We start from the raw sequence: 113,681 nt of genomic DNA on the forward strand, positions 1-113,681 counted from the left end.
CCGGATGTGCGGTTGTCAGTGTCGTTTGACAGGCTGGCCCCTGACAGCCGTGCCACACCGGGCCGGGGGGAGGGGCCGGGCAGGAGGCGGACGACGGACGACGGACGACGAGCGGGACGACGAGGAGGCCGACGCCATGACCACCGGGGAACCGGCCGGACCGCCGGTGCTGCGCCACCTCCGTGACAGCCTGCTGCCCGCCGTCGCCGCCGCGCTCTCGCTGAAGGGCGGCGACGTGCACACCCTGGCCGGCGACAAGGCGGACCGCCGGCCCGTGCTGCACCCGCTGGTCGGCGACTTCCTCGACGCGCTGCCGCCGGAGCACCGCGAGCGCTTCACCGGCCGCTGCCCGGAGGCGGTCCTGCTCTCCCGGTACCTGACCACCGTCGACGGCCGCCGCTCCAAGCGCGCCGCCCGCAAGCCGATGAGCCTGCACGAGGCGCGCAAGGCGCTCAAGGGCGCCCGGCTGACCACCGTGCGGATCCGCGAGGAGCACGATCCCGCACACGGCACCCACGCACCGCCGTGCCGCTCCTGCGCGCCGCTGCTGGAGCACTTCACCGTCCAGAGCGTCGCGGTCGGCCCGGCCGCCCCCGCGCCGGCCGCGCCGCGCACCGCCCGTCCCCCGTCCCCGAGCCTCCGGAGCCCGTCCTGAATCCGCCCGCCCCCTCCCCGCCCCCGGCCCCGCCCGGCGGTCCCGCGCTGCGGACCCGCCCGCGCTTCCCGGCCGACGTCGCCGCCGAGCTCAAGGCGGCCGGCTGGCACCCCGGACGCTGGCAGATCCGGCAGGCCGAGGAGTGGGCCGACGCCCTGGTCGGGCACGGCAGCCCGGCCGGCGTCCAGCACGCGGTGTTCCCGGCGGCGGTGGAGGCCTGGGCCGAGTTCGGCGGCCTCGCCTTCGACCTGGCCGGGCCCGGCCGGCAGCTGGCCCGCACACCGTTCCTGATCGACCCGCTGTGCGGCCTGCACCAGCCGCGCACCCTGGCCGACCTGGGCCGCGCCCTGGACGTCCGGATCGCCCCGCTGGGCGAGGAGGCGTACGGGCAGGCGCTGCTGGCGATCGACGAGGAGGGCCGGGTCCACAGCCTGGACCACACCGGCGAGTGGTTCCTCGGCCAGGACGTCGACCAGGCGATCAGCGCCCTGGTCCTGGGCACCGCCCCGGAACGGCTGCGCACCGCGGACGACGCCTGACGGCCGCGCTACACCAGTCGGTCCTGGCGGACCGCCAACCGGGACGGCAGCACCGCCTCCACCCGGAACCCGCCGTCCCGCTCCGGCCCCGCCGAGAAGGTGCCGCCGAGCGCGACCACCCGCTCGCGCATCCCGACCAGCCCGTTGCCGCCGCTGGGCAGCGCGGCGGCGGCCCGTTCGCCGCCGGGGCAGGCGTTCACCACGCTCACCCGCACGCCGTTCGGCGCGTAGGCGAGCAGCACCGACACCTGCGCGCCGCCGGCGTGCTTGTGCGCGTTGGTCAGCCCCTCCTGCACCACCCGGTACGCGGTCTGCTCGGCCTCGCCGGTGAACTCCTGCCGGCTGCCGCTGACGGTCAGGGTGACGGCCATCCCGGCCGCCCGGGACTGGTCGACCAGCCGCGGCAGCGCGGTCAGCGAGTCCGGCTCCGCGGCGCTCTCCTCGGACATCCGCAGCACGCCGAGGATCTCCCGCAGCTCGTTGAGCGCCTGCCGGCCGACCTCGCCCATCAGCTTGGCGCTCTGCGTCGCCTTCTCCGGGTCCTTGGCGACGATCCGCTCCAGCGCCCCGGCGTGCACCACCATCAGCGAGACCCGGTGCGCCACCACGTCGTGCATCTCCCGGGCGATCCGGGTGCGCTCCTCCAGCCGGGCCCGGCGGGCGCGCTCCCGGGCCTGCTCGGCCAGCAGGTCCAGCTCGGCCTCCAGGCCGTGCGCGCGGTCCTTGAGCGAGTCGATCAGCCGCCGCCGGGCGCCGACGTACAGGCCGGTCACCACCGGCACCGCGGTCGCGCCGGCCGCCATCAGCAGCGACAGCACCACCTGGCCCCAGTACGGCGGCTGGTCGACCACCGGCTCGCCGGGGTTGAGCATCGACATCAGGATCACCCCGGCCGTCTCGGCGTAGGCGAGCGCGGAGAGCGCCACCACCCGCCGGCGGCGCGAGGGCCACTCCCAGGTCTCGGCCAGCGTGTACAGCGCCACCAGCAGCAGCACCATGCTGGGCACGGCCGGCATGGCGAGCAGGGCGACCACCACCGGGACGACCGGCCAGCGCCGCCGCACCACCAGGGTGGCACCGGCCAGCGCGGCGAACGTCCCGACCACGATCTGGCCCGTCGCGCTCAGGTGGACCCGGCCGCCGATGTAGGCGATCGAGCTGCCGGCACACTCCAGCGCCGCCAGCGCGGCGAGCCCGGCGTCCAGGAGGGCGCTGCGCCGCCGCGGCCACCACAAGAACGACGTCCGGTCCCGCGCGCGCTCCCCAGGCGACTTGCTCATGCCCCACAGACTACGGCGCGCCCCCGGCCGTCCCCCACCGGGTTGCGCCGGGAATTCGCGCGGGCGGCCGCCGGCACCCCGAAGTGGTCCAGACCACATACGGTACCGGGGCATCCCTGTCCGCCATCCGGCCACTTCGCGGACAGCGCCCCGGCCGACACCTATGCTGGTCGCGTCGGACAGCGCGGTCCGCACGCGTCACACCCGCCACACGCGGGGCAGCCCTGTGACGATGAGCCGTTGCCGAACACCCCACCACCCCGAGGGAGCCAGCCGTGACCGCTCCGGTCCCCAGCCAGGCGGACAACCCGACCCCCGTGGTCGCCGACAACGCCGCGTTGCGCGCGGACATCCGTCGCCTCGGCGACCTGCTCGGCGAGACGCTGGTCCGCCAGGAAGGTCCCCAGCTGCTCGGCCTGGTCGAACAGGTCCGGCTGCTCAGCCGCACCGACGGCGAGGCCACCGCCGAACTGCTCTCCGACATCGACCTGGAGACCGCCGCCAAGCTGGTGCGCGCCTTCTCCACCTACTTCCACCTCGCCAACGTCACCGAGCAGGTGCACCGCGGCCGCGAGTTCGCCACCCGCCGCGCCCGCGAGGGCTCGCTGCTGGCGCAGACCGCCGACCAGCTGGCCGACGCCGACCCCAAGCACCTCGGGACCACCCTGGCCCACCTCGCCGTCCGCCCGGTCTTCACCGCGCACCCGACCGAGGCCGCCCGCCGCAGCGTCCTCAACAAGCTGCGCCGGATCGGCGAGCTGCTGGACCGCATCCACCGCGAGGAGATCGCCGCCGGCCTCTCCCAGGCCACCCCCGCGCGGACCTCCTCCGCCCGCCGCCAGGCCGACCGCCGCCTCGCCGAGGTCATCGACCTGCTCTGGCAGACCGACGAGCTGCGCATCGCCCGCCCGGAGCCCACCGACGAGGCCCGCAACGCCGTCTACTACCTCGACGAGCTCTACCGCGACGCCGTCCCGCAGGTCCTGGAGGAACTGCACGAGGAACTCGCCCGGGTCGGCCTGGAGCTGCCCGACGGCGTGCGCCCGCTCACCTTCGGCACCTGGATCGGCGGTGACCGCGACGGCAACCCCAACGTCACCCCGCAGGTCACCTGGGACGTCCTCAACCTCCAGCACGAGTACGGCATCAAGGACGCCCTCGCCGCCATCGACGACCTGCGCAGCACCCTCTCCACCTCGGAGCGGCTGGCCGGCGCCTCCGTCGAGCTGCTCGCCTCGCTCAACACCGACCTCCACCTCCTCCCCGAGCTGAGCCCGCGCTACAAGCGGATGAACGCCGAGGAGCCCTACCGCCTCAAGGCCACCTGCATCCGGCTCAAGCTGGAGAACACCCGCGAGCGGCTGGCCGGCGGCACCCCGCACGTCGAGGGCCGCGACTACCTCGGCACCCGCGAGCTGGTCGCCGACCTGCGGATGATCCAGGACTCGCTGCGCGCCCACCGCGGCGAGCTGATCGCCGACGGCCGGCTCGCCCGCGCCATCCGCACCATCGAGGCGTTCGGCCTGCAGCTCGCCACCATGGACGTGCGCGAGCACGCCGAGGCCCACCACCACGCGCTCGGCCAGCTCTTCGACCGGCTCGGCGAGGAGGCCTGGCGCTACGCCGACATGCCCCGCGAGTACCGCCAGCGGCTGCTCGCCAAGGAGCTGCGCTCGCGCCGCCCGCTCGCCCCCACCCCGGCCCCGCTGGACGCCGCCGGCGCCAAGACCCTCGGCGTCTTCACCACCATCCGCGAGGGCTTCGAGCGGTTCGGCGACGAGATCGTCGAGTCGTACATCATCTCGATGTGCCAGGGCGCCGACGACGTCTTCGCCGCCACCGTGCTGGCCCGCGAGGCCGGCCTGATCGACCTGCACGCCGGGATCGCCAAGATCGGCATCGTGCCGCTGCTGGAGACCACCGACGAGCTGCAGCAGGCCGACCGGATCCTCGACGAGATGCTCTCCGACCCCTCCTACCGGCTGCTCGTCTCGCTGCGCGGCGACGTCCAGGAGGTCATGCTCGGCTACTCCGACTCCTCCAAGTTCGGCGGCATCACCACCTCCCAGTGGGAGATCCACCGCGCCCAGCGCCGGCTGCGCGACGTCGCCCACCGCTACGGCATCCGGCTGCGGCTCTTCCACGGCCGCGGCGGCACCGTCGGCCGCGGCGGCGGCCCCTCGCACGAGGCCATCCTGGCCCAGCCGTGGGGCACCCTGGAGGGCGAGATCAAGGTCACCGAGCAGGGCGAGGTCATCTCCGACAAGTACCTGCTGCCCTCGCTGGCCCGGGAGAACCTCGAACTGACCCTCTCCGCCACGCTGGCCGCCTCCGCGCTGCACACCGCCCCGCGCCAGGCCCCCGAGGAGCTGGCCCGCTGGGACGCCGCCATGGACCGGGTCTCCGAGGCCGCGCACACCTCCTACCGGGCCCTGGTCGAGCAGGACGACCTGCCGAAGTACTTCTTCGCCGCCACCCCGGTCGACCAGCTCGCCTCGCTGCACCTGGGCTCCCGCCCGTCCCGCCGCCCCGACTCCGGCGCCGGCCTGGACGGCCTGCGGGCCATCCCGTGGGTGTTCGGCTGGACCCAGTCCCGCCAGATCGTCCCCGGCTGGTACGGCGTCGGCGCCGGCCTGGCCGCCGCCCGCGAGGCGGGCCTGGGCGACGTGCTCGACGAGATGTACGGCCAGTGGCACTTCTTCCGCAACTTCCTGTCCAACGTCGCCATGACGCTGGCCAAGACCGACCTGCGGATCGCCCGCCACTACGTCGAGCAGCTGGTCCCCGCCGGACTGCACCACGTCTTCGAGCAGATCCAGGCCGAGCACGACCTCACCCTGCGCGAGGTGCTCCGCCTCACCGGGGAGAACGAGCTGCTGGAGCACAACCCGGTGCTCAAGCAGACCTTCGCGGTCCGCGACGCCTACCTCGACCCGATCTCCTACCTCCAGGTCGCGCTGCTGCGCCGGCAGCGCGAGGAGGTCGCCACCGGCCGCCCCGAGGACCCGCTGCGGGCCCGGGCGCTGCTGCTGACCGTCAACGGCATCGCCGCCGGCCTGCGCAACACCGGCTGACCGGCGCTCCCCGGACACCACGGGGCCCCGCTGCGCGTGCACGCGCAGCGGGGCCCTCCCCGTTCCGGACCGCCCCACCCCCGTCGGGTCAGTTCGGACGCACCTCGACGACCTCGGCGCCGTAGCGGGCCAGGATGTCGGCCCGCGCGGCGTCCGCCTGGTCGGTGACCACGGACACCCCGGCCCCGTCCTCGGACAGCCGGACCCGCCGGACGGTCACCCCCTTCGCGGCCCAGTAGTCCCGGTCGGTCTCCTCGATCCGGGTCATCAGCTCCACGAAGTGCTTGCGCGAGGACGCCACGTCCGTGAAGCGGATCGTCACCCCGAAGTGCGGGACGGTGTCCAGCACCTTCCGGTCGATGTCGCCCCCCGGCACCCGCAGCACCCACAGCTCGGCGGTCAGCAGGTCGACGCAGGTCCCGAGGTACTGGTCCGGATACCCCGTCGCGACGAGCTGCCTGACCTCGACCTGCACCTCGCCCACATGGCGGTTGACCTGCCCCCCGCTGGTGCTCGACGAGGGCTCCGGCGACCCGGTGGGCGAGCGCGGCGGTGGCGGCGACCAGTCCGACGGCGTCGGACTGGTCATCTCCGCCCAGCGCGGCAACCGCAGCGAGGCCGGGCCCTGCGGACAGCTCGACAGCGGCCCCAGGTAGTCCGGCCCCGAGGACGAGGGCGAGGCCGCCGGCGCCCCGGAGAACGGCCGCCCGCCACCCGACGACGGCACCGGCACCCCGCCCAGGTCCGACGAACGCAGCCCGGTCGGGCTCAGCCCCGCCGGGCCCACCGCCCCGGCCCCGCCGCCCCCGCCGAGCTGCGTCACCACCCCGAGGCCCAGCGCCAGCACGGCGACCACCGCGGCCGACTGCGCCGCGAACCGCTGCCTGGCCCGGCGCCGTCCGGCCTCCCGCAGCACCGCCAGCGGCGGGTGGCCGCTCACCGCGCCGGCCCGGGTGCCGAGCCGGACGACCAGCTCCCGCTCGAACGCGTCCGCGCCGGCTTCCCCCGGCTTCGCGCCCTTCTCCTCAGCCGTCATGACCCACCATCTCCTTCACGGGTGCCAGCTCCTGCCGAAGCGTCCTCATCGCACGGGCCAGATGGGTCTTGGCCGTCGCCGGGGAGCAGCCGAGCTCCTCGGCCACCTGGGCCACCGACAGGTCGGCGTAGTACCGGAGCACCACCGCCGTCCGCTGACGGGGCGGCAGCGACCGCAGCGCCGTCTCCAGTTCCTCGTCCCGGGGATCCACCGCGGCCGCCGGGGAGTCCGGCAGCAGCGGCGTCAGCACCTCCCGCCGGGTCCGCCGCCACCGCGACACATGGGTGCGGACCATCGTCCGGCGGACGTAGGCCTCGACCGCGCCCGGATCGCGGATCGCCCCGCGTCGCACGTACACCCGGGACAGGGCGTCGTGCAGCAGGTCCCGGGCGTCGTGCACGTCCCCGGTGATCAGGAACGCGCCGCGGAGCAGGGCCTGGTACCGCGCCGAGACGAACTCGTCGAACAGGTCGTCCTGCCGGGTGCCCTCGGCAGGGTCCCCCGACCGCATCGATTCGCGCTTCATGCCCACCAGACGCACGGGAGCACGGAAACGGGTGACACGCCCGGCGGGAAAAGCCGCAGGGGCCGGGATCCGATCAGCTCGGTCCCCGGCCCCTGCGCCACACCTCCGGTGTCACTCCCCGGCGTCGCCCGTGCGGTGGCGCTTGACCCAAAGGGCCGCGCCGCCGGCCGCCACGACCAGCCCGCCGCCGACGGCCAGCAGGCCCGCGTCACCGCCGACCGAGCCGCCGAGCACCGGGCCGAGCTGCGCCGAGACGGGCTCCGGGGACACCACACCCGGATCGGGCTCCGCGACCGAGTCCGCGTGCGCCGCGCCGGCCGCGCCCAGCAGCATCCCGGCGGCGCCGAGCGCGCCCGCGGCCCCCAGCGCACCCGCGGTGCCCGCCCGCCGTCCGAGCTTCCTCAGCCGCACCACCCGGATCCGCCGAAGGCGCCGGACCGGCCGCAGACTCCGCATCGAGAACTCCCCAACTCGTTCGCGTACTGCCCCGACGCTATCCGATCCGCACAGATTTCTCACAGGTATTCAGGTTTGCCGCCCAAGAGTTGTACGACCGTTGCGCGTTCGGACCACCACCCCTCCCGGCGGCGGAGGCATGACCGCGGGTCAGGAGTTGTACGTCGACTGGGCCCGTTCCAGGCCCTCGGAGAGCAGTGCCTCCACCGCGTCCGCCGAGCGGTCCACGAACCACTCCAGGTCCTTGCGCTCGGTGGCGGAGAAGTCCTTCAGCACGAAGTCCGCGACCTCCATCCGGCCGGGCGGACGGCCGATCCCGCACCGCACCCGGTGGTAGTCCGGGCCGAGCGACTTGGTGACGGACTTCAGCCCGTTGTGCCCGTTGTCGCCGCCGCCCAGCTTCAGCCGCAGGGCCGCGTAGTCGATGTCCAGCTCGTCGTGGACGGCCACCAGCGCGGAGAGCGGCGCCTTGTAGAAGTCGCGCAGCGCGGTGACCGGTCCGCCGGAGAGGTTCATGAACGACTGCGGCTTGGCCAGCACCACGCGCCGGCCCGCCAGCCGCCCCTCGGCGACCTGGGCCCGGCTCTTGTGGGCCTTGAACTTCGCGCCCATCCGCCGGGCCAGCAGGTCCACCACCATGAACCCGATGTTGTGCCGGTTCCGGGCGTACTGCTCCCCGGGGTTGCCCAGCCCCACCACCAGCCAGGGGCCTTCGTACGATTCGTCGTTCATCCCACCGCTCCTCGTGGTCATGTTCACCGCCATCATCCCGGACACGCCGCTGCCCCGGCCGCTCCAGCGGGAGCGACCGGGGCAGCGGTCTCGGACTGCGTGCGAGGCTCAGGCCTCGGCGCCGGCCTCGGCCTCCTCGGCCTCCTCCTCGGCGGGAGCGGCCTGGGCGGCGATGACCTGCAGCACGACGGCGTCGGCCTCGACGGCCAGCGAGACACCGTTCGGCAGGACGATGTCCTTGGCGTGGATCGAGGCGCCGGCCTCCAGGCCCTCGACCGAGACGGTGACGGCCTCGGGCAGGTGGGTGGCCTCGGCCTCGATCGGCAGGGCCTGCAGGACGTGCTCCAGCAGGTTGCCGCCCGGGGCCAGCTCGCCCTCGGTGTGGACCGGGATCTCGACGGTGACCTTCTCGCCGCGCTTGACCAGCAGCAGGTCGACGTGCTCGATGGTGCGCTTGATGGCCTCGCGCTGGACGGCCTTCGGCAGGACGTACTCGTCCTGGCCCTCGATCGGCACGACCAGCAGGGCGTTCGGGGTCTTCAGGGCCATCATCAGGTCGTGGCTCGGCAGGTTCAGGTGAACCGGCGCGTGGCCGTGGCCGTAGACGACACCGGGGACGAAGCCGGCGCGGCGGGCGCGACGGGCGGCACCCTTGCCGAACTCGGTGCGGGTCTCGGCGGCAAGGCGGATCTCGGACACGACTGCACTCCTCGTGAAAGCTGGCGCGGGGGTGCAGGCAACGCGAAAAACCGCCGGGACCACACCCTCATAACTTCGGGGGTCACTCGGCGGCGCAACGACCTCTGCCGGAAGCCGGGGATTCCGGAGCCGGCAGCGCGTCGATCACGGAGCGGGCACCCGCGGAGCGGGCACACGGCATCCCTCGCCGAGCAGTTTCACGAGTCTAACCGCAGTGGCGCCCTCTCGCGAAATCGGCGGCGGCCCCGGTCCCTACGGGACCGGGGCCGCGCACACCGGGCTTGGTCAGTGCACGCCCTCGAAGAGGCTGGTGACCGAGCCCTCCTCGAACACCTCGCGGATCGCGGCGGCGATGGACGGGGCGATCGACAGCGTGGTGATCTTGTCCAACTGCAGCGAGGCCGGGGTCGGCAGGGTGTTGGTGAACACGAACTCGCTGACCCGGGAGTTCTTCAGGCGGTCCGCGGCCGGGCCGGAGAGCACACCGTGGGTGGCGGCCACCAGGACGTCCGCGGCGCCGTTGTCGAACAGCGCGTCGGCGGCCGCGCAGATCGTGCCGGCGGTGTCGATCATGTCGTCGACCAGGACGCAGACCCGGTCCTTGACGTCACCGACGACGTCGGCCGACAGGATGGTGTTGGCCTGGGTGATGTCGCGGCGCTTGTGGATGATCGCCAGCGGCGCGTCCAGCCGGTCGCACCACTGGTCGGCCACCTTGACCCGGCCGGCGTCCGGGGAGACGACGGTGAGCTTGTCGCGGTCGACCCGCTCGCCCACGTAGTCGGCCAGCAGCGGCAGCGCGAACAGGTGGTCCACCGGGCCGTCGAAGAAGCCCTGGATCTGCGCGGTGTGCAGGTCCACGGCCATCAGCCGGTCGGCGCCCGCCTGGCGCAGCAGGTCGGCGACCAGCCGGGCGGAGATGGGCTCGCGGCCCAGGTGCTTCTTGTCCTGACGGGCGTACCCGTAGAACGGCAGGATCGCGGTGATGCTCCGGGCGGAGGCCCGCTTCAGAGCATCGATCATGATCAACTGCTCCATGATCCACTGGTTGATGGGAGCCGTGTGGCTCTGCATCACGAAGCAGTCGGCACCGCGCGCCGACTCCAGGAAGCGGACGTAGATCTCACCGTTGGCGAAGTCCAGGGCCTTGGTCGGAACCAGTTCGGTTCCCAGTGACGCGGCCACCTCATCCGCCAGCTCCGGGTGGGCACGGCCGGAGAAGAGCTTCAGTTTCTTCTCGCCCGACGTCGTGATCCCGCTCACTGCCACCGTCTCCTCGCGTTGCTGACGCCGATCCCGTCCGCACCGCGGGCAGGCGTCCGCCAGCCGGCGAGAGGGGTCGGGGAATTGTCGGTACGCCTGGACACGGGCGGTAGGCCCCATGGCGCACGTATGACCCCAAGGTTACGCGCCCGCGCGCGAACCGTCCGCCCCGGGACCGTCCACCGGGCTTCCGCCCGCCCGCTCAGGCCTCGGTCGCGGCCTGCTCGTCGCGCTCCGTCGCGGCCGCCGCGGCCTGCGCCGACGTGGTTTCCGGGCGCTTGCGCCCGACCCAGCCGGCGATGTTCCGCTGCTGGGCCCGGCCGACTCCGAGGGCGCCGGCCGGCACGTCGCTGGTGATCACCGAACCGGCCGCGGTGTAGGCGCCGTCGCCCACCGTGACCGGCGCGATGAACATGTTGTCGGATCCGGTACGGCAGTGCGCACCGATCACCGTGCGGTGCTTGTTGACACCGTCGTAGTTCACGGTCACCGAGGCGGCACCGATGTTGCTGCCCTCGCCGATCGTGGCGTCGCCGATGTAGGAGAGGTGCGGCACCTTGGCGCCCTCGCCCAGCTCCGAGTTCTTCACCTCGACGTAGGTGCCGACCTTGGCCTTGCGGGCCAGCCTGGCGCCCGGCCGCAGGTACGCGTACGGGCCGGCGGTGGCGAGCTCGCCGACCTCGGCGCGGTCCGCCGTGGTGTTGCTCACACATGCCCCGGCGCCGATCCGGGTGTCCTTGATCGTCGAGTTCGGGCCGACCTCGCAGCCCTCGCCGAGATGGGTGGCGCCCTGCAGCTGGGTGTTCGGCAGCACCACCGCGTCCGGCTCGTAGGAGACCTGGACGTCGAACCAGGTGGTCGCCGGGTCCACCACGGTCACGCCGGCCCGCATCGCCCGCTCCAGCAGCCGGTCGTTCAGCAGCCGGCGGGCGTGCGCGAGCTGCACCCGGTCGTTGATGCCGAGGATGTCCCGGTAGTCGGCCGCGACCACGGCGCCCACCCGGTGCCCGGCCCGGCGCAGGATCTCCAGGGTGTCGGTCAGGTACTCCTCGCCCTGCGCGTTGTCCGTGGTGACCTCGGCGAGCGCGTCCACCAGCAGCTTGGCGTCGAAGGCGAAGACGCCGGAGTTGATCTCGCCGATCGCCCGCTGGGCGTCCGAGGCGTCCTTCTCCTCGACGATCGCCGCGACCGCGCCGTCCGCCTCGTCGCGCAGGATCCGGCCGTAGCCGAACGGGTCCGGCACCACCGCGGTCAGCACGGTCACGCCGTTGCCCTGCTCGGCGTGCGCCCCGGCCAGCGCGCTCAGCGTCCCGCCGGTCAGCAGCGGCGCGTCGCCGGTGGTGACGATCACGGTGCCGTCCAGCTCGATCCCGTCGGCCGCCAGCGCCTCCAGCGCGGTGCGCACCGCGTGCCCGGTGCCGTTCTGCTCCTCCTGGACCACGGCGCGGGCGCCCGGGTGATGCGCCGCCAGGTGCTCGGCCACCTTCTCCCGCATGTGCCCGATCACCACGACCAGCTGGCTCGGCGTCAACTCCTCGGCCGCCGCCACCGCGTGGCCGACCAGCGACCGCCCGCACACCTCGTGCAGCACCTTGGGGAGGCTGTTCGACTTCATCCTGGTCCCGCCACCGGCGGCGAGGACGACAACGGCGGCAGGCGAATTGGCACTCACGGGGGGAGGCTCCTCATTCGGTTACACGGGGAGGGCAGAGCGGCCGGTGGCGGGACCCGCACGTCGGCGCCCTGGCCGCTTCGAGGATAGTGCGCGGAGCAATTGCGCTCCTCCGGCCCCGGGAACCGTCGCGCAGCCGTCGCGGACCGACCCGGGCCGACCGGCCCGAAGAATGGCTCCCGGAGGAGGATTCGAACCCCCATAAGCTGGACCAAAACCAGCTGTCCTGCCCTTAGACGATCCGGGACCGGCGCATCCGCTCCCGTTCCCGGGGACGCGCTCCGCCAAGACTACGGGGTATGGGCCGTCACATCTACCTCCTCGGCCCGGCCCACCGGGGCCCCCGCCGGGATCCGGACGTCATCCATCCAGTCGGGTGAATTCACTCAAGCGCCGCCCGGTCGCGTATTCCCTCGGTGGCGGAGCGCAACCTACGATTCCGTAGGTTACGCGAACGTAGCCTCCGTCCTCTCCCCCTCAAGGGACGCCCCATGACCATCCAGGCCGGCGAGGCGCACGCCGATTCCGCGCGCCCCTTCGACTCCTCCGCCCCCGGATCCGATCCCTCCGACCCGACCTCCCCCACCGCCACCGCCGCCGTCGCTGTCGCCGTCGCCCCGGACACCGGGGAGGAGCCGAGGCTGCTCTCCGCCACCCGCGGCGGGGAGCGGCAGGGCGCCGCCGAGCGGACCGCGCTCGCGCTGTTCATCGCCGCGCCCTTCGCCGCCCTGGTCGCCGCCGTCCCGGTGGCCTGGGGGTGGGGGCTCGGCTGGACCGACCTCGCGATCGCCACCGTCATGTACTTCCTCACCTGCCACGGCATCACCGTCGGCTACCACCGCTACTTCACCCACGGCGCCTTCAAGGCCAACCGCCCGCTGCGGCTCGCCCTCGCGGTGGCCGGCTCGCTGGCGATCGAGGGGCCGCTGGTGCGCTGGGTGGCCGACCACCGCAAGCACCACCGGTTCAGCGACAAGGACGGCGACCCGCACTCGCCCTGGCGCTACGGCGAGACCGTCCCCGCACTCCTCAAGGGCCTGTGGTGGGCCCACATGGGCTGGCTCTTCGACGAGGAGCAGACCCCGCAGCTCAAGTACGCGCCGGACCTCGTCCGCGACCCGGCCATGCGGCGGATCTCCCGGCTGTTCTGGCTCTGGACCGCCCTGTCGATGCTGCTGCCGCCGCTGGTCGGCGGGCTGGTCACGCTCTCCTGGCAGGGCGCGCTGTCCGCCTTCTTCTGGGGCTCGCTGGTCCGGGTGGCGCTGCTGCACCACGTCACCTGGTCGATCAACTCGATCTGCCACGCGGTCGGCCGCCGGCCGTTCCGCTCCCGGGACCGCTCGGGCAACGTCTGGTGGCTGGCCCTGCTCTCCTGTGGCGAGTCCTGGCACAACCTGCACCACGCCGACCCCACCTCGGCCCGGCACGGCGTCCTGCGCGGCCAGATCGACTCCTCGGCCCGGCTGATCCGCTGGTTCGAGCTGGCGGGCTGGGTCCGGGACGTCCGCTGGCCGGACGCGCAACGGATCGCTGCCCGCCGCGCCGCATGAGGGCGCACCTGCAGCATGATGTAGGGGTGAACGGGAGCAGCGCAGACAGCACAGGCGGCCGCCAGAGCACGCGGACGGACCCGGCGCAGGCCCGTCCGCGTGCCGCCGCCGGGCCGGACGACGCTGCGCCGGCGCCGCGCCGGCGGGGTGGCCGGGTGCGGATGACCGGCAAGCAGCGCCGGGAGCAGCTGCTGGAGATCGGCCGCACGGTGTTCGCCGAGCGCGGCTACGACGGCACCTCGGTGGAGGAGATCGCCGAGCGGGCCGGGGTGTCCAAGCCGGTGGTGTACGAGCACTTCGGCGGCAAGGAGGGGCTGTACGCGGTGGTCGTCGACCGCGAGATGCAGCTGCTGCTCGACATGGTCACGGGGGCGCTGACCGGAGGGCACTCGCGCGAGCTGCTGGAGCAGGCGGCGTTCGCGCTGATGGACTACATCGACACCTCGACGGACGGCTTCCGGATCCTGGTCCGGGACTCCCCGGTGGCCCAGTCGACCGGCACCTTCGCCTCGCTGATCAGCGACATCGCGACCCAGGTGGAGGACATCCTGGGCCTGGAGTTCAAGGCGCGCGGCTTCGACGCGCGCCTCGCCCCGATGTACTCGCAGATGCTGGTGGGGATGGTCGCGCTGACCGGCCAGTGGTGGCTGGAGGTGCGCAAGCCGGAGAAGGCCGACGTGGCCGCCCACCTGGTGAACCTGGCCTGGCACGGCCTGGAGGGCATGGAGCGGCACCCCAAGCTGGTCGGCGAGCGCAAGGCCTGAGGGCGAGCGGGTCGCGCAGCCGACGGGTCCGCTCGTCGGCGAAGCGCAGGTACTGCGCGGGGTCCCGGACGGGGGCGGTCGTGATCGGCCTCGCAGGTATCTCGACATCAAGATGTCCATGTCGGCTTCGGGGCTGGATTTCTCGATGTCAAGAGACTTCACATCGACAGAACCCCCGATACACTGATCGTCATGGAGGACGAGGTCGATCGGCTGGTCGCAGCATGGCGCAGAGAGCGCCCCGACCTCGACGTGGAACCGCTCGAAGTGCTCAGCCGGGTCAGCCGGCTCGCCCGACACCTCGACCGCGCCCGCCGGACCGCCTTCGCCGAGCACGGTCTTGAGCCCTGGGAGTTCGACGTGCTGACCGCGCTGCGGCGGGCCGGCTCCCCGTACCAGCTCTCCCCCGGCCAGCTGCTCACCCAGACCCTGGTCACCTCCGGCACCATGACCAACCGGATCGACCGCCTCACCGGCAAGGGCCTGGTCAAGCGGCTGCCCGACCCGGACGACCGGCGCGGTGTCCTCGTCCGGCTCACCGACGACGGGCGCGACCGCGCCGACCAGGCGCTCGCCGGGCTGCTCGCGCACGAGCGCGAGCTGCTCGCCCAGCTGACCTCCGCCCAGCAGGGCGAGCTCGCCGGGCTGCTGCGGCAGCTGGTCGCGCCCTTCGACAACATCCCGTAGCCGGCGCCCCGCGGCCGGCAGGCCGCGCCGGGCATCCCGCGGCCGCGGCCTCAGAACCCGTCCGGGTACGGCGTGCTCAGCGCGGGCACCGGGGCGGGCACGGGCTCCGGCGTCCGGTAGCCCGGCAGCAGCTCGGCCAGCCGGCGGCGCACCTCGTCGTCGCTGTTCACCGCCGCCGCCCCGTACAGTCCGGTCAGCCCGCCGGCCAGGTCCTCCGGCCCGGCCGCGGCGTCCGCCACGGTGGCGTAGATCCGCGCGTGCGCGGTCGACAGCCGCTCCTCGCCCTCCGAGAACAGCGCCTCGTTGAGCTTCTCCCCGGCCCGCAGCCCGGTGTAGCGGATCTCCACCTCGTCCCTGGCCAGCTGCACCTGCTCGGCGAAGTTGTGCACCAGGTCGACGATCCGCACCGGGTCGCCCATGTCCAGCACGAACACCTCGCCGCCGCGCGCCATCCGGCCCGACTCCAGCACCAGGCCGACGGCCTCCTCGATGGTCATGAAGAACCGGGTGACATCGGGGTGGGTGATCGTCACCGGGCCGCCGCTGCGCAGTTGCTCGGCCAGCACCGAGAGCAGCGAGCCGCGCGAGCCCAGCACATTGCCGAACCGCACCGCGGAGAACACCCCGGTGCCCAGGTTGCGGGCGTCCCGGGCGTTCGCCTGGACGATCAGCTCGGCCAGCCGCTTGCTCGCGCCGAGCACCGAGGTCGGGTCGGCCGCCTTGTCGGTGGAGATCAGCACGAACCGCTCGACGCCGGTGGCCAGCGCCGCCTCCACCAGGTGGTCGGTGCCCAGCACATTGGACTTCACGGCCTCGCTGGGGTGGCGCTCCAGCAGCGGCAGGTGCTTGTGGGCGGCGGCGTGGAAGACCACCTCGGGCTCGAGGTCGCGGAAGATCTGCTGGATCCGCGGCCGGTCCCGGATGTCGGCGATCACCAGCGACTCGTCGGTGAGCAGCGCCTCGCCCCAGATCTCCAGCTGCAGCCGGTGCAGATTGGACTCGTCGTGGTCGAGCATGTAGAGCGCGCTGGGGTTGAACGCGTTCACCTGGCGGCAGAGTTCGCTGCCGATCGAGCCGCCGGCGCCGGTCACCAGCACCCGCCGGCCCTCGATCACGTCCCGGACGTCGGCGGAGACCACGTGCACCTCGTGCCGGCCGATCAGCCGGTTGACGTCCAGGCTGCGCATGTCGGAGCCGACCACCTCGCGGCGCAGCGCGGCGAGGAAGGACGGCAGGTAGCGAACGGCGGCGCCGGCCGCGGCGGCGGCGGTGGCCAGCGCGCGGACCCGCTGCGGGGCGAGCCCGGGGATGGCCAGCGCGACGACCTGGGCACGGTGCTCGACCGCCAGCGCGGTCAGCTCGGCCAGGGTGCCGAGCACGGGGACGGCGTCCACCGCCTGGCCGGCCTTGGCCGGGTCGTCGTCGAGCAGGCCGATCGGGGCGAGCCCGAACTCCGGGGCCCGGCCGAGGTCGCGCACCAGCGCGGTGCCGGCCGCCCCGGCGCCGACCACCAGGGTGCGCAGCCCCGTCGGCGGCGCGGCGGGGCTGCCGGAGGCCGGATCGGACGGGCCGGACGGTGCGTCCGGCCGCGCGCCCGGGGCGCTCGCGGCGTCGTTAGCGCCCTCGTTCGCGCCTTGCGGGGCCGTGTGCGGGCGTGCGGAAGTGCTGTGCGGCGACATCTGTCCTCCGAAGTTCCCTGACCTGACGGACCTGAGCCGGCCGGGGACGGCCCCGGGCCGGTACCTGGGTGTGACGGACGGGCGGATCAGCCGGCGCCGGGCGAGGTGGACGTGGCGACGGACGGCGGGCCGGTGGGAGCCGCGAGTTCGGACGGGCTGACGCCCGCCCGGCGGGCCACCGCGACGGCGGCCAGGGTGGAGTGCACCCCGAGCTTGCCGAGGACGTTCTGCATGTGGGTACGGACGGTGTGCGGGGAGAGGTAGAGCCGCTCGGCGACGGCCTGCCGGCCGAGGCCCGCGACCATGCAGCGCAGGATCTGCTTCTCCCGCGGGGTGAGCGTGTCGACCAGGCGCTCGCTCTCGGTGCGGTCCCGGCGGGCCGTGGTGAGCTCGCGGATCACACCGGTGAGCAGTGCGGGCGGCAGATGGGTCTCGTCCCGCAGCACGCCCCGGATCACCGCCAGCAGGCGGGCCAGCGAACTCTCCTTGGCCACCCAGCCGGTGGCGCCGGCGTGCAGGGCGCGGGCGGCCCGCTGCGGGTCGTCGACGGTGGCCAGGACGATCGCCCGCAGGCCGGGGTGGTGGCGGCGGATCCGGGCCAGCAGGGTGATCCCGTCGGGGACCGGGGCGGTGGACGGCACGGCCGCCGGGGGCGCCTGGGCGGCGGACGGGGTCGCCGTCGCCGGGTGCGGCTCCGCCGGGTACGGGCCGGCCGGGCGCGGGGCTACCGGATTGCGGGCCGCCCCGCCGGGGGAGCTCACGGTGCCGGCGGTCGCGGGCGGACCGGCGGCCGGGACCGGCGGCGGACGGCGGGGCGAGGGCACGGTCGTCGCCGGGCGGCGGCGCAGCGCGTCGGGCGGGTCGGCGCCCGGCTGGCGGGGCTTGCGCGCGGCCCCGCCCTCGGCCACCCCGAGATCGGCGTCCACCAGGACGACGTCGAACGCCCGCCCCTCGGTGGCGGCCCGCTCCAGCGCGCGGTCCGCGGCCGCCGCGCTGCCCGCCGCGCCGACCTCGACATCGGGCTCGGCGGCGAGCGCCGCGGCCAGTGCCTCGGCGAAGATCCGGTGGTCGTCGACCACCAGGACGCGGATCCGCCCCATCGTCACTTCCCCCCTGCTCAGCTCCGGACCGCGTCCGGGACGGCGCCCCACGTCCCGCCGTCGCCGTCCGGGCGCTCCTGCGCCGACCGCCTCCCGGAGACCCGGAAAGCGCGAGGTGCCGGCCCCCACCGGTACCGGAATCAGCGTACGGGGTGGGGGCTGGCTCGGTGGGGGTTTGGTGAAGTTTCGTCAGGAGGTGCGAAATTGGCGTGACTTGGTGCCTCGTGGCGACTCCCCGGCGGCCGCGGAAACGCCGGAGCGCCGCCCCGTCCGGACGGGGCGGCGCTCGGCGGGTGCCGGAACGGGCGGGCCTACCGGCCGTTCTTCTCCAGGGTGAACTTCCAGGCGTCGGCGACGATGTCGTCCAGGTTCGGACGGCGCGGGACCCAGCCCAGCTCCCGGTGGGCGCGCTCGGCGGAGGCCACCAGCACGGCCGGGTCGCCGGCGCGGCGGCCGGAGACCACCACCGGGATCTCCCGGCCGGTCACGCGCTTGACCGACTCGATCACCTCGTGGACCGAGAAGCCGCTGCCGTTGCCCAGGTTGCAGATCAGGTGCTCGCCGGGCTTGGCGGCGTCCAGCGCCAGCAGGTGCGCGTCGGCCAGGTCCGCGACGTGGATGTAGTCGCGGATGCAGGTGCCGTCCGGGGTCGGGTAGTCGTCGCCGTACACCGCGATGTGCTCGCGCCGGCCGAGGGCGGCCTGGAACACCAGCGGGATCAGGTGCGACTCGGGGTCGTGCCGCTCGCCGTACGCGCCGTACGCGCCGGCCACGTTGAAGTAGCGCAGCGAGACGGCGGCCAGGCCGTGGGCGACGGCCTCGCTGGTGATCAGGTGGTCCACGGCCAGCTTGGTGGCGCCGTAGGTGTTGGTCGGCGCGGTGCGGGCCGTCTCGGCGATCGGCACGGACTCCGGCTCGCCGTAGGTGGCGGCGGTCGACGAGAACACCAGCGTGCGCACGCCCGCCGCGCGCATCGCGCTGATCAGCTCCAGCGAGCCGGCCACGTTGTTGCGCCAGTACTTCTCCGGGTCCGCGACGGACTCGCCGACCTGCGAGGAGGCGGCGAAGTGCAGCACGCCGTCGAAGGACCCGTCCAGGACCTTGCCGGCCTCCTGGATCCGGCCCTCGACGAACTCGGCACCGGCCGGCACGCCCTCGCGGAAGCCGGTCGAGAGGTCGTCCAGGACGGTCACCTGGTGTCCCGCCTCCAGCAGGTGGGCGGCGACCACACTGCCGACATAGCCGGCGCCACCCGTGACCAGGTACTTACTCATGATGCGACCTCCAGCGGGCGATGGTCCGCCGTCGGCGGACCATCGGGGACGTACGTACGACTGCGGCCTATTCTCCCTGGCCTCCGAGGGTGCTCCGAACCATCCGGGAGACCGCTCCCGGCCCGCCCGCCCGCCGGCCGCGCCCGGCGGCGTCCATCTGCCCGCCGCCCGCCTGCCGCCCACCTGCCGCCCGCCCGTCAGCCGCGCGCCATCCGCTCCAGCAGACCGGTGCGCGCCGCCACCGCCGCCGCCTCCAGCCGGGTCCGCGCGCCGAGCTTCATCAGCACCCGCTGGACGTGCGTGCGGGCCGTGCTCGCCGCGATCCGCATCCCCGCCGCGATCGCCGCGGTGTCCTCGCCGTCCGCGATCCGCGCCAGCACCTGGACCTCCCGCCGGGTCAGCAGCCGCAGCAGTCGCAGCGCCTCGTCGTCCGGCTCGACCTCCGGCCTCAGCAGCTGGTCGAACGCGCCCCGCAGCACCTCCACCGCGACCGCCGCCTCACCCGCCCGGGCCCGCGCGATCGCCCGCTCGACCACCTCGATCCGCTCGTCGCTCGGCACGTACCCGGCCGCGCCCGAGGCGAACGCCCCTGCCACGCCCCGTAGTTCACCGACCGGACCGAGCACGATCACGGCCACCTCGGGCCGCTCCCGGCGGATCCGCCGCAACCCGTCGAACGCCCCCGGATCACCCGGCGCGGCCACCCCCAGCAGACACACCTCCGGCCGCCGGCCGACCACCAGCTCGGCCGCCGACGAGGCCGGCGAACCCACCGCGAGCACCCGGTGACCGCGCAGTTGGAGCGCCGTGGCCAGCGCCTCGGCCAACAGCCGGTGGTCGTCCACCACGACGAGGCGAACACCCATGAGACCCCTCCAGGTCGGCGTCCCGCCCGCAGCCCCGCCCGGCTGAGGAAGGCGGCCGATGACGCACCATCACAGCGCATTCCGTACCCGACCTGCCAGACCGTCTCACCGGACCGTCTCACCACGCGACCACCCGGCCGCGCGGGTGCGCGCGCACGCGGGCACAACAAAAAGGACCCCCGCCCGAAGGCGGAGGTCCTGACCGAGCCCCCATGCGGAATCGAACCGCAGACCTTCTCCTTACCATGGAGACGCTCTACCGACTGAGCTATAGGGGCCTGTTCCCTGTTCTCGCTCCCCGGCTCCGCTTTCGCTCAGCCTGACCGCTCGAACAAGGAAGACATTACACGGCCGGGGGACCGATTGGGAAATCGGTCCCGGCGGCCCGGCCGCGCAGCGCGCCCGCCGCCGCGAGGTCCGTTCCGCTGGTCTCCGGCAGCAGTCGCAGGCAGAACAGCGCCACCACTCCCCACACCGCCAGGTACCAGCCGACCGGCTCCGCCGTCCCGTACGCCTCGGTCAGCCTGGTCGCGATCAGCGGGGTCGTCGCCCCGCCCACCACCCCGCCCAGGTTGTACGTCAGCGCCGCCCCCGTGTACCGCACCCGGGTCGGGAACAGCTCCGGCAGGAAGGCCGCCAGCGGTCCCAGCAGACACCCCAGCACCACCATCGCACCCGCCAGCGCCACGAACATCAGCCCCCGCCGCTCCGTCTCCAGCAGCGGGAACAGCACCAGCCCCCACGCCACCGCCAGCCCCGTCGCCCCCTGCAGCGTCCGCCGCCGCCCCCACCCGTCACTGCGCCGCGCGCTCAGCCACACCGTCACCGCCTTCCCCGCCGCACCGGCCAGCAGCATCGACAGCACGACGGTGCTCGGCACCCCGAGCCCCGTCGTCGCGTACGCCAGCGCGTACGTGGTGGTCAGGTAGAACAGCGCGTACCCCACCGTGATCGCCCCGCAGCCCGCCAGCACCGTCCGCCAGTGCCCGCGCAGCACCTCCACCACCGGCGCCCGCTCGGCCCCGGTCCGCGCCTCGCCCCGGAACAGCGGCGTCTCCTCCAGCCGCAGCCGCACGAACAGCCCCACCACCACCAGCGCCAACGACGCCAGGAACGGCACCCGCCAGCCCCAGGACCGGAACGCCCCATCGTCCAGGGTGAGTTGCAGCGCCAGGAACACCCCGTTGGCCAGCATGAACCCGGTCGTCGGCCCCAGTTGCAGATACGCCCCGTACCGCCCCCGCTGCCCCGCCGGCGCGTTCTCCGCCACCAGCAGCGCCGCGCCGCCCCACTCCCCGCCCAGCCCCACCCCCTGGCACACCCGCAGCACCACCAGCGCCACCGGCGCCCACCACCCCCACGCCTCGAACCCCGGCAGCACCCCCACCGCCGCCGTCGACAACCCCATCAGCAGCAGCGACACCACCAGCGTCGCCTTGCGCCCCAGCCGGTCCCCGAAGTGCCCGAACAGCACCGCCCCCAACGGCCGCGCCAGGAACGCCACCGCGTACACCGAGAACGCCGCCAACAGCGCCCCCACCGTACCCAGTTCGGGAAAGAACACCTCACCGAAGACGAGCGCAGCCGCCGTCCCGTAGATGAAGAAGTCGTAGAACTCGATCGCCGTACCGATCAACGCCGCCGCAGCGGCCCGCCGCATCTGCCCCGTCGCACCCATACCCCCAACCCTGACGACCCCGCCACACCCCCGACAGCGCCCACCCGAGTGACACCCGCGCCCCACCCCACCCCCCACGCCCCCCAGCGCCGCCCACCCCCCCGGGGGCGCCTCCACACCACCGCCTCGGCCACCCCGGCCACCGGGAGGGCTACTTGGCGTACGGGTTGTCGCTCGGCGGAGTCGGCGGCCCGTACGCCGGCGGAGGCGGCACCGCACCCGCCACCCCCTGCTGCGGCCTCGCGGCCCGCCGCCGCGCGACCACGACGACCACCGCAACGACCAGAGCCAGCACCGCGACCACCGCCACCACAACGGGCACGACGCTCCCCGACCCGGAAGCCTTCTCGCCGACCGGCTCTTGCTGCGGCACCGGCGTACCCACCTCACCAGGTACCGGCGCGGCGGACGCGGAGGCCGAAGCCGGCGAGGAGGCAGTCGCCGAGGGTACGGCCGAGGCCGTCGGCGCGGGCTGCCCGACCGGCTGCTCCTGGATCGGATACACATCCGCCGGCCCCGGATCCCCCGGCTCCGTCAGCGCCACCCTCGGCCGGACGATGCCGTACCCGATGGCATCGTTCCGCTGGGCCCCGTCATCCGCCTTGCCCGCGGTGTTCAGCAGAACCCGTGCCACCTGATTGGCGGTCCAATCGGGGTGCACCGCCCAGACCAAAGCCGCCGAGGCCGAGACCAGCGCGGTCGCATCCGACGTACCGTGCCCCTTGCAGTAGCCGGACGCCCCCGTGCAGGCGTTGTAGATCTCGATTCCCGGAGCGGCTAGATCGACCTGTGGACCCTGCTCCGACTCCGCCGTGACCGTACCGTTCCGGTCCACGGCCCCGACTCCGATGACACCGGGCGACGCCGCCGGATACTCGACCGGGTTGCCGCTCTGTGCCGAGTTCCCGACACCTGCCACGACCAGCGCACCCTTGGCGGCCGCATGATCGACAGCCGCCTTCAGTTCGGCCACGTCCTCCGCCGTCACCGAAGCGGCCGACCTCGCCTGGGAGATGCTGATGACCTTCGCCCCCTGGTCGGCGGCGTAGACGATGCCCTGGCCGATCTGCTTCAGGAACTCCGAGCCGGTGACGCCCGTGGCATTGTCGTTGTTCCGGATCTTGATCGGCAGCACCTTGGCCCCGGGGGCCAGCCCGTAGGCGCCTCCTCCCCCCATCCCCTTACCGGAACCGACGATCAGCGCCGCCATCTCGGTCCCATGGCTCTCGGTGAACGACCCGACGCCACCGGGGAGCCCGCTGAAGTCCTTTCCCGGCAGCAACTGCCCTGCGAGATCGGCGTGATCGAACTTGAAGCCGCTGTCGATCACCGCAACCGTGACGCCCTGCCCCTTGCTGATCTTCCAGACCTCCGATGCCTTCATCGCATCGAGGTGCCACTGGTTCTCGCGGATCGACTCCGCTGCGGCCGGTGTCGCCGCGAGTCCGGCGACCACCCCCGCCGCCAGCAACATCGCGGCGAACTCCCGCCCGCGCACACGTACGTTCGTCCGCCGCATCACTGCTCCCTCGTCACTTTCCCCGTCGGGCACGGGCAGCGCCCGGCGCAGGACTGCCCGGCCACCGGGTGTGGGCCCAGTGGCCGGGCAGTCGTTCCGCACTACTCAATCACGCCCGGATTGCTCCTCGGAGTACCGCTGGTCCAGGTCTCCTCGTCCTCGTGCAGGTAGTCGGCCCGCCGGCGGCGCTCACGCTCGCGCCGCTCCCCCGCGCCGCCCGTCATGCCCGGGCCCATCATGCCGTTCTGGCCCGGCCGGGCCGCGCCCTCCGCTGCCGCCGCCCCGGACGCGGCCGCCCGGTTGCGCAGGCCGCTGCCGCCCGGGGTGAACTCCCCGCCGGCCATCGGACCCTGCGCCCCGCCGACCACACCGCCGACGGTCGAGCTGTAGCCCCGACCGCGCGAGCCACCGACCGCGCCACCACCGTGGCCGCCGCTACCGCCCGGGTGCATGCCGCCGCCCGGGCCGCCGAAGCCGCCACCGCCACCGGGCCCGCCGGCCCGGCCCTGGGCGGCCTCGCGCGCACCGAAGACGTTCCCGCCGTTGGTCGGGCTCGCACCGCCGCTCTTCGCCGACGGGTTCCCGCCCCCGAAGGGATTGCTGCGGGCCAGGGGAACGGGCCCCCCGCCACCGCCCTTCAGCGGCACGGTCCCACCGGTGAACGGCCCGGTGCCGCCCAACGGGATCGGCCCGCCACCGGGGAACGGGCCGGGCCCCCCACCCGGAGCGCCCGGGTGCCCGGGGCCACCACCCTGGGGGTACGGCGACACGGGCCCACCGCCGTTCGGCGCCACCGGCCCGGTCTGCCCGGGCAGCGTCGGCACCGACGGCAGGCTGTCCAGCCCGGTGCTGGGACGGTCCCCGGGGAACGTGACCGGCGGAGTCACCGATGAAGGCGTGTTCGGATCACCCGGCAGCGGCACCGAACCACCGTGCGGCGGGAACGGCGTGCCGTGGCCCGGAGCCTGCGGCCCGTCCGGCACCGGCACCGACACCGGCGGACGCGGCGTCACGGAACCCCCACCGCCGCCGTAACCGCCACCGACACTCGGGCTGTAACCCCCGCCGCTGCGTCCGGTACCCACGCTCGGGGTCCGTCCCGAGCCGCCGGATCCGGTCTGGCCGCCACCGCCACCGCCAACCCAGACGTCCTCGCTGCTGCCGACGCCGTCCTTGCCCCCGCCCGCCCCGGGCAGCTCGGGCAGCTTGAGCCCGTTCAGCTTGGCGGTCGCCGCCTCGTACGCCTGCCCCAGCTTCTCCATCTGGTGGATGGCTTCCTGGTGCGCGGTGTCCACCCGCTTCTGCGCCGCCGCGGCCTCCGCGTAGGAGACCCAGGTCGGGTCCTCCTTCTTCATGATCGCGTCGGTCGTCGCAGTCGGGTTGCCGAAACCGGCGATGCTCAGCGGCGACGGCTTCAGGCACGGCTGCGCGGCATGCCGCTTCACCATGTCGACGTCCTTGGCCGGCACCTCCGGCACACCGGTCTTGGCGCCGCCCAGGGCCTCGCCGGCCTGGACCATCGCGTCGCCGGCCCCCTTGGAGTACTCGCTGATCATGGCCGCCGACTTGTTCAGATTGCCGGCCCACGTCTTGAAGTTCTCGGCGGCCGGCCCCTCCCACTGGATCTGCCCGACGTGGGCGGCCAGTGCCCGGCTGAGGTCGTCCAGTACCCGCCCGGCGTCCTTGAGCTGGTTGCCTCGGCCGGTCACCTTGGCCGGATCGCTACCGGCGACCATCACCTTGAGCTGAGGGTGGGCGATCCCCTCGAAGTTCGTTCCACCTGCCATCAGTTGCTCCCCGTTCCAACGAAGCGAACACGCACGACGATCATCAGAATTTGCCCGTCACCGCCGACGACCCACCGGGTCCGCCGTCCGCGTTCTTCGCGACCGCGTTGACCGCCGCCGTCTGGTGCTCCTCGTTGTTGCCGTAGCTGCCCGCCGTCTGCGCGACCGCCTGGCTCATCTTGTCGATCTGCTCCGCGAAGGCCTTCGAGAGCTGCGAGATCGCCGCGTGGGTCCGGTCGTACGCGGCCATCAGCTCGGTCGACTCATGGAAGCCGGTGCCGAGGTTGCCCGCGGTCAGCTTCTGCTCCTTGATCTTGTGCTGCGCCGCCTCCGAGCCCTCCAGCGAGGCCAGGAGCGCGTCGACCTTCTTCTTGAACGTGGTCAGCGTGTCGAGCTCGATCTTGACGTCCTTGGAGCCGAACGCCGCCACCAGTGCGGTGGCGCTGACGTCGACCTGGACCTGGCCGACCGCACGACCGAACCAACTGTTGTCGAGCGACCAGGGCTTCACCTCGCCGTTGGGACCCTCGGCCCAGCCCGCTCCGCCCGGTCCAGCCTCGCCTGGCACAGCAATCCACCTCTCCCCCGTACGCGGCGCGCCCCCGCAGGTCGCCGCACCGCGACACACCGTCAACTACTCGGTCCTACCGCATGGTCGAACCGGCCGGACGGATACGGGGTGTGGGCCCCGTCCCGTCCTGCCCGGCGAAACCGTCCACCCCTCGGGACGGACGGCGCCTCGTTCATCGTAGCCACCACCTCCGACGGACCGGCAGGGCCCATGGCCCGCTTGTACGCGATCGGTACGAACTTGACACGTGCGGGCCGGTGGCGGCCGTTAGACTGGCCGGGTCCGGTCGTCCCGGACACGACCTCATCTGCCGCGCAACGTCGCACAGCAGCGACCCTGGCCGCCCCTGCCCCGCCCGGTCCAGCACCGCCCCGGAGCCCGACGGCCCGCCGCGGATCGGACGCCCACGTGAGCCGCAAGCCCGCCACGGACACTCCCGCCGCAGACGCCCCCTGGTGGGCCCGCGCCGCACGCCCGACCCGGCCGGCGCCGCCGGTCGCGCCGATGGCGCGGGCCGCGCTCGGCATGGCGGTGGCGCTGGCCTCCGGAGTGCTGGCGCACCGGGTGGACCTGGGGGTGTTCGCCGGGCTCGGCGCGATGCACGCCACCATGAACGACCGGGTCGAACCGGTGCGGCTGCGGGCCCGGCGGATCGCCACCGCGGTGTCCGCCTCGGCGCTGGGGATGCTGGTGGGTACCGCCCTCCAGCACGTCCGGGCCGACGCGCTCGCCCTGGGTGCGGCGCTCACCGTGACGGCCTTCGTCTCCGGGGCGTTGAGCGCGACGGGGCCGCGCGGCTCGGCGGCGGGCCTGCTGCTGCTCGTCTCGGCCGCGCTCGGCAGCGGCATGCCGCTGCCGCACCCGTGGTGGGCGGCGGCGCCGATGATGCCGGCGGGCGCCGCGCTGGTACTGCTCCTCGGCCTTCCGTTCCACCGCCTTCCGTTCCACCGCCTTCCGTTCCACCGCCTTCCGTTCCACCGCCTTCCGTTCCTCCGTCTGCCGTTCCTCCGCCCACCCCGCCGCGGCCCGTCCCGCCCCCTGCCGCTGCGCGGCCGCCGGGCGCCCGCGGCCGACCCCGTCACCCGGGCGCTCGCCGCCGCGTACGACGCGCTCGGCCGGATGCTCGCCGATCTGGGGACGCCGCGGGGCGCGGCCTCCCGCCAGGTGCTGACCGCCCGTCTGAACCAGCTCCAGGACGTGCTCCCGCCGCCCCGTCACCCCCACCGCGGTCATGCGATGTACCGGGCCGCGCTGGCCGCGACCGAGGCCGCCACCGGCCTGCTCTGGGCCTGGCGGCCGGTGCCGCCCGAGGTCGCCGCCGTCCCCGGCCGGCTGGCCCGGGCGGTGGAGCGCGGCGGCGGCGAGGTCGCGGTGCCCGACTGGACGCCGGACACGCCGTCCCGGCGGGCCCTGGACGCGGCGCTGCGCGCGGCCGCCGGGACGGTGGCGGGCCGGGAGGCGGCGCTCGGCACCGCGCCGGTCCCGCCGCCGGACCCGTGGCGGCTACGGGTGCGGCTGGTGTCGCCCGGCGCGGCCCGGTACGGCGCACGGCTCGCGCTCTGCATCGCGGTCGGCGCGGCGGTGACGGCCGCGCTGCCGCTGAGCAAGAGCTACTGGGTGCCGATGACGATCGCCTTCGTGCTGAAGCCGGACCTCGGTTCGGTGTTCCTGCGCGCGGTGAGCCGGTCGGTGGGGACGGTGCTGGGGGTGGCGGTGACGGCGGCGGTGCTGGCCCCGGCGGCCGGGCCGTGGGCGCTGGTGGCGATCGCCGCGCTCTGCGTGGCGCTGCTGCCGTACGCGACGGCGGCGCACTACGGGCTGAACACCGTGGTCATGACGCCGATGGCACTGGTCCTGCTGCAACTCGGCGGGCAGGACGGGGTGGCCGAGTTCTGGCCGCGGGTGCTGGACACCGCGCTGGCCAGCGCGATCGTGCTGCTGTTCGGCTACCTGCTCTGGCCCGAGCGGCCGCGGCACCGGATCGAGCCGCGCCTGGTGACCGCGACGACGGCGCTCAAGGCCTACCTGGGCTCGGTCGCACGGCAGGACGCCCCGCCCCCGGGCACCCCGTCCCGGGACGCCGCATCCTCTGCCGCTCCATCCGGCGGCCCCCGCCCCGGACCGGAGCCGCACGCCGAGGTGTGGCTGCGCCGCACCGCCTACCGCGCGCTGGCCGACGCCCGCGCGGAGGTGGAGCGGGGGCTGGCCGAGCCGCCCCCGGCGGGCCGGGCGGCCGCCGAGTGGCTGCCGGCGACCGCCGCCCTGGAACGGCTGAGCGGTGCGGTGGCGGCGTTCGCGGCGCAGCGCCGCTACGGCGGGCGGGTGCCGGATCCGCTGGAGGTGGAGCGGGTCGGCCGGGCCCTGGACGAGCTGACGGCCGCGGCCCGCGCGCACCGTCCGCCGACCCGGGCGGCGGCGCGGCCGACCCGCCCGCACGACCCGACGCGCAGCGCGCTGGGCCGTGCGGCGGACGAGCTGGACACGCTCCTCGCCGGCACCCGGGGCGGGAGCCGCTGAGCGCGGACCTGAGAAGCCCCGGCCCCGCTCCGGCTCAGACCTGCTCGGCGAGCTCCAGCCAGCTCATCTCCAGCTCCTCCTTCTCCTCCCGCACCGCCCGCAGCCGGCCGTCCAGCTCGGCGACCTTGGAGAAGTCGGCGGCGTGCTCGGCGAGCTGGCCGTGCAGCTTGGACTCCTTCTCGTCCAGCTTGGCGATCTGCCGCTCCAGCTTCTGCATCTCCTTCTTGGCCGCCCGCAGGTCCCCGCCCGAGAGCGCGGCCTCCCCGCCGGCCGCCGGCGCCGCACCGGAGACGGCGGCGGCGGCCGAAGCCGCGGCGGCCGCGGCGGCGGCCATCGCGGTCCGCCGCTCCAGGTACTCGTCGACACCGTTCGGCAGCATCCGCATCCGCCGGTCGCCGAGCAGCGCGTACGTCACGTCGGTGGTCCGCTCGATGAAGAAGCGGTCGTGGCTGATGACGACCATCGAGCCCGGCCAGCCGTCGAGCACGTCCTCCAGCTGGTTGAGCGTCTCGATGTCGAGGTCGTTGGTGGGCTCGTCGAGGAACAGCACATTGGGCTCGTCCATCAGCAGCCGGAGCAGCTGGAGCCGGCGCCGCTCGCCGCCGGACAGGTCGCCGACCGGCGTCCACTGCTTGTCCTTGCCGAAGCCGAACTGCTCGCAGAGCTGGCCGGCACTCATCTCCCGGCCCTTGCCGAGGTCGACCCGGGAGCGGACCTGCTCGACGGCCTGGAGCACCCGGGTGGCCGGGTCCAGCTCGGCGACCTCCTGGGAGAGGTACGCCAGCCGCACCGTCTTGCCGACCTTGATGACCCCGGACGTGGGCTGGACGTCGCCCTCCGAGGCGTACGCGTCGCGCAGCGCGCGCAGCAGCGAGGTCTTGCCCGCGCCGTTGACGCCGAGCAGGCCGATCCGGTCGCCGGGGCCGAGCTGCCAGGTGACGTTCTCCAGCAGGAGCTTCGGGCCGGCCTTCACCGTGACGCCTTCGAGCTCGAAGACGGTCCGGCCCAGGCGCGCGTTGGCGAACTTCATCAGCTCGCTCTTGTCGCGCGGCTCGGGGACGTCGGCGATGAGCGCGTTGGCGGCCTCGATCCGGTAGCGCGGCTTGGAGGTGCGGGCCGGGGCGCCGCGGCGCAGCCAGGCGAGCTCCTTGCGGGCGAGGTTCTGGCGCTTCTGCTCCTCGGTGGCCTCGATCCGGGAGCGCTCGGCACGCGCGAAGACGTAGTCGGAGTAGCCGCCCTCGTACTCGTGCACCGAGCCGTGCTGGACGTCCCACATCCGGGTGCAGACCTGGTCGAGGAACCAGCGGTCGTGGGTGACGCAGACGAGCGCGGAGCGGCGGTTCTGGAGGTGCCGGGCGAGCCAGGCGATGCCCTCGACGTCGAGGTGGTTGGTGGGCTCGTCGAGGACGATGAGGTCCGGCGAGCCGAGCAGCAGCTTGGCGAGCGCGATCCGGCGGCGCTCGCCGCCGGAGAGCGGGCCGATCACGGTGTCCAGGCCGTCGGGGAAGCCGGGCAGGTCGAGGCCGCCGAAGAGGCCCTCGATGATGTCGCGGATACGGGCGTCGCCGAGCCACTCGTGGTCGGCCCGGTCGGCGATGACCTCGTGCCGGATGGTGGCGGCCGGGTCCAGCGAGTCGTGCTGGGTGAGGACGGCCATCTCCACCCCGCCGGCGTGGGTGATCCGCCCGCCGTCCGGCTCCTCCAGCTTGGCGAGCATCCGGATCAGGGTGGTCTTGCCGTCGCCGTTGCGTCCGACGACACCGATCCGGTCGCCCTCGCTGACGCCGAGGCTGACCCCGTCCAGAAGGGCCCGGGTGCCGTAGACCTTCGTGACGGACTCGATGGTGGCGAGGTTGACGGCCACGTGTGCTGCGCTCCAGGGTTCGACGGTCCGGGCTCGGGCGGAGCCCGGAGCCTCCCAGCCTAGTGGGCCCGCCCCGGGTACCCGCGCGCTCGGCCGTTCGCCCTCCCGGCCGCTACGGCCCGGCCGCCACGCCCCGGTCGCTCTACGCCCCGGTCACCACGGCAGCCCCGGGCACCACGGCCGCCCCGGGCACCGGCCCGTGGGTGGCGTGCGCGGCCCGGCAGCTGCCGGAGGCGCGCAGCGCGGCGGCGACGGCCTCGGCGGCGTCGGCGTCCTTGGCCAGGAAGGCGCAGGTCGGGCCGGAGCCGGAGACCAGCGCCCCGAGCGCGCCGGCCGCGGTGCCGGCCCGGAGGGTGTCGGCGAGCGCGGGGCGCAGCGACAGGGCGGCCGGCTGGAGGTCGTTGCTCAGCGCCGCGGCCAGCAGGGCGGCGTCGCCGTCGGCGAGGGCGGCCAGCAGGGCGGGGTCGGCGTCGGGGGTGGGCACCTCGGTGTCGCCGGAGCCGGTGCCGGCCTCCTCGCGCAGGCGGTCGCACTCGCGGAAGACGGCGGGGGTGGACAGGCCGCCGTCGGCGACCGCGAAGACCCAGTGGTAGCTGCCGGTGACGGGCAGCGGTGTCAGGATCTCGCCCCGGCCGCGGCCCAGCGCGACACCGCCGACCAGGGCGAACGGCACGTCCGAGCCGAGTTCGGCGGCCAGCTCCAGCAGCACCCCGGCCGGCGTGCCGAGCCCCCACAGGGCGTCGCAGGCGACCAGCGCCGCCGCACCGTCGGCGCTGCCGCCGGCCATGCCGCCGGCCACCGGGATCGCCTTGGCGATGTGCAGGTGGACGTCGGGCTCGGCGAGGCCGTGGCGGGCGGCGAGCAGCCGGGCGGCGCGGGCGGCGAGGTTGCTGTCGTCCAGCGGGACGGCATCCGCGTCCGGTCCGGTGCAGCCGAGGGTGACGCCCGTACCGGGCTCGCCCGCCGTCGCGGTCACCTCGTCGCCGAGGGCGACCGCGAAGAAGACGTTGGCCAGGTCGTGGAAGCCGTCGGCACGCAGTCCGCCGACCCCGAGCTGGACGTTGACCTTGGCGGGCACGCGTACCGTGACGCTCACTGGAAGACCCTTACTCCGGCTTGTTCTCGGCGATGGCGGCGAACTGCTCGACGGTGAGCATCTCACCGCGCAGCTTGTGGTCGATCCCGGCGGCGGCGAGTGCCTGCTCGGCCCCGGCGGCGGAGCCGGCCCAGCCGGCCAGCGCGGCCCGCAGGGTCTTGCGGCGCTGGGCGAACGCGGCGTCGACGACCGCGAACACCTCCCGGCGGCTCGCGGTGGTCCTCGGCGGCTCGCGGCGGACCAGCGAGACCAGCCCGGAGTCGACGTTGGGGGCGGGCCAGAAGACGTTGCGGCCGATGGCCCCGGCCCGCTTCACCTCGGCGTACCAGTTGGCCTTCACCGACGGGACGCCGTACACCTTGTTGCCGGGCTTGGCGGCGAGCCGGTCGGCGACCTCGCTCTGCACCATGACCAGGGTGCGCTCGATGCTGGGGAAGGTGGCGAGCATGTGCAGCAGCACCGGCACGGCCACGTTGTACGGCAGGTTGGCGACCAGCGCGGTCGGCGCCGGCCCGGGCAGCTCGGTGACCAGCATGGCGTCGCTGAACACCAGGTCGAACGCCTCGGCCTTCCCGGGCATCCGGGCGGCGACGGTGTCCGGCAGGTGCCGCGCCAGCACCGGGTCGATCTCCACGGCGGTGACGTGCCGGGCGGCCTCCAGCAGCGCGAGCGTCAGCGACCCGAGCCCGGGCCCGACCTCGACCACCGCGTCCTCGCCGGTCACCTCCGCGGCCCGGACGATCCGCCGCACGGTGTTGCCGTCGATGACGAAGTTCTGCCCGCGCTGCTTGGTCGGCTTCACGCCGAACGCTTCCGCCAGCGCCCGGATGTCCGCGGCGCCCAGCAGATGACTGTCAGAGGTGGGATCGGTGGTGCTCACCCGCCAAGGATACGGGCGCGCCGCCCCCTCACAGCTCGACGACCGCCGCGAGGTCGATCTCCACGGGGTACGGAACCGAGGTCCGCAGCACGCCCTCGTGCTGGGCGACGGGGAGGTAGACGCCCTTCTCCTCGTCCCGGTGGAACTCGTGGACGATCGGCAGGTCGTCGATGCCGCGCTCGACCCGCCAGTAGTAGGGGATCTACATGCACCGCTCCGGCAGAACCGCGCAGTGCTCGACACGCGCGGCGAACAGCCCTCGCTCCAGCCCTGAACGCACCTGTCGTGCCAGAGGTTCGTCTGTCCCCGGACCACGATGACTCCGTCCACCAGATCCCATTCGAACGGCAGGTCGAAATCCCGAGCCTGCTCGTACGTCCAGCCCTGGGACGGCGGATGGAACCAGTCGATGTGATCGTCAACGGGTTCGTCGATCGGCATGGCGGTCATGGCCACCTCCCTCACTGCACTCATGCTAGCCAGCCCAGGAAGCCGCCAGGAGTGCCGAGCCGTTTCTCCTGAACGAGACATTCGTTCGAACGGATCAGTACCCGAACGCCCGCGCCGTGTTGTCCGCGATCGCCGTGGCCAGCTCCTCCTCGGACAGGCCCAGGGTGTCGGCCATCGAGCGGACCGTGACCGGGATCAGGTACGGGGCGTTGGGGCGGCCGCGGTAGGGGTGCGGGGTGAGGAAGGGGGCGTCGGTCTCGACCAGGATCCGGTCGAGCGGGGTGGCGGTGAGGGCGTCGCGCAGCGGCTGGTTGGCCTTGAAGGTGACCGGGCCCGCGAAGGAGAGGTACCAGCCGTGCTCGGCGCAGACCTTGGCCATCTCGGCGTCGCCGGAGTAGCAGTGGAAGACGGTCCGCTCGGGGGCGCCCTCCTCCAGCAGGACGGCGATGACGTCCTCGTGGGCGTCCCGGTCGTGGATCACCAGGGCCTTGCCGTGCCGCTTGGCCATCGCGATGTGGCGGCGGAACGACTCCTTCTGGATCTCCACGCCCTCCGGCCCGGTGCGGAAGTAGTCGAGGCCGGTCTCGCCGACCGCGCGGACCTGCGGCAGCGCCGCGAGCGCGTCGATCTCGGCCAGCGCCGCGTCGAGCGCGGCCCGCCCGCCCGGCTCCCGGCGCTGTCCGGACCAGCCGTCCGGGTCGCCCAGGAAGATCCGCGGCGCCTCGTTGGGGTGCAGGGCGACGGCGGCGTGCACCTGCTCGAACCGGGCCGCCAGTTCGGCGGCCCAGCGCGAGCCCGGCACGTCGCAGCCGACCTGGACGACGGTGGTCACCCCGACCGAGGCAGCCTTGGCCAGGCCCTCCTCGGGGGTGCCGGACTGCATGTCCAGATGGGTGTGCGAGTCGGCGACCGCCACCGCCAGCGGGGCGGGCAGCGGCGGCGGGGTGGACCGTTCGTCGTCCTTCTTCGGCATCAGTCGTTCCTCTCCGGTCTGAGTCGTTTTCGCTCGGGCCTCAGGAGGCCGGCTTCTCCTCGAGACGGGGGAACAGGATGTCGCCCTTGGTGACGGTGGCACCGGCGGGCAGCCGGCCCCACTGCGCGGCCTCGGCGACGGTCTGCGCGGCGAGCGGGCCCAGGCCCTCGGCGGCGCCGAGCGAGGCCCAGAGCTTCTCGGCGGTCGTCGGCATCACCGGGTTGAGCAGCACGGCGGTGGCCCGCAGCGACTCGGCGGCGGTGTAGAGGATGGTGGCCAGCCGGGCCCGGCCCTCGGCCGAGTCGTCCTTGGCGACCTTCCACGGCTCCTGCTCGCTGAGGTAGCCGTTGACCTGCTTGACGAAGTCGAAGACCGCCGCGAGCCCGCCCGCGAAGTCCAGCTCCTCGCCGATCTTCCGGTCGGCGGCCGCGACCGCCGCCACGAGGCCCTCCGCGACGGCCCGCTCGGCCTCGCCCGGCGCCGCCTCGGCCGGCAGCGCGCCGTCGAAGTACTTGCCGACCATGGCCGCCACCCGGGAGGCGAGGTTGCCGAAGTCGTTGGCCAGCTCGGAGGTGTACCGGGCGGTGAAGTCCTCCCAGGAGAACGAGCCGTCGGTACCGAACGGGATCGCCCGCAGGAAGTAGTAGCGGTAGGCGTCCACGCCGAAGTGCGAGGTCAGGTCGGTGGGGGCGATGCCGGTCAGGTTGGACTTGGACATCTTCTCGCCGCCGACCATCAGCCAGCCGTTGGCGACGACCCGCTTCGGCAGCGGCAGGCCGGCCGCCATCAGCATCGCGGGCCAGATCACCGCGTGGAAGCGCAGGATGTCCTTGCCGACGAGGTGCACCGACGCCGGCCACAGCTCGGCGAACCGCTCCGGGTCGGCGCCGTAGCCGGCCGCGGTGATGTAGTTCTGCAGCGCGTCGACCCACACGTACAGGACGTGCTTCTCGTCCCAGGGCAGCGGGACGCCCCAGTTGAAGGTGGATCGGGAGATGGAGAGGTCCTGCAGGCCCTGCTCGACGAAGCGCAGCACCTCGTTGCGGGCCGACTCGGGGGCGATGAAGCCGGGGTTCTCGGCGTAGAACTCCAGCAGCTTCGGGCCGTACGCGGAGAGGCGGAAGAAGTAGTTCTCCTCCTCCAGCCACTCGACCGGCTTCTTGTGGATCGGGCAGAGCTTCTCGCCCTCGGTGGCGCCGTCGAGCAGTTCGGCGGGGAGCTTGTACTCCTCGCAGCCGACGCAGTACGGGCCGGAGTAGCCGCCCTTGTAGATCTCGCCCTTGTCGTACAGGTCCTGGACGAACTCCTGCACCCGGGCGGTGTGCCGCTCCTGGGTGGTGCGGACGAAGTCGTCGTTGGCGATCTCCAGGTGCTGCCAGAGCGGCTTCCAGGCCTCCTCGACCAGCTTGTCGCACCACTCCTGCGGGGTGACGCCGTTGGCCTCGGCGGTGCGCAGGATCTTCTGACCGTGCTCGTCCGTGCCGGTCAGGTACCACACCTTCTCGCCGCGCTGGCGGTGCCAGCGGGTCAGCACGTCGCCCGCCACGGTGGTGTACGCGTGGCCGAGGTGGGGACGATCGTTGACGTAGTAGATCGGGGTGGTGACGTAGTACGCGGGGGTGGTGACCCCGGTGGTGCTGTGCTCTGCAGTGGCCGCCATGGTCCGCAAGCTTAGTCGGGCCCGCGCGCGCCCTCCGACGGCGAGGGCCGGCGGCCCGGGGGTCACCCGGAGCGCCGGCCCGCTGTCGCCCCGGGGCCCTCAGCCCCGCAGCCGCGCCCAGAACCGCGCCCAGCGCCCGCCCGCCGGGGCGGTCCCGACCGGCCGGGCCACCGCCGGCGCCCCGGCCGGTTCGGCGTGCGCCGCGAACCCGGGGGCGTGCTGCCGCGACTGGTCGGCGGTGCCCACCCGGCCCTCGCGCATGATCCGCACGGTGTGGCCGCCGCAGCCCGGGCAGGTCGGCTTGAGCAGCGGCGACGGCACCCGGACTCCGTTGGCGTGGTACTCGAAGACGACGTGCCCGTCCCGGGCGACGTGGTGCTCGATGTCGTACGCCTGCTCCCAGCCGTACCCGCAGCTCAGGCACGCGAAGGAGTAGGCCTCCCGGACGGTCTCGACGGGAGTGTGCGTCCGGCCGCTCGGGCCGGTGCCGCTCGGGCCGGGGTCGCTCAGGGCGTTGCCACTGCGGGGGCTACCGATCGTCTCGCTCATAGCCGTCTCCCAGCGCCCGCCGGGCGCTCGCCCGGCTGGGTCTTTCCATCCCAGGAAATGCCCGGAAAGCCCCTGGGGATGCCCGTCTTGTGAAGACTTGGAGGCAGGTTGGGAATCCCTATACGAAAGGGTGGGTCCTGTCCGGGAACCTCGACCGAAGCTTCAGCTCGACGGGCGTTTACCCGGGGGCCTTCCCTCCACGGTACGCGCCCGTGCGCCGTGCGGCACATCGCCGACGAACAGTGCGTACCCGCAGCTCAGCGGCTTGTCACGACCACTTCAGGAGGCTTCCCCGGCCGCGCCGCCGAGGGTGCGCGCGGCCGCGTTCTTGGCCGCCACGACCGCGTCGAACACCTCCCTCTTGGGCATCGACAGTTCGGACGCGACCGCCGCGATCGCCTCCTTGCGGCGCTCGCCGGCCTCCTCCCGGACGGCCACCAGCCGGGCCAGCTCGGCCGGGGTCAGCTCCTGCGGCGCGGCCGGCGGGGCGCCCGCCACGACCACGGTGATCTCGCCCTTGACGCCCTCCGCCGCCCAGGCCGCCAGTTCGCCGATCGGCCCGCGCCGGACCTCCTCGTAGGTCTTGGTCAGCTCGCGGCAGACCGCGGCCGGCCGCTCGGCGCCGAACGCCTCCGCCATCGCGGCGAGCGCCTCGGCGATCCGGTGCGGGGCCTCGAAGAAGACCATGGTGCGCGGCTCGGCCGCGATCGAGGCCAGCTGCCGGGCCCGGTCGCCGCTCTTGCGCGGCAGGAAGCCCTCGAAGGTGAACCGGTCGACCGGCAGCCCGGACAGCGCCAGCGCGGTGAGCACCGCGGACGGCCCGGGCACCGCGGTCACCTTGACGTCGGCGGCGACCGCGGCGGCCACCAGCCGGTAGCCGGGGTCGGAGACGGACGGCATCCCGGCGTCGGTCACCAGCAGCACCCGGGCGCCGCCGAGCAGCGCCTCGACGAGTTCGGGGGTGCGCCCGACCTCGTTGCCCTCGAAGTAGGAGACCACCCGCCCGGCCGGGGTCACCCCGAGCGCCTGGGTGAGCCGGCGCAGCCGGCGGGTGTCCTCGGCCGCGATGACGTCCGCCGAGGCCAGCTCGGTGAGCAGCCGGGGCGGGGCGTCCGCGACGTCGCCGATGGGGGTTCCTGCCAGTACGAGTACTCCTGTCACGGACCCCATCCTTCCAGCAACCGGCGGCCGGGCGCTTTTGGTGACGATTCGGGCAGCTTCGGAGGGAGCCTCCGCAGGCTCACGATGCGCCCCTACGATGTGGCGGATGAACGGCGACACGGCGGCGCAAACGCCCACTGGTACAGACCACACCGCGCGGGGTGACGTCGGCGTGCCGGTCCTGACGGACCAGTCGTCACCCACCCTGCCCGGGCCCCGCGACCCGGACGGCGGCGCCGAGCCCGTCGACCCCGACGGCGACGGCGACGACGGCGGCTCGATACCCCCGCCGCCGCGCCCCGCCTGGCTGCGCGGCCTGGCCCGCTTCGGCTACGCGCCGCCGCCGGCCGCCCCCCTGGCCGAGCGCCTGGTCCCGCCGATGCCGGACGGCCCGGGCGTCACCCCGAAGCGGGTGCCGCCCTCGCCGCTGCTGCTCCGGCTGGGCCTGTCCCTTCCGGCGCCGCTGTGGTCCTGGCTCATCCGCTGGTCCGGCTGGCTCGGCCCGCTCGCGGTGGCGCTGTTCGCCGGCGCGCTGCGGTTCAGCGACCTCGGCTCGCCGAACGCGATCATCTTCGACGAGACGTACTACGCCAAGGACGCCTACGCGCTCTGGCACGGCGGCTACGAGATCAGCTGGCCGGAGGGCGCCAACGACCGGATCATGGCGGGCGACCCGGTCCCGTACCAGTCGAACCCCTCCTACGTGGTGCACCCGCCGGTCGGCAAGTGGATCATCGGCGCCGGCATCCAGCTGTTCGGGATGAACCCCTTCGGCTGGCGGTTCGCGGTGGCGCTGCTCGGCACCCTCTCGGTGCTGATGGTGGCCCGGATCGCCCGCCGGCTGTTCCGCTCGACCCTGCTGGGCTGCGTGGCGGGCCTGCTGCTCTCGGTGGACGGCCTGCACTTCGTGATGAGCCGGTCCGCGCTGCTGGACCTGGTGGTGATGTTCTGGATCCTCGCCGCCTTCGGCTGCCTGCTGCTGGACCGCGACCACACCCGGGCCCGGATCGCCGCCCGCCTCGCGGCGCACGGCGGCGGGCCGGACCCGGCGCTCGCCCACCGGATGAACCTGGGCTGGCGCCCGTACCGGATCGCCGCCGGCGTCTGCGTCGGCCTGACCTGCGCCACCAAGTGGAGCGGGCTGTACGTGGCGGCCGCCTTCGGCCTGCTGACGGTGCTGTGGGACGCCGGCTCGCGCCGGCTGGCCGGCGCCGACCGCCCCTACCTGTGGACGCTGGTCCGCGACGCGGTGCCCGCCTTCGTCTCGCTCGTGGTGGTCTCGGCGGTCGTCTACCTCACCTCCTGGTGGGGCTGGTTCGCCAGCAGCACCACGCCGAACCAGGGCGGCTACGGCCGCGACTGGGCGGTCGGCCGCTCCACCGACTACCCGTGGATCCCGGAGGGCCTGCGCGCGCTCTGGCACTACCACTCGACGGTCTACGACTTCCACACCCACCTGAGCGACCCGCACACCTACCAGTCGAACCCGTGGAGCTGGCTGGTGCTCGGCCGGCCCGTCTCCTTCTTCTACGAGTCCCCGAAGCAGGGGACGGCCGGCTGCACGGTGAACGAGTGCGCCCGCGAGGTGCTGGGCATCGGCACCCCGCTGCTCTGGTGGACCGGCGTGATCGCCCTGGTCTACTGCCTGTGGCGGTGGGCGGCCCGGCGCGACTGGCGGGCCGGCGCGGTGCTCTGCGGCCTGGCCGCCGGCTACCTGCCCTGGTTCGCCTACCAGCAGCGGACGATCTTCCTCTTCTACGCGGTCTGCTTCGTGCCGTTCCTGGTGCTCGCCGTGACGATGCTGGTGGGCGCGCTGATCGGGCCGGCCGGGGCCTCCCGGGACCGGCGGATCATCGGCGCCGCGGCGGCCGGCCTGGTGGTCCTGCTGATCATGTGGAACTTCCTCTTCTTCCACCCCCTGTACACCGGCGAGACGATCCCGATGGAGGACTGGCGCCGGCGGATGTGGTTCAACACCTGGATCTGACGGCGAACGGGGGGCGGCGGAGCGTACCGAAGTGGTGCGCAGCACGTACCAGAACCGTCACAAGACGGGCTCCCTTCGTCGGTGCACGGAGCCCGGCTGCCTAGGCTGGGCTCCGAACGCGCATCCGGCCACCTCCGGCTGCGGCCGACCGCCTGACCCTTGGGGGAACATCACCATGCGCAATGGCGCGAAGACCGGCCTGATCACCGGCGTGGCCGTCGCCATGCTCGCCGCCGGCGGCTACGGGGCGTACAGCCTCGTCGGAGGCTCGGACGACAAGGGCGAGCCGTCCGCCAAGAAGCAGCGCACGGTGGTCGCCGAGCCCCCGACCGCCGAGCAGGCCACCGCCGGGGCCAAGGACTTCCTGGACGCCTGGGCGGCCGGCGACCTCGCCAAGGCGGCCTCGCTGACCGACGACCCGGCGACCGCGACCACCGCGCTGAGCGCGTTCCGCGACCAGGTGAAGCCGAGCGGGCTCACCCTGGCGCCGTCCGGCCCGGCCACCCCGGCGGCCTTCGCCTCGGCGACCGGCACCCCCTCCCCCGCCAAGAGCACGACCCCCGCCGCCGCGGCCACCCCGGGCGCCACCGACTCCGCCTCCGCCGCGCCGTCCGCCGCGCCGTCCGCTGGCCCGGCCGGGGTGCTGATGGGCTTCAAGGCCCGCGCCGAGTTCGAGGGCACCAACCGGGTCTGGGACTACAACGGCTTCCTCAGCGTCGTGAAGATGAGCGACAACACCCCGGCCGTGCACTGGGCCCCGTCGGTGATCCACCCGCACCTGGCGGCGGGCGAGACGATCTCCGTCCAGCCGCTGCCCCCGCTGGCGGGCAACGTGGTGGACCGCAACAACAAGGCGCTGAACAGCCCCTCGATCACCCCGCTGGTCGCCACCGTGCAGGCCAAGGTCGCCAAGCTGCTCGCGGACCAGAACAAGGACCAGAGCGACAACGGCACCGGCGTGGTGATCACCAACACCGCCGACCAGAACAGCGTGCCCGACCGGCTGTTCACCATCGTCGACCCGAAGCCCCCGAAGCCGTTCAAGCTGACCATCGACGCCACCCTCCAGGCCGCCGCCGAGAAGGCGATGACCGACCTGGGCGGCAAGAAGGGCTCGATCGTCGCCATCGAGCCGAGCACCGGCCAGGTCCTGGCCTTCGCCAACGCGCCGGTCACCGGTCTGAACCGGGCCTTCCAGGGACAGCTCGCCCCCGGTTCCACGCTGAAGATCCTCACCTCCACCGCCCTGCTGGAGGCCGGGATCAACCCGGACACCCCGGTGCCCTGCCCGACCCTGAGCAGCAACCCGAAGAAGATCCCGAACTCGTTCCCCGACGCGCACCCGAACAACACGCTCCAGCAGGACTTCATGATCTCCTGCAACACCGCCTTCATCGACCAGGGCCTGACCAGCCTCAAGCCGGGCGCGCTGACCACCACGGCCAAGGACGTCTACGGCATCGGCCTGAACTGGCAGACCGGCCTGCCCAGCTTCGACGCCGTGGTGCCGGACGCCGGCACCAACAAGGACGAGCAGGCCATGCAGTCGATCGGCCAGGGCAAGGTCCAGATGAACCCGCTGGCCATCGCCTCGATCACGGCCACCGTGCAGAGCGGCACCTTCAAGCAGCCGATCCTGGTCGCCGAGCTGCCGCAGCAGAAGGCCGCCCGCGACATGACCCCCGACGTCGCCGGCAAGCTGCGCCAGATGATGGCCGCCACCGCCACCGGCGGCACCGCCCAGGAGGTGATGGCCGGGATCTCCGACAACGCGGGCGCCAAGACCGGTTCCGCCGAGGCCACCGGCATCGCCACCACCAACAGCTGGTTCACCGCCTACCGGGGCAACCTCGCGGTCGCCGCCGAGGTCGAGGGCGGCGGCCACGGCGTGGACGCCGCCGGTCCCGCCGTCGCCTCGATCATCAAGGCCGCCGGCACCCGCTGACGCCCCCGCCGAGCCCGCCCTACCGCACCGCCGGCAGGGCGGGCTCGGCCTGCGCCAGCAGGCAGGCCGAGGGGACGGGCGGGCGGGCGCTCCACCGCCGGGCGGCCAGCCGGGGCCAGATCATCAGCACGACCGGCAGCGCCAGATAGCCGAACCGCCCCGCCGGCGCCAGCATGAAGGCGATCGCCAGCCCGCCGGCCAGCAGGTCGGCGGCGGCGATCGCGGAGACCGGCGGCCGGGCCAGCAGCCAGACCGTCACCCCGAGGCCGCCGACGGTCAGCAGCACCAGCGAGGCGATGTGCCCGCCGGGACCGAACCCGGCCAGCACCTTGCCGGGCAGCGGGCTGCCAGCCGGCGTCTGGACCGCGGTCAGCCCGAGCGGGAAGCGCACCACCTGCTCGCGCAGCTCGTCGGCCCGCGTCAGGGCGTACGGCACCATGACGGCGGACGCCGCGCCGAGCGCGGTCAGCCCGGCCCGGGCGGCCGGCCGCCGCCCGTAGAGCCGCCAGAGCAGCAGGACGGCCACCGGCAGCGCCGGCCAGACCGTCCACTTCAGGGTCCCGGCCAGGGCCAGCACCAGCCCGGCGGCGATGGTCCGGTCCCGTTCGGCCAGCGCCATGGCCAGGCAGCAGAGCCCGATCAGCGGCAGGTCCACCCCGCCGCCGACCAGCGCCAGCGCGACCAGCGGCGAGGCGGTGAGCACGGTCAGCGGCAGCAGCGGCCCGCGGTCCCGGGTGGGCCGCAGCAGCCGCCAGCTCGCCAGCAGGCAGGCCACGAAGGCCACCGCGAACCAGATCCGGGCGTCCCCGGCCAGCCGGGCGAGGGCGCTGCCCTCGCCGAGCAGGGTGTGCGGCACCCCGAACAGCGACATCGCGGGCAGGTACGGGTTGTAGTCGGTGACCACCACCGGGTGCGCCAGGTACGGGCTGCCGGTGGTGAACAGCAGGTGCGCCGAGCGCTCGACCACCATCACCTCGGACTGGTGGCGGCCCTGCAGCACCAGGACCACGAGCGGCACCAGCACGGCGCCCAGCAGGGCGGCCGCCGCCCCGGCCCGGGCGGCGAGGCGGCGCGGCAGGACCAGGCAGAGCAGCCCGGCGAGCAGGTAGGCGGGGGCCGCGAGGGTGCCCCACAGTCGCTGGTTGGGCAGGTCGGAGACGAGCGGGAAGCCGGCCGCCCACCCGGCGGCGGTCAGACAGCCGAGCAGCTGGACGCCGCGGTGCGCGGCGAGGCCGGGCCGGTTCAGCCGATCGGGCAGGTCCGGCGGGCCGCTCCCGCCACGCTGGTGGGGGAACGCCCGGCGGGTCGGGCCGCCGCGCAGGCGGCCGCGCCGGGTGGAGGGGACGGCCGCAGGGGCGGCCTGGGGAACGGCCGACGGGACGGCCGGGGCGGGCGTCGACGGGGTCGCGCCCCGGCCGGTGAAGCGGCCGCGCGGGCGGGAATGGCCGGGCGTGCGGGTGCTCACCATGGTGGAAGGTTAGGGCCGGGGGCGGTGCGCTGTCGCCATGTCGGGAACGGGAGTGTCCGTCGGTACGGACGGGGCCGACGGGGGGTTCGGTCCTCCCCCGGCCGGCCCCGTCGGCGGCGCACCGCCGGCTCAGCCGACCTTGCTCCCGGCCTCGGCCTGCCGGTCCGCCCGCTCCAGCTTGGAGTGCTTGATGCTGTAGCCGAAGTAGACCGCCACGGCGAGCGCCAGGGCGATCCCGCCCGCCTTGAAGGTGTCCGCGTGCAGGCCCTTGATCAGGTAGGCGCAGAAGCCGACGCTGACCAGCGGGACGACCGGATAGCCCGGCACCTTGAAGCCGCGCGGCAGGTCGGGCTGGGTGCGGCGCAGCACGATCACGCCGATCGCCACGACCGAGAAGGCGATCAGGGTGCCCAGGCTGGTGATGTCGGCCAGCACTCGCAGCGGCACGAAGGCGGCCAGTGCGCCGACGCCGAGCCCGACCACGATGGTGTTCCAGACCGGGGTGCCGGTGCGCGGCGAGAGCTCCGCGAAGCGCTTGGGCAGCATGCCGTCGCGGCCCATCGAGTAGAGGATGCGGGTCTGGCCGTAGATGACCACCAGGGTGATCGAGAAGATCGAGACGATCGCGCCGATCGCGAAGAGCATGGCGGGCCAGCTCTGGCCGGTGATGTCCTGGAGGATCTGGGCGAGGCCGGCCTCCTGCCCCTCGAACTTCTGCCACGGCTGGGCGCCGACGCCGGCCAGGGCCACCAGGATGTACAGCAGGGTGACCACCACCAGCGAGATGAGGATCGCCATCGGCAGGGTGCGCCGGGGGTTCTTGACCTCCTCACCGGCCGTGGAGACGGCGTCCAGCCCGATGAAGGAGAAGAAGATGGTGGAGGCGGCGACCTGCACGCCGCCGATGCCCAGCGGCATGAACGGGGTCAGGTTGCCGGAGTGGAAGCCGGTCAGGCCGACGCAGATGAAGAGCAGCAGGATCAGCAGCTTGATGGCCACCATGGCCGTGTTGACCTTGACCGACTCGCTGACGCCGCGGATCAGCAGGAAGCAGACCATGGTGACCAGCAGCAGCGCCGGCAGGTTGAACCAGTGGGTGCTGTCCGGCGCGCCGGAGATCGCCTCGGGGATCTTGAAGCCGAAGGCCAGGTCGAAGAACTTGTTGAGGTACTCGGCCCAGCTGACCGCGATCGCGGAGGCCGAGACGCCGTACTCCATCAGCAGGCAGATGCCGACGGCGAAGGCGACGCCCTCGCCGAGGGTGGCGTAGGCGTAGGAGTACGAGGACCCGGAGACCGGGATGGCCGAGGCCATCTCGGCGTAGCAGAGCGCGGTGAGGCCGGCGGTGACCGCGGCGATCACGAAGGACAGGATGACGGCCGGTCCGGCCGACGGCACGGCGCTGTTCAGCACGAAGAAGATGCCGGTGCCGATGGTGGCGCCGATGCCGATCGCGGACAGCTGCCAGAGTCCGATCGAGCGGCGCAGGTGGATGCCGGAACGTCCGCCCTCCTCGGGCGCACCGGCGGGCAGGCCCTCGCGGCCCTCGCTCTCGGCGATCAGGGTGATGACGGGCTTGCGCCTCAGAAGGCGTGCGCCGAGCGTGTTGCTGGCCAAAACGGGGGTCTTTCTGGGCGGGGAGGGTCGGAGCGGCTGGTCACTCGACGCGCCGAAGGGTGCCATCGGGGACCAACCGAACAAAGATGGGCAGTACCCCGCGAAAACACCAGTGTCGCAAACGAACAGTCGCGGCGCGCGCATTGTACGAACCGTCGCACCGGCATGCACAAACCGGACACTTCGCAGACGGCGGATCCGCCGCCGACCGGCTAAAGCCGCAGGTCGGAGCCGCCGGTAAGGGACTCATCCGGACAGCACCGCCTGCATCACCGCACGGGCGACCGGGGCCGCGAGCCCGCCGCCCGTCACCTCGGTCGCGTCGCTGTCCGCGATCACCACGGCGACCGCCACCGGCGGCACCGCGTCCGGGCCGGCCGGGCCGGCCCAGGCGATGAACCAGGCGTACGGCGTCCCGCTGTTGTCCACCCCGTGCTGGGCGGTGCCGGTCTTCCCGCCGACCACCGCGCCGGGGATCCGCGCGGCGCGCCCGGTGCCCTTCTCCACCACGTCGACCATCAGCCGCCGCACCTGCCCGGCGGTGCCGGGGCTCATCGCCCGCCGGTACACGGCGGGCCGCATCAGCTGCACCGCCGTGCCGTCGCTCGTGGTCAGACTGTCCACAAGCTGTGGACGCATCACGGTGCCGCGGTTGGCCACCCCCGCCGCGACCATCGCCATCACCAGCGGGGTGGCCGCGGTGTCGAACTGGCCGATCGAGGAGAGCGCCAGCTGCGCCTCGTCCATCCGGGTGTCGAAGACGGAGCGGGCCGCCCGCACCGGGGTGTCCAGCCGGGGGTCGTTGAAGCCGAACGCCTCCGCCGTCGCGACCATCCGCTCCAGGCCGACCCGCACCCCGAGGTACCCGAGCACGCTGTTGCAGCTGAGCGTCATCGCGGTGTCCAGCGACTGGCCGGGCTCGTCGCAGGCCGGGGTGTCGTTGACCAGCGGCGTGGTGGTGCCCGGCAGGACGTACGGGAACGGCGCGTCGGTCGGCGCCTCGATGTCGGTGACCACGCCGCTCTCCAGCGCCGCCGCCGCGGTGACCACCTTGAAGGTCGAGCCGGGCGGGTAGGTCTGGCGCAGCGCCCGGTTGAGCATCGGCTGGTCGGGGTCGGCCTGCAGCCGGTTCCAGGCCTCCCGATCGCCGGCGGAGGTGCCGGCGAAGCTCCCGGGGTCGTAGGAGGGGGTGGAGGCCAGCGCCAGGATCCGCCCGGTGGCCGGCTCGATGGCGGCGACCGCGCCCTTCTGGCCGCCGAGCCCGCGCACCGCCGCCTCCTGGGCGGCCCGGTCGATGGTGGTGCGGACGTCCCCGCCGGGGTTCCGCCGCCGGGCGACCGCGTCCCACACCGCCCGGCCCGACAGCCGGGGGTCGGTGCCGGAGAGCAGCGCGTCCTCGGTGCCCTCCAGCTGGCTGTTGCCGTAGGTCTGCGAGGAGTGGCCGGTGACCGCCGCGAACAGCGGCCCGTCGGTGTAGGTGCGCTTGAAGTCGTACCGCCCGCCGGTGGCCTCGGAGCCGGTGACGCTGTCGGCGCCCACCCGGATGCCGCCGCGCGGCTGCGCGTACCGCTCGATGACCAGCCGCTGGTTGGCGCTGTTGTGGTTGAGCTCGTCGGCCCGGAACACCTGCACCCGGGTGGCCTGGGCGCAGAGCGCCACGATCAGCAGCAGGCAGAAGGTGCCGGCCCGGCGCCCGGTGACGGAGATCCCCGGCAGCCCCTGCGGCCCGTCGCCCGGCCGCCCGCCCGCGCGCCGCCGGCTCACCGCTCCTCCCCCGGGGCCGGGCGCCGGGCGGCATCACTCATCCGCACCAGCAGCGCGACGATGATCCAGTTGGTCACCACCGAGGAGCCTCCCTGGGCGACGAACGGCAGGGTCATCCCGGTCAGCGGGATGAGGTCCAGCACCCCGCCCGCCACCACGAACACCTGGAGGCCGACGAGCGCCGCCAGTCCGATCGCCAGCAGCCGCCCGAACGGGTCGCGCAGCGCGATCCCGGTCCGGAACCCCCGCGAGACCAGCAGCGCGTACAGCAGGAGCACCGCGAACAGCCCGGTCAGCCCGAGTTCCTCGCCGATGGTGGCGAGGATGAAGTCGGACTTGGCGGCGAAGCCGATCAGCGCGGAGTGCCCGTTGCCCAGCCCGGCGCCCAGTTCGCCGCCCCAGGCGAAGGCGAACAGCGACTGGGCGATCTGGTTGGCCCCGCGCCCCTCGGCGATCGAGCCGAGCGGGTCCAGCCAGTCGTTGACCCGGCTGTGCACGTGCGGCGAGAGCCACCCCACCCCCACCGCCGCCACCGCGGCCAGGAACAGCCCGACGGCGATCCAGCCGGTCCGCGCGGTGGCCACGTACAGCATCACCACGAAGAGGCCGAAGAACAGCAGCGAGGTGCCGAGATCGGTCTCCAGCACCAGCACCCCGACGAAGGCCGCCCAGATCGCCAGGACCGGCGCGAGCACCCGCCCGGGCGGCAGCCGCCGGAGTCCGCTGCGACCGGGCCGCACCCGCCGCCCGGTGAGCGCCAGCGCGTCCCGGTGCACGGCCAGGTAGGCGGCGAAGAACACCGCCAGCAGGACCTTGGCGAACTCCCCCGGCTGGAGCGAGAGCGGTCCGACGGTGATCCAGATCCGCGAGCCGTACACCGGCGGGAAGAAGATCGGCAGCACCAGCAGGACGAGCGCCGCCAGCGCGCCGATGTGGGCGTACCGCTGGAGCCGTTTGTGGTCCCGCAGCAGGAGCAGCACCAGCACGAACAGGCCCACCCCGAGGGTGGACCAGAGCAGCTGGGCGGGCGCGGCGTTGCCCGGGGTGGCCCGGTCCAGCCGGTAGATGACGACCAGTCCGACGCCGTTCAGCAGCAGGGCGATCGGCAGCAGCAGCGGGTCGGCGTACGGCGCCTTCCAGCGGACCGCGCCGTGCGCCAGCAGTGCCGTCACCCCGAGCGCGGCCCCGTACCCGCCCGCGTCGGCGGGCACCGTGCCGTCGACGGTCAGGCCCACCGCGGCGTAGCCGAGCACGGCGATCAGCACGGCGGCCAGGACGAGCACGAGTTCGGTGGTGCGCCGGGTCGGCACGGTCCGGCGCGGCCGGCCTGCGGCTCTCGTCACGGCGGGGGGTGGCGCCACGGACCGTCCAGGAAGTCGGGGCTGCGGGGCACCGCCGGGGTGACGGCCGGGGCGGACGGGCGACGGGCCCGTCCGCCCCGGCGTGAGCGGCCGTTCCGGCGGGATCCGGGGGTCAGGCGGAGGACGGGGTCAGACGCAGGCCCGGATCAGACGACCGGGGCGGCGTGCGCCCGGGAGGCCTCGACGGTCGCCTTCAGGTCGGCCTCGGCCTCGGCGGAGAGCGAGGTCTGGATGATCTGGCCGCCGTGGCGGGCCAGCGCCGGGACGACCTTGTCCGCGGTGGCCGTGCGGACCAGCAGGAACACCGCGGCGGTGCCCGGCCGGAGGTGCTGCCCGACCTGGCGCATGAAGTCGTCGTCCACACCGATGTCGGTGGTGGCGCCGACCGCGGCCCCGGCCGCGCCGCCGACCGCCGCCCCGAGGAACGGCATGAAGAACAGCAGGCCGATCACCCCGCCCCAGACGGCCCCCGAGGCGGCCCCGGCCCCGGTGGTGCTGACCTGCTGGTGCAGCTTGATCTTCCCGTCCTCGCGGCGCTCGACGACGACCGCGTCCTCCAGCTCGATCAGCCGCTGCTTCTGCAGGCCGACCGCTTCGTCGCGCACCGCCCTGGCGGTGGCCAGATCCGGATACGCGATCGCGAAGAGGTTGCTCACGTACGGGTCCTTCCCTCGAATGGACGTGCCGACCGGGGCGGGTGCCGCTGCGACGGTGTCCTCGCCCCGCTCGTCACCCTAACGAGTAAATCCCTATCAATCGACTTTTCACCCGGTGTGTCCCGTATTGCCCGAAGCTCCGTCACCACCGCTCCGCGCGACCGGCGCACCCCCGTGCACCCGGGGCCCGACCACCCCGCCGGCGTCCGCGAGTTCACGCCGGAGCCCGCCCGATCGCGCACCGTCGCACGTTGGCCACGGCGAACTGATGGTCCCTAGGATCGGCGGGTGACTACCGGACTACGACGACCGAAGGCCAGGCTCGGCAGCCTGCTGGCCGCCCTGGCGATAACGGGCGGGGCGCTGCTCAGCGGCCTGCCCGCCCATGCCGACGAACCATCAGCCGGCGCGGCCGGCAAGGAGGCCCCCCGGGTCGACCTCGTGCTGGATGTCAGCGGCTCCATGCGCGAGGCCGACATCCAGGGCAAGACCCGCATCGCGGTGGCCCAGCAGTCCCTGAACGACGTCATCGACGCCCTCCCGGCCGAGACCGAGTTCGGCATCCGGACCCTGGGCGCCAACTACCCGGGCGCCGACAAGGCCCAGGGCTGCCTGGACACCAAGCAGCTCTTCCCGGTCGGGAAGACCAACAAGACCGAGGCCAAGACCGCCGTCGCGACCCTGCGGCCGACCGGCTTCACCCCGATCGGCCTGGCGCTGCGCGGCGCCGCCCAGGACCTCGGCAAGGGCGAGACCACCCGCCGGGTGGTGCTGATCACCGACGGCGAGGACACCTGCACCCCGCCCGACCCGTGCGACGTCGCCCGCGAACTCGCCTCCCAGGGCATCCACCTGGTGGTCGACACCCTGGGCCTGGCGCACGACGACAAGACCCGCCAGCAGCTGCTCTGCATCGCCAACGCCACCGGCGGCACCTACACCGACGTCCGCACCCAGGAGCAGCTCACCGAGAAGGTGAAGCAGCTGGTCGACCGCTCCAACGACACCTACACGGTCACCCCGGTCAAGACCGCCGGCACCGACACCTGCGAGTCCGCGCCGGTCCTCACCCCGGGCGTCTACAGCGACCGCGAGAAGTTCTCCGAGCACCGCGCCTACCGCGTCGCGGTCAAGGCCGGCCAGGAACTGCGCGCCTCCGTCAGCGTCTCCCCGGACCGCGCGGTGGCCCGCGACTACGGCGTCCTGCTGCAGGCCACCAGCACCGCCGGCCAGGAGCTGGTCCGCGGCACCGACGCCGGCAGCGGCCGCACCGACGTGGTCTCCACCGGCCTGCGCTGGTCCGCCGACGCCTCCAAGGGCTACGCCACCTCCACCGCGACCGCCTCCGCCTCGCCGAGCGGCAAGCCGGAGACCACCGTCTGCCTGGTGGTCTCCAACTCGCTGGCCCCGCAGGCCGGCGTGGCGGCCGACCCCGGCCTGCCGCTGGAGCTGACGGTCGACCTGACCGCCGCCTCCCCCGCCCCGGACGGCCCGGCGATGGGCCTGGGCCGCGGCTGGATCCTGCTGCTCGTGCTGACCCTGGCCGGCCTGGTGACCGGCGTGCTGTTCGGCTGGATCGCGCGCTGGCGCATCGCTGTCTGGCAGGAGAACTGACCATGCGTACGACCTTCCTCCGCACCGCCGCGGCCGCGCTGGCCCTGTTCCCCGCGCTCACCCTGACGGCCCCGGCCGCCACGGCCGCCTCGCCCTCGCCGAGCGCGAGCGGCAGCCCGGCCCCGGCCAACAAGGCCGGCACCTCCTTCCTGACCGCCGTCAACCTGGCCCCCGGCCAGGACGCCGCGGTCGCCGCCTCCACCGGCGACTACCTGTACTGGGCGTTCGGCGCCGCCGAGGGCCAGACCGCCAAGGTGGACCTGACCGTCACCCTCGCCCCGTCCGCCGACCGGCACGGCCCGCAGACCTGGAGCGTCGAGGTGTTCGACGGCCTGCGCCGCCGGCAGGCCTGCACCGAAGGCACCCAGAACGCGACCGCCGAGCAGGCCACCGGCACGCTGGCGCTCAGCTGCACCCTGCGCGAGATCCGCTCCTGGGCCGAGCCGTGGTCCGGCGACCCGCTGCCGGGCAGCTACTACGTCCGGCTCTCGGTCTCCGACGCCCCGCAGCCCGACCTCGGCCTGGCCGCCTCGGTGCAGCTGCGCGTGGCCGCCAAGGGCGACGCCGACAACGCCCAGCCGGAGGGCGGCGAGCTCAAGGCCCCGCTGGTCCCGCCGGCCGGCGGCGGCGCCGCGACCGCCAAGGCGGCGGCCCCGGAGGAGCCCGAGGAGCACTGGTACACCGGCTGGTTCTCCGGCTGGAACAGCCGCTGGTTCTGGACCCTGGCCGGCGGCGTCCTGGCCGCCCTGGCGGGCGTCGCGGGCTACACCCTCACCCGGCACCCGCGCGGCCGCCGTCCGGCCCGCTACGGCGCGGTCCCGCCGCAGTCCGGCGCCCCGCAGCCCGGCCCGTACGCGGGCTCCGGCCAGCCCTGACCCGCTCGGCCCCGAGGGCCGGCCCGGAGGATCCTCCGGGCCGGCCCTCGGCCGTTCCCGCACGTGATCCGCCTCACGCCCCTCGATGCGCCCCCGCACCACCCCGGCTGACCCCCCGTCGGCCGGCGCACCCCCACAACGCAGAAGTCCCGCCCGATCAACCGATCGGGCGGGACTTCCGTTGGGTGGAGCTGAGGGGATTCGAACCCCTGACCCCCTCGATGCGAACGAGGTGCGCTACCGGACTGCGCCACAGCCCCAACGAGAAGAAACTCTAGCACCTTTCGGAGGGGGTCCGTGACCACCCCCTGGTGGGGGCCCCGGGGGCGGCCCCGGACGGCGAAGAGGCCCCCGGGGAGGGGGCCTCTTCGCTTGTCCGGGGGCCGGCTACTCGTTGGCGGCGCGGGGCCGGGGCTCCGGAGCGGGGGGCTCGGCGTACTGGTCGAAGAGCGGGGTGCGCCGTGATTCGGCCGGGCGCCCGGCGGTCCAGGTGCCGGGGGCCGACAGGTCGAGACCGCGGTTGACCCGGGGGGCCACCGGGGCCGTCACATAGGTCGGCAGCGGGACGGGCACCGGCTCCCAGGAGTCCGGTCCGGCCGCGCCGCGCTCCCGCATGCCGTCGACCCACTCCTCGTGCTCGGTGGCCTCCGCCACGGCCGAGGCCGAGACGGCGGCGGCGCCCTCGGAGGCCGCCCGGGCCGCGTCGGCCTCGGTGGCGAGCCGCAGGTGCGGCCGGCCGCGGCCGGCGGGCGCCCCGGCCGCCGGTTCGGCAGGGGCGGGGGCGGGCTCGGCGGCGGCCTTCTCCCGGGCGGCCTCGGCGCGCTGCTGCTCGCGCTTGCGCAGCCGCTCGGCGGCCTGGGCGGCGCGGACCCGGTCCAGCTTCACCGCGTACCGCTGGCGCTCCAGCCGGCGCAGGTGGCCGATGTAGAGGGTGAGCAGGACGGCCGGGAGCGCGGGCACCCAGAGGAAGGCCAGTCCGGCCACCGCCGCGACCACCGCGCCCAGCGCGAAGGCCAGGAAGAGGGCGGTGACCATCCGGCGCCGGCGGGCCAGCAGCCGCGCCCGGCGCTCGGAGCCGCCGCCCGCGGGCCCCGGGCGCACCTCGGCCCGGACGGCCGGGCGGGGGGCCGCCGGCCCGTCCGCGGGACCGCCCGGCGCCGCCCCGGGGGCGCCGGAGACAGGGTCACCGGAGGCGGGGGCGCCGGAGGCAGGGTCGTCTGAGGCGGCCTCGTCCCGCTCGGGAGGGCCGTCCTTGGTCTGCTCGTCGTCACGCGGTTCGTCACCCAGGGCCCGGGACGCCCGCCGCTCCAGCGCCGAACGCCCGGCCAGCAGGCGGATGGCGGTGCTGAAGCGTTCCGTCGGGCGCGCCTCGTTGAGCTCGTCCTGCCTGCGGAGCCACATCGGCACCAGATAGGCGGCCCAGGCCCCTACGATGACGGCGTAGATAAGGCCGCTACTGCTCACGATTCACACCGTACGGGCGTGGAGGAAGGGCCGGTAGCAATTTGGTGCGGCGTGTCGTGTGATCAAGCTGATTCTCCGACTATTTTGCCGGTATTTGTGCCCGTCCGTCGCCACGCCGATGCCATATCGATATTTTATTCGAACATGTATTCAATTTCTCGGACGGCGGCCCGAGCTGAGGGAACGCCAGCGTTCCAGCATCCCCTCGGGAACCTCCTCGGCGGTGAGCGCGAACACCAGGTGGTCCCGCCAGTCGCCGTCGATGTGCAGATAGCGCGGCCGCATTCCCTCCGAGCGGAAGCCGAGCTTTTCCACCACCCGCCGGCTCGGGCCGTTCTCCGGCCGGATGCACACCTCGATCCGGTGCAGGCCCAGGGTGCGGAAACAGTGGTCCACCGAGAGCGCCACGGCGGTCGGCATGATGCCCCGCCCGGCCACCCCCTCGTCGATCCAGTACCCGACGTTGGCCGAGCACATCGAGCCCCAGGTGATCCCACCGACGGTCAACTGCCCGACCAGGCGGCCCCGGTACAGCACCACGAAGGGCAGCATCCGGCCGGCCGAGGCCTCGCCGCGCAGGTAGCGCACCATCTGCCGGTAGGTCGGGCGCGGGCCCGCCGCGAGGCCCGCCGGGCCGGGCGGCACGGTGGCCTCCCAGCGCCGCAGCCAGTCCCGGTTGCGGCGGCTGACCTCCTGCCACTCGCGCTGGTCGCGGGCCCGGATCGGGCGCAGCACGACGTCCCCCTCGTGGAGCTCTACCGGCCAGCCGGCGTTCAGTGCGCGCTCCCGGAAGCTGGTGCGTCGGGCCGGGGGTGGTCCCCGCCTTTGAGCTGGTCGACGGCGTGGGCGAGCAGCGGGGCCAGCACGGCCAGGCCGTCCCTGACACCGCCGGTCGAGCCCGGCAGGTTGACGACCAGGGTACGTCCGGCGACACCGGCCAGCCCGCGCGAGAGCGCGGCGGCCGGCACCTTCTCCCGCCCGTACGCGCGGATCGCCTCGGGGATGCCGGGGACCTCCCGCTCCAGGACCCGGGCGGTCATCTCGGGGGTGAGGTCGGTCGGCGAGACACCGGTGCCGCCCGTGGTCAGCACCACGTCGTAGCCGGCCGCCACGGCCTCGCGCAGCACCGCCTCGACCGGTTCGCCGTCCGGGACGACCCGGGGGCCGTCGACCGTGAAGCCCAGCGCGCGCAGGCCCTCGGCCAGCAGCGGGCCGCCCCGGTCGGCGTAGACCCCGGCCGAGGCGCGGTTGGAGACGGTGACCGCGAGCGCCCTCATGCGGAGGCCTCGGGGGCGGTCGCCGCCGGGGCGGTCCAGTCGCCGCTCCTGCCGCCGGTCTTGGCGAGCACCCGGACGGACTCGATGGCGGCGCCCTTGTCGACCGCCTTGACCATGTCGATCACGGTCAGCCCGGCCACCGCGACGGCGGTCAGCGCCTCCATCTCGACGCCGGTCCGGTCGGTGGTCCGCACGGTGGCGGTGATCTCCACCGCGTCGTCGGCGACGGTCAGCTCGACCTTGACGCCGGAGAGCGCGATCGGGTGGCAGAGCGGGATCAGCTCGGGGGTCCTCTTGGCGCCCATGATCCCGGCGATCCGGGCCACGGCCAGCGCGTCGCCCTTGGGCAGGCCCTCGCCGCGCAGCAGCTCGACCACCCGAGGGGCGACCCTGACCCGGCCGGCCGCGACGGCGGTCCGGGCCGTCACGGCCTTCTCGGAGACGTCGACCATCCGGGCCGCGCCCTGCTCGTCGACGTGGGTGAGGCGGTCGCCGGGGGGTGAGGTGGTCACGGGTGGCTCCAGGGGCGCGCAGGTCGAATACCGCGCTACCGTACCCCCCGGTCCGGCCCGGGCGTGGGACGGGCCGCGTCGGTGGGACGGCCCGCCCCGGGCGGGAGTTCGTCCGGGCGGGTGTTCGTCCGGGCCGCCGGTGCTCAGCCGCCGAGCAGCACCACGTCGACCTCGCTGCCGGCGGGCAGCTCGGTGACGTCCTCGGGCACGGTGATCAGGCAGTCCGCCCTGGCCAGCGCGCCGACCAGGTGCGAGCCCGCGCCGCCGACCGGCTCGACCAGGCCGTCCGGCGCGAAGTACCGGCCGCGCAGGAACTGCCGGCGCCCGGCCGGCGAGCGCAGCGCCACCGGGCAGTGCGCCCGGACCACCGGGCGGTGGACGTCCTCGGCGCCGAGCATCGCGCGGATCACCGGGCGGACGAACAGCTCGAAGGAGATGTACGCGCTGACCGGGTTGCCGGGCAGCGCCATCAGCGGCACGCCCGCCCCGGGGCCGATCCGCCCGAAACCCTGCGGCTTGCCGGGCTGCATCCGCAGCCGCCGGAAGTCGACCCCGCCGTACTCGGCGAAGACCTCCTTGACCACGTCGTACGCGCCGACGCTGACGCCACCGCTGGTGACGATGAGGTCGGCCCGGCCGAGCTGGTCCTCCAGCACGGCGCGCAGCCGGGCCGCGTCGTCGGGGACGCCGCCGACCCGGTAGGCGATCGCGCCGGCGTCCAGGGCGGCGGCGGTGAGGGTGAAGCTGTTGGAGTCGGCGATCTGTCCGGGGCCGACCGGCTCGCCGGGCTGGACCAGCTCGCTGCCGGTGGAGAGCACCACGACCCGCGGGCGCGGGCGGACGGTGGCGGTGGCCCGGCCGATCGCGGCGAGCAGGCCGAGCTGGGCGGGGCCGAGCCGGGTGCCGGCGGTCAGCACCCGGGTGCCGGCGGCGACGTCGCTGCCGCGTCGGCGGATGTGGGCGCCCTCCGCGACCGGGCGCAGCACCCGGACCTCCTCGCCCTCGACCGGGGCGGTCATCGCGTCGGCGGGGCGGCCGGTGCCGGCGCCGCCGTCGGTCCACTCGACCGGGGCGACGGCCTGGGCGCCGGGCGGGACGGGCGCGCCGGTCATGATCCGGGCGGCCTGGCCGGGGCCCACCCGGGGGAGGTCGGCGGCGCCGGCGGCGATGTCGCCGACCACCGCGAGCACCGAGGGGTAGGCGGTGCCGGCGCCGACGGTGTCGGCGGTGCGCAGCGCGTAGCCGTCCATCGAGCTGTTGTCGAAGGGCGGCAGGTCCCCCTCGGCGAGGACGTCCTCGGCCAGCCGGCAGCCCCGCGCGTCGAGCAGCTGGAGCTCGATCGCGGGCAGCGGGCCGACGGCGGCCAGGACGTCGGCGAGGTGCTCGTCCACGCTCCACAGGCCGTCCGGACGGGCGCCGCAGCGGGTGGCGGCGGCCGGGTCCGCGGAGTCGTCGCAGCAGGCTGCGGTGGTGGTACCGCTCTCCGTGGACCCGGTCATCGGCGCACTCGCTCTCTGTCGGTGTGTCAGTCCTGCAGCTCGGAGGCGACGAACTCGCGCAGCCAGCTGCGGAAGTCCGGGCCGAGGTCCTCGCGCTCGGAGGCCAGCCGGACGATGGCGCGCAGGTAGTCCGCGCGGTCGCCGGTGTCGTAGCGGCGGCCCTTGAACAGCACGCCGTGGACCTGGCCGCCGGTGTCGGCGGGGCGGTTGGTCAGCTCGCGCAGGGCGTCGGTGAGCTGGATCTCGCCGCCGCGGCCCGGCTCGGTCTCGCGCAGCACGTCGAAGACCGACGGGTCGAGCACGTAGCGGCCGATGACGGCGTAGTTCGACGGGGCCTCCGCGGTGTCCGGCTTCTCGACCAGATCGGTCACCTGGAAGACGTCCTCGCCGAAGCCGTTCGGCTTGACGGCGGCGCAGCCGTACAGGTGGATCTGGGAGGGGTCGACCTCCATCAGCGCGACGACCGAGCCGCCGAGCTCCTGCTGGACCTCGATCATGCGGGACAGCAGCGGGTCGCGCGGGTCGATCAGGTCGTCGCCGAGGAGGACGGCGAAGGGCTGGCCGGCGACGTGCTGCTCGGCGACCGAGACGGCGTGGCCGAGGCCCTTCGGGTCGCCCTGGCGGACGTAGTGCATGTTGGCGAGCTCGACGGACTCGCGGACCCGGCGCAGGCGGTCCTGGTCGCCCTTGCGGGCGAGCAGCTCCTCCAGCTCGTAGGCGCGGTCGAAGTGGTCCTCCAGCGCCCGCTTGTTGCGGCCGGTGACCATCAGTATGTCGGACAGGCCCGCGGAGGCCGCCTCCTCGACGACGTACTGGATCGCCGGCTTGTCGACGACGGGCAGCATCTCCTTCGGAGTCGCCTTGGTGGCCGGCAGGAAGCGGGTACCCAGACCGGCCGCGGGGACCACTGCCTTGGTGACCGGGGTACGGGAGTTCGTCGTCGTCATGCGTTTACCTTACTAAGGCACGTATTTCGCCTGACCGGGCGCACTTGACCGATGCTTGGGCAGCACGTCGCCGGACCCGGCCGAGATGGCAGGCATAGGGGACGTGGCGGGCGGGGCGAGGGGGTCCCCTCCGACACAGGGCGACAGACTACCCGCCTTTTCCGAACGGTCACGGTCGGCAGCGAAGCCGCCCGCCGACCGCACGGAAACGTCTGCGGGGGCGGCCTTCGGAGCGTCTTCGGGAAGGGACGGCGAGCCGGCCGGGCGCCAGCAGTCGCCGCCGGCCGCGCGGGCCGCCGCGAGGGCCCGGTCGGCGGCCCGCAGCAGCACCGCGGCGTGCGCGCCGTCCTCGGGCAGCACGGCCAGGCCGACCGCGGCGGTGAGCCCGTTGCCGTACGGGCGCCGGCCCTCCCGGTCGCCGGAGGACCAGTCCAGCAGCAGGTGGCGGCGGACCGACCAGACCAGCCGGTCGGCGACCTGGGCCGCGCCCTCGGCGCCGGTGTCCGGCAGCACCGCCAGGAACTCCTCCCCGCTGTACCGGCCGAGGGTGTCGGAGCGGCGGATCTCCATGCCGAGCCGCTGGGCGAGGTCGCGCAGCACCGTCCCGGCCCGGGCCCGGCCGTGCTCGGCGACCACCGCGTCGAACCCGCTGATCTCCAGCAGCAGGACGGCCAGCGGGCGCGGCCCGTCCTGCGGCTCGTGCCGCTCGGCCCGGCGGGCCCGGTCGATCTCCCGGTCCAGGGTGAGCTGGAGGTGCCGGTAGTTCCAGACGCCGGTGACCGGGTCGCAGGAGGCGGTGCGCTCCAGCTCGGCGCAGCGGGACTCCAGCGCGGCGAGGCGCTCGCGCAGGGCGGCCTCGCGCCGCTCCGCACGGGCCGAGCCGAGCCGCAGTCGGCAGCCGAGGGCGGCGGCGCCGGCCAGCGCGGGGGCGCTCAGCACGGCCAGGGCCTGGACCAGCAGCGGGGTGGACATCGGGGGGTGCCTTCCGCGTGTCAGGCTCTGGGCGTCCCGGTCGCACGGGCGTCGGGGGTCCAGAGCGGTCGTGGTCGGAGCGGTCGAGGTCGAGCGGTGGAGGAACAGTGGGCGATCCCATGCACAACGAGAAGAGCGCGCTGAGGACACGGCTGCTGTCCGAGCGGCGGGCACTGTCCGCCGAGGCCCGGGAGCGGGCCGCCGAGGCGCTGGCCGGGCACGCCGGCGAGCTGGCGGCCGCGGCGGCCACGGTGGCGGCGTACGTCTCGGTGGGCTCCGAGCCGGGCACCCGTCCGCTGCTGGACGCGCTGCGGGCGCGCGGGGTGCGGGTGCTGCTGCCGGTGCTGCTGGCGGACAACGACCTGGACTGGGCCCCGTACGCGGGCCCGCGGGCGCTGGCCCCGGCCGGACGCGGGCTGCTGGAGCCGGTCGGCGACCGGCTCGGGCCGCAGGCGGTGACCGAGGCGGGCCTGGTGCTGCTGCCGGGGCTGGCGGTGGACCGCCGGGGCCTGCGGCTGGGGCGCGGCGGCGGCTCCTACGACCGGGTGCTGGCCCGGCTGGAGCGGGCCGGGGCGCGGCCGGTGCTGGCGGTGCTGCTGTACGAGCACGAGCTGCTGGAGCGGGTGCCGGCGGAGCCGCACGACCGGCCGGTGGACCTCGCGCTGACCCCCTCGGGCACCCACCGGCTGGGGTGAGCGGCCGGGGCGGACGCCGACGGCCCCGCGCCCGGAGGTCCGGGGGCGGGGCCGTCGGGGCGGGGCGGCGTCAGCCGTTGGTCAGCGTCAGCTTGTGCTTGGTCGCCTTCTCGACCGCGTCCGGCGAGTAGGACCAGGTCAGCAGCTTGCCCTTGAGCCAGAGGTCGGTCTGGTCGTTGTAGTTCTCGTGGAAGGCGTGGCCCGAGGCGCCGCCGACGTTGATCCAGCGGGAGGCGTCGAGGTCGTTCAGGTCGATCACCATCCGCATCGACGGGATCCAGTCGACCTGGTACCCGGCGGCCGCGTTCCAGCCCGCCGCGTCGACCGCCGCCGAACCGCCGGAGAGGCGGTACGGGCCGCGGTTGAGCAGCTTGCGGACGGCGCCCGAGGCGATCGAGGAGTCGTCCGAGCCGATGGTGCGCTCGCGCAGCTCCAGCTTGTGCAGCCGGCCCCAGCTCCAGGTGGTGATGTCCTTGGTGAGCAGCGAGGTGAGCTCCTGGCGGGCGTTGGTCATCGCCTCGCGCAGCAGGTTGTCCAGGCCCTTCTGCTCCTTGTGCTGCGAGTCGATGTACGTCCACCAGCTGCTGTCGGGCTTCTCCAGCTGCTGCCGGACCACCTCGTTCCAGCGGTCGCCGCCGTCCGGCTGCGCCCGGCCCGGGTCGCGGGTGCCGCACTCGGTGACGATCCGCGACTTGCTGTCCGGCTTGGTCGGGTCGGCCTGCTCGCGGACCAGCAGGCAGTTGTCCTCGGCCCGCAGGTCGGCCGGGAACTTCTGGCCGAAGGCGAGGGTGAGCAGCTGGCGCCAGACGCCGTTGTAGTAGGCGGCGGCGGCCGAGTCGGCGTCCTGGTGGTAGTTCCAGTCCTTCAGCAGGTCCTGGGCCTCGCGCACGTAGGGGTCGTCGATCTGGACCTTGAGCAGCATCGGGACCAGCGTCTTGGCCAGGATGCTGGTGTTGTCGAGCTGCATCTCCTGCATGTCGTCCGGCGAGATCTTGCCGTTGTTCTTCAGCCGGGCCTCGATCTGGTCGGTGATCTCCTTGGCCCGGGTGCCGTACTCCCAGTCGTCGGTCAGCTCGTACTTGTACGAGGGGTCGACCACGGCCTGGTTGGCGGTGACGATGTAGCCGACGGCGGGGTTGAGGCTCCACGGCAGGGCGCTGAACGGGACCGGGTCCTTCTTCCACTGGTAGGCGGAGTCCCAGCCCGGCGCCGGGTAGCGCCCGTCGCCCTTGCCGCGCACCGGGATGTACCCGGGGGCCTGGTAGCCGATGTTCTTGGCGTCGGCGTAGATGAGGTTCTGGGCCGGGACGGCGAAGTCCGCGGCGGCCTTCTGGAAGTCCTCCCAGCCCTTGGCGCGGTCCAGCGAGAAGATCGCGTCCATGGTCTTGCCCGGGATCAGCGCGGTCCACTGCAGGGCGACGCCGTAGCCGCCGGTGCCGCGGTCCGGGGCGGAGTCGCCGTTGGGCGCGTACTTGCCGATGTTCTGCTGCTCGGTGCTCGGGTCGGAGATCAGCGGGGCGCCGGTCTTCGTGGTGCGCACGGTGATGGTGCGGTCCTCGCCCCCGGCGACCTTGATGGTCTCCTTGCGGAGCTCGAACTTCTCCTCCTTGCCGTCCACCAGGTAGGTCTCGGGGCCGGTCACCTTCTCCAGGAAGAGGTCGGTGACGTCGGCGCCGAGGTTGGTGAGGCCCCAGGCGATGTCCTTGTTGTGGCCGATGATCACACCGGGCATGCCGGCGAAGGTGAAGCCGGAGACGTCGTACTGGCAGGTCGGCGAGGCGGTCCGGCAGTGCAGGCCCATCTGGTACCAGACCGAGGGCAGGCCGGGGCCGAGGTGCGGGTCGTTGGCCAGCAGCGGCTTGCCGGTGGTGGTGTGGCTGCCGGCGACCACCCAGGAGTTGGAGCCGATGCCCTGGCCGTTGCGGCCGAGCAGCTCGGGCAGCGCGTCGATCCGGTCGGTCACGTCCTTGAGCAGCGCCTTGGTGGCGGCGGTGCCCTGGGCGGTGCCGGTACCGCCGCCGGTGGCCGTGCCGGTGCCGCCGCCCGCCGGGGCGGAGCCGTCGGCCGGCTTGTAGGCGGTGCCGTTGACGGTGCCGGTCTTCACGATCGTGCCGTTGCGGGCGAACGGGTACTCCGGGTACAGCTCGTCGATCTTCTCCCGGCTGAAGTCCTGCGCGAGCAGCGAGCGGTCGATCTCCTCCTGGAGGTTCCCCGAGAGGTCCCAGGCCATCGCCTTGAGCCAGGACACCGAGTCGACCGGGTTCCACTGCTCGGGCTTGTAGTCGCCGTTGACGACGCCCAGCAGGCCGTACTCCAGCGAGGCGGAGGAACCGCCCGGGTGCTCGGCGAGCCAGGCGTTGACGCCGTCCGCGTACGCCTGGAGGTTCTTCTTGGTGTCGGCGCTCAGGACGGTGTCGAACTCCTTCTGCGCGACCTGGCGCCAGCCCATGGTGCGGATCATGGAGTCGGTGTCGACCTGGCTGTCGCCGAACATCTCCGAGAGTCGGCCCGCGGTGATGTGCCGCCGGACGTCCATCTCCCAGAAGCGGTCCTGGGCCTGGACGTAGCCCTGGGCGCGGAAGAGGTCCTCGGAGGTGTCGGCGTAGAGCTGCGGGATGCCGTTGGCGTCGCGCTTGACGTCGACCGGCGCGCTCAGGCCCGCCAGCTTGACGCTGCCGTCGACCTCCGGGAAGGACGCACGGACCGCGGCCACCCCCCGGTAACCGCCGTAGCCGGCGCCGGCCACCAGCAGCACGACCAGCACGATCACGATCAGACGGGCGCGCCGGAACTTCTTGGAGCGGGGCATCTGGGTCCTTGCGGTCCTCACTGGGGGGCGGGCGGACATGTCAAGAGCACGGAGCCGTGACAGTGCACCACATTAGGCCGCCCCGGCTGGCGGCCGTGCACGGGGGACGCTCACGGTGGAGTCGGAGGGGCCGGAGCTGCGAGGCGAGGGGGCCGGTGATCACCGAACTTAAAGATATGGCAAAATGTTAGACTGAGTAACGATCCGCAAGGGGAGTAATCGGTGCGTGCCGCCGTCGCCCCTGCCGGTACCCCGTCCGCCGCCCGCCGCCACGCCCGAGGTGCCCCTGCGTGAATGTCGACCACCTGAACCAGCTGCTCCTCGAGTTCTCCGTGATCCTGCTGGTCGCGGTGGTCGCCGTGCGGGTGTCCACGAAATCGGGCCTGCCCAGTCTGCTGATCTACCTCGGCATCGGCGTGGCGCTCGGCCAGAACGGCCTGGGCATCTCGTTCAACAACGCCGAGCTCACCCAGGTCCTCGGGTACGCGGCGCTGGTGGTGATCCTCGCCGAGGGCGGCCTCAAGACCAACTGGCGCGAGGCCAGACCCGTGATGCCCGCGGCCACGGTGCTGGCCACCGTCGGTGTCGGGATCAGCGTCGCGGTCACCGCGGCCGGCGCGCACTACCTGGTCGGCCTGGACTGGCGGACCTCGCTGCTGCTCGGCGCGATCGTCTCCTCCACCGACGCCGCTGCCGTCTTCTCGGTCCTGCGGACGGTGCCGCTGCCCCGCCGGCTGACCGGCCTGCTGGAGGCCGAGTCCGGCTTCAACGACGCGCCCGTGGTCATCCTGGTCGTCTCCTTCGCGACCGTCGGCGCGCACGACTCCTGGTACGTCCTGCTCGCCACGATCGCCGCCGAACTGGCGGTCGGCCTGGCCATCGGCCTCGTGGTCGGCAAGCTGGGCGCGTACGGCGTCAAGCACGTCGCGCTGCCGTCCTCCGGCCTCTACCCGATCGCCGTCATGGCGCTCACCGTGCTCGCCTACGCCGGCGGCGCGCTGCTGCACGGCTCCGGCTTCCTCGCCGTCTACGTCAGCGCGGTGGTCCTCGGCAACGCCAAGCTGCCGCACGGCCCCGCCGTGCGCGGCTTCGCCGACGGCCTGGCCTGGATCGGGCAGATCGGCATGTTCGTCCTGCTCGGCCTGCTCTGCACCCCCGAGTCGATGGGCTCGGCCGTGGTGCCCGCGCTGGTGATCGGCGGGGTGCTGGTCTTCCTCGCCCGGCCGCTCTCGGTGGTGCTGACCCTCACGCCGTTCCGGCTGCCGGCCCGCGAGCAGGCCCTGCTCAGCTGGGCCGGGCTGCGCGGCGCGGTGCCCATCGTGCTGGCCACCATCCCGCTGGTCTCCGGCGCGCCGCTGGCACAGGACGTCTTCAACATCGTCTTCATCCTGGTCGTGGTCTTCACCCTGCTCCAGGGCCCGACCCTGCCCTGGGTCGCCAAGGCCCTGCGGATCGGCGAGGGCTCGATGGGCCAGGACCTCGACATCGAGTCCGCGCCGCTGGAGAAGCTGCACGGGCACCTGCTGTCGGTCGCGCTGGCGCCGGACTCCAAGATGTCCGGCGTGGAGATCGGCGAGCTGCGGCTGCCGGCCGGCGCGGCGGTGACCCTGGTGGTGCGCGAGGGGAGCAGCTTCGTGCCGGACAAGACCACCGTGCTGCGCGGCGGGGACGAACTGCTGGTGGTGACCACGGACGAGGTCGGCGAGGCGGCCGAGCGGCGGCTGCGGGCCGTGGACAAGGGCGGCAAGCTGGCCGACTGGCTGAACGGGCGCGGCGGCTGAAGGCCTCACCGGGTGTTCACCCCGACGTCACGGGACAAGTTTGGATCCGTCCGGTAAGGTCGGGGTGAGCGCGCATCTACGCGCGTAAATTCGCTTTGGTTGATACACCGAACCACCAGCATCTGCCTGAAGCAGAGTTGGCGCGACCGCTCGGCGGCCGCGGCCCGCCCCGGCCCACCGCCGGACCGGCCCGGTATCTACCCCGGTCGACGCGCGAGAGGACGACTCTCGGCGCCGTCGGGGCCACCCCATGCCCTGCCGCGCTACCAGGCAGCAGGAAGGACCGACCGTGACGGCCCGCCGAACGGTCGAGAGCGTCGAGGACGCCCACCACACCCGGACCACCGCCCCCGCGGAGACCACCGCGGCCGCCGCCGCGACCCCCCGCGTCGGCTACGGGGCGCTGCTGCGCACGCCCGGCGCCTGGACCTTCCTGGCCCCCGCGTTCGTCGCGCGGCTGCCCTACGCGATGCTCAGCATGGGGATCCTGCTGCTCGTCAAGGACACCCACGGCTCCTACGGCACCGCCAGCACCGTCGCGGCGGTGGCCGCCGTCGCCCAGGCGCTGATCGGCCCGCAGACCGGGCGGCTCGCCGACCGGTACGGCCAGGCCCCGGTGCTCGTCCCGACCGTCGTGGTGCACGCGGTCTCGGTCGGCGCGCTGATCGCGCTCGCGCTCGGGCACGCACCGGCCTGGAGCCTGTTCCTCGCCGCCGCCCCCGCCGGGGCGAGCGTTCCGCAGATCGGCGCCATGGTGCGGGCCCGCTGGATCGCCACGTTCACCGCCGAGGGCGCCTCCCCGGCCTCCGCCGCCAAGGTGAGCACCGCCTTCGCCTTCGAGTCGGTGACGGACGAGTTCACCTTCGTGATCGGCCCGATCCTGGCCGCCGCCGTCGCCACCTCGGTCAGTCCTTCGGCCGGGCTGGTCGCCGAGGCCGCGCTGACCGTGGCCGGCGGCCTGGCCTTCGCCGCCCAGCGGCGCAGCGCGCCCGCCCGGGTGGTGCGCGAGCCCGGCGTCCGGCAGGCCTCCGCGCTCGCCTCGCCCGGCGTGCGGCTGCTGGCCGGCGCCTTCCTCGGCGTGGGCGCCGTCTTCGGCGCCCTGCAGGTCTCGGTGAACGCCTTCGCCGACTCGGTCGGGCAGCACGGCGCCGCCGGCACCGTGTACGGCATCTTCGCCGGCGGCTCGATGGTGGCCGGCGTGCTGTACGGCGTGATCGCCTGGCGGCGCCCCGTCCAGCAGCGGATGATCATCAGCTACGGCCTGCTGGTGCTGGGCTGCTCGACCCTGTGGGCGATGCCCGACCTGGTCTCGCTCTCGATCGCCGGACTGGTCTGCGGCCTGGCCATCGCGCCCACCCTGATCAGCGGCTACACCCTGGTCGAGACGCTGGTCGAGGACGGCGCCAAGACCGAGGCCTTCACCTGGCTGACCGGCGCCATCGGCCTGGGCCTGGCGACCGGCGCGACGGCCGCCGGGCGGCTGATCGACGCGCACGGGCCGTCGGTCGGGTTCCTGGTGCCGGTGGCCGGGGCCGGGCTGGGCCTGATCGCGCTGGCGACGCTGCGGGGGCTGCTGGTCCCGCGCGGCGCGCGCGGCACGGTGGTCGCCGGCTCCGCGGAGCGCGGTGCGCCGGCCCGGCTGGTCGGCGCGGCCGAGCGCTGAGCGCGGTGGCCGGCTCGGAACCGGGCCCGACTCATCTCACATTCGAGTCGCTGGACTGATCCACCGGAATGCCGCATCATTGACCATCGTTAGCACTCATCAGGCGAGAGTGCCAGGAGGAAGACAAGTGCCCACGTACCAGTACCAGTGCACCGAGTGCGGCAACGGCCTGGAGGCGGTGCAGAAGTTCACCGACGAGCCGCTGACCACCTGCCCCGACTGCCAGGGGCGGCTCCGCAAGATCTTCTCCGCGGTGGGCGTGGTCTTCAAGGGCTCCGGCTTCTACCGGACCGACAGCCGCTCCTCCTCCAGCAGCTCGGTGGGCGGGGGCTCGTCCTCGTCGACGTCGGCCGCGCCGTCCTCGTCGGGCTCCTCGGGCTCGTCCTCGTCGAGTTCCTCGACCCCCGCCGCGAGCCCCGCTCCGGCGGCCGGCTGACCTTCGGCCGGGCACCGGCACCAGGTTTTCCGGAAGGCCCGTCGTTCCCGCTTCCCCGCGGGAACGGCGGGCCTTCCGTCGTCTCCGGGGGGGGCGACTCACTCGTCGGGGTGACGTTCTCCGTCCACAGCCCCGGGTTTTCCACAGGCTGGGAATCACGGCTTCCGGCCGGGGCGCGGGCGGCCCAGAGTGGCGGTCACCGGAACTCCGAACGCCGACCCTGGAGGTGCCCGTGCGCACCGGCTCGCCCGTCCTGTCCGTCCGCCCGCTGCCGATCCCGCCGCTGCCCGCGTCCAGCGTGCCGCCCCGGCAGCCGGTGCCGCTGTTCGCGCCGATCGGCGGCCGTGCGGGCCCGCGCTGCCGGCTCCGGCGGGCGCTGCGCTACCGCGCCCCGGTCCCGGCCGTGCTGCTGATCGCGGCGGCGGCCGCGCTCACCCTCGGCCCGGCCTGGGCGGGCCCGCCCGTGCCCGGGGCACCGCCGCCGGTGGGCCGAACGGGTTGTCCGCCGGAGGGGGGAGAAAGTCACCCGTGACCGGTGAACGACTCCGTCGTTCACGCGGCATGAAAGGCTTCAAGGAATTCCTGCTGCGCGGAAACGTCGTCGAGCTGGCCGTCGCCGTGGTCATCGGCGCGGCCTTCACCAACATCGTCAACGCCTTCGTCAAGGGCGTGATCAACCCGATCGTCGGCGCCTTCGGAGCCAAGGACCTCGCGTCCTACAGCTCCTGCCTCAAGGGCCCCTGCGAGGTGTCCCCCACCGGAGAGGTCACGGCCGGCATCCTCATCCTCTGGGGCAACGTGCTGAGCGCGGCCCTCCAGTTCGTGATCACCGCGGCCGTCGTCTACTTCTGCCTGATCCTGCCGATGACCCGCTACACCGCCCGGCGCAAGACCCTGGCCGAGGTCCAGGCGGAGGCCGAGGCCAAGGAGGTGCTGCTGCTCACCGAGATCCGCGACGCCCTGGTCACCCGGGCCGGCTGAGGCCGCGCCGGGGCCGGCCGGTCAGTCCCCGTGGTGCGGCGGGCGCTGGCTCAGGTACCAGTCCAGTCCCCGCGCGCTGCCCTCCCCCGCCCCGGGGCGGTCGCCCCAGCCCGAGTCGGTGTCGTCCCGGGACTGCCGCTCCAGCGGGTCGCCGAAGACCAGCCGGGCCTTCGCCGCCTTCCGCGACCCGTCCGCCGCCGACCGCTCCGCCGCTGCCCGCTCGGCCGCCGTCTCCTCGGCCGCCTTCTCCTCCGACGCCTCCGACACCTTCGCCTCCACCGCTCTCGACCTTTCCCCGCCGCCGTTCCCGCCCGCTGTCACCAGCCTAGAAGGCCCCCGGTACGACGGCGGGCCCGGTACGGACCGCTCCGCACCGGGCCCGCCGGCCACCGTCGCTCCCCCGGTCCGTGTCACGCGGCCTCGAAGCCCGCGTGGTCGGCGATCTTCTTCAGCTCGGCCAGCGCGTGCTTCTCGATCTGGCGGATCCGCTCACGGGTCAGCCCGTGCTGCTTGCCCACCTCGGTCAGGGTGCGCTCGCGGCCGTCCTCCATGCCGTACCGCGACCGGATGATCGAGGCCGTCCGGTCGTCCAGCCGCCCGATCAGGCCGTCCAGCTCCTCCCGGCGGAGCATCACCATCACGGCGTCCTCCGGGGAGGTCGCCCCGGTGTCCTCGACCAGGTCGCCGAACTGGGTCTCGCCCTCGTCGTCGACCGACATGTTCAGGCTGACCGGGTCCCGCGCCCAGTCCAGCACGTCCTTGATCCGGGCCTCGGTGGTGTCCAGCTCGGCCGCGATCTCGGCGGGCTCGGCCTCCCGGCCCAGCTCCTTCGACTTCTCCCGCTGCACCCGGCGGATCCGCCCGAGCTCCTCCACCAGGTGGACGGGCAGCCGGATGGTGCGCGACTGGTCGGCGATCGACCGGGTGATCGCCTGGCGGATCCACCAGGTCGCGTAGGTGGAGAACTTGAAGCCCTTGGCGTAGTCGAACTTCTCCACCGCCCGCACCAGGCCCGCGTTGCCCTCCTGGACGAGGTCGAGCAGCGGCAGGCCGCTGCGCGGGTAGCGCCGGGCGACGGCGACCACCAGGCGCAGGTTCGAGCGGATGAAGACGTCCTTGGCGCGCTCGGCGTCCTCGGCTATCGCCTCCAGCTCCTCGCGCCGCACGCCCTGGGGAAGCCCGCCCTCGTCCAGCAGGTGCCGGGCGTACACACCGGCCTCGATCCGCAGCGAGAGCTCGACCTCCTCGGCGGCATCGAGCAGGGGCGTCCTGGCGATCTCGTCGAGGTACATGCCGACCAGGTCACGGTCGGCCTCAAGGTTGGTCGGGCGGGCCGCGCGAGTCCGGTCGGCCCTGTCGCGAACGACGGCACGGGTGGCCATGCTTGCTCCCTTTGCTGGTGTTGCCGCGGTCTGGCTGCCTGCCCGGAGAGGGCAAGAAGTGCGGGCCCCGCGGGCCTCACACGTAACGATCCAACGAACAGAATCCGGACAACATTCCCAAGTCGCTCAGATTCTTCCGGCGATGCAGTATCCTGCGCGATCCCGCCCCCGGTCGGGACGCAGGGTGACCGGATCGATACCCGATGTGTCCCTCCGGGACCACTCGGCGCACCCCCGCGCACGCCCTTCCCTCCCCACAACCCCGCGGGCTCCGAGCGCGTTCCCGCGCAGGGCGCGCCCACACCCCGGCGCACGCAGGTCCTCCGCACAAAAGATGCCAAATCGCTATCACCGCACCGCACGATCGGCACGGGCGGCTGGGAAGGTGTCAGCCATGCACCTGACCAACAGCTCGCCCTCCATCACCCCGCGTGACCGCCACCTGCTTCGGCACGCGGCGCTCGCGGTCTGCTGCGCCGTGCTGTTCGCCGTCCTGGCAGCCCTGGTGCAGACCGGCTGGAGCCCGCTCTCCCGGCTCGACCGCGGACTGATCGACGGTCTGCACCGCTTCGCGGCCGATCACCCCGTGTGGACCGCCTCGGTGCAGATGTTCTCCGACACCGGCGGGACGATCACCATGCGCTCCCTGCTCGGCGCGGCCGCCCTCTGGCTCTGGCTGATCGGCGCCCGGACGCTGGGCGGCTGGGTCGCGGCCCAGACCCTGGTCGGCTGGGGCGGCCAGTGGCTGCTGAAGCTCTCCTTCGGCCGCCACCGCCCGACCTTCTCCGACCCCGTCTCGCACGCCGGCGGCCCGGCCCTCCCCTCCGGCCACGCGATGGCCTCCGCGATCGCCTGCGCCGTCCTGGTCGGCCTGCTCTGGCCCCTGGTCGGACGGGCCGGCCGGATCACCGCCTGCACGACCGCCGCCCTGACCGTGCTGGGGATCGGCGCCTCCCGGGTCTTCCTGGGCGTCCACTGGCCCAGCGACGTCCTGGCCGGCTGGCTCGCCGCCGGCATGGTGCTCGGCAGCGTCACCGTGCTCGTCGAACTCACCCGCCCCGGCGCGCTCGCCCGCGACCTCCGCCGGGTGAACTGGCGCACCCGCCCCCGGGTGCAACGCGTCCTGGTCTCCCCCGCCCGCCCGCCCCGGGACACCGCCGGCCCCGCCCCGGACCCGGCTCCGGACCCCGCCGCCGATCACCCCGACGGCCTCCTGCGCTGACGTCCCCTCACCCCGGAGAACACCGCGGGCCCCCTCGGTCGCAACCGAGGGGGCCCGCATTCACGTCATCCGCCGTGACCGGCGCTGTGCCCCAGGCAGGATTCGAACCTGCGACACCGGCTTTAGGAGAGCCGTGCTCTATCCCCTGAGCTACTGAGGCGGGGACGACCGCAGACAGCCTAGCGGATCGGGGGCGGACGGGTGGGCCGGACGGGCCCGGTGGGCAGGCCGGCCGACGGTGGGTCAGATCGGACGGGGGCGACCGGAGTGGCCGGACGGGCCGCCGATAGCCTGGGAGGACGGACCCTCGGACCGACGGGCCGGGGACCCTCCGGCAGGGGGAGAGAGCGGGGGCGGCAGATGGCGTCGGGTGGCCGGTGGGACCGGGGCCCCGTCCGCCTCGTGCGGAAGGCGGCCGGGCCGGCGGTGTGGATCGCGCCCGCGCTGGTCATGCTGACGGTCGGCGCGTACCGGCTGACGTCGCCCGCGCTGTGGCGCGACGAGGTGGCGAGCTGGGCCTCGGCCACCCGGCCGCTCGACGACCTGCTGCGGATGCTGCAGCACGTCGACGCCAGCAACGGCACCTACTACGTCCTGCTGCACGGCTGGACGGCCCTGTTCGGCGACTCGGAGATCGCGCTGCGGCTGCCCTCCGTCCTGGCGATGGCGGGAGCGGCCGCGTTCACCGCGCTGACCACCGCGCGGCTGTTCGGCGGCCGGGTCGCGGGCCTCTGCGCGGGACTGCTGTTCGCGACGGTGCCGCTGGTCTCCCGGTACGCCCAGGAGGCCCGCTCGTACGCGCTGGTGACCTGCGCCGTCGCGGCCGCGACCTGGTTCCTGCTGCGCGCGCTGGAGCGGCCGACACTGCGCTGGTGGGCGCCGTACGGCCTGGCGATGGCGATGGCGGGCGCGGCGCACCTGGTCTCGCTGAGCGCCCTGGCCGGCCAGGCGGCGCTGGTCGCGCCGCACCTGTGGCGCGTCGGCGCTCCGGCCCGGCGCCGGCTGCTCGGCCGGCTCGCGCTGGTGCTCGCCGCCGTGGTGGCGCTGGTGCTGCCGGTGGCGCTGCTGGGCCGGGAGCAGTCCGGGCGCCAGCTGGGCTGGCTCGCCCGGCCGACCGTGCACCAGCTCCTGCACTTCGGCGAACCGCTGTTCGGCTCGCCCCGGGTGTTCCACATCTTCCTGCTGCTGGCGCTGCCGGCCCTGGTGCTGCCCGGGCGGCGCGGTCCGGCGCTGAGGCTGCTGCTGCTCGCGGTGCTGCCGGTGCTGGCGGTCTGGGCCTTCTCGTTCGGCCCGACCTCGTACTTCCTCGACCGGTACCTGCTGTTCACCCTGCCTGCCTGGGCCGCGCTGGCCGGCTGCGGGACAGCGGCGGGCTGCGCCGCCGTGACCACCCTGGCCCGGCGCCGCTGGACCTCGCCGAAGGTGCGGGTCGTGGGCCTGCTGCTCGCGGTCGGCGTGGTGGCGGTGACCGGGGCGGCGGCCCTGCCCAAGCAGTCCGTGGTCCGCTACGCGAACTCGCACGCGAAGGAGCCGTACCGGGACGTCGCCCGGCTGATCGCGGCCGGTTACCGGCCGGGGGACGGACTGGCCGTCCCGCTCGGTGACCAGGCCTGGTCGATGGTCGGCCCGGGTGTCTCCTACTACCTGCCGGACGACGTGCGGCCGTACCCGCTGTTCGAGGCGACCGGGGCGGTCCAGGCCGAGGACCTCTTCCCGGTGCCGTGCCCGCAGCCCGCCGAGTGCACCGGCCGGGGGAGCCGCGTCTGGCTGGTCGTCCTGGGCGACACCCCCGACCCGCTGGCCGCGCTGCCCGCCGACCAGGCGGTCGCGCTCCAGGCCCGGTTCGGGACGCCGGGGCAGGTGACGCCGCTGGGCGGGATGACGCTCTCGCTGCTGGACGGGACCCGCGCCGGACGCTGAGCCCCGGGCCCCGGGCACCGGCCCTGTCCGCCGAGCCCCCGGGCACCGTCCGCGCACGGCCGGCCGGCACGCGAGCGGCCCGGGTGCGCCGGGCCCGGGGCCGGGCGACCATGGAGCACGGCGACCATGGTCGGAAGGACGGCGGGTGAGCGAGCAGCCGAACGGGCAGCCGGCCGACCGGGACGACCGGGGCGACCGGAGTGACCAGGACGACCAGGATGCTCCGGACGACCGGAGTGACCGCGACGACCGGCGGACCGCGCGGTGGCGGCACCGGTCGGCGGCCCTGGCCGGGTCCGCCCGCGGACTGCCCGAGCAGGTCCCGATGGTCGGCCGGGCGCTGCGCCAGCTGTTCCGGGTCAACCTGCTGGACTCGGCGACCCGGCTGGCCGCGCAGGCGTTCCTGAGCGCGCTGCCCGCGCTGTTCGTGCTGGCGGTCTTCGCCCCCACGGCGATCCGCGAGGGCGTGCTGCACTCGCTCCGCAAGGAGCTGGGCCTGCAGGGCCAGGCGGCGCAGTCGGTGCAGCAGATGCTCGGGAGCGGGCACGAGGAGGAGCCCGGCTTCGGACTGGCCGGCGCCCTGGTCACCCTGCTGTCGGCGACGGCGCTGAGCCGGGCGATGCAACGGGTCTGCGAGCGCTGCTGGGAGCTGCCCAAGGCGGGGACCAGGGTGGCGGCCTGGCGGTGGCTGGTCTGGCTGCTGGTCTGGCTGGTCTGCCTGGCGTTCCAGACCCCGGTCAAGGACGGCTTCGGCCTGGGCGCCTGGCTGGGCCTGCCGCTGACCTTCCTGCTCGCGACGGCGCTGTGGTGGTGGACCCAGCACCTGCTGCTGGGCGCCCGGGTGCGCTGGCTGCCCCTCCTGCCGGGCTCGCTGCTCTGCGGCGTGACGGTGGCGGGCATCGGGGTGGCCTCGCGGGTCTACCTGCCGGGCGCGATGAGCCGCAGCATCGGCCAGTTCGGCCCGTTCGGCGTGGTGTTCACCGGGCTGTCCTGGCTGATCGTGGTGTTCACCGGACTGACCCTGGCGATGGCACTGGGCCGGGTGGTGTCCGAGGAGGAGGCCGTCGCCCGGCTGCTGGGCTCGCCCACCGAGCCGGGGCAGTGGGGCGGCCCGCGGTTCTGACCGCGGGCCGCCCGGAGCGCTTCAGCCGGCGCGCCTCACAGGGCGCGGGTCAGCCGGGAGACGATGGACGGCGGGGCCAGCTCGGAGCCGAGCACCACCGGCACCTCCACCCGGTTGTCGCCCTCGCCCGCGCGCAGCACGCCGACCTTGGTACCGGCCGCCACCTGGTGGGCGACCTTCGACGGGTCCAGCACCAGGGTGCCGGTGACGCCGGGGAAGCCGGCCACCGTGAGGTCCTGCGCGGCGACCACCGGCACCGAGCCGCCGAGGCCGTCCTCGACCCGGCCGACCACGTCACCCTGCTTGGCCAGGGTCTGCCCGGTGAGCCCGTTCTGCGCGGCCAGGATCTGCTTGGCGCTGACGGTCTGCACCACCTTGAGGATGCTCGGCTCCGCGGTGGTCGCCGGCTGGCCCAGGGTGACGCCGAGGATCAGCCGCCGCACGCCGGCGATCTCCTTGTAGGCGGCCCACATCAGGCAGCCGCCGGCCGGGGTGCTGGAGCCGGTCTTGACGCCGATGATGCCGTTCTTCGGGGAGATCAGGGTGTTGGTGTTGGAGATCTTCTGGTTGTTGAAGGTGGTGTCCGGGGTGGAGACGATCTGCCGGAAGATCTCGTCCTGCATCACCTGGCCGGCCAGCTTCAGCTGGTCCTTGGCGGTGCTCTTGGTCTCCGGGTTGAAGCCCGCCGGGTCGGTGTAGGTGGTGTTGGCCATGCCGAGCTTGGCGGCGGTGTCGTTCATCTTCTTGACGAACGCCTCCTCCGACCCGGAGTCCCAGCGGGCCAGCAGCCGGGCCACGTTGTTGGCGGAGGGCAGCATCAGCAGCTCCAGCGCCTGGTACTGGCTGATCTGCTGGCCCTCGGTCAGGGTGACCCGGGACTCGTCGACGTTGCCCGACTCCTGGGCGGCCTGCTTGTCGACGGTGATCTTCGGACCGGCCTCCCCCTTCTTCAGCGGGTGCGCCTGGAGGACGAGGTAGGCGTTCATGACCTTGGTGACGCTGGCGATCGAGGCCGGCGTCTCCGGGCCGGAGCTGCCCAGGCTGCCGATGCCGACCACCTCGGCGGCCGACTGCCCCTTGGCCGGCCAGGCCAGGTCGAGCGGGTCGCCGGGGAAGGCGAAGCCGCCGGCGGCGGTCATCGCCACCCTGGTGTCCGGCAGCGGGCGCAGCAGCTGGGCGGTGACCGCGCCGCCGAGGACGACGGCGAGGAAGAGCGTCCAGACGGTGATCCGCTTGAGCGCGCGGCGCAGCGGCGAGACCGGCCGGCCGTTGAGCGCGGCCAGCACCTCCATCGCCTCGGAGGTGGAGTCCGGGAACGGCTCGGGCGCGGGCACCGGCGCCGGGTCGGGAACGGGCAGCGGCCGCGGTGCCGGGGCGGGGCCGGGCTTCGGGGCCGGCCCGGGCGCGGGCAGCGGCTCCGGGACGGGGACCGGCTCCGGCTCGGGCAGGGGCTCGGGCTCCGGCTGCGGCTCGGGGGTCGGCTCCGGGACGGGGGCCGGTTCGGGCAGCGGGTGCGGGGCGGGCGGCTCCGGGACGGTGTCCGCGTCGGGGACGGCCGCGGCGGCTGCGGCGGCTGCGGCGTCCGGAGCGTCCGCGGTGGCCGGGACGCGCAGGACACGGGTCCGTTCGGCGTCCTCGAGCTTCTCGAACTTCTCGGCCCGCGCCGATGGTTCGGCCACCGTCTCCGGGGCGTCGGCGCCGGCCGGACCGTCCTCGCGATCGGCCGCCCGGCCTGTCCGCATGGCGAGACGGGGGTCGGTGCCGGCCGGGCGGTCCGGCGTGCCGGTCGCGGCCGTGTCCTCCGCCTCGGCGGCGCCGACCGCCGTGGCACCGGCGGGCTCGCGCAGCTCCTCGGGCAGACGCAGGGCGGTCGTCGCGTCGTCGGCGGGCAGGCGCAGGGCGGTGGTCGCCTGGTCGGCCGGCAGCCGCAGCGCGGTCGTCCGGTTGTCCGCATCCCGGACGCGCAGCTGCACCGTGGACCCTGGCCGGGCCGCCCGGGCCGCCCCGTCGGCATCGGCATCGGCATCGGCGGAGCCCTCGACGGAAGCGTCGGCGGGGTCGGCGTCGGCCGGGTCCACGTCCGGAGCACCGGCGTCGTCGGCGTCGTCGGCGGGGTCTGCCTCGGCGGGCACCCGGTCCTGCCCGGACTTCCCCGCCGCCGGGTCCACCGGGTCCGCCGACGGCGCCGCCGCCTCCTCGACCGCCGCGTCGGCACCGGCCCGTTCGCCGGCCCGCTCCCGCGCCCGCTCGCCGTCCCGCAGCACCCTGTCGGGGGACTCGCCCACGTAACCCAGCCTCCTCAACGCCCGGCGGGGCACCGGCAAGCCCGTATTTCGGGAAGCCGGCACCCCGCCCCGTGTACCTGTACAGTCTCCGCCACCGGCGGCCGAATCAGGCCGCCCACACCCCGCCCGACCGGCGGTTATTGCCGCGGCACGGTCGCGCCGCGACCTGTTCAACGGTCAGACGCCGGGCCCGCCACGGCCGGTTCCCCGGCTCGATCGCAAGGTCACGATTCGGAGGCGTACTCGACAAGCCCGTGTGAGAGGCGTCACGCTGTTTCCCATCCACGCGGGGAGGCTTGGATGGGCAAGAGCCGCAGAACTGTTCCCGAGGAGCTCTTGCTGCTCGCTTTGGACCCGGCCACGGGCACCACGGCGCAGCCGCAGACCCTCGACCTCGGACTCGCCGGGGCCCAGCTCGTCGAGCTGTCCCTGGCCGGACGGATCGTTCCGGAGGGCGACCGGATCGCCGTGGTGCTGCCACGGCCGACCGGCGACCCGACACTCGACCACGCGCTGGAGCTGTTGCGCCGACGGGGCAGCCCGGTCCGCGCGGCGCACTGGATCGGCGGGCCCCGGCTGGGGCTGCGGCAGACCTACCTGGCGCACCTGGAGCGGTGCGGCATGGTCACCGCCGTGCCCGGCCAGGTGTGCGGGGTGCTGCCGACGACCCGCTACCAGGCGTCGGACGACTGCACCAACGCCGCGATCAAGCAGCGGCTGGACACCGCGATCCGCACCGGCGTGCCGCCGGACCCGCGGACGGCGGCGCTCGCCGCGCTGGCGCACTCGGTCGGGCTGGGCAAGCACCTCTACCCGGGCAACGAGGGCCGTTCCTCGCGCTCCCGGCTGCGCGATCTGATCCGGTACGACCCGCTGGGCGGGATGGTCGCGCACGCCGTGATGGACGTGCAGAACGGCCTTCCGAGCCAGCAGAACCGTTCCGCCCAGGCCGGAGCGGCCTCGTCGGGCTCGGGCGGCCGGACCGGCCAGCGCCCGGCGGCCGGACGCGGCAGCGGCGGCGGCCGGGTCGTGGCGTCCCGCGTCGGAGTCCGCTGACGCCTCCGCGGCCACGGAGCCGACCGGACCACGCAGCCCACCGCACCGCAGAACGCACCGGGCCCGCGCCGAGGCCGGCGCCGGACCAACCCCGCACGCCGGGCGCGGACCGGCGCGCGCAGCGGCGCACACCCACCGTTCGCGCCCTACAGCGGCGACGAGCAACCGGCACCACCCAGCAGCGAGAAGGGGCGGTCGCCCGCGACGGATGTCGCCGGGCGACCGCCCCTCCGCCGTCCCCCCAGCCGGTCCGGCCCCCACCCGGACCCCCGGCCGCATACCGCCCCCGCATGTGCCACCAGCACCTGCGCGGCCCAGGGGCCGCATCCGCACCACGTCCGCCACACCGCCGCAGCACCACCGGACCGGTCGCCGGCGCCTCTACCACTCGGGGGTGCCCGCTGTCTCGCCGAAGCGCTTTTCCGATGATCTGTTCTACTGCGCTCCGGCCATTTCCCGGCGCCGACCTGATCCGGGGTGACATGCTGCTCACCATCAGGGGGTTGATCCAGATTTCCACCGTGTTCCGAGGACTTCCGTTCCAACGATCACCAGAGGTCCGACCGGAGGCCGACGTGTCCACGAACATCAATCCCACGGTGCGCCGCCGGCGCCTCGGCGCGGAACTGCGCAAGCTCCGGGACCAGGCCGGGATGACCGCCGAGGAGGTGGCCGGCCGGCTGATGGTCTCCCAGTCCAAGATCAGCCGGCTGGAGAACGGCCGCCGCAGCATCAGCCAGCGGGACGTCCGCGACCTCTGCGACGTCTACAACGTCGCCGACGAGGCGATGCGCGCCAGTCTGATGGAGATGGCCCGGGAGTCCCGGCAGCGCGGCTGGTGGCACGACTTCAACGACATGCCCACGCCCTACAGCGTGTACATCGGCCTGGAGGCCGAGGCCTCCTCGATCCGCGCGTACGAGTCCTCCTTCGTGCCCGGGCTGCTGCAGACCGAGCAGTACGCGCAGGCCGTGGTCGAGGGCACCCAGCCGGACACCGACGCGCTCTCCGTCCAGCGCCGCGTCCAGGTCCGGATGAAGCGCCAGGACCGGGTCAACGGCGAGAACCAGCTGGGCAGCCTGTGGACCGTGATAGACGAGGCGGTGCTCCGCCGGGAGGTCGGCAGCAAGGAGGTGATGGCCCACCAGCTGAAGCACATGCTGGAGCTGAGCCAGCGCCCCAACATCACCATCCAGGTCATCCCGTTCTCGCACGGCGCCCACCCCGGCATGACCGGGACATTCTCCCTGCTGGAGTTCCCCGAGTCAGCCGATTCCACAGTTGTCTACTTCGAAGGGGTGACGAGCGATCTCTACCTCGAGAAGGAGGCCGACGTCCGCCGCTATACCAGTCTCTACGACCACCTGCGGGCGGCGGCGCTCGGGGTGGCCGAGACCCGGACACTGATAGCCGACATTGAAGAGGGATACCACGGATGAGCACCACCTTCGAGAACGGGACGAGCTGGCGCAAGAGCAGTCACAGCGGCGGCAACGGCGCCTGTGTGGAGGTCCGCGTTCCGGCCGCCGACCTGGTGGCGGTCCGCGACTCCAAGGACCCACAGGGTCCGCAACTGCGCTTCTCCGCCGAGGCCTGGAACACGTTCGCCGCCGACGCGGGCGCCGGGGTGTTCGGCGGGTTCTGATCCGCCTCGTACCGCTTCTCGGCCAGGTGCCCGTAGCGGTGTCCACCGCCCTCCCCGGGCGGCGGACACCGCTACGGGCATCTTCGCGTCCAAGGGCATGACCCCGTCAAGACAGCCCCGCCGACGGCGGGCGGCGCCTCAGCCGAGCACCGGGTAGCGGGCCGCCCAGGCCGCGCCCTGCGGGGTGTCGGTGCTGTGCAGCTCGGGCCCGTGCATCAGCTCCAGGACGAAGTCGTCCGCCAGTTCCAGCAGCGCCCCGCGCCCCTCGAGACCCACCACCAGACCGGGCGGCAGCGCGGTGTCACCGTGCAGCACCCCGAGCAGGTTGCCGCAGATCGCACCGGTGGAGTCGCTGTCCCCGGAGTGGTTCACCGCCAGCAGCAGCCCGGACCGGATGTCGTGCGCCACCAGCGCGCAGTACACCCCGATCGCCAGCGCCTCCTCGGCGACCCAGCCCTCCCCCAGCGCCTCGACCCGCTCGGCCGACGGCTCCCCCGCCCGCACCGCGTCCAGCGCCGCCCGCAGCGCCGCCGTGGTCTCCTCGTGCGCCGGCCGCTCGGAGAGCAGCGCCAGCGCCAGGTGCACCCCCTCCTCCAGGGTGCCGCCGCGGGCCGCGGTCTGGACGATCACCGCCAGCGCGCCGGCCGAGAGGTAGCCGGTGGGGTGACCGTGGGTCAGCACCGAGCACTCCACCGCCAGCTGGAACACCAGGCCCGGCTCCCAGGTGGTCAGGAGTCCGAACGGCGCCGCCCGCATCACCGTGCCGCAGCCCTTGGAGTGCGGGTTCTTCGGCACCTCCAGGGTGCCCAGCCGCTCGGCTTCCGGGCCGGAGAGGCCGGACAGGCAGGCCTGGCCCGGCGCGCGCTGCGCGTACAGCCACTCCTCGCGGCCCAGCCAGCCGAGGTCGGCCCGCCGCTCGTCCGGGCCCCAGTCCCGCTGGGTGGCGGCCCAGCGCAGATAGGCGCGGTGGACGTCGGTGGGCGGGTGCCAGCTGCCGGTGTCCCGGCGGATGTGCGCGCGGATCAGCCCGTCGAGGGTGAACAGCACCATCTGCGTGTCGTCGGTGACGGCGCCGAGCCGCCCGTACGCCGGGACGTACCCGGTGACGCCGAGCGGGCCGTGCGCGGCGCGGATCTTCTCCAGCGGCTCGAACTCGATGCCCGCGCCGAGGGCGTCCCCGATCGCCCCGCCCAGCAGGCACCCCCGCACCCGGCTGCGGAAGTCCTGCTGCTGGGCGCGTGACCACAGTGGCATCACGACGGGCGCCTTTCGTCCGGGTTCGGGCGGGGTCGCGCGACGCACGGCGGGTCGCGCGCCCTCGCACTGTATTCGAATGCCCGAACGGGACGGCAGGGTTCCCGCTCCACCGGATCCGCCCCGGCGCGTGGCGACGGCTCACTCGACGAGCGGCAGCAGCTCCGGCAGGTGGCCGTCCGAGGCCAGCGCGGCAGCCAGCCGCTCGGCCGGCACCTCGCCGTAGGTGGTGGTGCGCTGCCGGTGCGGGCGCCCGGCCGCCTCGGCGATCGCGCGCAGGTCCCGGACCGACTTGTAGCTCCCGTACGCCGACCCGGCCATCCGGGAGATGGTCTCCTCCATCAGCGTGCCGCCCAGGTCGTTGGCGCCCGAGCGGAGCATCTCGGCGGCTCCCTCGGCGCCCAGCTTCACCCAGCTGGTCTGGATGTTGCGGATGTGCGGGTGGAGCAGCAGCCGGGCCATCGCGACCACCGCCCGGTTGTCCCGCGCGGTCGGGCCCGGCCGGGCGATCCCGGCCAGGTAGACCGGGGCGTTGGTGTGGATGAACGGCAGCGTCACGAACTCGGTGAAGCCGCCGGTGCGCTGCTGGATCTCCGCGAGCAGCCGCAGGTGGCCCACCCAGTGCTTCGGGGTGTCCACGTGCCCGTACATCATCGTGGACGAGGAGCGGATGCCGAGCTCGTGCGCGGTGCTGACGACCTCCACCCAGGTCGCGGCCGGCAGCTTGCCCTTGGTGAGCACCCAGCGGACCTCGTCGTCGAGGATCTCGGCGGCGGTGCCCGGGATGCTGTCCAGGCCGGACTCCTGGGCGCGCTGCAGCCAGTCCCGGATCGACAGCCCGGTCCGGGTGGCGCCGTTGACCACCTCCATCGGCGAGAAGGCGTGCACATGGATGCCGGGCACCCGCTCCTTCACCGCGCGCGCGATGTCGAAGTAGGCGGTGCCGGGCAGGTCGGGGTGGATGCCGCCCTGCATGCAGACCTCGGTGGCGCCGACCTCCCAGGCCTGCGCGGCCCGGTCGGCGACCTGCTCCAGCGAGAGGCTGTAGGCGTCCGCGTCCGTGCGGCGCTGGGCGAAGGCGCAGAAGCGGCAGCCGGTGTAGCAGACGTTGGTGAAGTTGATGTTCCGGGTGACGCAGTAGGTGACCTCGTCGCCGACCGCGTCCCGGCGCACCGCGTCGGCGATCCGGCAGAGCGCGTCCAGGGCCGGGCCGTCCGCCTGGAACAGCGCCAGCGCCTGCTCGTCGGTCAGCCGGACCGGGTCGTCGGCGGCCACCGCGAGAGCGGCCCGCACCTCGGCGTCCAGCCGCTCCGGCGCGCCGGCCGGGCCGGGGACGGCCGAGGCCACCTGCTCGCGCAGCACCTCCCAGTCGCCGTAGACGTCCTCGAAGTCGGCCCGCCGGTCGCCGGTCCGGCCCTCGGTGTCGATGGTGCTGTGCAGGTCGGTGCGGCCGTACGAGTCCGGGAGGTCCTCCGGCTCCTGCCAGGGGTGCCCGGTCACCACCGCGTCGGGCCGGGCCAGGCCGGTCTCCGGGTCGGCCAGCGCCCGGACGTGCGGCAGCACCCGCGGGTCCAGCCAGGGCTCGCCGTGGCGGACGTACTCGGGGTAGACGGCGAGCCGCTCGCGCAGCTCGAAGCCGGCCGCGGCCGAGCGCTCGGCCAGCTTCTCGATCTGCGGCCAGGGGCGTTCGGGGTTGACGTGGTCGGGGGTCAGCGGGGAGACGCCGCCCCAGTCGTCGATGCCGGCCGCGATCAGCCGCTCGTACTCGCCGTCCACCAGGTTCGGCGGCGCCTGCAGGCAGGCGGACGGGCCCATGATGTGCCGGGCCACCGCGACGGTGGCGACCAGCTCGTCCAGCTCCGCGTCCGGCATACCGCGCATCGCGGTGTCCGGCTTGGCGCGGAAGTTCTGCAGGATCAGCTCCTGGACGCCGTGGTAGGCCCGGGAGACCCGGCGCAGCGCGAACAGCGAATCGGCGCGCTCCTCGTACGTCTCGCCGATGCCGATCAGCAGGCCGCTGGTGAACGGCACCGAGCTGCGGCCGGCGTCCTCCAGCACCCGCAGCCGGACGGCCGGCTCCTTGTCGGGCGAGCCGAAGTGCGGGCCGCCGGGCTCGCTCCACAGCCGGGTGGCGGTGGTCTCCAGCATCATGCCCATCGAGGCGGAGACCGGCTTGAGCCGCTGGAAGTCCGTCCAGCTCAGCACCCCGGGGTTGAGGTGCGGGAGCAGCCCGGTCTCCTCCAGGATGCGGATCGACATCGCGCGGACGTACGCGATCGTGTCGTCGTAGCCGTGCGCGTCCAGCCACGCGCGGGCCTCCGGCCAGCGGTCCTCGGGCTTGTCCCCGAGCGTGATGAGCGCTTCCTTGCAGCCGAGCTCCGCGCCCCGGCGGGCGACCTCCAGCACCTCGTCCGGGGACATGAACATCCCCCGGCCCTCCCGGCGCAGTCTGCCGGGGACGGTCACGAAGGTGCAGTAGTGGCACTTGTCCCGGCAGAGCCGGGTGAGCGGGATGAACACGCTCTTGGAGTAGGTGATGACGCCGGGCCGGCCGGCCGCGTCGAGGCCCGCGTCGCGGACCCGGGCGGCGCTCGCACAGAGGTCGCGCAGGTCCTCGCCTCTGGCCCGGAGCAGTACCGCCGCCTCGGTCGCGTCCAGCGCGACACCGTCCCGGGCCCGCCGCAGGGCGCGCCGCATCGCGTTCGCGGTCGGGATGTTGGTTGCGTCCATGCCGCGACCCTACGCCAGTTCACGTACGTTCCTCGTGCGTTCGGAGGAGCCGACCCTGAGGAGGCGTCAGGGTTGCCTGCGACGCGAGGTCGACCCGCAACCAACCCTGCAGGGCGATGACGAAGGCGCCCCGGGACCGTCTAATGGATACCCAGGGACAGTCGTTGACCGACGGAGGGGTTGGACGGATGACGGACGACAGGGCGACCGCGGGCGGCGGCCCGGCGGACGGGTTCCAGGAGGGCGGGGCACCCTACCGGTCGCGGCGGCGCATCCTGGTGCGCGTGGCCGTGCCACTGGCGATCACGGCCGCGATCGCGGCCGGGGTGGGGCTGGTTCCGGCGCTGGCGGACTCCTCGCCGCCGGAGCTGCCCGCGCTGACGGCGGAGCAGCTGGTGACGAAGGTGCTCGGATCACAGGCCCAGACGCTCTCCGGGACGGTGTCGCTCTCGACCGACCTCGGCGTGCCGAGCCAGCTGCTGGGCGCCGCGGCCGGCGGGTTCGCGGGCGGCGGCGCGGAGCGCGGCGGCGACCGGCCCTCGGGCGCCGCGCCCACCGCGAAGCTCACCGGCCTGCTCGGCGGCGAGCACACCCTGCGGGTCGCGGTGGACGGGCCGGACCGGCAGCGGATCGGTCTGCTGGAGCAGCTGTCCGGGTACGAGCTGATCCGCAACGGCGACCAGGCCTGGGCCTGGGACAGCACCACCAACGAGGCCGTGCACCTGACCGGGGCCCGGCCGGACGCGGCGGCCGGGGGCCACCCGGACAAGGCACCGCTGACGGGTGTGCCGACCACTCCGCAGGAGGCGGCCCGGCAGTTCCTGGCCGCGGGCGCGGACACCACCGCCGTCACGGTGGACGGCACCGCGACGGTGGCCGGGCAGAAGGCCTACCGGCTGAGCGTGAAGCCCACCCGGCCCGGCTCGACGATCGGCGAGGTGCGGATCGCGGTGGCCGCCGACAACGGCGTGCCGCTGTCGGTCGTGGTCAAGGGCACGGACGGCGGCACGGTGCTGGACGTCCACTTCACCCAGGTATCGTTCGCCCAACCGGCCGCGAAGACCTTCGAGTTCACCGTGCCCAAGGGCGCCAGGGTGACGGAGCAGAAGGCGTCCGGAACGCCGCGCGGCGAGGTGACGCCGAAGGAGGCCGAGGCGGCCGCCGAGGGCCTGAACGTGATCGGCGAGGGCTGGACGGCCGTGCTCTCCGCCAAGCTGCCGTCCGGCGACGTGGTCGTCCCGGCCGAGGGCAAGGGCCCGCGCGGCAAGGGCGGGCACGGTCCGGGCGCCGGCTCCGGCGCGGCGCAGAACCCGCTGGCGCTGGCCAAGTCGCTGGGCAAGTCGGTCGCCGGCGGCTCGCTGATCAGCACCAAGGTGCTGAACGTGCTGGTCACCGACGACGGCCGGGTCTTCGCGGGCGCGGTCACCCCGTCGGTGCTGCAGAGTGCGGCCGGGGTGAAGTAGTGGCCCAGGCTCCCGTAACGGGGGACGTTACGGAGCCGGCCGGGGGCCGGGCGCGGTGGCGCGCCCGGCCCCCGGTGCCGCTTCGCCCTCCCGCCCGTCCGACGACGTGATCAGGACCAGGGGTCTGACCAAGCGGTTCCGCGGCGGCCAGGTCGCCGTGGACGGGCTGGACCTGAGCGTCCCCCGGGGTTCGGTCTTCGGCTTCCTCGGCCCCAACGGCTCCGGCAAGACCACCACCATCCGGATGCTGATGGGCCTGATCGCCCCCAGCGCCGGGGTGGCGACGGTGCTGGGCGAGCCGATGCCCCAGTCGGTGGCCTCGGCGCTGCCCCGGGTCGGCGCCCTGATCGAGGGGCCGGCGCTGTACGGCTTCCTCTCCGGCCGGGACAACCTGACCCGGTTCGACGCCGCCGACCCGACGTCCGATCCGCGCACCCGCAAGCGCCGGGTCGCCGAGGCTCTGGACCGGGTCGGTCTGGCGGCCGCGGCCGGCAAGAAGGCCCGGGCCTACTCGCTGGGCATGAAGCAGCGGCTCGGCCTGGCCTCGGCGCTGCTCCAGCCGCGCGAGCTGCTCGTCCTGGACGAGCCCACCAACGGCCTGGACCCGCAGGGCATGCGGGAGATCCGGGCGCTGGTCCGGGAGGTCGCGGCCGAGGGGACCACGGTCTTCCTGTCCTCGCACCTGCTGGACGAGATCGAGCAGGTCTGCACCCACGCCGCGGTGATGTCGCGCGGCCGGCTGGTGGTGCAGGGCACCGTCGCCGAGCTGGCCGCCCGGGCCCGGGGCCGGCTGGTGGTGCGGACCCCCGACACCCACCGGGCCGGCGAGGTGCTGCTCGCCCACAAGGTCACCGAGGTCCGGATCGGCGACGACCGGGTGGACGGCGACGTCGGCGCCCTGGCCGAGGACGCGGTGCCCGGGCTCTGCGCGGCGCTCGTCGCGGCCGACGTGCGGGTCCACGGTTTCGGCGTGGAGCGGGGCACATTGGAGGACGCCTTCGTGGCGCTGACCGGGGAGGGCTTCGATGTCGCGGGCTGAGGCGGTGCCGGCGGTCGCGGCCGCGGCGCCCGGGCGGCGGCCGCAGACGGCGGCCGGGTTCCTGGCGCTGTTCCGCAACGAGCTGCTGCTGACCTTCCGCCGGATGCGGACGATCGTGCTGCTGGGGATCCTGGCGGTGCTGCCGGTGCTGATCGGCGTGGTGGTGCGGATCGAGACGGACGGGCCGCGCGGCGGCGAGGGCCCGGCGTTCATCGCCCAGGTCACCCAGAACGGCCTGTTCCTGGTGTTCACGGCGCTCGCGGTGGCATTGCCGGTCTTCCTGCCGATGACGGTCGGCGTGGTCGCCGGGGACTCGGTGGCGGGCGAGGCGGCCACCGGCACCCTGCGCTACCTGCTGGTGGCGCCGGCCGGGCGGACCAGGCTGCTGGCCGCCAAGTTCACCGCCGGGCTGGCGTTCTGCCTGGCGGCGACGGTGACCGTCGCGCTGGCGGCGGTGATCGCCGGAACGGCGCTGTTCCCGGTCGGCGACGTCACGCTGATCTCCGGCGAGACCATCGGCCTCGGCTCGGCCCTGCTGCGGGCGGTGCTGGTGGCCGCCGTGGTGGCCGCCTCGCTGGCCGGGCTGGTCGCGATCGGGCTGTTCGTCTCGACGCTCACCGGCAGCGGCATCGCGGCGATGGCGGCCACCGTCGGCCTGGTGATCACGGTGCAGATCCTGGACAGCTTCCCGCAGCTGCACGCGATCCAGCCGTTCCTCTTCACCCACCACTGGCTCAGCTTCGGCGACCTGCTGCGGGAGCCGATGTACTGGGACGGGGTGCTGGACAACCTCGGGCTGCAGGCCGCCTACGTGGCCGTGTTCGGCTCGGCGGCCTGGTCCCGGTTCACCGCGCGGGACATCACCGCCTGACCGGCACCGCGTCGGCGGGGGCCGCGTCGGCGCCCGCAGCGGCGGCCGTCCGGGCCCGGACGGCCGCCCGGTCGGCCCGGACCCGTCGCAGCGCGTCCCAGGTGAGCACCGCGAGCGCCGCCCAGACCAGGGCGAAGCCGGCCCAGCGGGCGGGCGGCATCGACTCGTGGAAGATCGCGATGCCGATCAGGAACTGGAACACCGGCGCCAGGTACTGGAGCAGGCCGAGCATGCTCAGCGGCACCCGGACGGCGGCCGCGCCGAAGAACAGCAGCGGGACGGCGGTGATCACGCCGCTGAGCACCAGCAGCCCGGTGTGCCCCCAGCCGTACTCGCCGGCCACGGTGTGCCCGAAGGTGGCGCGGCCGGAGACCTCCAGGTAGACCAGGTAGCCGAGCGCGAAGGGGAACATGAAGGCGCTCTCGGCGGCCAGGCTCTCCAGCCCGCTCAGGCCGACCGTCTTCTTCAGCAGTCCGTAGGTGGCGAAGGAGAGGGCCAGGGTCAGCGCGATCCACGGCAGCCGCCCGTAGCCGGCGGTCAGCACCGCCACGGCGAGGGCGCCGATGCCCACCGCCACCCACTGGGCGGTGCGCAGCCGCTCCTTGAGCACCAGCACGCCGAAGGCGATGGTGACCAGCGGGTTGATGAAGTAGCCGAGGCTGGTCTCCACCACGTGCCCGGCGTTGACGCCCCAGATGTAGACGCCCCAGTTGATTGAGATGACGGTGGCGGCGGCGCCCAGCATGGCGAGCCGGCGGGGCTGGCGCAGCAGCGGGCGGATCCAGCCCCAGTGCCGCTGGACGATCAGCAGCAGCACCACCGCGACCAGCGACCAGACCATCCGGTTGGCCAGGATGTCGTCCGCGGCGCCGGGCTCCAGCAGCGGCCAGAAGAGCGGGAACAGGCCCCATATGCCGTAGGCCGCGAAGCCGTACCAGAGGCCGCGCCCGGCCTCCTGCTGGGTTGTCTCTGGCATGGGCCGTCCGCTCCTCCGCGCGCGCGAGTGTCGAGCCGACGGTAGCGGGCACGGCCGCACCTGTCATCTCCGTATTCGGTTTTTGGTCATGACATTGCCGGATGGACGCGAACGGCGCCGCCCGCGGCGGGTGCCGCGAACGACGCCGGAGCGCTCTCGGACCGGGGCTCAGGCGCCCAGCGCCTCCCGCACGCTCCGCGCCAGCGGGACGGTCGGGCGGCCGATCAGCCGGGCCAGGTCGCCCGGGGTGCCGGCCAGCTCGCCGCGCGCGATGCCGGCGTCGACGTCGACCAGGATCTCCGCGAAGCCCTCCGGCAGGCCGGCGCCGACCAGGATCCGCAGGTGCTCCTCCGGCGCCACCTCGTGGAAGGCGACCGGCCTGCCCGAGGCCAGGGCCAGCTCGGCGGCCAGCTCCGGCAGGCTCCAGGCGGCGTCGCCGCTCAGCTCGTACACCGCGCTCTCGTGGCCCTCACCGGTGAGCACGGCCACCGCGGCGTCGGCGTAGTCCCGGCGCGGGGCGGTGGCGATCCGGCCGTCCTGGCCGGCGCTGCCGACCACCGCGCCGCGCTCGACCGTGCCGGCCGCGTCGCCGAGGTAGTTCTCGGTGTACCAGCCGTTGCGGAGCAGGGCGAAGGGCAGCCCGGACTCGCGGATGACCGCCTCGGTGGCCTTGTGCTCGTCGGCCAGCTTGAAGGTGGCCACGCCGGGCGCACTCGTGTACGCCAGCAGCGAGACCCCGGCGGCGCGCGCCGCCTCGACGACGGCGGTGTGCTGCGGCACCCGGCTGCCGATCTCGCTGCCCGAGATGAGCAGCACCTTGTCGCCGGCGGCGAAGGCGCCCGCCAGGCTCTCCGGGCGGCTGTAGTCGGCCACCCGGACGGTCACGCCGCGCTCGGCGAGGTCGGCGGCCTTCCCGGCGGAGCGGACGACCACCGCCACCTCGCTCGCGGGGACCTTGGCCAGCAGGCCGTCCACGACGAGGCGGCCGAGCTGTCCGGTGGCTCCGGTGACGACGTACATGGTGCTGCTCCCTGGGGTGGTTGTCCGTTGAACTTTCGGCTTCGGAACTCACCCTAGGGGTGGCACTAACCTTTCGTAAGTACGCACTTCAAAGTAGGGTACTGACATGCAGGTAATGAACTCCGCGTCCCCGGCGCCCGCGGCGGGCCCCGACGCCCCGGCCCGCCCACTGCCCCTGCCCGACGTCTTCGACCGGATGTGCCCGTCCCGGGGCGTCCTGGAGCACGTCACCAGCCGCTGGGGCGTGCTGGTACTGGGCGCGCTGCACGAGCGCGGCTACCGGTTCAGCGAGCTGCGCCGCCGGATCACCGGGGTGAGCGAGAAGATGCTCGCCCAGACGCTGCAGACGCTGGAGCGCGACGGCTTCGTGCTGCGCGAGGCCCACCCGGTCATCCCGCCCCGGGTCGACTACAGCCTGACCCCGCTCGGCCGGGAGGCCGCCCGGCTGGTCGCCGAGCTGGCGCACTGGACCGAGGTGCGCGTCGCCGCGGTGCAGGCCGCGCGCGACGAGTACGACGCCCGGGGCCGCTAACGCCCCCCGGCTTCGGCGCGGCGCCGCTCGACGAGGGCCGCCAGGCCGTCCAGCACCCGGGCCAGGCCGAAGGCGTACGCGTGGTCCGGGTCGTACGCGCCACCGTGCGCCTCGCCGGCGGCGGCGCCGACCCGGGCCGCGACGGGGTGGCGCTCAGCGTCGAAGACCCGGGCGAGCAGCTCGGCGTTGGCGGCCCACCACTGGGCGTCGGTCAGCGCGCTCTCCTGCCGCGCGGCGCGCTCGTCCGCCGCCATCCGGGCACAGGTCTCCACGAAGCCCAGCAGATGGGTGAGCGCGGCGTCCAGCTCGACGTCCGGCAGGCCGGCGCCCTCCAGGGCGCGCAGCTCGTACTCGTACTTCGCCATCAGGCCGGGCCCGAGCGGCGGGCGGCTGGTGGCGACCGAAACCGTCCACGGGTGGGCGCGGTGCAGCGCGCGGTTGTCGTCGGCAACCGCGGCGGCCCGGGCCCGCCAGCCGTCGCCGTCCGGGGCGGTGCGGGGCATCGCCGCGTAGACCGTGTCCAGCATCAGGTCGAGCAGTTCGGCCTTGCCGGGCACATAGGTGTAGAGCGCCATCGGCGACACCCCGAGCTCCTGGGCGACCCGCCGCATGGTCACGGCGTCCACCCCCTCGGCGTCCGCGATCGCGATCGCGGCGGCGGCGATCTCCGCCGGGGACTTCGCCTGTCGGGGCCCGCGCCGGCCGGGCTTCTCCTGCGCCGACAGGCCCCAGAGCAGCGCGAGCGTGCGCGCCGGGTCCCCGGCGCTGCTGCGGTCACTGGCCATGGACCCGATCCTTTCACGTCGGCCCCCTCGCGTCGGCCCGCCGGTACGGTCGGGCCATGACCGCCGCCGACCCCGACCCGCTGCCGGGCACCGCCACCCCCGAGGCCGTCCGCCCCCGGGTGACCTGCCGCCGCTGCCACCGCCCGCTGCACGACCCGGAGTCGCGCATCCTGCGCCTCGGCCCCGAATGCCGCGACCCGTCCGAGCGGGTGCCCCGCCACGAGGTCGACCAGGACCCCCTGCCCGGACTCGACTGACCCGATCACGCCGTGTGACCGGGATCACTGTGCCCAGATTCTCCGTACTATGTATAGTGTACTGCGTACGGGATAACCGTCGACGAAAGGGTCATCGGGCATGCAGATCACTTCCTCCGCCGTTTCGCTCACCGTCGAGGACATCGAGGCGTCCGCGTCGTTCCTGCGGCAGCACTTCGGGTTCGCCGAGCAGATGTCGGCGGACGGGTTCGTCTCGCTCGGGCACGACAGCGCCGGGATGAACGTCGTCCTCCTGCGGCGCGGGATCGAGGTCCTCCCGGAGGGCTTCCGCGACCAGGTCGCCGCCGGGCTGATCCTGGCCTTCGTGGTCGCCGACGTGGCCGCCGAGGAGGCACGGCTGCGGGCCGCCGGCGTGGAGATCACCATGCCGCTGCGCGAGGAGCCGTGGGGCGAGAGGCTCTTCCAGGTCACCGACCCGAACGGGGTCGTGGTCCAGCTGGTGGAGTGGGCCGGGCAGCAGCAGTAGCGACACAACGGCGGCGCCCCCGGCCGGGAAGGGCCGGGGGCGCCGCCGTGTCCGCCGAAGTGGCCGGGCTCAGTCGACCGTCCAGGTGTCACCGCCGGTGAGCAGCGCGCCCAGGTCGCCCTCACCGCGGTCGGCGGCGGCGGTGGCCAGCTGGTCGGCCATCAGCTCGTCGTACACCGGGCGGCGGACGTCGCGCAGCACGCCGATCGGGGTGTGGTGCAGGGTGTCCGCGTCGGCGATCCGGGAGAGCGCGAACGCCGTCGCCGGGCCGGCCGCGTGGGCGTCGTGGACCAGTACGGCCGACTCGTTCTCCGCCGTGACGGCGTCGACGAACAGCTCGCCGTCGGCGCCCCGGAAGACGCCCTGGGCGCGGTCCGCGCCGAAGCGGACCGGCTGCCCGTGCTCCAGCCGGATCAGCGCCTCGTCCCGGGTGTCGGCGTCCTTCAGCACCTCGAACGCGCCGTCGTTGAAGATGTTGCAGTTCTGGTAGATCTCGACCAGCGCCGTCCCCTCGTGCTCGGCCGCCGCCCGCAGCACCGTCTGGAGGTGCCGGCGGTCGGAGTCGATGGTCCGGGCGACGAAGGTGGCCTCCGCGCCGATGGCCAGCGAGAGCGGGTTGAACGGGGCGTCCAGCGAGCCCATCGGCGTGGACTTGGTGATCTTCCCGACCTCGCTGGTCGGCGAGTACTGGCCCTTGGTCAGGCCGTAGATACGGTTGTTGAACAGCAGGATCTTCAGATTCACATTGCGGCGCAGCGCGTGGATCAGATGGTTGCCGCCGATCGACAGCGCGTCGCCGTCCCCGGTCACCACCCAGACGCTGAGGTCGCGCCGGGAGGTCGCCAGCCCGGTGGCGATCGCCGGGGCGCGGCCGTGGATCGAGTGCATCCCGTAGGTGTTCATGTAGTAGGGGAACCGGGACGAGCAGCCGATGCCCGAGACGAAGACGGTGTTCTCCCGTCTGATCCCCAGTTCCGGCATGAAGGCCTGCACCGCGGCCAGGATCGCGTAGTCACCGCAGCCCGGACACCAGCGCACCTCCTGGTCGGTCTTGAACTCCTTGGCGCTCTGCGGCGCCTCGGCCTTCGGGACCAGCTGCAACGAGCGGAACTGCTCGCTCATCGGTTGTCCTCCTCGTCCAGGGCGCCGATCGCCGCCCACAGCACGTCCGCCAACTGCGCCGCCTTGAACGGCAGGCCGCGCACCTGGTTGTAGGACTCCGCGTCCACCAGGTACCTGGCGCGCAGCAGCAGCGCCAGCTGGCCGAGGTTCATCTCGGGCACGACGACCTTGTCGTAACTCCGCAGCACCGTCCCGAGATCGGCCGGGAACGGATTGAGGTGGCGTAGGTGCGCCTGGGCGATCCGGCCACCGTCCGCCCGCACCCGGCGGACCGCCGCGGTGATCGGGCCGTACGTCGAACCCCAGCCGAGCACCAGGACCCGGGCCTCGCCGTCGGGGTCGTCGACCCCCGTGTCGGGCACCGCGATGCCGTCCACCTTGGCCTGCCGGGTGCGGACCATGAGGTCGTGGTTGGCCGGGTCGTAGGAGATGTTGCCGGTGCCGTCCTGCTTCTCGATGCCGCCGATCCGGTGCTCCAGGCCGGGCGTGCCGGGCAGCGCCCACGGGCGGGCGAGCGTCCGGGGATCGCGCTGGTAGGGCCAGAACTCGCCGTCCTCCCGGTTCGGCGCGGTCGCGAAGTCCGGTTCGATCGCGGGCAGTTCGTCGACCGCCGGGATCCGCCAGGGCTCCGAGCCGTTGGCCAGGTAGCCGTCCGAGAGCAGGAAGACCGGGGTGCGGTAGGTGACCGCGATCCGGGCCGCCTCCAGCGCCGCGTCGAAGCACTCGGCCGGGGTGGCCGGGGCCACGATCGGCACCGGGGCCTCGCCGTTGCGGCCGAACATCGCCTGCAGCAGGTCGGCCTGCTCGGTCTTGGTGGGCAGGCCGGTGGACGGGCCGCCGCGCTGGATGTCCACGACCAGCAGCGGGAGTTCGAGCGAGACGGCCAGGCCGATGGTCTCGCTCTTGAGCGCCACGCCGGGGCCGGAGGTGGTGGTCACGCCGAGCGCGCCGCCGAAGGCCGCGCCGAGCGCCGCGCCGATGCCGGCGATCTCGTCCTCGGCCTGGAAGGTGCGCACGCCGAAGTTCTTGTGCCGGCTGAGCTCGTGCAGGATGTCCGAGGCCGGGGTGATCGGGTAGGAGCCCAGGTAGAGCGGCAGCCCGGAGCGCCGGGAGGCGGCGATCAGGCCGTAGGACAGCGCCAGGTTGCCGGAGATGTTGCGGTAGCGGCCCGGCGGCAGCTTGGCCGGCGGCACCTCGTAGGACACCGCGAAGGTCTCGGTGGTCTCCCCGAAGTTCCAACCGGCCCGGAAGGCGCTGATGTTGGCCTCGGCGATCTGCGGCTTCTTGGCGAACTTGGTGCGCAGGAAGGACTCGGTGCCGTGGGTCGGCCGGTGGTACATCCAGGACAGCAGGCCCAGCGCGAACATGTTCTTGGCCCGCTCGGCGTCCTTGCGGGCGAGCCCGCTGTCCTTGAGCGCCTCCAGGGTCAGCGTGGTGAGCGGCACCTTGTGCAGGTGGAAGCCCTGCAGCGAGCCGTCCCCCAGCGGGTCCGCGCCGTACCCGACCTTGGCCAGCGCGCGCTTGGTGAACTCGTCGGTGTTGACGATGATCTCCGCGCCGCGCGGCAGGTCGGGGAGGTTGGCCTTGAGGGCGGCCGGGTTCATCGCCACCAGGACGTTGGGCGCGTCCCCCGGGGTCAGGATGTCGTGGTCGGCGAAGTGGAGTTGGAAGGACGAGACGCCCGGCAGCGTTCCGGCGGGGGCGCGGATCTCGGCCGGGAAGTTGGGCAGGGTGGAGAGGTCGTTGCCGAAGGACGCCGTCTCCGAGGTGAAGCGGTCACCGGTGAGCTGCATGCCGTCGCCGGAGTCACCGGCGAACCTGATGATCACCCGGTCCAGGCGGCGGATCGGCTTGGCGCCCCGGTGCTGCGGAGCGACCGGCACGACAGGGCCGGAGCGGCCCCCACCGGGCCCGGAGCGGCCCTCGTCGCCGTCCGAGCCGTCCACCGCTTCCGACTGATCGACCTGACTGGTCACTGCCGCGGACCTCCTCGTGGGCACCAGCCGCGGGCGTGAGCCGTGTGCCCCGTCCGCCTGGTGCACCTCTCGCATCCTATGCGGGTAAGGATTGCCTTGGACGGAACTCCCCGATGCGGCGGAAAATCACCGCCGCACCCGAGGAAAACACCGTGGACGACCGGTTTCGGACCCTGGAGCGACCCTTCGGTTCGGACACGAACGCGCTCTTCGAACGGCCCGGCGGCGGGCCGGTCAGGAATTCAGATAAGTAAGCACCGCAAGGACCCGACGGTGGTCCCCGGCGCTCTGCGAGAGGCCCAGCTTGAGGAAGATGTTGCTGACGTGCTTCTCCACCGCGCCCTCCGAGACCACCAGCTGCTTGGCCACCGCGGTGTTGGTCCGGCCCTCCGCCATCAGCCCCAGCACCTCGCGCTCGCGCGGGGTCAGCCTGGCCAGCACATCGCCCTTGCGGCTGCGGCTCAGCAGCTGCTGGACGACCTCCGGGTCCAGCGCGGTGCCGCCCTCGGCGACCCGGACCACCGCGTCCACGAACTCGCGGACCTCGGCCACCCGGTCCTTCAGCAGGTAGCCGACGCCACGGGTGGAACCGGCCAGCAGTTCGGAGGCGTAGCGCTCCTCGACGAACTGCGACAGCACCAGCACGCCGAGCCCCGGGTAGAGGCCGCGCAGGGTGACGCAGGCGCGCAGGCCCTCGTCGGTGTGGGAGGGGGGCATCCGCACGTCGGAGACCACCACATCGGGCAGCGTGCCGCCGGCGGCCAGGTCGTGGATCGTCTTGATCAGCGCTTCACCGTCCCCGACGCCGGCCACGACCTCCAGGCCGCGGTCGGTGAGCAGCCGGGTCAGGCCCTCCCGCAGCAGTACGGAGTCCTCGGCAATGACGACGCGAAGCATGGCGGCCTTCCGGGTGGGCGGTGCGGACACGGTGCTGACGGGTGTCAGTCTCCCCCATCCGCGCAGCCCTCGGGGCCGCGGGCGGCAATTCGCCGCGCCCGCCCCGGGCGGGCCGCCCGCCGTCACATGGTGCGGATGGCCACCGAGTCGCAGAGCGCCTGCAGCGCCTCCTTGGCCGGGCCGTCCGGGAGCGGGTCCAGCATCGCGCGGGCCTCCTCGGCGTGCCGCAGGGTCTCCCGGCGGGCGTGCTCCAGCGCCGGGTGGCGGCGCAGCAGCCGCAGCGCCTCGGCGTGCAGTTCGTCGTCGGAGAGGTCCTTGCGGAGCAGCTCGCGCAGCCGGGCGTCCGCCGGGTCGGCCGGGTCGGCGGGCGTCTGGCGCAGCAGCAGGGTCGGCAGCGTCTCCACGCCCTCGCGCAGGTCGGTGCCGGGGGTCTTGCCGGACTCGTGGCCGTCGCTGGCGATGTCCAGGACGTCGTCGGCCAGCTGGAAGGCGATGCCGATCCGCTCGCCGAAGGAGCTGAGGATGTCGATCACCCACGGCTCGGCGCCGGCCGCCAGCGCTCCTATCCGGCAGGAGACGGCGATCAGCGAGCCGGTCTTGCCGGCCAGCACGTTCAGGTAGTGGTCGAGCGGGTCGTCCTCGGGGCCGGGGCCGGCGGTCTCCAGGATCTGGCCGGTGACCAGCCGCTCGAACGCGTCGGCCTGCAGCCGGACGGCCTCCGGGCCGAGGTCGGCGAGCACCTGGGAGGCGCGGGAGAACAGGAAGTCGCCGGTCAGGATGGCGACCGAGTTGTCCCAGCGCGAGTTGGCGCTGGGGGCGCCGCGTCTCACCGGGGCCTCGTCCATGACGTCGTCGTGGTAGAGCGTGGCGAGGTGGGTGAGCTCCACGACGACGGCGGCCGGGACCACCCCGGGCGCGTTGGCGTCGCCGAACTGGGCGGCGAGCAGCACCAGCAGCGGGCGGAAGCGCTTGCCGCCGGCCTCCATCAGATGGCTGGCGGTGACGGTGATGAACGGGACGTCACTCTTCACGGCGTCGGTGAGCGCGATTTCCACCGCGTCCATCCCGGCCTGGACGTCGCGGGTCAGATCGCGGTCCTGCACGCTGAGCCCAAAGGGTCCCACGACGGTCACGAAGACCACTCCTCTGTCCCTGGTCGATCTAGCGGCCCGGTCCCTGAGTGCCGCCGCTGGCCATACAGGCAGGGTATCCGGTCGCGAGTGGATCACTGCACGGGCGTGCGGCTCCGTCATGCCCGAGGCGTCCCCGCTGGCCAGCGCGGATACCCCGACGACCGTCCGGGCCACGCCGGCGGGCGCGACCCGGACGGTCGGGGGAGCGGTGGTCCCGGCCGCCGCGGGGCGGTCGGCCGGGCCGTCGGCGGGCGGTCAGCCGACGAAGAACACGGCCTTCGAGGCGAGGTCCAGGAAGTACTGCGGCAGCACTCCGAGGCCCACCGTCACCACGACGCCGACGCCGATCGCGGTCGCCGTGAAGCCGCTCGGGATGGCCACGGTCGGGCCGCCCGGCTGCGGGTCGGAGAAGAACATCAGCACGATGACCCGGATGTAGAAGAACGCCGCGACCGCCGAACTGAGCACGCCCACGATCACCAGCGGGGTGGCCCCGCCGGCCGCCGCGGCCTGGAACACCGCGAACTTCCCGGTGAACCCGGAGGTCAGCGGGATGCCCGCGAAGGCCAGCAGGAAGAGCGCGAAGACCGCCGCGACCAGCGGGGAGCGCCGGCCCAGGCCCGCCCAGCTGGACAGGTGGGTGGCCTCGCCCTTGGAGTCGCGCACCAGGGTGACCACGGCGAACGCGCCGAGCGTCACGAAGGAGTACGCCAGCAGGTAGAACAGCACCGAGCCGACGCCCTGCCGGTTGCTGGCGATCACGCCGGTGAGGATGAAGCCGGCGTGCGCGATCGAGGAGTAGGCGAGCAGCCGCTTGACGTCCTGCTGGGTGACGGCGAGGACCGCGCCGACCACCATGGTGAGGATCGCCACACCCCAGAGCACCGGCCGCCAGTCCAGCCGCAGGGCCGGGAAGGCCACGTAGAACAGCCGCAGCACGGCGCCGAACGCGGCCACCTTGGTCGCCGCCGCCATGAAGCCGGTGACCGGGGTCGGCGCGCCCTGGTAGACGTCCGGGGTCCAGGCGTGGAACGGCACCGCGCCGACCTTGAAGAGCAGGCCGACCGCCAGCATCGCCAGGCCCACCAGCAGCAGGGCGTCGTTCTGGGTCGAGGAGACCAGCGCCGGGGTGAGCAGCGCGTTGCCGGAGATGACGTCGGCGATCTCGCCGAGCCGCACGCTGCCCGCGAAGCCGTACAGCAGCGCGGTGCCGAACAGGAAGAACGCCGAGGCGAAGGCGCCGAGCAGGAAGTACTTGACCGCCGCCTCCTGGGAGAGCAGCCGGCGGCGCCGGGCCAGCGCGCAGAGCAGGTAGAGCGGGAGGGAGAAGACCTCCAGCGCCACGAACATGGTCAGCAGGTCGTTGGCGGCCGGGAACAGCAGCATCCCGCCGACCGCGAACATGGTGAGCGGGAAGACCTCGCTCGTGGTGAAGCCGGCCCGGATCGCGCCGCGCTCCTGCTCGCCGCCGGGGGTGGCGGAGGCCTGGGCGGCGAACGCGTCGGCCGGCGCTCCCCCGGCCTTGGGCTCCAGCCGGCGCTCGGCGTAGGTCAGCACCGCGACCACCGCGACCAGCAGGATGACGCCCTGGAGGAAGAGCGTCGGACCGTCCAGGGCGACCGAGCCCATCGCGACCGCGTCGACCTTGGTGGTGCCGTAGCCCTGGGCGGCGAGCACCAGGACGGCGACGAACGCGCCGGCCAGGCCGGTCAGCGCGGTCACCACCTGGGCCCAGTGCCGAAGCCGCCGGGGCAGGAAGGCCTCCAGCAGGACGCCGGTCACGGCGGCGCCGAACACCACCAGCATCGGCGAGAGTTGGCCGTACTCGATGTGCGGTACGGGGATGCTCTGGGTGCCGCCGCCGGTGGCGGCGAACCATCCGCTGCTGCTCACTTGTGCTCACCTCCTGAGCGGGCGGTCCCGTCCTGGTCGGTCCCGTGGTCGGCGGCGACCGGGTGGGCCGGTGCCGGGTCGGTCTGGTGGATCTGCGAGAGGGTCGCGTCCACCGAGGGGTTGACGAGGTCGGTGAGCGGCTTCGGGTAGACGCCGAGCAGCACGGTCAGCGCCACCAGCGGGGCCACCACGACGAGTTCGCGGGTCTTGAGGTCCGTGATGCCGCTGACGCCCTCCTTGACCGGGCCGGTCATGGTGCGCTGGTAGAGCAGCAGGGCGTACAGCGCGGCGAGCACGATGCCGAGGGTGGCGACGATGCCGATCGCGGGGTACCGGGTGAAGGTGCCGACCAGGACGAGGAACTCGCTGACGAAGGGCGCCAGTCCGGGCAGCGACAGGGTGGCCAGGCCGCCGATGAGGAAGGTGCCGGCGAGCACCGGGGCGACCTTCTGCACGCCGCCGTAGTCGGCGATCAGCCGGGAGCCGCGGCGGGAGATCAAGAAGCCGGCCACCAGCATCCACGCGGCGGTGGAGATGCCGTGGTTGACCATGTAGAGGGTGGCTCCGCTCTGGCCCTGGCTGGTCAGCGCGAAGATGCCCATGATGATGAAGCCGAAGTGCGAGATCGAGGCGTAGGCCACCAGCCGCTTGATGTCCTTCTGGCCGATGGCCAGCAGCGCGCCGTAGATGATCCCGATCACCGAGAGGACCAGGATCGCCGGGGCGAAGGTCTTCGAGGCGTCCGGGAACAGCCCGAGGCAGAAGCGGAGCATCGCGAAGGTGCCGACCTTGTCGACCACGGCGGTGATCAGTACGGCGGTGCCGGCGGTGGCCTCGCCCATCGCGTTCGGCAGCCAGGTGTGCAGCGGCCAGAGCGGGGCCTTGACCGCGAAGGCGAAGAAGAAGCCGAGGAACAGCGCCTTCTCGGCGGTGCCGCTGAACCGCAGCCGGCCGTCGGCGACCGCGCCGGTGAGCGTCTGGAGGTCGAAGGTGGCCAGGCCCTGGTCCTGCGCGATCACGTACAGGCCGATCACGGCGGCCAGCATGACCAGGCCGCCGAGCAGGTTGTACAGCAGGAACTTGACCGCCGCGTAGGAGCGCTGACGGGCCGACTCGGGGCCGCCCGCCCGGTCGCCGAAGCCGCCGATGAGGAAGTACATCGGGATCAGCATGGCTTCGAAGAACACGTAGAAGACGAAGACGTCGGTGGCGTAGAAGGAGACGATCACCATCGCCTCCACCGCCAGGACCAGGGCGAAGAAGCCCTGGGTGCGGCGCCGCGCCTCAAAGGTGTTGGGGTCGGACGTCCCCTGCGGCGCCGGGGCGACCGGGTCGGCGTCGTGCCAGGAGGCGAGCAGCACCACCGGCACCAGCACGGCGGTGAGCAGGGCGAGGACGGCGCCGATGCCGTCCACGCCGAGCGCGAAGGTGATGCCGAAGGAGCGGATCCAGCTGTAGGACTCGGTCAGCTGGTAGCGCGCGCCGTCCGGGTCGAACCGCACGGCGACCACGGCCGCCAGGGCCAGGGTGGCGGCGGAGAAGGCCAGTGCCGCGGTCTTCGCGGCCCGCCGCCGGCCCTCGGTGGTCCCGGCCGGCAGGGCGGCGGTGACCACCGCCCCGGCCGCCGGAACCGCGCAGGTGGCGGTGAGGAGGACGCTCATGCCCCGGCCTCCTGACGGTGTGTGTGATGGGGAATCATCAGACGGACCTCATCAGGAGAGTCGTGGCGACCAGCACCAGCGTGCCGCCGAACATGGAGAGCGCGTACGAGCGGACGTAGCCGTTCTGGATCCGTCGCAGCCGGCTGGAGACGCCGCCGATGGTGGCGGCCAGGCCGTTGACGAAGCCGTCCAGGCCGCGGCTGTCGAAGTACACCAGGGTGGCGGTGAGCGCCGAGCCGGGGCGGACCAGGACGGCGTGGTTGAGGTCGTCCTGGAGGAGGTCGCGGCGGGCGGCCCGGGTGAGCGGGGAGCCGTAGGGCGGCACCACCGGGACGGCGGAACGGCCGTACATCAGGTAGGAGAGCGCGACGCCGACCACCATGCAGGCGCTGGTGAGCAGGGTCACCACCAGCGGGGCGAGCGGGGAGTTCCCCTCCTCGTGGCCGGTGACCGGCTCCAGCCAGTGGAGGAAGGAGCTGTTGAACGCGAACAGCCCGCCCGCGAACACCGAGCCGAACGCCAGCACGATCATCGGAACCGTCATGGTGCGCGGCGACTCGTGCGGGTGCGGGTCGTTGCCCTGGGCGTCCGGCTGCCAGCGCTTCTCGCCGAAGAAGGTCAGGATCATCACCCGGGTCATGTAGAACGCGGTGACCGCGGCGCCGGTCAGGGTGCACAGGCCGAGGATCCAGCCCTCGGTGCCGCCCTTGGCGAACGCCGCCTCGATGATCTTGTCCTTGGAGAAGAAGCCGGACAGGCCCGGGAAGCCGATGATGGCCAGGTAGCCGAGGCCGAAGGTGATGAAGGTGACCCGCATATGCTTCCACAGGCCGCCGTAGTGACGCATGTTCACCTCGTCGTTCATGCCGTGCATGACCGACCCGGCGCCGAGGAACAGTCCGGCCTTGAAGAAGCCGTGGGTCACCAGGTGCATGATCGCGAAGGCGTAGCCGATCGGGCCGAGGCCGGCCGCGAGGATCATGTAGCCGATCTGCGACATGGTCGAGCCGGCCAGCGCCTTCTTGATGTCGTCCTTGGCGCAACCGACGATCGCACCGAACAGCAGGGTGACCGCGCCGACCACCACGACGGCGGTCTGGGCGTCCGGCGCCAGGTTGAAGATCGCCCCGGAGCGGGTGATCAGGTAGACGCCGGCGGTGACCATGGTGGCCGCGTGGATCAGCGCGGAGACCGGGGTCGGGCCCTCCATCGCGTCCCCGAGCCAGGACTGCAGCGGCACCTGCGCGGACTTGCCGCAGGCGGCGAGCAGCAGCATCAGGCCGATCGCGGTCAGCTTGCCCTCGCTCGCCTCGCCGGCGTTGGCGAAGACCGGCTCGAAGGCGAAGGAGCCGAACTCGACGAACATCAGCATGATCGCGATGGACAGGCCCAGGTCGCCGACGCGGTTGACGATGAACGCCTTCTTGGCGGCCGTCGCGGCGCTCGGCTTGTGCTGCCAGAAGCCGATCAGCAGGTACGAGGCGAGGCCCACGCCCTCCCAGCCGAAGTACAGCAGCAGGTAGTTGTCGGCGACCACCAGCAGCAGCATCGCCGCCAGGAAGAGGTTCAGATAGGCGAAGAAGCGGCGCCGGCGCTCGTCGTGCGCCATGTAGCCCACCGAGTAGAGGTGGATGAGCGTGCCCACGCCGGTGATCAGCAGGACGAAGGTCATCGAGAGCTGGTCGAGCTGGAACGAGATGTCGGCCTGGAAGCCGTTCACCGGGATCCAGCTGAACAGGTGCTCGGTGACGGCGCGTTCCTCGGCGTCCCGCCCCAGCATGGAGGAGAACAGCGCGAGGCCGAAGCCGAAGGACAGTGCGGCGAGCGCGGTGGCCAGCCAGTGGCCGAACCGGTCGAAGGCCCGGCCGCCGAGCAGCAGCAGGGCGGCGCCGGCCAGCGGGGCCGCGACCAGCAGCGGAATGAGAGAGTTCACCGAGGTCCTCCGCCTACAGCTTCATCAGGTTGCTGTCGTCGACCGAGGCGGAGTGCCTGGTCCGGAAGATCGAGACGATGATCGCGAGGCCGACCACGACCTCGGCCGCCGCGACCACCATGGTGAAGAACGCGATGATCTGGCCGTCCAGGTTGCCGTGCATCCGGGAGAAGGTGACCAGCGCCAGATTGGAGGCGTTGAGCATCAGTTCGACACACATGAACAGGACGATCGCGTTCCGCCGGATCAGGACGCCGGAGGCGCCGATGGTGAACAACAGGGCGGAGAGATAGAGGTAGTTGACCGGATTCACTCCGCCCCCTCCTCGTCGTGGTCGGACGCCGGGCGGTTCGCCGGCGCCTTGTGGCGGGCGGCCACCGGCTCGAGTGCCTGGCGCGGGCCGGTCACCGGCGGGCGCTCGGACGGCGGGCGGCCCAGCCAGTCGGCGGTGCTGGACTCCAGCTCGGCCATCCGGGCCAGCATCTCCTGGCTGACGTCGCGGATCTGGCCGCGCTCGCGCAGGGTCGCCATGACCGAGTCCTCGGCGATCGTGCCGTCCGGCAGCAGGCCCGGGATGTCCACCGCGTTGTGCCGGGCGTAGACGCCGGGCGCGGGCATCGGCGGGACCTGGAGGTTGTCCGCGACCCGCTGGGCGGCCAGCTCGCGCTGGGTCTTCGGGGCCTTCACGTGCTCGCGGTGGGTCAGCACCATGGCGCCGATCGCGGCCGTGATCAGCAGCGCACCGGTGACCTCGAAGGCCCAGACGTACTTGGTGAAGATCAGCCGGGCCAGGCCCTGGACGTTGCCCTCGGCGTTGGCCTCGCCGAGGCCCGTGAAGGTGTCCAGCCTGGCGTTGGCGATCCCGGCGACCAGCAGCACCCCGAAGCCGAGGCCGCAGACCACGGCGGCGAACCGCTGGCCCTTCAGCTGCTCCTTCAGCGAGTCCGCGCTGGTCACACCGACCAGCATCACCACGAACAGGAAGAGCATCATGATCGCGCCGGTGTAGACGACGATCTGCACCACGCCCAGGAACACCGCGCCCTGGGCCATGTAACAGACCGCCAGGGCGAGCATGGTGGCGGCCAGGCAGAGCGCGCTGTGCACCGCCTTCTTCATCAGCAGCATGCCGAGGGCGCCGCCGACGGCGATCACCGCGAGCACCCAGAACTGGACGGCCTCGCCGGTGGAGGTCGCGCCGGTGACGGCGGCGAGGGTGGCGGGGGCGGCGGTCACGACTGCGCCTCCTTCTCCCGGTCGGTGCGCTCCTGGCGCTCGGTGCCCGGCGCCGCGGCGGTGATCTCGCCCCGGTAGTACGCGCCCTCGTCGACGCCCGGGAAGATCGCGTGCGGGGTGTCGACCATGCCCTCGGAGAGGCCGACCAGCAGCTGCTCCTTGGTGAAGATGAGGTCCTTGCGGGAGGAGTCCGCGAGCTCGTACTCGTTGGTCATGGTGAGCGCCCGGGTCGGGCAGGCCTCGATGCACAGGCCGCACAGGATGCAGCGGGCGTAGTTGATCTGGTACACCGCGCCGTAGCGCTCACCGGGCGAGTAGCGCTCCTCCTCCCGGTTGTCCGCGCCCTCGACGTAGATGGCGTCGGCCGGGCAGGCCCAGGCGCACAGCTCGCAGCCGACGCACTTCTCCAGGCCGTCCGGGTGCCGGTTGAGCTGGTGGCGGCCGTGGAAGCGCGGGGCGGTGGGCTTCTTCTGCTCCGGGTACTGCTCGGTGAGCCGCTTCTTGAACATGGCCTTGAAGGTCACGCCGAAGCCGGCGGCCGGTCCGAGGATGGACGGCTTCTCGGCCCGCTCGGGCCGGTCGGTCCGGGGGTTGTCGGACGACATCTCGGTTCAGCTCCCTTCGGAATGGTCGGCCCCGTTGAGGGCGTCCTGGAGTTGCTTCGGGGCGCGGCTGGGCCGGCGCGGGACCGGCGGGAGCTGCTGGCCGGGCAGCGGCGGCACCGGGTAGCCGCCGGCCGTCGGGTCGAACTCGCCGCTCGGCGCGCCGTCCTCGGTCTCCGGCCGGCGCTTCACGACGTCCCGCAGCAGGCCGAGCAGCAGCAGCGCGCCGACCGGGGCGCCGACGTACAGCACCACCTCGCCGAAGCCGTAGCCCTCGTTGCGCAGGGCCCGGACCGAGGCCACCATCACCAGCCAGACCAGCGAGACCGGGATGAGCACCTTCCAGCCGAGCTTCATGAACTGGTCGTAGCGGAACCGGGGCAGGGTGCCGCGCAGCCAGATGAAGAAGAACAGCAGCAGCTGGATCTTGAGGACGATCCAGAGCATCGGCCACCAGCCGTGGTTGGCGCCCTCCCAGAAGGTGGAGACCGGCCAGGGGGCCCGCCAGCCGCCCAGGAACAGGGTGGAGGCGACGGCCGAGACGGTGACCATGTTGACGTACTCGGCCAGCATGAACATCGCGAACTTCAGCGAGGAGTACTCGGTGTTGAAGCCGCCGACCAGTTCGCCCTCGGCCTCCGGGAGGTCGAAGGGCGCGCGGTTGGTCTCGCCGACCATCGCCACGATGTAGACGATGAACGACACCGGCAGCAGCACCGCGAACCAGGTCGGCTGCTGCGAGGAGACGATCTCCGAGGTGGACATCGAGCCGGAGTAGATGAACACCGCCGCGAAGGACAGGCCCATCGCGATCTCGTAGCTGATCATCTGGGCCGAGGAGCGCAGGCCGCCGAGCAGCGGGTAGGTCGAGCCGGAGGACCAGCCGGCCAGCACGATGCCGTAGATGCCGACCGAGGCGGTGGCCAGGATGTACAGCAGCGCCACCGGGAAGTCGGTCAGCTGCATCGGCGTCCGGGTGCCGAAGATCGAGATCTCGTTGCCGGCCGGGCCGAACGGGATCACCGCGAAGGCCATGAACGCCGGGATCGCGCAGACGATCGGGGCCAGGATGTAGACCGCCTTGTCGGCGCCCTTGACCACCAGGTCTTCCTTGAGCGCCAGCTTCACGCCGTCGGCCAGCGACTGCAGCAGGCCCCAGGGGCCGTGCCGGTTGGGCCCGATGCGCAGCTGCATCCAGGCCACCACCTTGCGCTCCCAGACGATCGCCACGAGCACCGTGCCGACCAGGAAGGCGAAGCAGAACACCGCCTTGAGCAGGACCAGCCACCAGGGGTCGCGGCCGAAGAAGCCGAGCGTCTCGTACGCGGCGAGGTCGTACCCGGCGAGCGGGTGCGAGGTGGGGTTCACTTCTCCTCCTCGTCGGGCTCGACGCCCTGGGCCGGGGCGATGGTGACCAGGTGGCCGATGGTGGTGCCGAGCGTGCGGTGGGCGCCGCCCGGGGTGGAGTTGAGCGGGATCCAGACCGTGCGGTCGGGCATCTCCTTGCTGATCTCCAGCGGCAGGGTGACCGAGCCGGCCGGGCCGGTCAGCCGCAGCGCGGGGGCGCCCGTGGCGCCGATCTCCTCGGCGGTGGTCGGCGAGATCCGGGCGAGGGCGCGGTGCCGGGTGCCGGCCAGGTGCGGGTCGCCCTGCTGGAGCGAGCCGCGGTCGAGCAGCAGGCGCCAGCCGGCCAGCACCGCCTGGCCGGTGGCCGGGCGGGGCAGCAGGCCGGGGTGGGCGGCCGGGGCGGCCGGGCGCTCGCCGGCCCAGGGCGCGAACCGGTCCAGCTCCAGCCGGGCGGCGCGGACGTCGGGCAGGCCGAGCCGGTGGCCCAGCGCGTCGGCGAGCATGTTCAGCACCCGCAGGTCCGGGTGCAGGTGACGGCCCATCTGCTGGTCCGGCTTGAGCGCGGCCTCGAACATCCGCACCCGGCCCTCCCAGTCCAGGAAGGTGCCGGCCTTCTCGGCGACCGCGGCCACCGGCAGCACCACGTCGGCGTGCGCGGTGACGGCGGACGGGCGCAGCTCCAGCGAGACCACGAACGGGACGGCGGCCAGCGCCTCCTCGGCCCGCGCCGGGTCGGCCAGGTCCTCCGGATCGAGGCCGCCGACCAGCAGTGCGTCGAGTTCGCCGCGGGCGGCGGCCGCGAGGATCTCCCCGGTGTCCCGGCCGGGGCCCTCGGGCAGGCCCGGCACGCCCCAGGCGGCGGCGGCCTCGGCCCGGGCGGCCGGGACGGTGACCGGGCGGCCGCCCGGCAGCAGGCCGGGCAGCGCGCCCGCCTCGACCGCGCCGCGCTCGCCGGCCCGCCGGGGGATCCAGGCGAGCCGGGCGCCGGTGGCGTGTGCCAGCCGCAGCGCGGCGGTGAGCGCGCCCGGTGCGGCGGCGGCCCGCTCGCCGACCAGGATCACCGCGCCGGGGGTGCGGAGCAGTCCGGCGGCGCGCCCGGCGTCGTCGTTGAGCGGCTCGTCGGCGGCGAGCGCGGCCAGCCACTCGGCCTCGGTGCCGGGGGCGGCGGGCAGCAGCGCCCCGTGCAGCTTGGCCAGGCCCCGGGAGGCGTGTGCGGCGATCGAGAAGACCGTGAGCCCTCGGTCGCGGTCGGCCTTGCGCAGCCGCAGGAAGACGATCGGCGACTCCTCCTCGGGCTCCAGGGCCACCAGCAGCGCCACCGGCGCGGCCTCCAGGTCCTGGTAGGTCACGCCCTCGCCGGTGATGTCCACGCCCTGCCCGGCGACCGCGGCGGCCAGGAAGTCCGCCTCCTCGGCGCTGTGCGGGCGGGCCCGGAAGTCCACGTCGTTGGTGCCGAGCACCACCCGGGCGAACTTGGCGTAGGCGTAGGCGTCCTCGACGGTGACCCGGCCGCCGGTGAGCACGCCGGTGCGGACCCCGCGCAGCCCCTCGGCCGCCCGGGCCAGCGCCTCCGGCCAGGAGGCGGTGACGAGTTCGCCGTCCCGCCGGACCAGCGGGGCGGTGATCCGGTCGCGCTGCTGGGCGTAGCGGAAGGCGAACCGCCCCTTGTCGCAGTTCCACTCCTCGTTGACCGCCGGGTCCTCGCCGGCCAGCCGGCGCAGCACCTTGCCGCGGCGGTGGTCGGTGCGCTGGGCGCAGCCGGACGAGCAGTGCTCGCAGACGCTCGGCGAGGAGACCAGGTCGAACGGGCGGGAGCGGAAGCGGTAGGCCGCCGAGGTGAGGGCGCCGACCGGGCAGATCTGGATGGTGTTGCCGGAGAAGTACGACTCGAAGTCGTCGCCCTCGCCGGTGCCGACCTGCTGCAGGGCGCCGCGCTCGACCAGGTCGATGAACGGGTCGCCGGCGATCTGCTGGGAGAACCGGGTGCAGCGGGCGCAGAGCACGCAGCGCTCCCGGTCCAGCAGCACCTGGCTGCTGATCGGCAGGGGCTTCTCGTAGGTGCGCTTCATCCCCTCGAAGCGGGAGTCCGCGTCCCCGGTGGCCATCGCCTGGTTCTGCAGCGGGCACTCGCCGCCCTTGTCGCAGACCGGGCAGTCCAGCGGGTGGTTGATCAGCAGCAGCTCCATCACGCCGCGCTGGGCCTTCTCGGCGACCGGCGAGCTGAGCTGGGTGCGGACCACCATGCCCTCGGCGACCGGGATGGTGCACGAGGCGACCGGCTTGCGCTGGCCCTCGATCTCGACGATGCACTGCCGGCAGGCGCCGGCCGGGTCGAGCAGCGGGTGGTCGCAGAAGCGCGGGATCTGGGTGCCGATCTGCTCGGCGGCCCGGATCACCAGCGTCCCCTTGGGGACCTGCACTTCGACGCCGTCGATGGTGAGCGTGACCAGCTCGACCGCGGCCTGGCCGCCCTTGGAGGTGGAGGGTTCTGTGATCGTCACGCGTGCACCTCCCTTTCGGTGGCGGACTGGTGGCCGGGGCGGGGGCCGTCGGCCCAGACAGTGGAGGCGGCCGGGTCGAACGGGCAGCGGCGCTCGACGAGGTGCTGCTCGTACTCGGCCCGGAAGTGCTGGAGCGAGGAGACGATCGGGCTGGCCGCGCCGTCGCCCAGGGCGCAGAAGGACTTGCCGTTGATGTTGTCGGCGATGTCGAGGAGCTTCTCGAGGTCGCCCTCGGCGCCCTGGCCGGCCTCGATCCGCTTGAGCAGCTGGACCAGCCAGTAGGTGCCCTCGCGGCAGGGGGTGCACTTGCCGCAGGACTCGTGGGCGTAGAACTCGGTCCAGCGGGTCACCGCGCGGACCACGCAGGTCGTCTCGTCGAAGACCTGCAGGGCCTTGGTGCCGAGCATCGAGCCGGCCGCGCCGACGCCCTCGTAGTCGAGCGGGACGTCGAGGTGCTCGTCGGTGAACATCGGGGTGGAGGAGCCGCCCGGGGTCCAGAACTTGAGCCGGTGGCCGGGGCGGATGCCGCCGCTGATGTCGAGCAGCTGGCGCAGGGTGATGCCGAGCGGGGCCTCGTACTGGCCGGGGTTGGTGACGTGGCCGGAGAGCGAGTAGAGCGTGAAACCGGGGGACTTCTCGGTGCCCAGGCCCTTGAACCAGTCCTTGCCCCGGGCCAGGATCGGCGGCACCGAGGCGATCGACTCGACGTTGTTGACCACGGTCGGGCAGGCGTAGAGGCCGGCGATGGCCGGGAACGGCGGGCGCAGCCTCGGCTGGCCGCGGCGCCCCTCCAGCGAGTCGAGCAGGGCCGTCTCCTCGCCGCAGATGTACGCGCCGGCGCCGGCGTGGACGGTGATGTCCAGGTCGAGGCCGGAGCCGAGGACGTCCCGGCCGAGCAGTCCGGCCTCGTAGGCCTCGGCGACGGCGGCCTGGAGCCGGCGCAGCACCGGCACGACCTCGCCGCGCAGGTAGATGAAGGCGTGGTCGCAGCGGATCGCGTAGGCCGCGATGATCATGCCCTCGATCAGCGAGTGCGGGTTGGCGAACATCAGCGGGATGTCCTTGCAGGTGCCCGGCTCGGACTCGTCCGCGTTGACCACCAGGTAGTGCGGCTTGCCGTCGTTCTGCGGGATGAACTGCCACTTCATGCCGGTGGGGAAGCCGGCGCCGCCGCGGCCGCGCAGGCCGGCGTCCTTGACCAGGGCGATCACGTCGTCCGGGGGCATCGCGAGGGCGGCCCGGAGCCCCTCGTACCCGGCGTGGCGGCGGTAGGTGGCCAGGCTCCAGGGGCGGGTGTCGTCCCAGCAGGCGGAGAGGACGGGGGTGAGCAGCTTCTCGGCCGGCTCGGCGGAGGTCATCACGCTTCACTCCCTTCCTGGCCGGTGCCCGCGTGGCGGGGGGAGACGACGCGGGTGCCGCCGGTGCCGGGCAGGGCCTCGCCGCGGGCCAGCCGCAGGCCGGCCAGCGAGGGGGCGCCGCCGGCGCCGGACTCGTCGACGGCGCCGGGGCGCTCGTCGGGGAAGCCGGCCAGGATCCGGGCGGTCTCCTTGAAGGAGCAGAGCCGGGCGCCCCGGGTGGGGGCGGCCTCGCGGCCCGCGCGCAGGTCGTCGACCAGCCGCTTGGCGCTCTCCGGCGTCTGGTTGTCGAAGAACTCCCAGTTGACCATCACCACGGGCGCGTAGTCGCAGGCCGCGTTGCACTCGATGTGCTCGATGGAGATCCGGCCGTCCTCGGTGGTCTCGTTGTTCGTGATCCCGAGGTGCTCCTGGAGCTCGGCGAAGATCTGGTCGCCGCCGAGCACCGCGCACAGGGTGTTGGTGCAGACCCCGACGTGGTACTCGCCGGCGGGCTGGCGCCGGTACATCGTGTAGAAGGTGGCGACGGCGGTGACCTCGGCGGTGGTGAGCTCCAGCTGCTCCGCGCAGAACCGGATGCCGGTCGGGCTGACGAAGCCCTCCTCGGCCTGCACCAGGTGCAGCAGCGGCAGCAGGGCGGACCGGGCCACCGGGTAGCGGCCGATCAGCTCCGCGGCGTCGGCGGCCAGCCGGGCGTGCACCTCCTCGGGGTACGGCCTGGCCGGCAGCGCCGGCATCCCCAGTTGGACGTCTGTCACCGGTCCACGCCTCCCATCACCGGGTCGATCCCGGCCACCGCGACGATGACGTCGGCCACCTGGCCGCCCTCGCACATCGCCGCCATCGTCTGCAGATTGGTGAACGACGGGTCCCGGAAGTGGACCCGGTACGGGCGGGTCCCGCCGTCGCTGACCACGTGCACGCCCAGCTCGCCCTTGGGCGACTCGACCGCCGCGTAGGCCTGGCCGGCCGGGACCCGGAAGCCCTCGGTGACCAGCTTGAAGTGGTGGATCAGGGCCTCCATGGAGGTGCCCATGATCTTCCGGATGTGGTCGAGGGAGTTGCCCATCCCGTCCGGGCCGACGGCGAGTTGGGCCGGCCAGGCGATCTTCTTGTCGGCCACCATGACCGGGCCGGGACGCAGCCGGTCCAGGCACTGCTCGACGATCCGCAGCGACTGCTTCATCTCCTCCAGGCGGATCAGGAAGCGGCCGTAGGAGTCGGCGCTGTCGGCGATCGCGACCTCGAAGTCGTAGTTCTCGTAGCCGCAGTACGGGTCGGTCTTGCGCAGGTCGTGCGGCAGGCCGGTGGCGCGCAGGATCGGCCCGGTGGCGCCGAGGGCGAGGCAGCCGGGCAGGTCGAGGAAGCCGACGTCGACCAGGCGGGCCTTGAACACCGGGTTGCCGGTGGCGAGTTTGTCGTACTCGTGCATCCGGGAGCGGAAGGTCTTCACGGCCTCGCGGATCTGGTCGACCGCGCCGGGCGGGAAGTCCTGGGCGAGGCCGCCGGGGCGGACGTACGCGTGGTTCATCCGCAGGCCGGTGACCAGTTCGAAGACGTCCAGGATCAGCTCGCGGTCGCGGAAGCCGTAGATCATCAGCGTGGTGGAGCCGATCTCCATGCCGCCGGTGGCCAGGCAGACCAGGTGGGAGGCGATCCGGTTGAGCTCCATCATCAGCACCCGGATGACGTTGGCCCGCTCGGGGACGTCGTCGGTGATGCCGAGCAGCTTCTCGACCGCCAGGCAGTAGGCGGTCTCGTTGAACAGCGGGGTCAGGTAGTCCATGCGGGTCACGAAGGTGGTGCCCTGGACCCAGTTGCGGAACTCCATGTTCTTCTCGATGCCGGTGTGGAGGTAGCCGATGCCGCAGCGGGCCTCCGTCACCGTCTCGCCGTCGATCTCCAGGATCAGCCGCAACACCCCGTGGGTGGAGGGGTGCTGGGGGCCCATGTTGACGATGATGCGCTCGTCGTCGGCCCGGCCGACGGCCTCGACCACCTCGCCCCAGTCACCGCCGGTGACCGTGAAGACCCGGCCCTCGGTGGTGTCCCGGGTGCCCGCCTCGGCGGTGCCGTCCTGGTGCGTCTCCTCGTAGTGCTGGGTGTTCATCAGCTGTACGACCTCCGCTGGTCGGGCGCCGGGATCTGGGCGCCCTTGTACTCGACGGGGATGCCGCCGAGCGGGTAGTCCTTGCGCTGCGGGTGGCCCAGCCAGTCGTCCGGCATCATGATCCGGGTGAGCCCCGGGTGCCCCTCGAAGACCAGGCCGAAGAAGTCGTAGGCCTCGCGCTCGTGCCAGTCGTTGGTCGGGTAGACGCTGACCACGGACGGGATGCGCGGGTCGCTGTCCGGCGCGGTGACCTCCAGCCGGATCAGCCGGCCGTGGGTGATCGAGCGCAGGTGGTAGACCGCGTGCAGTTCGCGGCCCCGGTCGCCCGGGTAGTGCACGCCGCTCACCCCGAGGCAGAGCTCGAAGCGCAGCGCCGGGTCGTCGCGCAGGGTGCGGGCGGTGCGCAGCAGGTGCTCGCGGGCGATGTGGAAGGTGAGCTCGGCGCGGTCGACGACGGTCTTCTCGATCACCTCGGCCGGGTCGAGGCCCTGTTCCTCCAGGGCGCCCTCCAGCTCGTCGGCGACCTCGTCGAACCAGCCGCCGTACGGGCGCTCGGCGGCCGGCGGCAGGGCGATCGGGGCGACCAGCCCGCCGAAGCCGGAGGTGTCGCCGCTGCCCTGGGCGCCGAACATGCCCTGCCGGCGGCCGACCACCTCGACCGGGATCTCGCGGTGCGGGTGCTCGCGGCGGGTCTCGGGTACCTGGTCGTTCATCGCAGCAGCCCCCGCATCTCGCTGACCGGGGTCGCCTGCAGCGCGAGCGCCTCGCCCAGCTCCTCGGCGCGGCGCTTGTTCACGCCGAGCGGCTCGTGCTGGATCTTGTCGTGCAGCTTCAGGATCGCGTCCATCAGCATCTCCGGGCGGGGCGGACAGCCGGGCAGGTAGATGTCCACCGGGACGATGTGGTCGACGCCCTGCACGATCGCGTAGTTGTTGAACATCCCGCCCGAGGAGGCGCAGACGCCCATCGAGATGACCCACTTCGGATTGGCCATCTGGTCGTAGACCTGGCGCAACACGGGCGCCATCTTCTGGCTCACCCGGCCCGCTACGATCATCAGGTCGGCCTGCCGGGGTGAGCCCCGGAACACCTCCATGCCGAACCGGGCCAGGTCGTAGCGGCCCGCACCGGTGGTCATCATCTCGATCGCGCAGCAGGCCAGCCCGAAGGTGGCCGGGAAGAGCGACGCCTTGCGCACCCAGCCGGCGGCCGTCTCCACGGTCGTGAGCAGAAAGCCGCTCGGCAGCTTCTCCTCGATTCCCATCAGATCCCTCTCAATGCCCTCAAGTCCGTTGGCTTGTCCGCACGTTCACAAAGTCAGCGGTCAGTCCCACTCCAGACCGCCGCGTCGCCAGACGTAGGCGTAGGCGACGAAGACGGTGGCGATGAACAGGAGCATCTCGACCAGCCCGAAGATCCCCAGGGCGTCGAAGCTCACGGCCCACGGATAGAGGAAGACGATCTCGATGTCGAAGACGATGAAGAGCATCGCCGTCAGGTAGTACTTGATCGGGAACCGACCGCCGCCCACAGGCTGCGGGGTCGGCTCGATGCCGCACTCGTACGCCTCCAACTTGGCCCGGTTGTAGCGCTTGGGGCCGGTCAGTGAGGCCATCACGACGGAGCCGACCGCGAACGCCGCCGCGATGGCACCGAGTACGAGGATCGGCGCGTAGGCATTCATAGCCCCCGCTCCCTCCGTCCAGTCGTCCTTGACTGCAGATCGGAACCGTCGGGTCACACTGCGGTGAACCCGGCACTCCAGTTCCCGAGATCCACCTCATGTGAGGCAGTTCACAAAGCCTGGAACGAGCGCATCTTATGCCCGTCGGCTTGTGATCTGCGACACGCAGTTCAAGACGATCTTTGTGATCTCCGCCACCTCGCGAATCGTGGCGAAGGTGAGCATGGCGAGATTTGTCGACGCAAAGAAGTCAAATGGTCACAAGCTGTCGCATTTATCTGCGAAGCGGCTGGTCAGGGCCGCGCGCCTATATCAACTATGCCTCGTCGAGAGCAAATTTTCGGGCGTCATGTTGACGTGTTATAGCGGCTCACTCGCAGGGGTGGCGGCTGCGCGAACGTCCGCTTGACCCTTCGTTCACAAGCGCGCGAGCGCTGCTCGGACGCGGTTCTCCCCCGCCCGGGCGGCGCCGGTCGGACCCGGTCCCGCCGTCACGCCGGCACGGACCCGCGCTCCGCCGCAACCTCCGCCGGAACGTCCTCCGGCCGCGGCACCGAGGCGGTCCGCCGGCCCCACTCGGTGCCGACCAGCACGAGGGCACCGCCCAGCAGGGCGAGCGGCCCGAGGTGGTTGCCCGCCAGGGTGATGCCGAACACCGCGGCCCAGAGCGGCTCGGTGCCCAGCAGCAGGCTGACCCGCGAGGGCGAGGTGGTGCGGACGGCCCACATCTGCACGAAGAACGCGAAGAGCGTGCAGAGCAGCGCCAGGTGCAGCAGCCAGCCCCACTGGGCCGGCCCGTAGGCGGCCGCGACCGTCCAGGGCAGCGGACCGGCGAACGGCGCGACGACGGCGAACACCAGCGTCGCGGCCGCGAGCTGGACCCAGGTGACGGCCAGTGTGTCGCTCTCCCGGATCGACCGGGCCCGGGCGGTGGCCAGCACGTTGACCGTCCGCACGACGGCGGCGCCGAGCACCAGCAGGTCCCCCGAGGCCGGGGCCCGCAGTCCGCCGTCCCCGGTGAGCAGCGCGATGCCCAGCACCGCCAGACCGGCCGCCGCGAGGAAGGAGCGCGGCAGCGGCGTCCGGGCCAGCGCGCTCTCCGCCAGCGGGGTGAACACGATCGTGAGGCTGATGATCAGGCCCGCGTTGGTCGCCGAGGTGTGCACCGCGCCGAACGTCTCCAGGAGGAAGATCGCACCGAGCACCAGCCCCAGCCCGGCCCCGCCCAGCCACTCGGCGCGTCGCAGCCGCCGCAGCGACCGCCAGGCCGCGAGTCCCAGGACGGGCAGCACCAGGCCGAACCGCAGCACCAGCATCGCCACCACCGTTCCCGGTTCGGCCACCCGCTGCACCGCCAGGAAGCTCGACCCCCACACCACCGCCACCAGCAGCACCGGCAGATCACGCAACAGGAAGGAGGACGGAGCGCGCACGGGCGGAGCCTCTCCCGGGGTTCGAGACGCGGGGCGCTCGAAACGAACGGAACCGGCACACGAGAGTCACGCACGTCGTCGGACGGATCCCGGGGCAGAGCGGGGCCCGCCATCCTCGCGCACCGCAGCGCTCGCGATCAACGGTTTCCGGCCCCCTACCGGATCCCCGGCCCGCCGTGGATGATGTCGCCATGCCAACCCAGCCGTCCCCCACCCACCGGAAGGCCCGTCACGTGAGGCGCATGCACTGGGCGTTGACCGCCGCCGCTACCGTCCTCCCGCTCGTGGCGAGCACCGGCGTCGCCGTCGCGGACACCCCGTCGACCGGCGCCGCCGCGGCCGGCACCACCTGCACCTACACACCGGCCGTCCCGGCCGACAACTTCAAGGGCATCCCGGTCTTCGACGCCCGGAAGGCCGCCAAGCCGTACCGGGCGACCCTGAAGACCTCCCAGGGCGCGATCACCTTCCAGGCGCTGACCGACAAGGCGCCCTGCACGACCTTCTCCTTCCGGTTCCTCGCCGAGCACGACTACTTCGACCGCAGCCACTGCCACCGGCTCACCACCCAGCGGATCTACGTCCTGCAGTGCGGCGACCCGACCGGGACCGGGAGCGGCGGCCCGGGCTACTCCTTCCCGGACGAGAACCTGGAGGGCGCCACCTATCCGGCCGGCACGGTCGCCATGGCCAACGCGGGGCCCCACACCAACGGCAGCCAGTTCTTCTTCGTCTGGAAGGACACCAAGCTCTCCCCCGCCTACACCCCGTTCGGCCGGATCACCGAGGGCCTGGACGTGCTGCAGAAGATCGCCGCCGGAGGCGAGGACGACCAGAACAACCCCGGCGACGGCTTCCCCACCCTGCCGGTGAACATCCGCAACGTGAAGATCGCCGCCCGCTGAGCCACCCGGCGCCCTCCCGTACGGTGGAGCACGCCGTCACCAGGGCACCACACAGGCCGGCACGGGCCGCCGACACCGCACGGGAGCAGCGCCGCATGGACAGCAGGATCTGGGAAAGCGTCGACCACCTGGTCGCCCGGCTCGACGAGGAGAGCCCGCTCCCCCCGCCGGAGGAGCGGCTCGCCCGGATCCTCAAGCTCTCCGAGGAGGTCGGCGAGGTCAGCGCCGCCGTGATCGGCGTCACCGGCCAGAACCCGCGCAAGGGCGTCACCCACAGCTGGGAGGACGTCCAGCACGAGCTGTGCGACGTGGTCTTCTCCGCGCTGGTCGCCCTGCGCACGCTCACCCCGGACGCCGCCCGGGTGTTCGCCGACCGCCTCGCCTACGTCGAGCAGCGCACCGCGGCCGGCTGCGACCAGGGCAGCTGACGGGGCCCGCCGGTCAGGCGTTCGGCGCGGCCTTGGCCAGGCCGTTGATGATGCGGTCCATGGCGTCGCCGCCCTGCGGGTCGGTGAGGTTGGCGAGGAGCTTGAGGACGAACTTCATCAGGACCGGGTGGGTCAGCCCGCGCTGGGTGGCGAGCTGCATGACCTTCGGGTTGCCGATGAGCTTCACGAAGGCCCGGCCGAGCGTGTAGTAGCCGCCGTAGACGTCCTTGAGGATGCGCGGGTAGGCCTGGAGCGCGCGCTCCCGCCCGCCGTCGGTCACCCGCGCGAGGGCCTGGACGATCACCCCCGCGGCGATCTGGCCGGATTCCATCGCGTAGGCGATGCCCTCGCCGTTGAACGGGTTGACCATGCCGCCCGCGTCGCCGACCAGCAGCAGGCCGCGGGTGTAGTGCGGCTGCCGGTTGAAGGCCATCGGCAGCGCGGCCCCCCGGATCGGGTCCGTCATGTTCTCGGGCGTGTAGCCCCACTCCTCCGGCATGCCGGCGCACCAGGCCTTGAGCACCTCGCGCCAGTCCAGCTCGCCGAAGGCCGGCGAGGAGTTGAGGATGCCGAGGCCGACGTTGGAGGTGCCGTCGCCCATGCCGAAGACCCAGCCGTAGCCGGGCAGCAGCTTGCGCTCCCCTTCGCGGGTGTCCCACAGCTCCAGCCAGGACTCCAGGTAGTCGTCGTCGTGGCGCGGGGAGGTGAAGTAGGTGCGGTAGGCGACGCCCATCGGGCGGTCCTCCCGGCGGTGCAGGCCCATGGCGAGCGAGAGCCGGGTGGAGTTGCCGTCGGCGGCCACGACCAGCGGGGCGCGGAAGGTCACCGGCCGCTTCTCGTCGCCGAGCTTGGCGGTGACCCCGACGATCCGGCCGGTCCGCTCGTCCAGCACCGGGCCGCTGACGTTGCAGCGCTCGTAGAGCCGGGCCCCGGCCTTCTCGGCCTGGCGGGCGAGCAGTTCGTCGAAGTCGGCGCGCTTGCGGACCAGGCCGAAGTCCGGGAAGGCCGACAGCTCGGGCCAGTCCAGCTCCAGCCGGACCCCGCCGCCGATGATCCGCAGGCCCTTGTTGTGCAGCCAGCCGTTCTCGGTGGACACGTCGATGCCCATGTCCACCAGCTGCTTGGTGGCCCGCGGGGTGAGGCCGTCGCCGCAGACCTTCTCCCGGGGGAAGCTGGTCTTCTCCAGCAGCAGCACGTCCAGACCCGCCTGCGCGAGGTGGTACGCGGTGGTGGACCCGGCCGGGCCGGCGCCGACCACGATGACGTCCGCGGTGCTCTCCACAACGCCTGCGCTCAGGTCAACGGCGGTCTCGGACACGGTGGGCACACTCCTGCTGGGGGGTCGGCCGGCCGGTGGGGGCCGGCGCGGCTGGGCTTGGACGAGTCTATGAGCTGCGGACGGCGCCGCGGCCGGACCCGGGCGGGCGGAACCGACGGCGGACCTACGGCGGGGCCGGCACGCGGGCCGGCCGCGGCGGCCGGTCAGACCTTGTAGGCCCGGTGCAGGGCGACGATCCCGCCGGTCAGGTTGCGCCAGGCCACCTTCGACCAGCCGACCTCCTGCAGCCGGGCGGCCAGCGCGGGCTGGTCCGGCCAGTCGCGGATCGACTCGGCGAGGTAGACGTACGCGTCCGGGTTGCTGCTGACCGCGGTGGCGACCGGCGGCAGCGCGCGCATCAGGTACTCGGTGTAGACCGTCCGGAACGGCGTCCAGGTCGGCGTGGAGAACTCGCAGATGACCAGCTTGCCGCCGGGCTTGGTGACCCGCAGCAGCTCGCTCAGCGCCGCCCCGGTGTCCTGGACGTTGCGCAGCGCGAAGGAGATCGTCACCGAGTCGAAGGTGCCGTCGGCGAACGGCAGCCTGGTGGCGTCCCCGGCGGTCAGCGCCAGCTCGGGGTGGCGGCGCTTGCCCTCGGCGAGCATGCCGACCGAGAAGTCGCACGGCACGACCCGCGCGCCGGCCTCCGCGAAGGGCAGCGAGGAGGTGCCGGTCCCGGCTCCGAGGTCGAGCACGACGTCCCCCGGCCCGGCGTCCACCGCCTCGGCCACCGCGCGACGCCAGGCGCGGGCCTGGCCGAGCGAGAGTACGTCGTTGGTCCGGTCGTACTGGGCCGCGACGTCGTCGAACATGGCGGCGACTTCGTGCGGCTGCTTGTCCAGAGAGGCTCGGGTCACGCCCCCCATTGTTCACCCTGGCTCCGACGATCCGGGCAAGGGGGCGCCTTCCGGGCACCCCCGGAACACGACCGGGGCGCATCCGGGCCGCCGCCGGGACGTCCGGGGCCGCCTCAGTGCAGCCCGCGCCGCCCGCCCGCGCGGCGCCGGCGGCGCGAGCGCTTGCCCTGCGTTATCGCCGGCATCCCGTCGGCCAGCACCTCGGTCGCCAGGGCGACGGTGCTGGCGAACCGGTTCTGCCCGCTCCGGACGGCCACCGCCCTCCGGTGCCGCCGGATCCGCAGCACGCAGACGGCGAACAGCAGCACCGCCACCGGCACGCTGAACCGGGCCAGCCCGACGCCCACCGGCTGCGGGTAGGTG

Annotated in this window: 97 protein-coding genes, 4 tRNA genes and 1 pseudogene (1 of these 102 cut by a window edge); 32 read left to right on the top strand and 70 right to left on the bottom strand. The window is 73.5% G+C overall.

Annotation, left to right across the window (positions count from 1 at the left end):
• The first annotated feature begins 136 nt into the window (after positions 1-136).
• The gene (locus tag ACFCLZ_RS16680) at positions 137-655 is read left to right on the top strand and encodes a YwqJ-related putative deaminase (protein WP_380285685.1); all 519 of its coding nucleotides are present in this window, start codon (positions 137-139) and stop codon (positions 653-655) included.
• A gap of 47 nt (positions 656-702) precedes the next feature.
• A complete protein-coding gene (locus tag ACFCLZ_RS16685; RefSeq protein ID WP_380286192.1) occupies positions 703-1,194 on the top strand; it encodes an SUKH-3 domain-containing protein in 492 nt (163 codons plus the stop codon).
• 8 nt (positions 1,195-1,202) lie between these two features.
• On the opposite strand, the gene ACFCLZ_RS16690 is transcribed toward ACFCLZ_RS16685, so the two are convergent.
• The gene (locus ACFCLZ_RS16690; RefSeq protein WP_380285686.1) at positions 1,203-2,474 is read right to left on the bottom strand and encodes a sensor histidine kinase; all 1,272 of its coding nucleotides are present in this window, start codon (positions 2,472-2,474) and stop codon (positions 1,203-1,205) included.
• Between the two features lie 275 nt (positions 2,475-2,749).
• Here ACFCLZ_RS16690 and ppc point away from each other — a divergent pair, with 275 nt between their 5' ends.
• On the top strand, positions 2,750-5,548 hold the full coding sequence (gene ppc, locus ACFCLZ_RS16695) for a phosphoenolpyruvate carboxylase (protein WP_380285687.1): 2,799 nt from the start codon (positions 2,750-2,752) through the stop codon (positions 5,546-5,548).
• Positions 5,549-5,636: 88 nt separating this feature from the next.
• On the opposite strand, the gene ACFCLZ_RS16700 is transcribed toward ppc, so the two are convergent.
• The 8 genes from ACFCLZ_RS16700 to ACFCLZ_RS16735 form a co-directional block, all read right to left on the bottom strand.
• The gene (locus ACFCLZ_RS16700; protein WP_380285688.1) at positions 5,637-6,584 is read right to left on the bottom strand and encodes a hypothetical protein; all 948 of its coding nucleotides are present in this window, start codon (positions 6,582-6,584) and stop codon (positions 5,637-5,639) included.
• Positions 6,574-7,110 (bottom strand): SigE family RNA polymerase sigma factor, encoded by a 537-nt coding sequence (locus ACFCLZ_RS16705; protein ID WP_380285689.1) that lies wholly within the window; start codon positions 7,108-7,110, stop codon positions 6,574-6,576. Before ACFCLZ_RS16705 ends, ACFCLZ_RS16700 begins: the two co-directional genes overlap by 11 nt.
• Before the next feature lie 111 nt (positions 7,111-7,221).
• Complete coding sequence (locus tag ACFCLZ_RS16710; protein ID WP_380285690.1) at positions 7,222-7,566, bottom strand: hypothetical protein; 345 nt, start codon at positions 7,564-7,566, stop codon at positions 7,222-7,224.
• A 150-nt stretch (positions 7,567-7,716) separates the two neighbouring features.
• Positions 7,717-8,298 carry an aminoacyl-tRNA hydrolase gene (gene pth / locus ACFCLZ_RS16715; RefSeq protein ID WP_380285691.1) on the bottom strand — a complete coding sequence of 194 codons (582 nt, stop codon included), beginning with the start codon at positions 8,296-8,298 and terminating at the stop codon, positions 7,717-7,719.
• A gap of 108 nt (positions 8,299-8,406) precedes the next feature.
• Positions 8,407-8,997: a 50S ribosomal protein L25/general stress protein Ctc gene (locus ACFCLZ_RS16720; RefSeq protein WP_380285692.1), complete on the bottom strand. Its 591-nt coding sequence runs from the start codon at positions 8,995-8,997 to the stop codon at positions 8,407-8,409.
• 285 nt (positions 8,998-9,282) lie between these two features.
• A complete protein-coding gene (locus tag ACFCLZ_RS16725; RefSeq protein WP_380285693.1) occupies positions 9,283-10,260 on the bottom strand; it encodes a ribose-phosphate diphosphokinase in 978 nt (325 codons plus the stop codon).
• Between the two features lie 202 nt (positions 10,261-10,462).
• Positions 10,463-11,932, bottom strand: coding sequence for a bifunctional UDP-N-acetylglucosamine diphosphorylase/glucosamine-1-phosphate N-acetyltransferase GlmU (gene glmU, locus ACFCLZ_RS16730; protein ID WP_380285694.1), 1,470 nt, complete (start codon positions 11,930-11,932; stop codon positions 10,463-10,465).
• Between the two features lie 173 nt (positions 11,933-12,105).
• A tRNA-Gln gene (locus ACFCLZ_RS16735) sits at positions 12,106-12,179 on the bottom strand.
• Between the two features lie 244 nt (positions 12,180-12,423).
• Here ACFCLZ_RS16735 and ACFCLZ_RS16740 point away from each other — a divergent pair.
• The 3 genes from ACFCLZ_RS16740 (at position 12,424) to ACFCLZ_RS16750 (ending at position 14,933) form a co-directional block, all read left to right on the top strand.
• A complete protein-coding gene (locus ACFCLZ_RS16740; RefSeq protein ID WP_380285695.1) occupies positions 12,424-13,482 on the top strand; it encodes an acyl-CoA desaturase in 1,059 nt (352 codons plus the stop codon).
• 161 nt (positions 13,483-13,643) lie between these two features.
• Entirely contained in the window at positions 13,644-14,246 is a 603-nt protein-coding gene (locus ACFCLZ_RS16745; protein WP_380285696.1) for a TetR/AcrR family transcriptional regulator, read from the top strand.
• 192 nt (positions 14,247-14,438) lie between these two features.
• Positions 14,439-14,933, top strand: a complete 495-nt coding sequence (locus tag ACFCLZ_RS16750; RefSeq protein ID WP_320435994.1) for a MarR family transcriptional regulator — start codon at positions 14,439-14,441, stop codon at positions 14,931-14,933.
• 50 nt (positions 14,934-14,983) lie between these two features.
• On the opposite strand, the gene ACFCLZ_RS16755 is transcribed toward ACFCLZ_RS16750, so the two are convergent.
• From ACFCLZ_RS16755 to ACFCLZ_RS16795, 9 genes are all read right to left on the bottom strand, one after another.
• Positions 14,984-16,612, bottom strand: coding sequence for a polysaccharide biosynthesis protein (locus ACFCLZ_RS16755; RefSeq protein WP_380285697.1), 1,629 nt, complete (start codon positions 16,610-16,612; stop codon positions 14,984-14,986).
• A gap of 86 nt (positions 16,613-16,698) precedes the next feature.
• Positions 16,699-17,712: a LuxR C-terminal-related transcriptional regulator gene (locus ACFCLZ_RS16760; protein WP_380285698.1), complete on the bottom strand. Its 1,014-nt coding sequence runs from the start codon at positions 17,710-17,712 to the stop codon at positions 16,699-16,701.
• Between the two features lie 311 nt (positions 17,713-18,023).
• Positions 18,024-18,986: a UDP-glucose 4-epimerase GalE gene (galE, locus tag ACFCLZ_RS16765; protein ID WP_380285699.1), complete on the bottom strand. Its 963-nt coding sequence runs from the start codon at positions 18,984-18,986 to the stop codon at positions 18,024-18,026.
• Between the two features lie 197 nt (positions 18,987-19,183).
• On the bottom strand, positions 19,184-19,852 hold the full coding sequence (locus ACFCLZ_RS16770) for a LuxR C-terminal-related transcriptional regulator (protein WP_380285700.1): 669 nt from the start codon (positions 19,850-19,852) through the stop codon (positions 19,184-19,186).
• Positions 19,853-20,057: 205 nt separating this feature from the next.
• Positions 20,058-20,130 (bottom strand) — tRNA-Thr (locus ACFCLZ_RS16775).
• A gap of 65 nt (positions 20,131-20,195) precedes the next feature.
• Positions 20,196-21,530: an MFS transporter gene (locus ACFCLZ_RS16780; RefSeq protein WP_380285701.1), complete on the bottom strand. Its 1,335-nt coding sequence runs from the start codon at positions 21,528-21,530 to the stop codon at positions 20,196-20,198.
• A 151-nt stretch (positions 21,531-21,681) separates the two neighbouring features.
• A complete protein-coding gene (mycP, locus tag ACFCLZ_RS16785) occupies positions 21,682-23,049 on the bottom strand; it encodes a type VII secretion-associated serine protease mycosin (RefSeq protein WP_380285702.1) in 1,368 nt (455 codons plus the stop codon).
• A gap of 101 nt (positions 23,050-23,150) precedes the next feature.
• On the bottom strand, positions 23,151-24,836 hold the full coding sequence (locus tag ACFCLZ_RS16790) for a WXG100 family type VII secretion target (protein ID WP_380285703.1): 1,686 nt from the start codon (positions 24,834-24,836) through the stop codon (positions 23,151-23,153).
• A 43-nt stretch (positions 24,837-24,879) separates the two neighbouring features.
• Complete coding sequence (locus ACFCLZ_RS16795) at positions 24,880-25,404, bottom strand: hypothetical protein (RefSeq protein WP_380285704.1); 525 nt, start codon at positions 25,402-25,404, stop codon at positions 24,880-24,882.
• Positions 25,405-25,815: 411 nt separating this feature from the next.
• On the opposite strand from ACFCLZ_RS16795, the gene ACFCLZ_RS16800 reads away from it, so the two are divergent.
• The gene (locus ACFCLZ_RS16800; RefSeq protein WP_380285705.1) at positions 25,816-27,924 is read left to right on the top strand and encodes an FUSC family protein; all 2,109 of its coding nucleotides are present in this window, start codon (positions 25,816-25,818) and stop codon (positions 27,922-27,924) included.
• A gap of 34 nt (positions 27,925-27,958) precedes the next feature.
• Here the strand turns inward: ACFCLZ_RS16800 and ACFCLZ_RS16805 are convergent, their stop codons facing one another.
• From ACFCLZ_RS16805 to rsmA, 3 genes are all read right to left on the bottom strand, one after another.
• Positions 27,959-29,788, bottom strand: a complete 1,830-nt coding sequence (locus ACFCLZ_RS16805) for an ABC-F family ATP-binding cassette domain-containing protein (RefSeq protein ID WP_380285706.1) — start codon at positions 29,786-29,788, stop codon at positions 27,959-27,961.
• Between the two features lie 142 nt (positions 29,789-29,930).
• The gene (locus tag ACFCLZ_RS16810; protein ID WP_380285707.1) at positions 29,931-30,884 is read right to left on the bottom strand and encodes a 4-(cytidine 5'-diphospho)-2-C-methyl-D-erythritol kinase; all 954 of its coding nucleotides are present in this window, start codon (positions 30,882-30,884) and stop codon (positions 29,931-29,933) included.
• A gap of 10 nt (positions 30,885-30,894) precedes the next feature.
• The gene (rsmA, locus tag ACFCLZ_RS16815) at positions 30,895-31,764 is read right to left on the bottom strand and encodes a 16S rRNA (adenine(1518)-N(6)/adenine(1519)-N(6))-dimethyltransferase RsmA (RefSeq protein WP_380285708.1); all 870 of its coding nucleotides are present in this window, start codon (positions 31,762-31,764) and stop codon (positions 30,895-30,897) included.
• Between rsmA and ACFCLZ_RS16820 the strand changes: the two genes are divergently transcribed.
• On the top strand, positions 31,754-32,038 hold the full coding sequence (locus ACFCLZ_RS16820) for a hypothetical protein (protein ID WP_380285709.1): 285 nt from the start codon (positions 31,754-31,756) through the stop codon (positions 32,036-32,038). The two genes, rsmA and ACFCLZ_RS16820, sit on opposite strands and share 11 nt — an antisense overlap.
• A 270-nt stretch (positions 32,039-32,308) precedes the next feature.
• Here the strand turns inward: ACFCLZ_RS16820 and ACFCLZ_RS16825 are convergent, their stop codons facing one another.
• The 4 genes from ACFCLZ_RS16825 to rsmI form a co-directional block, all read right to left on the bottom strand.
• Positions 32,309-33,187, bottom strand: a complete 879-nt coding sequence (locus tag ACFCLZ_RS16825; protein WP_380285710.1) for a TatD family hydrolase — start codon at positions 33,185-33,187, stop codon at positions 32,309-32,311.
• A gap of 40 nt (positions 33,188-33,227) precedes the next feature.
• Positions 33,228-34,847, bottom strand: a complete 1,620-nt coding sequence (gene metG, locus ACFCLZ_RS16830) for a methionine--tRNA ligase (RefSeq protein WP_380285711.1) — start codon at positions 34,845-34,847, stop codon at positions 33,228-33,230.
• 99 nt (positions 34,848-34,946) lie between these two features.
• On the bottom strand, positions 34,947-35,396 hold the full coding sequence (locus ACFCLZ_RS16835; RefSeq protein ID WP_380285712.1) for a hypothetical protein: 450 nt from the start codon (positions 35,394-35,396) through the stop codon (positions 34,947-34,949).
• Between the two features lie 279 nt (positions 35,397-35,675).
• Entirely contained in the window at positions 35,676-36,557 is an 882-nt protein-coding gene (rsmI, locus tag ACFCLZ_RS16840) for a 16S rRNA (cytidine(1402)-2'-O)-methyltransferase (RefSeq protein WP_380285713.1), read from the bottom strand.
• 181 nt (positions 36,558-36,738) lie between these two features.
• On the opposite strand from rsmI, the gene ACFCLZ_RS16845 reads away from it, so the two are divergent.
• Complete coding sequence (locus ACFCLZ_RS16845; protein WP_380286193.1) at positions 36,739-38,544, top strand: dolichyl-phosphate-mannose--protein mannosyltransferase; 1,806 nt, start codon at positions 36,739-36,741, stop codon at positions 38,542-38,544.
• Positions 38,545-38,719: 175 nt separating this feature from the next.
• The gene (locus ACFCLZ_RS16850) at positions 38,720-40,489 is read left to right on the top strand and encodes a penicillin-binding transpeptidase domain-containing protein (RefSeq protein ID WP_380285714.1); all 1,770 of its coding nucleotides are present in this window, start codon (positions 38,720-38,722) and stop codon (positions 40,487-40,489) included.
• A 19-nt stretch (positions 40,490-40,508) separates the two neighbouring features.
• Here ACFCLZ_RS16850 and ACFCLZ_RS16855 read toward each other — a convergent pair whose 3' ends face one another.
• The 5 genes from ACFCLZ_RS16855 to ACFCLZ_RS16875 form a co-directional block, all read right to left on the bottom strand.
• Entirely contained in the window at positions 40,509-41,957 is a 1,449-nt protein-coding gene (locus tag ACFCLZ_RS16855; protein WP_380285715.1) for a glycosyltransferase 87 family protein, read from the bottom strand.
• Positions 41,958-42,086: 129 nt separating this feature from the next.
• Positions 42,087-43,640 (bottom strand): amino acid permease, encoded by a 1,554-nt coding sequence (locus ACFCLZ_RS16860; protein ID WP_380285716.1) that lies wholly within the window; start codon positions 43,638-43,640, stop codon positions 42,087-42,089.
• Between the two features lie 180 nt (positions 43,641-43,820).
• Positions 43,821-45,281, bottom strand: a complete 1,461-nt coding sequence (locus ACFCLZ_RS16865; RefSeq protein ID WP_380286194.1) for a penicillin-binding transpeptidase domain-containing protein — start codon at positions 45,279-45,281, stop codon at positions 43,821-43,823.
• A gap of 53 nt (positions 45,282-45,334) precedes the next feature.
• Entirely contained in the window at positions 45,335-46,681 is a 1,347-nt protein-coding gene (locus ACFCLZ_RS16870) for an FtsW/RodA/SpoVE family cell cycle protein (RefSeq protein ID WP_380285717.1), read from the bottom strand.
• Between the two features lie 164 nt (positions 46,682-46,845).
• Positions 46,846-47,355, bottom strand: a complete 510-nt coding sequence (locus ACFCLZ_RS16875) for a DUF1269 domain-containing protein (RefSeq protein WP_380285718.1) — start codon at positions 47,353-47,355, stop codon at positions 46,846-46,848.
• Positions 47,356-47,643: 288 nt separating this feature from the next.
• Here ACFCLZ_RS16875 and ACFCLZ_RS16880 point away from each other — a divergent pair, with 288 nt between their 5' ends.
• Complete coding sequence (locus tag ACFCLZ_RS16880; RefSeq protein WP_380285719.1) at positions 47,644-48,969, top strand: VWA domain-containing protein; 1,326 nt, start codon at positions 47,644-47,646, stop codon at positions 48,967-48,969.
• A gap of 2 nt (positions 48,970-48,971) precedes the next feature.
• Entirely contained in the window at positions 48,972-49,844 is an 873-nt protein-coding gene (locus tag ACFCLZ_RS16885; RefSeq protein WP_380285720.1) for a peptidase, read from the top strand.
• Positions 49,845-50,030: 186 nt separating this feature from the next.
• On the opposite strand, the gene ACFCLZ_RS16890 is transcribed toward ACFCLZ_RS16885, so the two are convergent.
• The 8 genes from ACFCLZ_RS16890 to ACFCLZ_RS16925 all read right to left on the bottom strand — a co-directional run bounded on the left by ACFCLZ_RS16890 (position 50,031) and on the right by ACFCLZ_RS16925 (position 56,515).
• A tRNA-Ala gene (locus tag ACFCLZ_RS16890) sits at positions 50,031-50,104 on the bottom strand.
• 127 nt (positions 50,105-50,231) lie between these two features.
• On the bottom strand, positions 50,232-51,308 hold the full coding sequence (glpR, locus tag ACFCLZ_RS16895) for a gephyrin-like molybdotransferase receptor GlpR (RefSeq protein ID WP_380285721.1): 1,077 nt from the start codon (positions 51,306-51,308) through the stop codon (positions 50,232-50,234).
• A gap of 150 nt (positions 51,309-51,458) precedes the next feature.
• Positions 51,459-52,085: a GNAT family N-acetyltransferase gene (locus ACFCLZ_RS16900; RefSeq protein WP_380286195.1), complete on the bottom strand. Its 627-nt coding sequence runs from the start codon at positions 52,083-52,085 to the stop codon at positions 51,459-51,461.
• A complete protein-coding gene (locus ACFCLZ_RS16905; RefSeq protein ID WP_380285722.1) occupies positions 52,082-52,585 on the bottom strand; it encodes a molybdenum cofactor biosynthesis protein B in 504 nt (167 codons plus the stop codon). Before ACFCLZ_RS16905 ends, ACFCLZ_RS16900 begins: the two co-directional genes overlap by 4 nt.
• Positions 52,582-53,037: a cyclic pyranopterin monophosphate synthase MoaC gene (gene moaC, locus ACFCLZ_RS16910; protein ID WP_380286196.1), complete on the bottom strand. Its 456-nt coding sequence runs from the start codon at positions 53,035-53,037 to the stop codon at positions 52,582-52,584. The genes ACFCLZ_RS16905 and moaC overlap by 4 nt, the downstream gene beginning before the upstream one ends.
• A gap of 203 nt (positions 53,038-53,240) precedes the next feature.
• Positions 53,241-54,596 carry a gephyrin-like molybdotransferase Glp gene (gene glp, locus ACFCLZ_RS16915; protein WP_380285723.1) on the bottom strand — a complete coding sequence of 452 codons (1,356 nt, stop codon included), beginning with the start codon at positions 54,594-54,596 and terminating at the stop codon, positions 53,241-53,243.
• A 26-nt stretch (positions 54,597-54,622) separates the two neighbouring features.
• Positions 54,623-55,543: a UTP--glucose-1-phosphate uridylyltransferase GalU gene (gene galU, locus ACFCLZ_RS16920; protein ID WP_380285724.1), complete on the bottom strand. Its 921-nt coding sequence runs from the start codon at positions 55,541-55,543 to the stop codon at positions 54,623-54,625.
• A 12-nt stretch (positions 55,544-55,555) separates the two neighbouring features.
• Entirely contained in the window at positions 55,556-56,515 is a 960-nt protein-coding gene (locus ACFCLZ_RS16925) for a GGDEF domain-containing protein (RefSeq protein ID WP_380285725.1), read from the bottom strand.
• A gap of 119 nt (positions 56,516-56,634) precedes the next feature.
• Here ACFCLZ_RS16925 and ACFCLZ_RS16930 point away from each other — a divergent pair, with 119 nt between their 5' ends.
• A complete protein-coding gene (locus tag ACFCLZ_RS16930) occupies positions 56,635-57,210 on the top strand; it encodes a 5-formyltetrahydrofolate cyclo-ligase (protein ID WP_380285727.1) in 576 nt (191 codons plus the stop codon).
• Positions 57,211-57,280: 70 nt separating this feature from the next.
• On the opposite strand, the gene ACFCLZ_RS16935 is transcribed toward ACFCLZ_RS16930, so the two are convergent.
• Positions 57,281-60,019: a penicillin acylase family protein gene (locus ACFCLZ_RS16935; protein ID WP_380285728.1), complete on the bottom strand. Its 2,739-nt coding sequence runs from the start codon at positions 60,017-60,019 to the stop codon at positions 57,281-57,283.
• A gap of 290 nt (positions 60,020-60,309) precedes the next feature.
• On the opposite strand from ACFCLZ_RS16935, the gene ACFCLZ_RS16940 reads away from it, so the two are divergent.
• The 5 genes from ACFCLZ_RS16940 (at position 60,310) to mscL (ending at position 64,880) form a co-directional block, all read left to right on the top strand.
• Entirely contained in the window at positions 60,310-61,800 is a 1,491-nt protein-coding gene (locus ACFCLZ_RS16940; RefSeq protein ID WP_380285730.1) for a potassium/proton antiporter, read from the top strand.
• A 403-nt stretch (positions 61,801-62,203) separates the two neighbouring features.
• A complete protein-coding gene (locus ACFCLZ_RS16945) occupies positions 62,204-63,463 on the top strand; it encodes an MFS transporter (RefSeq protein ID WP_380286197.1) in 1,260 nt (419 codons plus the stop codon).
• A gap of 127 nt (positions 63,464-63,590) precedes the next feature.
• Positions 63,591-63,899 (top strand): FmdB family zinc ribbon protein, encoded by a 309-nt coding sequence (locus tag ACFCLZ_RS16950; RefSeq protein WP_380285731.1) that lies wholly within the window; start codon positions 63,591-63,593, stop codon positions 63,897-63,899.
• 232 nt (positions 63,900-64,131) lie between these two features.
• Positions 64,132-64,431 carry a hypothetical protein gene (locus tag ACFCLZ_RS16955; protein WP_380285732.1) on the top strand — a complete coding sequence of 100 codons (300 nt, stop codon included), beginning with the start codon at positions 64,132-64,134 and terminating at the stop codon, positions 64,429-64,431.
• A gap of 29 nt (positions 64,432-64,460) precedes the next feature.
• Positions 64,461-64,880 (top strand): large conductance mechanosensitive channel protein MscL, encoded by a 420-nt coding sequence (mscL, locus tag ACFCLZ_RS16960; protein WP_380285733.1) that lies wholly within the window; start codon positions 64,461-64,463, stop codon positions 64,878-64,880.
• Between the two features lie 21 nt (positions 64,881-64,901).
• Here the strand turns inward: mscL and ACFCLZ_RS16965 are convergent, their stop codons facing one another.
• Together ACFCLZ_RS16965 and ACFCLZ_RS16970 are read right to left on the bottom strand one after the other, a co-directional pair.
• Positions 64,902-65,147: a hypothetical protein gene (locus ACFCLZ_RS16965; RefSeq protein WP_380285734.1), complete on the bottom strand. Its 246-nt coding sequence runs from the start codon at positions 65,145-65,147 to the stop codon at positions 64,902-64,904.
• Between the two features lie 143 nt (positions 65,148-65,290).
• The gene (locus ACFCLZ_RS16970) at positions 65,291-66,262 is read right to left on the bottom strand and encodes a sigma-70 family RNA polymerase sigma factor (RefSeq protein WP_380285735.1); all 972 of its coding nucleotides are present in this window, start codon (positions 66,260-66,262) and stop codon (positions 65,291-65,293) included.
• A 394-nt stretch (positions 66,263-66,656) separates the two neighbouring features.
• Here ACFCLZ_RS16970 and ACFCLZ_RS16975 point away from each other — a divergent pair, with 394 nt between their 5' ends.
• On the top strand, positions 66,657-67,484 hold the full coding sequence (locus ACFCLZ_RS16975; protein WP_380285736.1) for a phosphatase PAP2 family protein: 828 nt from the start codon (positions 66,657-66,659) through the stop codon (positions 67,482-67,484).
• 87 nt (positions 67,485-67,571) lie between these two features.
• Here the strand turns inward: ACFCLZ_RS16975 and ACFCLZ_RS16980 are convergent.
• Positions 67,572-67,644, bottom strand: a tRNA-Arg gene (locus tag ACFCLZ_RS16980).
• 266 nt (positions 67,645-67,910) lie between these two features.
• Here ACFCLZ_RS16980 and ACFCLZ_RS16985 point away from each other — a divergent pair.
• Positions 67,911-69,404, top strand: a complete 1,494-nt coding sequence (locus ACFCLZ_RS16985; RefSeq protein WP_380285737.1) for a glycosyltransferase family 39 protein — start codon at positions 67,911-67,913, stop codon at positions 69,402-69,404.
• Positions 69,405-69,549: 145 nt separating this feature from the next.
• Positions 69,550-70,527, top strand: a complete 978-nt coding sequence (locus tag ACFCLZ_RS16990) for a YhjD/YihY/BrkB family envelope integrity protein (protein WP_380285738.1) — start codon at positions 69,550-69,552, stop codon at positions 70,525-70,527.
• Positions 70,528-70,562: 35 nt separating this feature from the next.
• Here the strand turns inward: ACFCLZ_RS16990 and ACFCLZ_RS16995 are convergent, their stop codons facing one another.
• Entirely contained in the window at positions 70,563-72,812 is a 2,250-nt protein-coding gene (locus tag ACFCLZ_RS16995; protein ID WP_380285739.1) for a hypothetical protein, read from the bottom strand.
• 300 nt (positions 72,813-73,112) lie between these two features.
• Between ACFCLZ_RS16995 and ACFCLZ_RS17000 the strand changes: the two genes are divergently transcribed.
• The 3 genes from ACFCLZ_RS17000 to ACFCLZ_RS17010 all read left to right on the top strand — a co-directional run bounded on the left by ACFCLZ_RS17000 (position 73,113) and on the right by ACFCLZ_RS17010 (position 75,513).
• Positions 73,113-73,868 carry a GPP34 family phosphoprotein gene (locus ACFCLZ_RS17000; RefSeq protein ID WP_380285740.1) on the top strand — a complete coding sequence of 252 codons (756 nt, stop codon included), beginning with the start codon at positions 73,113-73,115 and terminating at the stop codon, positions 73,866-73,868.
• Positions 73,869-74,443: 575 nt separating this feature from the next.
• A complete protein-coding gene (locus tag ACFCLZ_RS17005; RefSeq protein WP_380285741.1) occupies positions 74,444-75,307 on the top strand; it encodes a helix-turn-helix domain-containing protein in 864 nt (287 codons plus the stop codon).
• The gene (locus tag ACFCLZ_RS17010; protein WP_380285742.1) at positions 75,304-75,513 is read left to right on the top strand and encodes a DUF397 domain-containing protein; all 210 of its coding nucleotides are present in this window, start codon (positions 75,304-75,306) and stop codon (positions 75,511-75,513) included. The genes ACFCLZ_RS17005 and ACFCLZ_RS17010 overlap by 4 nt, the downstream gene beginning before the upstream one ends.
• A gap of 138 nt (positions 75,514-75,651) precedes the next feature.
• Here the strand turns inward: ACFCLZ_RS17010 and ACFCLZ_RS17015 are convergent, their stop codons facing one another.
• Together ACFCLZ_RS17015 and ACFCLZ_RS17020 are read right to left on the bottom strand one after the other, a co-directional pair.
• The gene (locus ACFCLZ_RS17015; protein WP_380285744.1) at positions 75,652-76,767 is read right to left on the bottom strand and encodes an ADP-ribosylglycohydrolase family protein; all 1,116 of its coding nucleotides are present in this window, start codon (positions 76,765-76,767) and stop codon (positions 75,652-75,654) included.
• Between the two features lie 141 nt (positions 76,768-76,908).
• Complete coding sequence (locus ACFCLZ_RS17020) at positions 76,909-79,497, bottom strand: bifunctional FO biosynthesis protein CofGH (RefSeq protein ID WP_380285746.1); 2,589 nt, start codon at positions 79,495-79,497, stop codon at positions 76,909-76,911.
• Positions 79,498-79,685: 188 nt separating this feature from the next.
• On the opposite strand from ACFCLZ_RS17020, the gene ACFCLZ_RS17025 reads away from it, so the two are divergent.
• The 3 genes from ACFCLZ_RS17025 to ACFCLZ_RS17035 are packed head-to-tail and all read left to right on the top strand — an operon-like array spanning position 79,686 to position 82,870.
• Positions 79,686-80,960, top strand: a complete 1,275-nt coding sequence (locus ACFCLZ_RS17025; RefSeq protein WP_380285747.1) for an outer membrane lipoprotein carrier protein LolA — start codon at positions 79,686-79,688, stop codon at positions 80,958-80,960.
• Positions 80,961-81,015: 55 nt separating this feature from the next.
• A complete protein-coding gene (locus ACFCLZ_RS17030) occupies positions 81,016-81,999 on the top strand; it encodes an ABC transporter ATP-binding protein (RefSeq protein ID WP_380285748.1) in 984 nt (327 codons plus the stop codon).
• A complete protein-coding gene (locus ACFCLZ_RS17035) occupies positions 81,986-82,870 on the top strand; it encodes an ABC transporter permease (protein ID WP_380285749.1) in 885 nt (294 codons plus the stop codon). The genes ACFCLZ_RS17030 and ACFCLZ_RS17035 overlap by 14 nt, the downstream gene beginning before the upstream one ends.
• Here the strand turns inward: ACFCLZ_RS17035 and rarD are convergent.
• On the bottom strand, positions 82,860-83,846 hold the full coding sequence (gene rarD, locus ACFCLZ_RS17040; RefSeq protein WP_380285750.1) for an EamA family transporter RarD: 987 nt from the start codon (positions 83,844-83,846) through the stop codon (positions 82,860-82,862). The genes ACFCLZ_RS17035 and rarD overlap by 11 nt on opposite strands.
• Before the next feature lie 168 nt (positions 83,847-84,014).
• Complete coding sequence (locus ACFCLZ_RS17045; RefSeq protein ID WP_380285751.1) at positions 84,015-84,866, bottom strand: SDR family oxidoreductase; 852 nt, start codon at positions 84,864-84,866, stop codon at positions 84,015-84,017.
• A 106-nt stretch (positions 84,867-84,972) separates the two neighbouring features.
• On the opposite strand from ACFCLZ_RS17045, the gene ACFCLZ_RS17050 reads away from it, so the two are divergent.
• Positions 84,973-85,398, top strand: a complete 426-nt coding sequence (locus ACFCLZ_RS17050) for a winged helix-turn-helix transcriptional regulator (protein WP_380285752.1) — start codon at positions 84,973-84,975, stop codon at positions 85,396-85,398.
• Here the strand turns inward: ACFCLZ_RS17050 and ACFCLZ_RS17055 are convergent.
• Entirely contained in the window at positions 85,395-86,183 is a 789-nt protein-coding gene (locus ACFCLZ_RS17055; protein WP_380285754.1) for a TetR/AcrR family transcriptional regulator, read from the bottom strand. The genes ACFCLZ_RS17050 and ACFCLZ_RS17055 overlap by 4 nt on opposite strands.
• Before the next feature lie 56 nt (positions 86,184-86,239).
• On the opposite strand from ACFCLZ_RS17055, the gene ACFCLZ_RS17060 reads away from it, so the two are divergent.
• Both ACFCLZ_RS17060 and ACFCLZ_RS17065 read left to right on the top strand, forming a co-directional pair.
• Positions 86,240-86,440, top strand: a complete 201-nt coding sequence (locus ACFCLZ_RS17060) for a DUF6011 domain-containing protein (protein WP_380285755.1) — start codon at positions 86,240-86,242, stop codon at positions 86,438-86,440.
• A 100-nt stretch (positions 86,441-86,540) separates the two neighbouring features.
• Positions 86,541-86,927, top strand: coding sequence for a VOC family protein (locus ACFCLZ_RS17065; protein WP_380285756.1), 387 nt, complete (start codon positions 86,541-86,543; stop codon positions 86,925-86,927).
• A 69-nt stretch (positions 86,928-86,996) separates the two neighbouring features.
• On the opposite strand, the gene ACFCLZ_RS17070 is transcribed toward ACFCLZ_RS17065, so the two are convergent.
• The 19 genes from ACFCLZ_RS17070 to ACFCLZ_RS17160 form a co-directional block, all read right to left on the bottom strand.
• Complete coding sequence (locus ACFCLZ_RS17070) at positions 86,997-88,049, bottom strand: 2-oxoacid:ferredoxin oxidoreductase subunit beta (RefSeq protein ID WP_380285757.1); 1,053 nt, start codon at positions 88,047-88,049, stop codon at positions 86,997-86,999.
• Positions 88,046-90,025, bottom strand: coding sequence for a 2-oxoacid:acceptor oxidoreductase subunit alpha (locus tag ACFCLZ_RS17075; RefSeq protein WP_380285758.1), 1,980 nt, complete (start codon positions 90,023-90,025; stop codon positions 88,046-88,048). The genes ACFCLZ_RS17070 and ACFCLZ_RS17075 overlap by 4 nt, the downstream gene beginning before the upstream one ends.
• A gap of 234 nt (positions 90,026-90,259) precedes the next feature.
• On the bottom strand, positions 90,260-90,922 hold the full coding sequence (locus tag ACFCLZ_RS17080; protein WP_380285759.1) for a LuxR C-terminal-related transcriptional regulator: 663 nt from the start codon (positions 90,920-90,922) through the stop codon (positions 90,260-90,262).
• A gap of 122 nt (positions 90,923-91,044) precedes the next feature.
• Complete coding sequence (locus ACFCLZ_RS17085) at positions 91,045-92,055, bottom strand: polyprenyl synthetase family protein (RefSeq protein WP_380285760.1); 1,011 nt, start codon at positions 92,053-92,055, stop codon at positions 91,045-91,047.
• A gap of 255 nt (positions 92,056-92,310) precedes the next feature.
• Positions 92,311-93,948 carry an NADH-quinone oxidoreductase subunit NuoN gene (gene nuoN, locus ACFCLZ_RS17090; protein ID WP_380285761.1) on the bottom strand — a complete coding sequence of 546 codons (1,638 nt, stop codon included), beginning with the start codon at positions 93,946-93,948 and terminating at the stop codon, positions 92,311-92,313.
• On the bottom strand, positions 93,945-95,609 hold the full coding sequence (locus tag ACFCLZ_RS17095) for an NADH-quinone oxidoreductase subunit M (protein WP_380285762.1): 1,665 nt from the start codon (positions 95,607-95,609) through the stop codon (positions 93,945-93,947). The genes nuoN and ACFCLZ_RS17095 overlap by 4 nt, the downstream gene beginning before the upstream one ends.
• A 37-nt stretch (positions 95,610-95,646) precedes the next feature.
• Positions 95,647-97,542: an NADH-quinone oxidoreductase subunit L gene (gene nuoL / locus ACFCLZ_RS17100; RefSeq protein WP_380285764.1), complete on the bottom strand. Its 1,896-nt coding sequence runs from the start codon at positions 97,540-97,542 to the stop codon at positions 95,647-95,649.
• Positions 97,543-97,555: 13 nt separating this feature from the next.
• A complete protein-coding gene (gene nuoK, locus ACFCLZ_RS17105; RefSeq protein WP_030300898.1) occupies positions 97,556-97,855 on the bottom strand; it encodes an NADH-quinone oxidoreductase subunit NuoK in 300 nt (99 codons plus the stop codon).
• Positions 97,852-98,778 (bottom strand): NADH-quinone oxidoreductase subunit J, encoded by a 927-nt coding sequence (locus ACFCLZ_RS17110; RefSeq protein ID WP_380285765.1) that lies wholly within the window; start codon positions 98,776-98,778, stop codon positions 97,852-97,854. The genes nuoK and ACFCLZ_RS17110 overlap by 4 nt, the downstream gene beginning before the upstream one ends.
• Positions 98,775-99,383: an NADH-quinone oxidoreductase subunit NuoI gene (gene nuoI, locus ACFCLZ_RS17115; protein WP_380285766.1), complete on the bottom strand. Its 609-nt coding sequence runs from the start codon at positions 99,381-99,383 to the stop codon at positions 98,775-98,777. The genes ACFCLZ_RS17110 and nuoI overlap by 4 nt, the downstream gene beginning before the upstream one ends.
• Positions 99,384-99,389: 6 nt before the next feature.
• Positions 99,390-100,748 carry an NADH-quinone oxidoreductase subunit NuoH gene (nuoH, locus tag ACFCLZ_RS17120; protein ID WP_380285767.1) on the bottom strand — a complete coding sequence of 453 codons (1,359 nt, stop codon included), beginning with the start codon at positions 100,746-100,748 and terminating at the stop codon, positions 99,390-99,392.
• Complete coding sequence (locus tag ACFCLZ_RS17125; RefSeq protein ID WP_380285768.1) at positions 100,745-103,228, bottom strand: NADH-quinone oxidoreductase subunit G; 2,484 nt, start codon at positions 103,226-103,228, stop codon at positions 100,745-100,747. Before ACFCLZ_RS17125 ends, nuoH begins: the two co-directional genes overlap by 4 nt.
• On the bottom strand, positions 103,225-104,586 hold the full coding sequence (gene nuoF / locus ACFCLZ_RS17130) for an NADH-quinone oxidoreductase subunit NuoF (RefSeq protein WP_380285769.1): 1,362 nt from the start codon (positions 104,584-104,586) through the stop codon (positions 103,225-103,227). The genes ACFCLZ_RS17125 and nuoF overlap by 4 nt, the downstream gene beginning before the upstream one ends.
• Positions 104,586-105,341 (bottom strand): NADH-quinone oxidoreductase subunit NuoE, encoded by a 756-nt coding sequence (nuoE, locus tag ACFCLZ_RS17135; protein WP_380285770.1) that lies wholly within the window; start codon positions 105,339-105,341, stop codon positions 104,586-104,588. Before nuoE ends, nuoF begins: the two co-directional genes overlap by 1 nt.
• The gene (locus ACFCLZ_RS17140) at positions 105,338-106,693 is read right to left on the bottom strand and encodes an NADH-quinone oxidoreductase subunit D (protein ID WP_380285771.1); all 1,356 of its coding nucleotides are present in this window, start codon (positions 106,691-106,693) and stop codon (positions 105,338-105,340) included. Before ACFCLZ_RS17140 ends, nuoE begins: the two co-directional genes overlap by 4 nt.
• Entirely contained in the window at positions 106,693-107,406 is a 714-nt protein-coding gene (locus tag ACFCLZ_RS17145) for an NADH-quinone oxidoreductase subunit C (protein WP_380285772.1), read from the bottom strand. The genes ACFCLZ_RS17140 and ACFCLZ_RS17145 overlap by 1 nt, the downstream gene beginning before the upstream one ends.
• Entirely contained in the window at positions 107,403-107,957 is a 555-nt protein-coding gene (locus tag ACFCLZ_RS17150; protein ID WP_030300882.1) for an NADH-quinone oxidoreductase subunit B family protein, read from the bottom strand. The genes ACFCLZ_RS17145 and ACFCLZ_RS17150 overlap by 4 nt, the downstream gene beginning before the upstream one ends.
• 60 nt (positions 107,958-108,017) lie before the next feature.
• The gene (locus ACFCLZ_RS17155) at positions 108,018-108,377 is read right to left on the bottom strand and encodes an NADH-quinone oxidoreductase subunit A (protein WP_014137597.1); all 360 of its coding nucleotides are present in this window, start codon (positions 108,375-108,377) and stop codon (positions 108,018-108,020) included.
• Between the two features lie 491 nt (positions 108,378-108,868).
• Entirely contained in the window at positions 108,869-109,810 is a 942-nt protein-coding gene (locus ACFCLZ_RS17160) for a DMT family transporter (RefSeq protein WP_380285773.1), read from the bottom strand.
• Between the two features lie 242 nt (positions 109,811-110,052).
• Here ACFCLZ_RS17160 and ACFCLZ_RS17165 point away from each other — a divergent pair, with 242 nt between their 5' ends.
• Entirely contained in the window at positions 110,053-110,715 is a 663-nt protein-coding gene (locus tag ACFCLZ_RS17165) for a peptidylprolyl isomerase (RefSeq protein WP_380285774.1), read from the top strand.
• A gap of 95 nt (positions 110,716-110,810) precedes the next feature.
• Positions 110,811-111,143 (top strand): MazG-like family protein, encoded by a 333-nt coding sequence (locus ACFCLZ_RS17170; RefSeq protein ID WP_380285775.1) that lies wholly within the window; start codon positions 110,811-110,813, stop codon positions 111,141-111,143.
• 13 nt (positions 111,144-111,156) lie between these two features.
• Here ACFCLZ_RS17170 and ACFCLZ_RS17175 read toward each other — a convergent pair.
• The 3 genes and pseudogenes from ACFCLZ_RS17175 to ACFCLZ_RS17185 form a co-directional block, all read right to left on the bottom strand.
• Positions 111,157-112,512, bottom strand: a pseudogene (locus ACFCLZ_RS17175) (geranylgeranyl reductase family protein); the annotation flags it as partial.
• 113 nt (positions 112,513-112,625) lie between these two features.
• Complete coding sequence (locus ACFCLZ_RS17180; RefSeq protein ID WP_380285776.1) at positions 112,626-113,318, bottom strand: demethylmenaquinone methyltransferase; 693 nt, start codon at positions 113,316-113,318, stop codon at positions 112,626-112,628.
• 113 nt (positions 113,319-113,431) lie between these two features.
• Positions 113,432-113,681, bottom strand: the 3' portion of a protein-coding gene (locus ACFCLZ_RS17185; RefSeq protein ID WP_380285777.1) for a hypothetical protein. 338 nt of this gene lie beyond the right edge of the window; the window shows 250 of its 588 coding nt (coding positions 339-588); its start codon lies off the right edge, out of view; it ends in the stop codon at positions 113,432-113,434.

The sequence above is a fragment of the Kitasatospora purpeofusca genome (assembly GCF_042691725.1).
GTDB lineage: Bacteria > Actinomycetota > Actinomycetes > Streptomycetales > Streptomycetaceae > Kitasatospora > Kitasatospora purpeofusca_B.

What these genes read in the sequence shown, in the direction of transcription:
- ACFCLZ_RS16680 (WP_380285685.1), top strand. Translation starts at nt 137, where the DNA reads ATGACCACCGGGGAACCGGCCGGACCGCCGGTGCTGCGCCACCTCCGT.
- ACFCLZ_RS16690 (WP_380285686.1), bottom strand. Translation starts at nt 2,474, where the DNA reads ATGAGCAAGTCGCCTGGGGAGCGCGCGCGGGACCGGACGTCGTTCTTG.
- ACFCLZ_RS16700 (WP_380285688.1), bottom strand. Translation starts at nt 6,584, where the DNA reads ATGACGGCTGAGGAGAAGGGCGCGAAGCCGGGGGAAGCCGGCGCGGAC.
- ACFCLZ_RS16705 (WP_380285689.1), bottom strand. Translation starts at nt 7,110, where the DNA reads ATGAAGCGCGAATCGATGCGGTCGGGGGACCCTGCCGAGGGCACCCGG.
- ACFCLZ_RS16710 (WP_380285690.1), bottom strand. Translation starts at nt 7,566, where the DNA reads ATGCGGAGTCTGCGGCCGGTCCGGCGCCTTCGGCGGATCCGGGTGGTG.
- pth (WP_380285691.1), bottom strand. Translation starts at nt 8,298, where the DNA reads ATGAACGACGAATCGTACGAAGGCCCCTGGCTGGTGGTGGGGCTGGGC.
- ACFCLZ_RS16740 (WP_380285695.1), top strand. Translation starts at nt 12,424, where the DNA reads ATGACCATCCAGGCCGGCGAGGCGCACGCCGATTCCGCGCGCCCCTTC.
- ACFCLZ_RS16745 (WP_380285696.1), top strand. Translation starts at nt 13,644, where the DNA reads ATGACCGGCAAGCAGCGCCGGGAGCAGCTGCTGGAGATCGGCCGCACG.
- ACFCLZ_RS16750 (WP_320435994.1), top strand. Translation starts at nt 14,439, where the DNA reads ATGGAGGACGAGGTCGATCGGCTGGTCGCAGCATGGCGCAGAGAGCGC.
- ACFCLZ_RS16755 (WP_380285697.1), bottom strand. Translation starts at nt 16,612, where the DNA reads ATGTCGCCGCACAGCACTTCCGCACGCCCGCACACGGCCCCGCAAGGC.
- ACFCLZ_RS16760 (WP_380285698.1), bottom strand. Translation starts at nt 17,712, where the DNA reads ATGGGGCGGATCCGCGTCCTGGTGGTCGACGACCACCGGATCTTCGCC.
- galE (WP_380285699.1), bottom strand. Translation starts at nt 18,986, where the DNA reads ATGAGTAAGTACCTGGTCACGGGTGGCGCCGGCTATGTCGGCAGTGTG.
- ACFCLZ_RS16770 (WP_380285700.1), bottom strand. Translation starts at nt 19,852, where the DNA reads ATGGGTGTTCGCCTCGTCGTGGTGGACGACCACCGGCTGTTGGCCGAG.
- ACFCLZ_RS16780 (WP_380285701.1), bottom strand. Translation starts at nt 21,530, where the DNA reads ATGGGTGCGACGGGGCAGATGCGGCGGGCCGCTGCGGCGGCGTTGATC.
- mycP (WP_380285702.1), bottom strand. Translation starts at nt 23,049, where the DNA reads ATGCGGCGGACGAACGTACGTGTGCGCGGGCGGGAGTTCGCCGCGATG.
- ACFCLZ_RS16790 (WP_380285703.1), bottom strand. Translation starts at nt 24,836, where the DNA reads ATGGCAGGTGGAACGAACTTCGAGGGGATCGCCCACCCTCAGCTCAAG.
- ACFCLZ_RS16825 (WP_380285710.1), bottom strand. Translation starts at nt 33,187, where the DNA reads ATGCCGAAGAAGGACGACGAACGGTCCACCCCGCCGCCGCTGCCCGCC.
- metG (WP_380285711.1), bottom strand. Translation starts at nt 34,847, where the DNA reads ATGGCGGCCACTGCAGAGCACAGCACCACCGGGGTCACCACCCCCGCG.
- ACFCLZ_RS16835 (WP_380285712.1), bottom strand. Translation starts at nt 35,396, where the DNA reads ATGAGCGAGACGATCGGTAGCCCCCGCAGTGGCAACGCCCTGAGCGAC.
- ACFCLZ_RS16850 (WP_380285714.1), top strand. Translation starts at nt 38,720, where the DNA reads ATGCGCAATGGCGCGAAGACCGGCCTGATCACCGGCGTGGCCGTCGCC.
- ACFCLZ_RS16855 (WP_380285715.1), bottom strand. Translation starts at nt 41,957, where the DNA reads ATGGTGAGCACCCGCACGCCCGGCCATTCCCGCCCGCGCGGCCGCTTC.
- ACFCLZ_RS16860 (WP_380285716.1), bottom strand. Translation starts at nt 43,640, where the DNA reads ATGGCACCCTTCGGCGCGTCGAGTGACCAGCCGCTCCGACCCTCCCCG.
- ACFCLZ_RS16885 (WP_380285720.1), top strand. Translation starts at nt 48,972, where the DNA reads ATGCGTACGACCTTCCTCCGCACCGCCGCGGCCGCGCTGGCCCTGTTC.
- ACFCLZ_RS16905 (WP_380285722.1), bottom strand. Translation starts at nt 52,585, where the DNA reads ATGAGGGCGCTCGCGGTCACCGTCTCCAACCGCGCCTCGGCCGGGGTC.
- moaC (WP_380286196.1), bottom strand. Translation starts at nt 53,037, where the DNA reads ATGGTCGACGTCTCCGAGAAGGCCGTGACGGCCCGGACCGCCGTCGCG.
- glp (WP_380285723.1), bottom strand. Translation starts at nt 54,596, where the DNA reads ATGACCGGGTCCACGGAGAGCGGTACCACCACCGCAGCCTGCTGCGAC.
- galU (WP_380285724.1), bottom strand. Translation starts at nt 55,543, where the DNA reads ATGACGACGACGAACTCCCGTACCCCGGTCACCAAGGCAGTGGTCCCC.
- ACFCLZ_RS16925 (WP_380285725.1), bottom strand. Translation starts at nt 56,515, where the DNA reads ATGTCCACCCCGCTGCTGGTCCAGGCCCTGGCCGTGCTGAGCGCCCCC.
- ACFCLZ_RS16930 (WP_380285727.1), top strand. Translation starts at nt 56,635, where the DNA reads ATGCACAACGAGAAGAGCGCGCTGAGGACACGGCTGCTGTCCGAGCGG.
- ACFCLZ_RS16935 (WP_380285728.1), bottom strand. Translation starts at nt 60,019, where the DNA reads ATGCCCCGCTCCAAGAAGTTCCGGCGCGCCCGTCTGATCGTGATCGTG.
- mscL (WP_380285733.1), top strand. Translation starts at nt 64,461, where the DNA reads ATGAAAGGCTTCAAGGAATTCCTGCTGCGCGGAAACGTCGTCGAGCTG.
- ACFCLZ_RS16970 (WP_380285735.1), bottom strand. Translation starts at nt 66,262, where the DNA reads ATGGCCACCCGTGCCGTCGTTCGCGACAGGGCCGACCGGACTCGCGCG.
- ACFCLZ_RS16975 (WP_380285736.1), top strand. Translation starts at nt 66,657, where the DNA reads ATGCACCTGACCAACAGCTCGCCCTCCATCACCCCGCGTGACCGCCAC.
- ACFCLZ_RS17000 (WP_380285740.1), top strand. Translation starts at nt 73,113, where the DNA reads ATGGGCAAGAGCCGCAGAACTGTTCCCGAGGAGCTCTTGCTGCTCGCT.
- ACFCLZ_RS17010 (WP_380285742.1), top strand. Translation starts at nt 75,304, where the DNA reads ATGAGCACCACCTTCGAGAACGGGACGAGCTGGCGCAAGAGCAGTCAC.
- ACFCLZ_RS17015 (WP_380285744.1), bottom strand. Translation starts at nt 76,767, where the DNA reads ATGCCACTGTGGTCACGCGCCCAGCAGCAGGACTTCCGCAGCCGGGTG.
- ACFCLZ_RS17020 (WP_380285746.1), bottom strand. Translation starts at nt 79,497, where the DNA reads ATGGACGCAACCAACATCCCGACCGCGAACGCGATGCGGCGCGCCCTG.
- ACFCLZ_RS17025 (WP_380285747.1), top strand. Translation starts at nt 79,686, where the DNA reads ATGACGGACGACAGGGCGACCGCGGGCGGCGGCCCGGCGGACGGGTTC.
- ACFCLZ_RS17035 (WP_380285749.1), top strand. Translation starts at nt 81,986, where the DNA reads ATGTCGCGGGCTGAGGCGGTGCCGGCGGTCGCGGCCGCGGCGCCCGGG.
- rarD (WP_380285750.1), bottom strand. Translation starts at nt 83,846, where the DNA reads ATGCCAGAGACAACCCAGCAGGAGGCCGGGCGCGGCCTCTGGTACGGC.
- ACFCLZ_RS17045 (WP_380285751.1), bottom strand. Translation starts at nt 84,866, where the DNA reads ATGTACGTCGTCACCGGAGCCACCGGACAGCTCGGCCGCCTCGTCGTG.
- ACFCLZ_RS17050 (WP_380285752.1), top strand. Translation starts at nt 84,973, where the DNA reads ATGCAGGTAATGAACTCCGCGTCCCCGGCGCCCGCGGCGGGCCCCGAC.
- ACFCLZ_RS17055 (WP_380285754.1), bottom strand. Translation starts at nt 86,183, where the DNA reads ATGGCCAGTGACCGCAGCAGCGCCGGGGACCCGGCGCGCACGCTCGCG.
- ACFCLZ_RS17060 (WP_380285755.1), top strand. Translation starts at nt 86,240, where the DNA reads ATGACCGCCGCCGACCCCGACCCGCTGCCGGGCACCGCCACCCCCGAG.
- ACFCLZ_RS17065 (WP_380285756.1), top strand. Translation starts at nt 86,541, where the DNA reads ATGCAGATCACTTCCTCCGCCGTTTCGCTCACCGTCGAGGACATCGAG.
- ACFCLZ_RS17070 (WP_380285757.1), bottom strand. Translation starts at nt 88,049, where the DNA reads ATGAGCGAGCAGTTCCGCTCGTTGCAGCTGGTCCCGAAGGCCGAGGCG.
- ACFCLZ_RS17080 (WP_380285759.1), bottom strand. Translation starts at nt 90,922, where the DNA reads ATGCTTCGCGTCGTCATTGCCGAGGACTCCGTACTGCTGCGGGAGGGC.
- ACFCLZ_RS17095 (WP_380285762.1), bottom strand. Translation starts at nt 95,609, where the DNA reads ATGAGCGTCCTCCTCACCGCCACCTGCGCGGTTCCGGCGGCCGGGGCG.
- nuoI (WP_380285766.1), bottom strand. Translation starts at nt 99,383, where the DNA reads ATGTCGTCCGACAACCCCCGGACCGACCGGCCCGAGCGGGCCGAGAAG.
- nuoF (WP_380285769.1), bottom strand. Translation starts at nt 104,586, where the DNA reads ATGACCTCCGCCGAGCCGGCCGAGAAGCTGCTCACCCCCGTCCTCTCC.
- ACFCLZ_RS17140 (WP_380285771.1), bottom strand. Translation starts at nt 106,693, where the DNA reads ATGAACACCCAGCACTACGAGGAGACGCACCAGGACGGCACCGCCGAG.
- ACFCLZ_RS17145 (WP_380285772.1), bottom strand. Translation starts at nt 107,406, where the DNA reads ATGAACGACCAGGTACCCGAGACCCGCCGCGAGCACCCGCACCGCGAG.
- ACFCLZ_RS17150 (WP_030300882.1), bottom strand. Translation starts at nt 107,957, where the DNA reads ATGGGAATCGAGGAGAAGCTGCCGAGCGGCTTTCTGCTCACGACCGTG.
- ACFCLZ_RS17155 (WP_014137597.1), bottom strand. Translation starts at nt 108,377, where the DNA reads ATGAATGCCTACGCGCCGATCCTCGTACTCGGTGCCATCGCGGCGGCG.
- ACFCLZ_RS17165 (WP_380285774.1), top strand. Translation starts at nt 110,053, where the DNA reads ATGCACTGGGCGTTGACCGCCGCCGCTACCGTCCTCCCGCTCGTGGCG.
- ACFCLZ_RS17170 (WP_380285775.1), top strand. Translation starts at nt 110,811, where the DNA reads ATGGACAGCAGGATCTGGGAAAGCGTCGACCACCTGGTCGCCCGGCTC.